Genomic DNA, 115,343 nt, shown 5'->3' with positions numbered 1-115,343 from the left:
TGTTAATCGAATAGAATATTGCACACCTCTTTTATTTCCATTAGCATTGGTTTCTTTGTAAATAATTCCGCCAAAACCATATTTACTAAATTTTGAATTGCTTGCTGTTGAATTATCGGCAACATAATCTGCTAAAACAGTATTATTTGTAGCATTGTACACATATATACGATATGGTTCTGTTGTGCTACTCATAGCATCTTGGTCGATATAAAATGTTAAAATAGCATCGTTTATTAACCATTTTCTTGCTCTTATTTCGTCTAATTCATCGGGCACACCATTGCTTCCGGAAACTAGTTCTCCATCTTCGTTAAGCGATTTTACATCTTCACTTCCGAATAAATCGATGTATGCAACAGAACCTTGTCCTCCTTTAAGATACAGTTTTTCGTCTCCCGTATTAGGATTTGACATGTTTAACTCGTTTAAATAGTCGTTATTATTGCTGTACGTTAAGAAATTAATATTATTGCACTTAATGCTTGTAGCTGAATTGTAGCCCATTCGCAATTGTAATTCTCTACGTGTTTTTGTAGCGGTTACATCGTTTGTAGCTGCAGCTTTGAATATTATTTTAATTTGAGCTTGTGTTAAATTTAACATCGCTAACGAACCAACATTTGGTGTGTTTTCGGTTACTTTAAAGTAAAGACCTTTGAACGCACTTTTAAAAATACTATTGTTTGTTAACGTTCCGTTTGTCCATTCGTCTAATATTTTTTCTTTAAAGAAATTAGTATCTACATCTAACCAAATACCTGGTTCGAAACGTTCTTTAATTACTCTAACTGATGGATCAAACTGATCGGTTAAAACGGTTCCAGAATTATCTACATACTCTCCATTTCCGTTTGTTTTATAAATATAAATTTCTTTATTATTAAAATAAAATTCGCTGTTTTGAGCAGTATTGCTACTATTGTTAATTAAATCGGTACCCGCTGCATCGCTAATTAGTGATTCTTGGTTATTGTAATATTTTTGAGACGTTTGAAAATTATCTTCTGGATCGAAATCGTTTAAAAAATACTTATTTTCGAACAATTGTAATGTAAACTTTGCTGGATTATTAGCATCGTAATTATAAACAGAATCTAATTCGTACTTTCTCTCTCCACTTTCTAAAGTTCCTTTAAGCGAGCTGTAATAAGGTATGTAAATATAAACCGAATCTACTTCGGGAAAATAGCCAATTGTAGGATCTTCGTTTACCAATTCTACTTGCGAAACAAAGCTGGCTTTAGTTGTGCCAAAAAAACCATTATCCATTATACCAAAGGAAAGCACAGGTAAGTTGTTACTTTGCACTTCATTTGTAGCGTGAGAATATGTTTTAATATTGTCAACCAGATATCGACTAAAATCGTAATGTGTATTTCCTACCACGTTAGTGCCTATTTCGTTGTAATCGTCATCACACGACAGCACTATTGCTGCAACAACAAAAGTTAAAAACAAAATCTTTTTCATATTTTTTACAAAACTTCTTTTTTTATAAAATTAGTATATACTTCTGCAACAGAATCTTTCGGCGTGAAAGGTAAAAAAGGTTTTTGGGATGTTTCTATATATTTTGTTAAAGTTGGATTTAAATTTTCTGAACCTATTACAACCGCATCAGAATGGTCAATGGTTAGTTTCATTAAGTTTTCGTATGATGCTTCGGTAATAGCCTCTACAGCTTCTTGCGACACGTTATCGAACGCTAATTTTTCTTTCATTGATGCGTCTAAACTTCCTTCGAAACCCAAATTGTAAACCGATGTAACAATTTTGGTATCGGCAAAAATACCTTCGTTTTTGTAATAGTGTTTTAAATAAACCGGAAGTAATGCTGCTAACCATCCGTGTATATGAATAACATCGGGTACCCAATTTAATTTTTTTACGGTTTCTACTACTCCTTTTGCAAAAAAGATGGCGCGTTCATCATTATCTGGAAACAAATTTCCTTCTTCATCAGAAAACGTAGCTTTTCGTTTAAAATACTCATCATTATCAATAAAGTAAACTTGTATCCTTTCTTTAGGAATAGAGGCTACTTTTATAATTAATGGCATATCCATATCGTTTACCACCAAGTTCATTCCCGATAAACGAATAACTTCGTGCAACTGATGTCTGCGTTCGTTGATATTTCCATATCTTGGCATAAAAATTCTAATTTGTCCACCAAGATCGTTAATCATTTTTGGGTATTCGTATGATTGAATTGAAACTTCATTTTCTGCCAAATACGGCACTACTTCAGATGATACATACAATATCCTCTTATCTTCCATAATAATTATGTTACGTAATTTTACAACTAAAAAACACGCAAAATTACAAAAAATTTATGGATTTTTTTAACAAAATCGTAAGTTTGCTTATTATTATAAATAATATGTAATGCGTATTGTAAACAAAAAAGAAGATTTAATTTCTTTACTAAAATCAATTTCACCAAATAACAGCAGTGTTGGGTTTGTACCCACAATGGGCGCTTTACACGACGGGCATTTATCTTTACTAAGAAAATCGGTACAAGAAAATACGCAAACAGTTGTAAGTATTTTTGTAAACCCAACGCAGTTTGACAATAAAAAAGATTTAGAAAAATATCCTAGAACATTAGAAGCTGATGTAGCTAAAATTAAAACCGTAAGTTCTTCCATTATTATATATGCACCTACTACTGAAGACATCTACGGTAAAAATATTATTTCGGAAAACTTTAGCTTTGATGGTCTAGAAAACCAAATGGAAGGCAAACACAGAAAAGGTCATTTTAATGGTGTTGGAACCATTGTAAAACAATTGTTTGAAATTGTTAAACCCAATAAAGCTTATTTTGGCGAAAAAGACTACCAACAACTGCAAATTGTAAAAAAATTAACTAGTAAATATAAAATTCCTGTTGAAATAATAGGTTGCCCTATTTATAGAGAGCCAAACGGTTTAGCTATGAGTTCTAGAAACGCTAGACTTTCTAAAGAAGCACAAGAAAAAGCAAGTGTTATATACAAAACTTTACAAAAAGCTAAAACTTATTTTAAAAAGCATTCTGCTAATGCTACCATAAAAATGGTTGAAAAAGAATTTGAAAAACATCACGATTTTAAATTAGAATATTTTGAAATTGCCAATGAAAAAAATCTTTTACCTTGTAAACGAAAAACTAAAAACCAAAAATATAGAGGTTTTATAGCGGTTTATATTGAAGGTGTACGATTAATTGACACTATTTCGTTTTAAAAAAACCGTTTTTAAACATTTTGCTCTATTTTAAACATAAATAATTACCTTTGCCAAATGCAAATTCAAGTAGTAAAATCGAAAATTCATCGTGTTACCGTTACAGGTGCCGATTTGAATTATATAGGAAGCATAACCATTGACGAGGCTTTAATGGAGGCTTCTAACATTATAGAAGGCGAAAAAGTTCAAATTGTAAATATAAACAATGGCGAACGATTAGAAACCTATGCTATTAAAGGTCCTCGAAACACCGGCGAAATTACACTTAATGGTCCTGCTGCTAGAAAAGTACATCGTGGCGATATTATTATAATAATTTCTTATGCCACTTTAGACTTTGAAGAAGCTAAAAGTTTTAAACCAACATTAGTTTTCCCTAACGAAAAAGACAACTCATTAACCTAAAATTGAGTAAAAAACTTAAAAATAGTTTAAGCATTGTACTCCCAATACTACTGGGCGTTTTTTTAATTATTTACACCTACAATTCTTTTACAAACGAGCAAATAACAAAAATGAAAAGTTATTTTGTTCACGCAAATTATTTTTACGTTACACTTTCGGGTATTTTAGCTTTTATTGGTTATCTTTTGCGAGCTTACAGATGGCGCTACACACTAGAGTACGTAGGTTATCCATCTGATTTTAAATTTAATTTAGTTGTTATTAGTATTTGTTATTTTTTAAATTTAACCATTCCGCGTTCGGGCGAAGTTTCTAGAGCTGCATTACTTTCAAAGTACAAAAACGTTCCTTTCGACAAAGGTTTTGGCACTATAATAGCCGAAAGAATTATCGATTTTATTGTTTTACTTTTTTTCATTTTTATAGCCGTTGTTTTAGAATTTTCTACTTTAAAAAACTTTTTATTAGAATATATTCCTATTAAAAATTTATTAATTATAGGTTTTATAGGTTTTTTATTAGGATTAATAACATTATACTTGTTTCTTTATTCTAAATTTTCTTTAGTTTTAAAAATTAAAGAAAAAATTGCTGGCTTTACCCAAGGTATTTTTAGCGTTTTTAAAATGCCAAATAAGTGGCCTTTTTTCTTACAAACTATTTTAATTTGGATTACCTATGTTTTAATGTTTTACGCTGTAATTTACGCACTAGATGAAACCCGAATTATTTCTTTTGGCGCTGTAATTGTTGCATTTGTAATTGGCAGTTTAACTATTGCGTTTACAAATGGTGGTTTTGGCTTTTTTCCTATTCTTATTGCTAAAATTTTAGTACTTTATGCTATTCCCGAAGAAGCAGGAAACGCATTTGGCTGGATTGTATGGACATCTCAGCTTGTTTTTACAATACTCTTTGGCGGTATTTCATTTTTAATTCTCCCTACTTTTCGTACAAAGAATTAAATTAATTAGTATATTGCTAAATAAATACAAAGAAAAAGATGAAAAAAATTTTAGTATTCTTAATGAGTTTTATATTTGGTATAACGCATGCACAGTCGTTTGTAGAAACTATTAATTCTGAAAAGCTAAGCGCACCTAGAGAAGTTAAAATTACACTGCCACAATACTACGAACAAGACACCAAAAAGAACTATCCCATTTTAATTATTTTAGATGGAGGCTATCTTTCTTCTTCGTTTACGGGTGTTTTAGAATATGGTAATTTTTGGGACGATTTGCCCGAAATGATAGTAGTAGCAATTAACCAAAATGGCGAACAACGGTTTATAGATAGCGAATACGACGAAGAAAAAGGAATTCCTCTAGGAGAAGGCTCTGCCTTTTTCGAATTTATTGGAATGGAACTTATTCCTTACATCGAAAAAAAATACAGAACACAACCGTTCCGCGTAATTGCAGGCCACGATACTACAGCTGGTTTTTTAAATTTTTATCTCTATAAAGACGATCCTGTTTTTAACGGATACATTTCACTAGCACCCGAACTAGCACCCGAAATGGAAACTAGAATTCCGAATAGATTAGCTGTTATTTCTAAAACCATAATGTATTATCAAGCATCTGGCGAAGGCGACATCGAAGAATTGCGAAACAGAGCAAATACACTTGATCAAAATATAAAAAATATTTCAAATAAAAATTTGCGCTATCAGTATGACGATTTTAAAAAAGCAACACATTATTCGTTAGTGCCACAAGCTATACCGCAAGCTTTATATTTTATATTTGATGGTTACCAACCAATTTCAATGGTTGAATACCAAGAAAAAATAGCACCTCTAAACAGTGGTTTTACACAATATTTAATTGACCGATACACACATTTAGAAGAAAAATTAGGCTTAAAAGTAAAACCTCGCTTAACCGATTTTAAAGCCATTGAAGCCGCAATTTTAAAAAATAAAAAATACGACGAGTTGTTAGAACTTTCAAAATATGCCGAAAAAAATTATCCAAAAACAACTTTGTCTGTTTTTCACGAAGCTTTATATCTCGAAAAAACAAAACAGTACAAAAAGGCAATGAAAACCTATAAACACGCTTTTACTAGAGAACCCATACGCGAACTTACTTTAGAATATATGATTGACCGATCTGAAGCTATTAAAAACTTGCAAGACGAAGCGGCAGAAGAACCCGAAAAAACAGAAGAAGAAAAAACAGAAGACAAAGGCGAAGAATAACACATGAGTAAACTAAAAACTGCTTTTTTCTGTCAAAAATGTGGTACTTCTTATTCTAAATGGCAAGGCCAATGTTATGCCTGCAAAGAGTGGAACACTATAGCTGAAGAGATTATTCAGAAAGAAGAAAAAACGGCTTGGAAAGAAACTGATGTAAAAAATACTAAAGTTGCCAAACCGCTATTAATTAAAGAAATTGACACTACACAAGAAATCCGTTTAAACACTACTGACGGAGAACTTAACCGCGTTTTAGGCGGCGGATTAGTGCCAGGTTCATTAACGCTTTTAGGAGGCGAACCAGGTATAGGAAAAAGTACGTTATTACTTCAAATTTCCTTAAAACTTCCTTTTAAAACGCTTTATGTTTCTGGAGAAGAAAGTCAAAAACAAATAAAAATGCGAGCCGAACGCATTTTGCCCAATAGTGAAAACTGTTACATATTAACAGAAACCAAAACGCAAAATATTTTTAGGCAAATTGCAGAAATGCAACCCGAAATTGTAATCATAGATTCGATACAAACCTTGCATACCGACTACATTGAATCGTCTGCAGGTAGCATTTCTCAAATACGTGAATGTACTGCCGAATTGATAAAATTTGCTAAAGAAACCAACACACCTGTAATTCTCATTGGACATATTACCAAAGATGGCACCATCGCTGGTCCAAAAATCTTGGAACACATGGTCGATACGGTGCTGCAATTTGAAGGCGATCGCAACCATGTTTATCGCATTTTACGTTCGTTAAAAAATCGATTTGGTTCAACTGCCGAACTCGGAATTTATGAAATGCTAGGAAGTGGTTTACGTGAAGTTGAAAACCCATCAGAAATTTTAATTTCGCATAAAAATGAAGAATTATCGGGTACTGCTATTGCATGCACTTTAGAAGGCATGCGCCCGTTAATGATTGAAATTCAAGCACTCGTAAGCACAGCGGTTTATGGCACACCACAACGTAGCACTACTGGCTACAATGCCAAGCGCCTCAATATGATTTTGGCAGTTTTAGAAAAACGTGCTGGTTTTCGTTTAGGCACTAAAGATGTTTTTTTGAATGTAACTGGTGGCATTTCGGTAGATGATACCGCAATTGATTTAGCAGTTGTTGCTTCAATTTTATCATCAAACGAAGATATAGCCATTGAAGAAGGATTTTGTTTTGCAGGAGAAGTAGGATTATCTGGGGAAATTCGCCCCGTAAATAGAATCGACCAACGTATTCAAGAAGCAGAAAAATTGGGTTTTACCACTATATTACTTTCTAAATACAATAAAATTTCATTAAAAAACACCAAAATTAAAGTGGTTTTGGTTTCAAAAATTGAAGATGTTGTAAGCGAATTATTTGGATAAAATGAATACAAAAAAAATTCTCCATATCGATAGCAACCATCCCGTTTTATGGGATTCGTTAAAAAAATTAGGTTTTCAAAACGATGCCGATTATACTTCATCAAAAGAAGAAATCGAAGCAAAAATTGAAAATTATCAAGGTATTATCATTAGAAGTCGCTTTAAAATTGATAAAACATTTATAGATAAAGCCAAAAACTTAGAATTTATTGCTCGTGTTGGCGCAGGTTTAGAAAGCATTGATTGTGAGTATGCCGAAAGTAAAAACATTTACTTAATAGCAGCACCTGAAGGCAATCGCAATGCTGTTGGCGAACACGCTTTAGGAATGTTGCTTTCACTTTTTAACAACCTCAACAAAGCCGACAAAGAAGTAAAAAAAGGGCTTTGGCAACGTGAATCTAATAGAGGTTATGAACTTGATGGAAAAACTATTGGTATTATTGGTTATGGTAATATGGGAAAAGCCTTTGCTAAAAAACTTCGTGGTTTTGATGTTAACGTTTTATGTTATGATATTTTACCTAATGTTGGCGATGAAAATGCAAAACAGGTTTCACTAACAGAATTACAACAAAAAGCCGATGTGTTGAGCTTGCATGTGCCGTGGACAGAAGTTACTGACAAAATGGTAAACACAAATTTTATTAATCTATTTAAAAAAGATTTTTGGCTTCTTAATTTGGCACGCGGAAAATGTGTCGTTACAGCCGATTTAGTGAATGCTTTACAAACTGGCAAAATAAAAGGTGCTGGTTTAGATGTCTTAGAATATGAAAAACTTTCGTTTGAAAATCTATTCGACGAGAATACAAATAATCCAGATTTCGATTATATAAGAAATGCCAACAATGTTTTACTAACACCTCATATTGGCGGCTGGACATTTGAAAGTCATGAAAAACTAGCACAAACTATTGTCAACAAAATAAAGAAATTATATAAATTATGAGTACAAATAATCCAAAACGCGTAACCGGAATTGGTGGTTTTTTCTTTAAAAGTAAAAATCCAGATGTTTTAAAAGATTGATAAAAAACACCTTGATTTTAATACTGATGCCTGCGGTGCTACTTTTTGGTGGAAAGACCAAACCGGTAAGGATTGCTCTATACAATGGAGCCCTTTTAAAGATAATACAAATTATTTTTATCCTTCATAAAAGAATTTATGCAAAATCTTCGTGTGGAAAATTTAGAATGCCTTTTAGATTTTTTTTTAGAAGAAGGTGTAACAATTGTAGGCGAAATGGAGACTTACGAATACGGAAAATTTGCTTGGATTTTAGACCCTGAAGGCAATAAAATAGAATTGTGGGAACCAATAGATGAAGCTCTAAAATAAAATAGTATATTCGCATTATTAAATTTAACATAAATTAACACAAATGGATTCACAAAAAGTAGATATGTTTATGATGACCAATGCAAAATTTTTTGAAGGACATCATTTAAATGCTATTAGAGAACGACTTTTAAAACTAGATGAAAGTAAGTGGCCAATGGTACAAATGGCACAGTTTAAAGACCCAACTACAGCACTTTTAATTTCAATTTTTGCAGGTGCATTAGGTATCGATCGTTTTTATATAGGCGATACCGGTATGGGTGTCGGTAAATTACTAACATGTGGTGGTTTATATGTTTGGATGATTGTTGACTGGTTCTTAATTCAAGGAGCAACAAAAGAAAAAAACATGGAAACCTTTAACCGCTTATTTATGTAATACATGAAAAAAAACAAGTTGTATTTCTTTTTGTTATCGGCTTGTTTTTTAGGTTTTTGTTGGTTGTATTTTGCTATTCATTACGAAAAAAACAATACAACTTCGGTTTGTTTTATAAAAAACACAACCAGCATTCCTTGTCCGTCTTGTGGTAGCACAAGAGCTGTTTTAGAACTAAGCAAAGGAAATATTGTTAATGCTATTTTAATTAATCCGTTTGGATTGTTCATTGCTTTAGGATTACTATTAATTCCTTTTTGGATATTAATTGATATGCTACTAAAAAAAGACTCGTTTTATCAATTGTATCAAAAAATCGAAAAAATTATTCAAAAAAAACCAATTGCTATTATTCTTATTATCTTAGTACTACTAAACTGGTTTTGGAATATAAAAAAAGGCTTATGATTACCAATACATCATTTTATTACAAACCTTACGATTCCGAAATGGAACGTGCTTCTAATAGTTATTTAATGTCGTTAGTAGCCGTTGTAGCGGGTTTGCCCATTCCTATTATAAATCTTTTTGCTACAGCATTTTTTTATTTAGGCAACCGAAAAAGTACTGCCTTTGTAAAATGGCATTGCACTCAAGCTTTACTTTCGCAACTGTTTTTATTTTTCTTTAATAGTTTTGGCTTTTGGTGGACAGTCAGTATTGTTTTTAACAATGAAAAAGCATCTAATTATTATATTGCTTATATTTTTACACTCATCTTTTTTAATTTAGTCGAGTTTATTACTACTTTAATTTTGGCTACACGAGTACGAAAAGGAATTCATGCCGAAATGTATTTTTTTGCCGATGTTACTAATTTAATTTGTAAAACCAATGAGTCACAGCAGTAACGCACTTAGTAAAGGAATAGTAGTTGTAGCCACTTTTTTTGGTATGTGGTTTGCTCTTTCGCAAATAAATTTTAGAGGTATTTTTAAAATTGATCATGCCGTAAATGCAACCGAAAAAGGCTTAGGCGAAATTATTTGGAACGAAATTGAACGAACTGAAACCATTATTTACGATAAAGATATTGTAAACACTTTAGATTCATTATTAATTCCGCTTTGCAAAAAAAACAATATCGAAAAAGACAGCTTAAAAGTATATGTTATTCAAAAAGATGAAATAAATGCCTTTGCTTTACCCGATAATTATTTAGTAGTTTATTCTGGTTTAATTACCGATTGCAAAAGCGAAGAAGCGTTACTTGGTGTTTTAGGACACGAAATTGCGCATTTAGAAGAAAACCACGTAATGAAAAAATTATCGAAAGAAATTGGTTTTTCGGTTTTAATGTCGATGACGGGAAGCAATGCACAAGTTATAAAACAAGCCGTACAGACATTGAGTTCGTCTGCTTACGACCGATCTTTAGAACGCGAAGCCGATATGAAAAGCGTAAACTATATGCTTGTTGCCGAAATTGACCCCAAACCGTTTATTGATTTTATGTACGATTTATCGTTAAAAACCGATAATTATGCCATTACTGAATGGGTTTCATCGCACCCCGAATCGGAAGAACGCGCACAGTATATGCTAAACTTTATTAAGAATAAAAAAATAAAGTCAAAGAAAATTCTATCGGAAGAAGAATGGGAAAATTTTAAACAAAAGGTAAAGGATAGTGAGTAGTTGTCGTAAGTTATAGTTGAAGGTAAATAAATCAGGAATAAGACATATAAATGAATACAGAAAATAAATCCGAAATAACTCATGGAATCGCTATTGCATCAGAAAAAGCACTCAATTTTGTTGAAAAAATTAATTGCTGGTCCATTATCGGAGGGAACAGGAATTTTGCATTGACAAAGTCAACTATTGGAGATTTAAAAACAGAATAAATATAATTTTGAAAGCAAAAGATCATTTAAGAAATAAGGAATAAAAATTCCAAAAAAATCCCAATAAAAGACTTAACAACTTTATTAGAATATGCTTCTTTTGAGGAGGAAGAAATTATGCAAGATAGCTGGGCAAAATTATTAGCTAACACTTTAGACCCTAAAAAAATCAATTTGATGCTTGTCATATTTTTAGTCAATTATTAGAAAAATCATGTAATGAAAAAACTTTCGAAAGAAATTGGTTTTTCGGTATTAATGTCAATGACGGGAAGCAATGCACAAGTTATAAAACAAGCCGTACAGACATTGAGCTCGTCTGCTTACGACCGATCTTTAGAACGCGAAGCCGATATGAAAAGCGTAAACTATATGCTTGCTGCCGAAATAGACCCCAAACCGTTTATTGATTTTATGTACGATTTATCGTTAAAAACCGATAATTATGCCATTACCGAATGGGTTTCAACGCACCCCGAATCGGAAGAACGCGCACAGTATATGCTAAACTTTATTAAAAATAAAAAAATAATATCAAAGAAAATTCTGTCGGAAGAAGAATGGGAAAATTTTAAACAAAAGGTAAAGGATAATCAGTAGATTATCCTTTTTCTTTTCGTTCTAATTCAGCTTGAAATTCTTCCATTACCGGTTTTACTGTGCTTTCGGGTAAATCGGCAATTTTAATATACATTAAACCATCAACCGCATTATTAAACAGCGGATCAACATTAAAAGCTATTACTCTAGCATTCTGCTTAATGTATTTCTTTATCAATACGGGCAAGCGCAAATTACCTGGTTCAACTTCATCAATAATTTTGTCAAATTTATTTAAATCAGCTTCCGTTTCATTAAACACAAAATCTTTATCGGCATCTTTAAGCTTTACTTTGTACTCTTGTTTTGGGCGTACATATTGTGCAATATATGGGTCGTAATAGTGCGATTTCATAAACTCAATCATTAACGATTTTGAGAAATCGGAAAATTTATTGCTTATGCTAACGCCGCCAATTAAGTATTTGTGCTCAGGATAGCGAAGTGTTGTATGCACTATTCCTTTCCACAATAAAAATAACGGCATTGGTTTTTGTTGATACGACGAGCAAATAAACGCCCGTCCCATTTCAATTGATTGGCTCATCATTTGAAAAAGTTCAGAATCAAATCGGAACAATTCGTGCAAATAAAAACCGTCTATACCGTGATTTTTATAAATTTCATTGCCCAATCCCATTCTGTATGCACCTGCTATTTGCTGGGCTTCCTCATCCCATAAAAACATATGGTGGTAATAATTGTCGTACTTGTCCAAATCGATAGATTCGTTAGTACCTTCGCCTACTTCTCTAAAGGTAATTTCACGTAAACGACCTATTTCGTGCAGTATATTTGGGATTTTATCAGATGTTACTAAAAAAACCTCATAATTTTTACTTTGCAACAAACGATAATCACCTTTTCGCACTTCTTCAATCTCTTGCAGAATTTGCTCGTGATTAGCTGGTTTTGCAATTTGTTTTGGCGGTTTTGCTATAGCGTTTACTGTTGTTTTTTGTTCTTCTTCAAAAACATTAGAAAGCATATACGTTTTTCGACGTAAAAACTCGCCATATTCTTCTATAGTTTGGTGTTCATTTTGTTCGGCAACCAAAATAGGTTTCCCAATACGAACTTTTATTACGCGCTTTTTTTGAGTAAGCAATTCGCTTGGTAATTTTGCCGTACGCAACGTATCATTTAATTTTGATAAAAAATAAAATAATTTACTGTTTTTGGCGTGAAAATAAATAGGCACAACAGGAACTTCGGCTTTCTTAATAATTTTAATTGCACTTTCTTCCCATGGTTTATCAACTACTAATTTGCCGTCTTTATAAGTAGATACTTCTCCTGCCGGAAACATACCTAGTGGTTTTCCATCGGCCAAATGGCGTAATGTTTCCTTTAAACCTGAAACGCTAGATTTCACATCTTTTCGGCTTTCAAAAGGGTTAACAGGCATAATATAAGGCTTCATAGGCTCTATACGATGCAATAAAAAATTAGCAATTATTTTAAAATCGGGCTCTCTTTCGAGCATTAATTTTAACAATAAAATGCCGTCTATACCACCAAGTGGATGGTTGGATATAGTAATATATGGCCCTTCTTTGGGCAAGCGTTTTAAATCTTCTTCGGGTATTTCAAATTTAATTTGAAATTCATCTAAAATAGCATTTAAAAAAGCAACATCTTTTAAATACTTATTTCGATCGTATATTTTATTAAGCGTCGAAATCTTTAAAACCTTCATCAATAACCAACCTGAAAAGGTTCCAAAAATTCCGTATTTGTCTGTATTTATAGCTTTTGCTACTTCTTTGGCTGTTACTAAACCCATTTGCATACTATTTGCACGAAAAACAAATATAGTAATTCCTACGAATTTTTAATCGTTTATTGTATTTTTTGATTGTAATTATATATGTTAAAAGGTTCTAAAAAAGAAGCCTATTTTTCTGTTTTGCCTTTACTTTTTATTACTTTTGAGCAAATTCAAAATGTAAAATGAAAATAATTTCATACAACGTAAATGGAATACGAGCCGCCATTAATAAAGGATTTTTAGAATGGTTGCAGCAAGCCAATCCTGATGTTATTTGCCTTCAAGAAATAAAAGCGACTGAAGATCAAATTCCGAAGTTAGAAATTGAAGCAGCGGGTTATCCGTATCAATATTATTTTTCTGCAAAAAAAAAAGGCTATAGTGGCGTTGCTATATTGTCTAAAACCGAACCAAAAAATGTAGTTTTTGGTACAGGAATCGATTATATGGATAAAGAAGGTCGTAATTTACGTGCCGATTTTGAAAATGTTTCCGTAATGAGTTTGTATTTGCCGTCTGGCACTAATATTGACCGTTTAGAACACAAATTTATGTATATGGACGATTTTCAAAACTATATTAACAATCTAAAAAAAGAGGTTCCTAATTTGGTTATTTGTGGCGATTATAATATTTGTCACGAGGCCATTGATATACACGATCCTATTCGAAATGCAAAAGTTTCGGGCTTTTTACCTGAAGAACGTGCTTGGCTCGATGGTTTTATAAAAAGTGGATTTATTGACACGTTTCGTTTTTTAAACAAAGAACCACACAATTACAGTTGGTGGAGTTACCGAGCCAATGCCCGAAACAACAACAAAGGCTGGCGAATTGATTACTGCTTAGCAGAAGAAAACTTGAAACAGCGAATTAATCGTGCTTATATTTTGCCCGAGGCCAAACATTCGGACCATTGTCCTGTAGTAGTAGAACTTAATTAAATAGAATAATATGATACGTAAAATTGCCTTTGCTATAGTAGTTTTAAGCTTAACTACATCTTGTGTTTCTAAAAAAATCTATCAAGATTTAGAAAACAAATATGCCGATTTAAAAAAAGAACGCAATGCTTTAGCCGATGAAAACGAAACGTTATCGCAAACAAAAAATCAGCTTGAAATTGATCGAAATAATTTACAATCGGAATTGGATAAAACCAAAACGGAACGCGATAAATTAGCAAATGATTTTGCGGCTTCGCAAAAACGTTTTGAAACCTTAAAATCGTCGTATGATGCGCTTGAAAAAAACAGCAACGATGCTTTAGCTAATAACATGAAGCAAAACCGTGAATTATTAGCAGAACTTGATGCAAAACAAAAAACATTAACTGCTGAACAAGAACGTTTAAACAAATTAAAAAGCGACTTAGAGGCTTCTTCTACCCGATTAGCCGAACTAGAAAAAATGATAGCCGATAAAGAAGCCACTATGCAAAAACTGAAAGAAACTTTATCGAAAGCCTTAAACGCTTTTGAAGGCAAAGGATTAACCGTTGAAAACAGAAACGGAAAAGTATATGTGTCAATGGAAAACAAATTACTTTTCGAATCGGGTAGTTGGACAGTTGGCTCCGAAGGTAAAAAAGCGGTAAAAACCTTAGGCAATGTTTTAGCAGAAAACCCAGATATATCAGTATTAATTGAAGGTCATACCGATAACGATAAAATAACCGGAACTATTGGTGGCGGTATTGAAAACAACTGGGATTTATCTACCAAACGCGCAACTGCGATTGTTAACATTTTAAGTGATAATAAAAAAATTGACAAAAAAAATCTCACTGCTGCTGGTCGAAGTGAATTTGCTCCTTTAGCCACTAATGACACCAATGAAGGCAAGGCAAAAAACAGAAGAATTGAAATTATCTTAACACCTAAATTAGATGAAATTTCTAAAATGATGAGTGAATTGTAATTTCATTAAAGATTGTAAAGCTGTCTAGAAAGTCTTTGTCAAGCTGAACTCGTTTCAGCTTCTAAAATGTTTTAATCAATTTTAGATTCCGAAATAAATTCGGAATAACAAAATCAAAACTTTTTCGACAGCTTTTTTTATATTTGAATAAAACCAATCCATGAAAAAATTAATTTTCTTACTCGCAATAGTTCTTTCAAGTTGCTCTTCAACAAAAGATATCACTTCAGAAAAAAATAGCATTAACCAACTTTTAGACAATTGGCACGAAGCAGCTGCAAATGCTAACTTTGATGACTATTTTGATGCAATGGCTGAAGAATCGATTTTCATTGGAACCGATGCTACTGAAAACTGGAATAAAACTGATTTTATGGCGTTTGCAAAACCCTATTTTGATAAAGGAAAAGCTTGGCATTTTACACCACTAGAACGAAACATCTACTTTTCAAAAGATGGTAAAACTGCTTGGTTTGACGAATTATTAAACACACAAATGAAAATTTGCAGAGGAAGCGGAACGCTTGAAAAAATTAACAATAAGTGGAAAATTAAACATTATGTGTTATCTATGACAATTCCTAATGAAACTACCAATGAAATTATAAAAATAAAAGCACCTATTGAAGATGCTTTAATTAAAAAGTTGCAAATGAAATAAAGCCTAATTAAGTTGCTTTTTTAAGTTTGTAATCATTTCGGTTGTTGTATTTTTTAAATCAAAATCATTTTTCCAACCCCAATCTTCTCTGGCAGAAGTATCATCAATACTCGCTGGCCAACTGTCGGCAATTTTTTGGCGAAAATCGGGTTCGTAAGCAATTGTAAAATCAGGATAATGCGTTTGTATTTCTTTGGCAATTTCTTGAGGTGTAAAACTCATTGCCGATAAATTATACGACGAACGAATTTTTATATTTTCGGTTGGCGCTTGCATAATTTCAATGGTTGCTTTTATAGCATCATCCATATACATCATAGGCAAAGCCGTATTTTCAGACAAAAAACAAGTAAAATTTTCATAATTAATTGCTTTATGGTAAATATCAACGGCATAATCGGTTGTTCCACCGCCAGGTTCTGTACTCCAACTAATTAAACCTGGATAGCGAATACTGCGCACGTCTACTCCATATTGTTTGTTGTAATATTCACACCATCTTTCCCCACATTGTTTTGAAATTCCATACACGGTAGTGGGCTCCATAATAGTATATTGTGGCGTATTGTATTTTGGAGTTGTTGGGCCAAAAACCGCAATACTTGAGGGCCAAAAAATCTTTTTAATTTTTCCTGCTTTGGCTAAATTTAAAACATGAAATAGCGAATTCATATTTAAATCCCATGCAAATGCTGGGTTTTTTTCAGCAGTTGCCGAAAGTAAAGCCGCCATTAAATATACATCGGTAATTTTATAGTGTTCTACTAAATGCTGAATTTGATTGTAATCTAATGCGTTAATTACTTCAAAAATGCCGTTGTTTACTACATCATTGTTCAATTTTCTAATATCAGAAGCAATTACATTATCAACGCCGTAGGTTTCGCGAAGTTTTAACGTTAATTCGGTGCCAATTTGACCACAAGCACCAATAATTAATATTTTGGGGTTCATTATTGTGTTGAATTTATACCGCAAATATAATTGATTTTTACTTACGCAAACGTTTTTTATAAGCTATTCACAACTAAACTATTTTATAGTATTTTCTTAACAGAAACATTTGTATTTTTGCTTTAGATTTCAAAAAAATGCGATATTTAATAAGTTTACTTAGTAGTTTATTTCTTTTTCTTTCTTGTAACGATTCGAAAGAAAATAATTTAACTCACGAAAAAACAAAACAAATTCAAGATTCTGTTTTTACTACCATTTCTAAAAACTGGTCGTTTGTTTTTCCAAAAACAAATCCTGAAATTGAAAATGTTTTAAGTAGTTGGAAAGAATGGCATCAATTTCAAAATGAATTAGAGCAAAAACCAAAAACGTCTTTGCTTGCTTTTCAAATGAAAATTGAAAATGTTTCAAACCGTTCCGATAGTTTGTATTTAAGTATTCCCGAACGGTTTAATAATCCTCAAGTACGAAGCAGAATGATTACACTGAGCACACAACTTAACTCGCTTAATACTTATATGCACGTGCAAGATATTCCGCAAAAAAAAGTTAACCAACTTATTAAAACGGTAAACGAAGAAATTAATAGTGTATATCGTCAAATGGAAGAAGTTGTTATAAAAGAACGAATTCCTATGGAAATAGGCGAAGAAAATATGATTCGTGCACTCGACACTACACGATTAGCCAATGCCAAATCGTTTGAAGAAAATTTATTAAAAACCGATTCTGTAGATAACAATACCGGCAACAAATTATTGCCTCCACGGAAAAGACAATTACCTAAAAAACCATTACCCAGCCAATTAAAAAGTGAGTAAACCTGACATTCTTCAATACTATCAAAACAATATAACCGTAAATTTAATCGCCGAAACATTTCGTAACCGAAGCAAAGTTGCAGTTTCGGGTATAACGGGTTCATCATTGTCATTTATTACAACTGCTTTGTTTCAAAAAAGTGAATTACCTTTTTTATTATTGTTTAACGACAAAGAAGAGGCAGCCTATTATTTGAACGATTTAGAGCAATTGATAAATAAAGATGATGTGCTTTTTTATCCAGGTTCGTATCGTCGGCCGTACCAAATTGAAGAAACTGATAATGCCAATGTATTATTACGAGCCGAAGTTTTAAACCGAATTAATTCACGAAAAAAACCAGCTATTATTGTTTCGTATGCAGAAGCTGTTTTTGAAAAAGTTGTTACAAGAAAAGAATTAGAAAAAAATACATTAAAAATTTCTGTTGCCGATAATTTATCTATTGATTTTATTAATGAAACCTTGTTTGAATACAATTTTAAACGGGTAGATTTTGTAACCGAACCAGGAGAATTTTCGGTTCGTGGTGGAATTATAGATGTGTTTTCATTTTCGAATGATAACCCATACCGAATTGAATTTTTTGGCGATGAAGTAGATAGTATTCGTAGTTTTGATGTAGAAACACAACTTTCTATTGAAAAACTGAAAAAAATCAGTATTATCCCAAATGTTGAAAATAAACTTTTAGAAGAAAATCGAGAAAGTTTTTTAGAATATATCAACGAAAAAACCGTACTATTCATTCAAAATACAGAATATTTAGGGCAACAACTCGATAAATTATTTGACAAAGCTAATGAAGCTTTCACAAAATTATCTGCCGATATAAAGCATGCTAAACCTGAAGAATTGTTTGTAAATCAAAAAAGTTTTTTAAAAAAAGCTTTAGATTTTTCGGTTGTTGAACTTGGAAAAAACAATCTTTTTAAAGCAGATAAGCAATTTGAATTTCACACGTTGCCGCAACCTTCATTTAATAAACAATTTGATTTATTGCTAAATAATTTAAGTGAAAATCAATTTAACGGTTATACCAATTATTTGTGTTGTTCTAATGATAATCAAGCCAATCGTTTTCATGATATTTTTGAAAGTATTGATGAAGAACAACACGAATCGGTTCGAAAAAACTACAAAACCATCGTGCTTCCTCTTTATCAAGGATTTATTGATGAAGAAAATCGCATTGTTTGTTATACCGATCATCAAATATTTGAACGTTATCATAAATTCAACATAAAAAACGGCTATTCTAAAAAACAAACCATTACACTAAAAGAATTAACTGCTTTATCAGTAGGCGATTACGTTACGCATATTGATCATGGTATTGGTAAATTTGGTGGGTTGCAAAAAATAGATGTTGAAGGTAAAAAACAAGAAGCTATAAAATTAGTGTATGCCGACAATGACATTGTATACGTTAGCATACATTCGCTACATAAAATTTCGAAATACAACGGAAAAGATGGAGCGCCACCCAAAATTTACAAACTCGGAAGTAGCGCTTGGAAAACGTTAAAACAAAAAACCAAAGCTCGTGTAAAACATATTGCATTTAATCTTATTCAATTGTATGCAAAACGCCGCTTGGACAAAGGTTTTTCATTTGCGCCCGACAGCTATTTACAAAAAGAATTAGAAAGTTCGTTTATTTATGAAGATACACCCGATCAAATAACCGCTACTGCCGATGTAAAAGCCGATATGGAAAATGATCGTCCTATGGACCGCTTAGTATGTGGTGATGTAGGGTTTGGAAAGACGGAAGTAGCTATTCGTGCAGCTTTTAAAGCTGTTGACAATGGAAAACAAGTTGCGGTTTTGGTGCCAACAACAATTTTAGCGTATCAACATTATCGTACTTTTTCTGAACGTTTAAAAGAAATGCCTGTTACAGTTAATTATTTAAACCGATTCAGAACCGCAAAACAAAAATCGGAAACATTAAAAGCACTTGAAGAAGGTAAGGTTGATATAATAATTGGCACCCATCAATTGGTAAATAAAAATGTGAAATTTAAAGATTTAGGTTTATTAATAATTGATGAAGAGCAAAAATTTGGTGTAAACGTAAAAGACAAACTCAAAACCATTTCTACCAATGTTGACACCTTAACGCTTACGGCAACGCCAATTCCGAGAACGCTTCAGTTTTCGTTAATGGCGGCACGTGATTTATCGGTAATTACTACGCCGCCGCCCAATCGCTATCCTATTGAAACGCACGTTATTCGTTTTAATGAAGAAGCCATTCGCGATGCTATTTCATATGAAATTCAACGTGGTGGACAAGTCTATTTTATCAACAATCGTATTGAAAACATAAAAGAAGTTGCCGGAATGATTCAGCGCTTGGTTCCTGGTGCAAAAGTAGGTATTGGTCATGGGCAAATGGATGGAAAAAAGCTAGAAGAATTAATGCTCGCTTTTATGGAAGGCGAATTTGATGTGTTGGTTGCTACTACCATTGTAGAAAGCGGTTTAGATGTGCCCAATGCCAATACTATTTTTATCAACAATGCGAATAATTTTGGTTTATCCGATTTGCATCAAATGCGTGGTCGCGTGGGAAGAAGCAACAAAAAAGCATTTTGTTATTTTATAACGCCACCCTATTCCGCTATGACTGATGAGGCCAGAAAACGCATTACTGCTTTAGAACAATTTAGCGACCTAGGTAGTGGTTTTAATATTGCTATGAAAGATTTAGAAATTCGTGGTGCTGGCGATTTGTTAGGTGGTGAGCAAAGCGGATTTATTAATGAAATTGGTTTTGAAACCTATCAGAAAATCATGAATGAAGCTATAGATGAACTGAAAGAAAATGAATTTAAAGATTTATATGAAACCGAAAATAATATTGAAACCAAAGAATTTGTAAAAGACATTCAAATAGATTCTGATTTTGAAATTCTTTTCCCAGATGAATACATCAATAATATTAGTGAACGATTAAGTCTTTACAACGAGTTAGGCACTTTAAAAACTGAAGAAGAACTAGAACGCTACGAACAAAAACTAATAGACCGATTTGGTGCTTTGCCAAAACCTGCATTAGCGCTTTTAAATAGCGTTCGTATAAAATGGAAAGCATCTGCTATGGGAATTGAGAAATTGGTTTTAAAACAAGGTAAAATGGTGGGTTACTTTATTAGCGATCAACAAAGTGATTTTTATCAAAGCAACCGATTTATGAAAGTGTTACAATTTGCTCAGCACAACGGTAACATTTGTAAAATAAAAGAAAAGCAAACTAAAAATGGATTGCGCTTATTGCTTACATTTGATAATGTAAAAAGTGTGAATAAAGCGTTGGAGTTACTGAAGGGGTTTTAAGGAATTATGCCAATTAAAATCATAATACTAATAATCACAAAACCAACCCAATAAAATATCCTTTTAATTTTTATAATTCGATTATTGTTATCGATAAAAAATTTAATCGGTTGTTTATCGATGTTCTCAAAATTGTTTTTTTTGTGAAAATTTATTGAACTATTTATAATATATGGAACAGCAAATCTATTCCAGAAATAGATTACTATAAAAATAAATAAAACTAAAATTAACTTTTCTACAACTACCATAAATTAATTAAAAAAAATGCAAATTTCTTCACAGAGCTTATTAATTTACATATTATAAATCCAACTTTGTGGGTTTAAGGTGGTCGTATTTTGATTGATATAAAACTTTAAAACGGCTTTACCCGAACTATCGGTATGAATTTTACCAATATTTTGTTTAATAGTTACCTTGTCGCCTTCTTTTACTAAAACCGTGTCGAGGTTGTGGTAAATGGTAATAAAATCGCCGTGTTGTATATATACCGTTTTTCGGTTGCTTCCTTTTAAAAGTTGTACACGCAATACCTCGCCATCGAAAACTGCGCGAGCATAAGTGCCCGATTCGGCAGCAACTTCTACACCGTTGTTAATATGTGTAACGCCTTTGTATATAGGATCGGCATAGTTACCAAAACCTTGTTGCAAATAGCCTTTTTCTACTGGCCAAGGCAATTTTCCTTTGTTGGCTTTAAAATTATCGGAAACTATTTTACCTTCGGCAGTTAGTTCAAACTTTGAGGTTGATGTAGTTTTTGTTCCTGTTTTTGCTGCATTTTTTTTGTTTGCAGCCGCAATAGCTTCGGCAATTAATTTTTTAATTTGTGCATCTACGGCTTTTGCTTCATTTTGTTTCTTAGCTATTTCTGCCGAGTATTTCTTTTTGTTTTTTTGAAGTTCTTTTACTAAACCTTCTTGTGTTTTTCGTTGGTTTTCTAGTTCTTGTTTTTCTGTTTCGTTTTCGGTAATAACTTTTTCTTTTTCTTTTTTGTTAGCTTCTAATTTGGTTTTAGCTAGTGTAAGCTGTTCTTGTTTTGCTATAATTTCGTCGCCTTGCATTTTTCTAAAATCGGCATATTGCTTCATATATTGAATGCGTTTGTAGGCTTGTAAAAAACTTTGCGAAGAAAGTATAAACATTACACGGCTTTTTTGATTTCGGCTTTTGTACGATTTTACAATCATATTTGCGTAATCGTCTTTTAACACTTTTAATTCTTTTGTTAGCTTGTTAATTTTGAGTTGCGTAGTGTAAATATTGTCTTCTATTAACCGTTTTTGTTTTTCGGTTGTGGTAATTAACTTTTCGCTTAATTTAATTCGAGCTTTTTGCTCGTATAATTGAACCAATGCCGATTTCTCTTTTTTGTTTTCTTCGTTATATAATTTTTTAAATGCGGCTATTTCTTTTTGTATTTGGGCTTTTTGTTGCTCTAGTTTTTCTTGTTTAGAACCTTGCGCAAATAAAGAAATAGTTGCTAAAAAAAATAAAATTGATAAATATTGCTTCATAAAGAAAACTATTTTATTTGTATTTCTTCGTATCCGTTAGGAATAGAAAATGAGGTGTTTAAATTTTCATCAAAGGTAATACTCTTATATTGTATTTCAATTTTTACTTCGTTTTTTTGTTTGGCTTCAATACTAACTTCGTTTGGAAAAAAAGAATTGTTTTGGTTGGAATATGATGCGTAATTTAGACCTAAACTTCTGTTTTCGAGTGGCTGTGTAATTGTTTCTTTTTTTAATAAATAATTAGCCGCTTCAAAATAAAATTCTTTCTCGGTAGTGGTTTTATTTTTTTCGGTTACTTTATACATTCCATCAACAATTGTAGTTAGGTATTTTTGTTTTGTTAAATTGTCTGTTGGTTCGCCAATAAATATATTTTGAACTTTATTAAAATCTAAATCGGTACCAAGCCAAGTACTTATTAGTTCGTAGTTGCCATCGAAAAAAGTATTGTTTATTTTTTCGTAATAGCTAACTTTTGTAGGTGTTAGCAACGCTTTAGCTACGGGAAAACCTAGCAGTTTTACGTTTATCCAAATAATTTCGTTTCTTTTTATGCGAATATCTGCCGAAACATTTTGAGTTTGCTTGGCATCGGAATATTTTGCGCTTGCTCGTATATTTACTGTTTCAAACTTTTTTTCATTAGCATAATGCTTTTGAATTACTTCTATAGCGGTAAGTTCTTCTACAGCTGTATTTTCGGTAACTATTTTGGTTGTTTTACAAGCCGCAACTAGTAGAACAACACAACTTATAAAACAGATTTTTTTTAGCATTACTGGGTTAATTCGTTAATTTTATTAGTATGATATTGCAGTTTGGCCTTGTTTCCTAATTGCTCATACGCATTAGCCAATTCGTTATGAAAATAAAGTTCAAGTTTTGGGTTTTCAATTACAAATTCTAATCCCATTTCTAAATATGTTATAGCTTGTTTAGGCTTGTTTAATTTATTTTGAGCCAAGCCTGCATAATAGTAAACTTGGGGTTGCGCTGGAAAACTATCGAGAAAAATTTGGCTCTTGTGTGCTAATTCATCATATTGCTTGCTGTTTGCTAAATTATTGAGCAATAAATCGATACTTTCCCAATCGTTTGGGTTTATTGTTAGTGCTTTTTCGAGAAATAATGCGGTTTTTTCATAATTTCTTTTAGTGTAATAAAATTTTGCTACTTCTTTAGCTACGTTTATTGAAGTATCTTCGGATAGTATATCTACTGCTTTTTCTAATTCGGCATCGTATTGTATGGCATCTGCCGAAAATATTAAAAATTCATTTAAAAATTTATGCTTTAGATTTGTGTTTATCGATTTGTTTTCAATTATTGTTATAAGTTCATTTGCCGCGGCTTTACCATTGCTTTCGCTTATATAAAACTTGAATAAGCTAATAGATGCCCACTTTGAAGTTGGAATTTCTTTTGCCAGTTGTTGGGCAACAGCTATTGCTTTATCTTCTTGGTTTTGTTGCGAATAAAAAACCATTAAATCTATATAATTTTGTTCAACTTTTGGATTTGCTTTTATGGCTTTTTGCAATGTGTTTTCGCTTTGGTTTGAACCAGCATAAGTGGTTTGTTCTAATTTTAATTTATAATATTCCATTGTTGCGCTTAAAACACTTGTTTTTTCCATTTCGTTAAGTAGTTTTTGCGCTTCTTCTTTTTGATTGGTGTACATATACAATGACACTAAATCTTCTCTCATATTAGAATCGAATGCAATTAGTTTTTTTACAATTTCAATTGATTTTGGATAGTTTTTAGTAGCATAATACACATCGTACAATCCGTTCCAGTACCAACGTTCTTCTGGGTTTAAATCTACTGCTTTTTGAAAAGCTTGTTCGGCTTCTATATACTGTTTTAAATCGAGTTTGTTTTTGCCTAATTCGTAATGAAAAGCAGCGTTATTAGGTTGTTTTTCAATACATTTTTGGATAGCATTTGAAGCTCGGTCGTAATTTTCGATAGCGCGTTGTTGTAGCGAATAATAAAAATTATTTTCTAACTCATTATCTAGTAAAGCTATTTCTTCTGGATTTTGATTTTCCTGAGCAAAAAGAGTGGTTTTATAACCAAAGGTTATGAAAAACACCATAAAAGTTATGAAAAGACTCTTTCTCATGTGTTAATTTTTTAAATTTTTAGATTCTGAACAACGTTCAAAACAACAAAAATAATTATTCTAAAACGGAATAATCGCCAATGCTAATATTTTTAAATTCACCGTCAAAAGTAGCATGGTTTCCTATCATGGCATTATCTAAATTGGCATTGCGTATATGTGCATGCGTTTGTACCAGACTATTTTTGATGGTTACATTCGTTAAATGCGTTCCTTTTCCTAGTGATACATTTGGACCAACAGTGGCATTTATCAAAATAACATCATCGGCAATATAACATGGTTCAATAATAGTACTATTTTCTAAACGAATATTTTTAGAAATTAGTGTTTCTATACCATCATTATGTAAAAAACCAAGCATTCTGCCATTTGTTTCAACGGTTACATCTTTATTTCCGCAATCCATCCACTCATCAACTTTTCCAGGAACAAATTTCATGCCTTTTTGCATCATTTGTTTAATCCCATCGTTTATTTGATATTCTCCACCGTGTATGATATTATTGTCTAATACGGCTTGAAGTTCATTTTTTAGAATGCCAACATTTTTGAAATAATAGATGCCAATTACTGCCAAATCAGACACAAATTCTTTTGGTTTTTCTACTAGTTCTACAATTTCGTTATTTTCATTTAAGTTAATTACTCCAAAGGCTTCAGGTTGATCGACTTGTTTTACCCAAATAACGCTATCGGCTGTGGTGTCTAAATCGAAATCGGCACGAATTAAAGTATCTGCATAGGCAATTACCGCAGGACCACTTAATGAATCTTTTGCACACATTATGGCATGGCCTGTGCCTAAGGCTTCATTTTGATAATAAATAGTTCCTTTTGCACCTAATTTTTCGGCAATAGCAATTAATTCTTTTTCTACTTGTGTGCCAAAACTTTCATGAATGATAAATGCTACTTCGTCTATAGGTTGGTTTAAAACTCCAGCGATATCCTCAACCAATCTGTGCACTATAGGCTTTCCAGCAATTGGGATTAATGGTTTTGGAACTGTTAATGTATGCGGGCGAAGACGTGAGCCACGACCTGCCATAGGTACTATTATTTTCATAATTTATTTTTTAAGATTGAAAATTAAAAGATTAAAAAATCTATAATTTAATAATTATTTTTTTACTGATTACTGCGACTGTAAACTACTCACTAACGAGTTCCCGTACTACCAAAACCGCCTTCACCACGCGAAGTTTCTGTTAATTCTTCAACTTCAATCCATTGTGCGCGTTCGTGTTTAGCAATGATTAATTGAGCTATGCGTTCGCCGTTTTCTATTACAAAATCTTCTTGAGATAAATTAACCAAAATCACGCCAATTTCACCGCGATAGTCGGCATCTATAGTTCCTGGTGAATTTAATACCGTAATTCCTTTTTTTGCTGCTAAACCGCTTCGTGGACGCACTTGGGCTTCGTAACCAATGGGTAATTCAATAAACAAACCTGTTTTTACTATTGTTCTAGCTAGTGGCTTCAACACAATTGATTCGGTTAAATTGGCACGCAAATCCATACCTGCTGAAGCTAATGTTTCGTAATTTGGTAAGGAATGCTGGGATTTATTGATAATTTTAATTTGCATTATTTTCGTTTCAATATTTTCAGAATTAAGTCTTTTTCATTTCGAAATACAAAGTAAGCAAAAATCAATAAACTAAGTACACCAAACACATAGGTTTTTCTTAAAATTGGAACATAAAATGAAAATGCGCCTAAAATTATGGTTAAGCTTAAATATAAACCTATTTTGTTAAAATCGTACGGAATTGGATAGGCTTTTTGTCCCATTTTATAAGAAATTAACATCATAGTACCATAGGCAAAAATGGTGGCTATAGCAGAACCCATAAACCCTAAAACAGGAATTAACATAAAATTGATAAGTAAGGTAACTGCTGCGCCGACTAAAGAAATGTAGGCGCCGACTTTGGTTTTATCGATTAACTTGTACCAAACCGATAAATTGGTATAAATACCCAAAAAGAAATTAGCTAATACAATAAGCGGAACTACATCCATAGCTTCCCAATAGGTTGCTTTTGGTACTAAAAATATTTTTATTACGTCGGCAAAAACAATGATGCCTAATGCCATAAATGAGCCAAAAATTACAAAATACTTGGTTATTTGCGCATACGTTTGTGGTGCGTTTTTATGCTGTGCGTGACTAAAAAAGAAAGGTTCTATACCCAGTGTGTAAGCCGTACGAAAAAGCACCATAAACAATCCTATTTTATAACAAGCCGAATATGCGCCAATTTGATCTAAACTTACGCCCATAAACTCTAATAAAATTTTATCGAAATGTTCGTTTATGGCAAAGGCAATTCCTGCAATTAATACAGGAAAACCGTAACGAAGCATTTTTTTCCAAAGCAATGTATCAAACTGCCATTTCATTTTAAAATAGCTAGGAAGCATTATGATGAAAGTAAAAACACTCGCTATTAAATTGGAAATAAAAATATATCCTATTTGAAAATTAGGTTCGTAAATGGTTTTGAAAAATGAACTAGTACTTTCTTGTGCTAGTTTTGGTAAAAACACTAAAAAGAAAACGTTTAATCCTAAATTTAGTGCTACATTTAGTATCTTAATTACAGCATATTTTACAGGCTTGTTTTCCGCACGAAGTTTAGCAAATGGAATAACTACAAGTGTATCGGCTACTAAAATCCAAATAGTATAAACTAAGTAGTTTATACTTATTTTAGTTAACGAAGCTAATTCGCTTTTAAAGAATAAGGCCACAAGTAAAAAAGCTAACGTTGAACCCAACAACGATAATGTTGCGGTTGAAACAACACTTTTTTTATTTTCGGAAGTAGTATAAAACCGAAAAAAAGCGGTTTCCATTCCGTAGGTAAGCACGACATTAAAAAATATAAGGTACGAAAAAATGATGGAAACCTTTCCATATTCATCTGTTGGTAAATATTCGGTATAAAGCGGAACCAATATAAAACTCAACAATCGTGGAAAAACCGTTGCCAAGCCATAAATAGCGGTTTGTTGAAAAAGTTTTTTGTACAGGCTCAAAATTATTTCTTTATTGGTACAAAAGTAATTAATTTCTATTGATACTTTATTATTACATAAAATATTCTATTTTGCTGCTAAATGTTATATTTGTAGTGTTTGTTTTTGACTTTATTTATTAGCGATTATGAAATTACTCTCTCTGTTTTTAGTATTTTTTATTACACTTTCTACAACTGCACAAAATGCGAAAAAAATTCCAGTTGAATTAAAAAAGTTTGATTTTACTTATACAGACGAGTACCAATGGATGGAAAATGTTGAAGATGCCGATTTAAAAAAATGGGTACGAATACAAGACTCTATTACTACTCAAGTTTTAGAACAAAATGTTAACGAAAATAATTTTTTATTTAAAATAAAAGACTACGATTATCTTTCTACTAATGGGCTTCCTCGTAAAAAGGGACGTTATTTTTATAGCAATTATAGATTAGATAAAAATAAACCTAGCGTTTTACATTATCGTGAAAAACTTAATGACCCACCAAAAGAACTTGTAAATCCTTATAGTGTTTACCACGATGAAAATGCAATTATAATGAGTTACAAACCTTCAAAAAATTCAACCTATTTGGCTTATCAAGTAAGTTTAGATGGAAGTGATAAAAAAGAAATTCGATTTGTTGATATTCCAAATCAAAAATATCTTGATGACGTTATTAAAGACGTTAAATTTTCTGGAATTGCGTGGAATGGTAATGACGGTATTTTTTACAAAAAAAATAGTAATACTTCTTTTTTTGCTGCCGACTCTACTTTTCAAATTTTTTATCATAAAATAGGTGATTTACAAGAAAAAGACAAATTAGTTTTTGATGCTTCTTTAAATAACGGTAAACTTTCTTTTTCGAGCTATAAAGACAAATTATTTATTATAGAAGAAAATAAAAACGAAACTGCAACTAACTATTATTATATTAATCTTCTTACTGATAACGATTTTACGGTTTATCCTTTTATAAAAAACAATTCTAACACTTTTTCATTTATCTCTTATTATAATGGGTTTGTATATTGCAAACCAAAGAATTACCCTTGGGGAAGTGTAAGTAAGTTTAGTCTTGAAAATCCAGATGAAAAAATAACTGTTATTCCTCAAATTTACAATCATTTGTTGTTGAACACTTTTTTTATTGAGGACAATATTGTTTGCAAGTATAAATATAATGGACGATTTTACTTTAACATTTATACTAGCGATGGAAAATTTATTCGAAAATTTGAAGCTCCTTTAGGTATGGATATGTTTGTCAACTTTTGGGATGAAAAGAAAGAAAACCTTTTTACTACTTTTTATTCGCACACCATTCCCTTTTTAAATTATAAATTAAATATTAAAACAGGCGAAAACACTATTTATTATAACGATTATGCTCGTCCTAAACCAACTTTATTCCCATTCAATTATTTTGAAACTAAAATTACAACCTACAAAAGTCGCGATGGTAAAGACATTCCTATAACCATTATTCACAAAAAAGACTTAGAATTAACTGGAAATAACCCAACACTTTTAAAGGCTTATGGTGGTTTTGGTAGCATAAGCTCTCCTAATTATGATACGGGTTTACTACACTTTTTAAAAAAAGGTGGCATTTATGCTTATGCAGAAATTCGTGGTGGCGGAGACAAAGGTGAAAATTGGCATAAAAACGGAAGTGGTTTAAATAAAATGAATTCATTTAATGACTTTATTGATGCCGCAGAGTATTTAATTGCCGAAAATTATACTTCTCCTGATAAACTTGCTATTACAGGTGGTTCGCACGGCGGGCTTGTTGTAGGTGTTGCATTAACACAACGTCCCGATTTATTTAAAGTAGCAGTTCCAGTAGTCGGCGTTTTTGATATGTTTAAATACGATGAATATACTGTTGGAATTTATCATTTAGATGAATTTGGCAATCCTAACAATAAAGAAGAATTTGAATATATGATGAACTATTCACCACTTCACAACATTAAAGAAGATATAAACTATCCGACTACTTTAATTATCACTTCTGAAAATGATGACAGAGTGCCACCAATACATTCGTATAAATTTGCGGCTAAACTTCAGAATAGAGAAGCTCAAAAAAATCCGATTTATTTGCAAGTACAATCAAATTCAGGGCATTATGGAAAAATCTCAAATTATAACAGCAGAGTAAAACAACAAGCCACTTTTTATAGTTTTATTTGGGATAAACTTAATGAATAAAAAAGACAAACTTAATCCGTTTTTGTAAAACACTAATCTATTTTAATGCGTCGAATTTATTATAAAGCAACATTACACATTAATCTACTTACTCAATGTTAATAAGTATTTTTTAGGTGTTGTGCCAAATTTCTTTTTAAAAGCAGCTATAAAATGACTTCCCGTGCTGTAGCCTATTTTTAAGCTTACTTCGTTTACGTTATACGAACCACTATCGAGTAATTTTCGGGCATATTCTAGTTTGTAATCTAATAGAAAGCCAAAAACAGTATCGCCATATATTTCTTTAAAACCTTCTTTTAATTTTTTTAACGAAATGTTTACTTCTTCAGCTAATTGTTCTAGTGTAGGTGGTTCTGCCATTTTAGTAATAACAATTTCTTTGGCTTTTTTTATTTTTTGTACATTTTCTTCATCAACTAAAAAAGGACAGTTTTCAATATTAGGATCTTCATTTTTATTAAAAAACAAACTCATTAATTCGTATGCTTTTCCTTTTAAATATAACGATTTGATAGACGAGTTGGCTTGCGAACTAAAAATTTGATGCAATACTATTGCCATAGACGGCGTAATTTCTTCTTCGCCGTAATATTTTTTCTCTAAATTATCTTTACTTAAAAACGGAATAGCATCGGCTTCCGATGAAAACAAAGCATGAAATCGCTTTATGGAAATTAAAACCGCTACCACCCACGATTTTGGCGCCAACTCTAAATGTAATGGTAACTCTTTTTGCGGATTGTATAATAAAAGTGATTTTTCTTCTAATAATTCTAATTGATAACTACCGCTATTAAACAAAAATTTTCCCGTTCCTTTTACATTAAAATAAAACTGAATTATTCCTGTTTTTACCTGTTTTTCAAAGAGTTGACCGTTTTCGCTTTCGTTTTGTATGCGTAACAAGGTAAAATCGTTTTCTATAGCAAATTCTTCAATTGAACTCATAGCGTTATTTTTATTTTATAAAAAACTTTAAATTTTATTTTTTATTTAGAATTAATATAAACTAAACAATTGTAAAAGCTTTATTTTATACAAATGTATTAAAAATAAGCTGTTTACACGAATTACTTTTACTAAAAACTAATAACGATACAAAAAGTACTTTTAGCGTTGTTTTTATAATTACCATACTAATATCTTTGTACTACTTTTTACCAAAAGTTTTATGAGCAATTCTTTTTCAAACAAACACTTGTCTTTTTACGTAGTAGGGCTTAGTTATAAAAAAGCCGATGCCGAAACAAGAGGGCGATTTAGTTTAAGTGCAGAAGCTAAAAACAAGCTGCTACGCCAAGCTAAAGAAGAAGGAATTGAAAACATAATTGTTGTTTCTACTTGTAATAGAACCGAATTGTATGGTTTTGCTCAACATCCGTTTCAGTTGATAAAATTGCTTTGCGACAATAGCCAAGGTACTGTAGAAGATTTTCAAAAAGTAGCCTATGTATATAAAAACAGAGAAGCGGTTACCCATATTTTTAAAGTAGGCACAGGTTTAGATAGCCAAATTCTAGGCGATTTCGAAATTATTTCACAAATAAAACAAGGATTTACCGATAGTAAAAAAATAGGTTTAGCCAATGCGTATTTAGAACGGTTAACCAATGCTGTAATTCAGGCAAGCAAACGTGTAAAAAACGAAACGGAAATAAGTTCTGGGGCAACATCGGTATCGTTTGCTGCGGTTCAATATATAATGAATACTATTGAAAATATTGGAACTAAAAATATTTTGCTTTTCGGAATTGGAAAAATTGGTCGTAACACTTGCGAAAACCTAGTAAAACATACTAAAAACGACCACATTGTTTTAATAAACAGAACCCAAGAAAAAGCCGAAAAAATTGCAGGTAAATTCAATTTGGTTGTTAAAAACTATTCTAATTTACAAGAAGAAATTCAAAAAGCCGATGTTTTAATTGTAGCCACTGGTGCACAAAACCCTACAATTGATGCAAAAATTTTAAATTTAAAAAAAGAGCTTTTAATTTTAGATTTGTCAATTCCTAAAAATGTTGATGAAAACGTAAAAGAAAACCAAAACGTTACGTTACTTCATATGGATTATTTATCGCAAATTACCGATGAAACCATAGAAAAACGAAAACAACACATTCCGGCTGCCGAAAAAATTATTGCTGAAATTGTAGAAGAATTTTCAAGTTGGACAAAAGCCAGAAAATTTGCACCTACAATTCATTCTTTAAAAGAAAAATTAGCAACTATAAAAAAATCAGAATTAAACTACCAGCGCAAAAAAATAGAAAACTTTAACGAAGAACAAGCTGAAATTATTAGCAATCGTTTAATTCAAAAAATAACAACACATTTTGCCAATCACTTAAAACACGAAGACACTATGGTTGACGAAAGCATCGAGTGGATTGAAAAAGTGTTTCAGCTAAACGATTAAAATTTTGAAAACAATACGAATAGGCACACGCGATAGTGAATTGGCTTTATGGCAAGCAAAAACAGTAGAAAAACAACTTAACGACTTAGGTTATACTACCGAAATTATTGCCGTAAAATCGCAAGGCGATATTATTTTAGACAAACCACTTTACGAACTTGGAATTACAGGGATTTTTACCAAAACACTCGATATTGCTATGCTTAATGGCGATGTTGATATTGTGGTTCACTCGATGAAAGATGTGCCCACAGCATTACCAAAAGGTATTGTTCAAGCTGCGGTTTTACAACGAGCAAATGTTTTTGATATTTTAGTTTACAAAGATAATTTAGATTTTCTTCAACAGAAAGGGACAATTGCAAGTGGAAGCTTAAGACGAAAAGCACAGTGGTTACATAAATATCCGCAACATAAAGTAGTAGATTTGCGTGGTAATGTAAACACGCGTTTGCAAAAGCTGAAAGATAACAACTGGAACGGTGCTATTTTTGCCACTGCTGGCTTAGAACGAATCAATTTAAAACCCGATACTTTTATTACTTTAGATTGGATGATTCCTGCACCAGCTCAAGGCGCTATGATGGTTGTAGCAATGGAAAATGATAGTTTTTGTAGAGACGCTGTTTCAAAACTAAATCATCAAGAAACTGAAATTTGTACACATATAGAACGTCAGTTTTTACGCACTTTAGAAGGCGGTTGTACAGCGCCAATTGGTGCTTTGGCTACAATTAACAATACTGAAATTGAGTTTACAGGTGTCCTTTTTTCTCTTGATGGAAAACAACAATTTTCAATTGAAAAAAGTTGTACCTTTGAAAATTATAAAACTTTTGGAAAAAGCTGTGCCGAAAAGTTATTGAAAAATGGAGCCAGCAGCCTAATGAAAGAAATTAGAAACTCTCTAAAGGTAAAGTAATTTACGCTTATAATGAAACGTGATTCAACAACTTTAAATTATATTTATCGCTTTTTCGACGCAATTGTATTGTTTTTTATCGTTTTTGATTTTGGATATGATTTTCAAGAAAATTTTAACAACCCGCATGTTATTGTGTTATTAAGTCTTTCTGTAGGCTTATTAGGGTTTAACGCATTTAAATATTTTAAACACCGCAATCAAAAAGGTATTCGTGTGGCATTAGTCAACATGATTATTATTGCTACGCTACTCATAATTTCTGGTATTGTTGCAATCGTAAATAGCGATTTTAGTGCTACTTATATTCTTCAAAAAATAAAACCTATACTTGAAGGTGGCTTAATTTTTTATTTTTTATTGCGCCTTTTTGTTTTGGTTCGGTTAATTTATGATGTATATTTTAACCCAACCATTGTGTTTGTTGGTAGTTTTGTAATACTAGCACTTGCAGGCGCTTTTTTAATGATGCTACCTAGCGCCACTACAAATGGAATAAGCTTTACCAATGCTTTATTTACCGCTACTAGTGCTGTATGTGTAACAGGATTAGCAGTTTTAGATACCGCAACCGATTTTACCTATATTGGTCAATCCATTATTCTCGTTCTCATTCAGTTAGGCGGTATTGGAATTTTAACGTTTACCTCTTTCTTTGCCTTCTTTTTTAGAGGAAGTTCTAGTTTTAAAGAAGGTTTAAACACACGCGATTTTATTGCACACGAAGGATTAAAAGATGTTTTTAGAGCCGCTTTAAATGTGGTTATCTTCACTTTAAGTGTAGAAGCTGTTGGCGCATTTTTTATTTATTTTTCTATTGCGCATACGCCCGAAATAAAAAACAAATTGTTTTTCTCTGTTTTCCACTCTATCTCGGCTTTTTGTAATGCTGGTTTTTCTATTTTTCCTAATGGTTTGTTTAACGAAAGTATTCGGTTTCATTACGTTTTTCAATGGATTATTATGATTCTGATTTTCTTTGGCGGATTAGGTCATAATATCGTATTTAATTTTTATCAATATTTAAAAACATTTGTAACCGATTTTTTCAGAAAAAAGAAGGTTCGAAAATCAATCCGAATTATAACCTTAAATACAAAAATTGTATTGTACACCACTGCCGTTCTATTAATTGGCGGTTGGATATTTTTATTTTTTTCAGAATACCATCATACATTAGAAACACATCCTACTATTTGGGGCAAAGTAACCACAACAGCTTTTAATACTATAACACCTAGAACAGCTGGTTTTAACGTTATTGATTTTGCCGACATGGGCATTCCTTCTTTATTATTTATTATATTCTTAATGTGGGTAGGTGCTTCACCCGCTTCAACAGGTGGTGGTATTAAAACCAGTACATTTGCTTTGGCAACATTAAACATCTATACGGTTGCCAGAGGAAAATCGCGCATCCAACTTTTTGGCAGACGAATATCGTCAGAATCGACCATGCGCGCGTTTGCTATTTTATGTATTTCACTTATTGTTATAGGAACAGCCATTATGGCTATATTAATATTTGAACCTAAAGATACACCTTTATTAACCGTGGCTTTCGAATGTTTTTCGGCTTACAGTACCGTAGGTTTAAGTTTAAATTTTACACCTACTCTTTCCGAGCCAAGTAAATATGTGCTAATTGCTGTAATGTTTATCGGTAGAATAGGTATGCTCAACTTAATGGTTGGTTTATTGCGTCAGTTAAACCATCAATTTTATGAGTATCCAAAAGAAAATATATTAATTAACTAATTCGCAGAACACTATGAAAGTTATTGTTTTTGGTTTAGGAAATTTCGGAATGTCGCTTTCTCTTAGTTTGACAGAAACAGGAAATGAAGTAATAGGAATTGATAAAAACATCGAAAAAGTAAATCTAGTTAAAGATAAAATTTCGCATGCTATTTGTATGGATTCGACCAATGAATTGGCTTTTGAAGCCGTTCCGTTAAAAGATGCAGACAAAGTGGTAGTTGCCATTGGCGAAAACGAAGGCGCTGCCATAATAACCACTGCAATTATAAAAAAATTAAGCGATGTAAAAATTATAAGCCGTGCTTTATCGCCTATTCACGATACGGTACTTGAAGCTATGGGAATTTATAGCATTATTCATCCAGAACAAGATTCGGCAGACCGATTAACCAAACAAATCAATTTTAAATCTACTTTAGAAAACTATCAGTTAGACGATAATTTTACAATTTCTGAAGTATTGGCAAAGCCCGAATTTTTTGGAAAAAGCTTACAAGAACTTGATGCTATTGACACATATAGTTTAACATTAATTACTATTATTCGTAAACGAGAAAAACGAAACCTTATTGGTAAAAAAACCGTTAAAAAAGAAAGTATTGGTCGTCCAACTCCAGAAACCGTAATCGAAGAAGGCGATATTTTAGTGGTGTATGGCAATAATAAAGATATTGAGTTTTACTGCGAAGATCAAGAAGAACACGAAATTAGAAAATAATGAAAACCGTTCTTTCGACCAAAAAATTATCAGAAAAACAAAAAATTAAACTTGAAAACGCTGGTTTTTTAATTGTTGAAAAGAATTTTATTAGTACCAAAAATATCGTTTTTCAATTCGAAGAAACACATCAAAATTTAATTTTTACAAGTAAAAAAGCTGTTAAAAGTATTTTACATATAAAAGAGCAATTAGTAGCCAATAAAGTGTTTTGTGTTGGCGAAAGAACAAAAAAATATTTAGAAAAAAACGGATTCCACGTAGTTGAATATAAAAACTATGCCGAAGATTTAGCGCATAAAATAATAACTGATTTTCCTACTGAAAGTTTTACTTTTTTTTGTGGAAATTTAAGACGAAATACATTGCCCGAAATGCTTTTGGCTAACAAAATAACATTCAACGAAATTCAAGTATATACAACCCAACTAAAATCGCATAAAATTACAGATAAGATTGATGTAATATTATTTTTTAGTCCATCAGGAATTAGTAGTTATTTAGAAAAAAACACCATTACTAATCAAAAGTGCATTTGCGTAGGAAAAACTACCGCAAACGTCTTACAAAATAAAACACAAAACGTATTAATTTCAAGTAAACCAACTATAAAAAGTGTAGTGGAAACTTGTATAAAAACAATAAATTAAAAATGATTAAAAACGATTTATTTCTTCGCGCCTTAAATAATGAAACTGTAGATCGGCCACCTGTATGGATGATGCGCCAAGCGGGTAGATATTTACCAGAATTTAGAGCGCTGCGAGAAAAATACGATTTCTTTACCCGATGCAAAACACCAGAATTAGCTTCTGAAATTACGGTTCAACCTATTCGAATTGTAAAACCTGATGCAGCTATACTATTTTCTGATATTTTAGTTGTACCTCAAGCTATGGGTATTCATGTAGAACTAGAAGACGGCATTGGCCCATTAATTCCCAACCCAATTCGTTCTATGAAAGATGTGGAACAAACGCGCATTCCCGATATTAATGAAAGCCTAGGCTATGTAATGGACGCCATTGATATGACCAAAGAAAAGCTAAACAACGAAGTACCTTTAATTGGTTTTGCGGGTTCGCCTTGGACAATATTTTGCTATGCTGTAGAAGGAAAAGGATCAAAAAGTTTTGATAAAGCCAAAGGATTTTGTTTTTCTGAACCAGTAGCTGCTCATGCTTTGCTTCAAAAAATAACAGATACTACCATTTTATATTTAAAAGAAAAAGTAAAACACGGTGTTAATGCGGTTCAAATTTTTGATTCTTGGGGCGGTATGCTTTCTCCAACAGATTATCAAGAATTTTCGTGGCAATACATCAACCAAATTGTAGAGGCTTTGGCTAACGATACTAAAGTCATTGTTTTCGGAAAAGGTTGTTGGTTTGCTTTGAGTGATATGGCAAAATCAAAAGCATCGGCTTTGGGTGTAGATTGGACATGTTCTCCAAAAAATGCACGTTATTTAACGGGTGGAAAAATTACCTTACAAGGTAATTTTGATCCAAGCCGATTATTATCACCTATTCCAACCATAAAAAAAATGGTGCACGAAATGATTGACGAATTTGGAAAAGATAATTACATTGTAAACCTTGGCCACGGCATTTTACCAAATATTCCTGTAGATCATGCCAAAGCGTTTATTGATGCTGTGAAAGAGTATAAGAATTAAAGTTTACGGCTAACGGTTTACAGTTCTCAGTAGTTATGATTGATTATAAAAATTATAAAGTTTGGCAAAAATCACATCAATTAGTTATTGATGTCTATAAATTAACAGGGACTTTTCCGAAAAGTGAACAATTTAATTTAGTTTCTCAAATAAATCGAGCTGCTGTTTCAATTCCAACAAACATTGCTGAAGGATGTGGAAGAGAAACCCAAAAAGAACTAATTAGATTTCTTTATTTTTCATCTGGTTCAAGTCATGAGCTTGAATATTTAATTTTAATTTCTAAAGAGCTAAATTTTATTCAAGAAGAAAATTATAATAAAATTTTAAACGAAATTATCGAAATTAAAAAAATGCTCGCATCATTAATAAGAAAAATAAGTGAAACACTGTAAACTTAAAACCGTAAACAGTTAACTACTAAAATGAAAAATAAATTCTATCAATACATACAAAACCTCCAAAACCAAATTACTTCAAAACTCGAGGAAGTTGATGGTCTTGCCAAATTTCGTGAGGACTTATGGCAACGTCCAGAAGGCGGCGGTGGAAGAACACGTGTTATCGAAAACGGCAATGTTTTTGAAAAAGGTGGCGTAAACATTTCGGCAGTTCATGGAAAGCTACCCGATACCATGCAGCAACTATTCGGTGTAGGCGAAGCCGATTTTTTTGCGTGTGGCTTGAGCTTGGTTATTCATCCAAAAAACCCAATGGTGCCAACGGTGCATGCCAATTGGCGTTATTTTGAAATGTATGACGAAAAAAGCAACATCATTAATCAATGGTTTGGTGGCGGACAAGATTTAACGCCTTATTATTTGTTTGAAGACGATGCAATACATTTTCATCAAACTTGTAAAACGGCTTGCGATAAACATAATCCTAATTTTTATCCAGATTATAAAAAGAAATGCGACGAATATTTTTGGAATACTCATCGCAATGAAGCCCGTGGTATTGGCGGATTATTTTTCGATTATTTAAAAGCTTCTCAAACAATGTCAATGGAAGATTGGTACAACTTTGTAACCGAAGTTGGAAATTCTTTTCTCGAAGCATATATACCAATTGTAGAAAAAAGAAAAGATTTACCCTATACAAATGCCAACAGAACCTGGCAAGAAATTCGTCGTGGGCGTTATGTAGAATTTAATTTAGTACATGATAAAGGCACTTTATTTGGTTTAAAAACCAACGGAAGAATTGAAAGTATCTTAATGAGTTTGCCACCGCATGTGCAATGGGTTTACAATCATCAACCTGAAGTGGAAAGCGAAGAAGAAAAGTTACTAAATGTTCTTAAAAATCCGATTGATTGGATAAAATTATAGTTAAAACCCAATAAATTTGATACATGAAAAATTTAAAAAGCTATTTTATAAAATTTGTAAAAGACATTATTCCTGTTATAATTGGAATATTAATAGCTTTATTTATAAATAATTGGAATGAAGATAGAAAGGAAGAAAAGTACGTAAAACAAGTATTTTCAACCATTAAAAGTGAACTTAAAGACACGTCTGAAGAATTAAAATATAATATCCCATTACAACTGAAATTAGTTGACACGCTTGAATATTATTCTAACGATACCAATTTAAGTTTATTGGACATTACAATACTAAAAGCAAAAGGTATTTACTTACCTCAAATAAAAACAAATGCTTGGAAATCAATTTCAAACTCGAAAATTGATTTAATTGATTATAATCAAATAACTACTTTATCAAATATTAGTGATCAAAATGAAATTTTGAAAAGTAAATCAAATTTTCTTATGAATTATATCTATTCAAACTTTTATGAAAAAGATTCAACCAAAAAAGAAACCTTAAAAATAATTATTTTAGATATTATTCAAACCGAAAAAACAATTCAAAAATTAATTGAAGAAAGTGAATTCAACAATTCAACTAATCGCTAATTGCTAATCACTGATTACTAATTACTAATTACCAAAATATGTATCCATTAAGAAGAAATAGAAGATTAAGAGCCAACGAAAGTATTCGTTCATTAGTTCGTGAAACCATTTTAACCCCAAATGACTTTTTAGTTCCGTTATTTGTGGTTGAAGGAAAAGGAGTGAAAGAAGAAATCGCTTCTATGCCCAATTATTTCAGATATAGTCTTGATTTACTCGAAAAAGAAGTCAAAGAATTATGGGCAATGGGTTTAAAATCGGTGTTAGTTTTTGTAAAAGTACCCGATACTTTAAAAGACAATAAAGGAACAGAAGCATTAAATGCCAACGGTTTGATGCAACGCGCTGTAAAAACCATCAAAAATGCTGTACCAGAAATGCTAGTAATGACAGATGTGGCACTCGACCCCTATTCAATTTATGGACACGACGGAATAATTGGTAACGGACAAATTATAAACGATCAAACCTCAGCAGTTTTGGCTCAAATGGCATTATCGCATGCACAAGCTGGTGCCGATTTTGTAGCGCCAAGCGACATGATGGATGGACGTATTTTTCACATGCGTGAAATTTTAGAGGAAGAAGGTTTTTATAACACCGGAATTATGAGTTATAGTGCTAAATATGCTTCTGCACATTATGGCCCGTTTCGTGATGCTTTAGACAGTGCACCAGTAGATTTAATCGACATTCCAAAAGATAAAAAAACCTATCAAATGGATTATCATAATCGCATTGAAGCCGTTCGTGAAACGCTTATGGATATTGACGAAGGTGCCGATATTGTGATGGTAAAACCAGGAATTTCTTATTTAGATATTGTTCGCGAAATTAAAGATGCCGTTACGGTTCCTGTGGCAGTGTATCAGGTTTCAGGGGAATATGCTATGATAAAAGCTGCTGCTGAAAAAGGTTGGTTAGATCATGATGCTATAATGCTCGAGCAAACTACTGCAATAAAAAGAGCTGGCGCCGATATTATTGCTAGTTATTTTGCTAAAGATATTGTGAAATTACTTTATTAATATCGAAATTGAGTATATTGCCATGAAATGAAATTTTTAATTGATTGTTTTTTGCTTAAAAAAAGATTATTACTCGGGGTGCTTTTTTTAATTCACTTTATTGTTTATACTCAAGAAAAAAACAATGAAGCGTTATTTAATGAATCATCAATTTACTTAAAAAACAATCAATTTTCACAATATGCTTCCAAATTAAAACAGCTAGAATCTTATTTTTTAAAAAGAAAAGATAGTACCAATCATTTTAAAACGATTATTAAACAAATTGAACTATTTTCAATTCATAATCCAAACAAAGATTCGGTACAATTTTATCTTACAAAATTAAAAAAATGGGCTAATTTCTATCAAAAACCATATTTCAATTATAATTACGATTTCATAAATGCTTCAAAATTATCTGATAATGGAAAATATGTTGAGGCTTTAGCTATTTTTCAAAAACTCGAGCCTCTTTTAAAAAATAAACAATATCCATTTATTCCAAATTATTATGATGCCTATGCTAAACAATTGTATTTATTAGGCGATTATGAAAAAGCATTTGACAAATTAAAAATTTCTGCAAGAGGTTTTGAACTTCAAAAAAATTTAGTCAATTCAAGTGCTAGTTACAACAATTTAGGAATTCTGTATAAAAATCGTAAACAATGGGATTCTTCGTTGTTTTATCATCAAAAATCGTTACAAATAAATTTACAGCTCAAGGATAGTGTCAATATTTCTAAATCCTATAATAATATTGCAACTACTTACAAGCATATAAATAATTATAATAAAACAGAAGAAAACTTAAAAAAAGCCATACAGTTTGCTCCAAAAAACTATTCTGATGGCTTGGTTATCAACTATGCCGATTTACTTATTATCCAAAATAAATATAATGAAGCCGAACGCTTGCTAACCAACATGAAAAATAAAACCCTTACGGTTGAACATAAAAAGGGAGCTTTTGAACGATTAGCAATTATCAATAAAAATAAAGAAAATTATAAAACTGCTTTAGCCTATACCGATTCGGTTATTCTTGTTTCCAATGAAATTCTAAATGAAACAAAAATTAAAGAAATCGAAAAACTAAAAACAACCTACGAAACTAAAGAAAAAGAAGCAGAAATTCAGTTATTAAAACAAAAAGCACAATTACAAACCGAAAAAAACAACACAAAACTTATCTTAACAATTGCTATTATTGTCTTACTAATTGGATTAATTGGAATTGTATTTTTTAGAAGCCGTTATAAACAACGAAAATTAGAATTAGATAAAATTACACTCGAACAAAAAGTATTGCGATCACAAATGAATCCGCATTTTATTTTTAATGTGCTCACATCGATTCAAAATACGGTAATGACAAATAATCCTTTAAGTGCTGCCACTTACATTTCAAGGTTTGCAAAACTAATCCGTCAAAATTTCGAGTTTATACAAAAAGAATTTATTCCGCTTTCTGAAGATATTGATGCACTAAAAAATTATTTATTAACGCAACAATTACGATTTGAAAATAAATTTGAATTTGAATTTCATTTAGATCAAAATCTTTTACCTGATAAAATAAAAGTGCCACCAATGATGTTACAACCTTTTTTAGAAAACGCTATTGAACATGGTTTAAAAAACAGTTCAAAAAAAGGTAAAATAGATGTTTTCATCAAAAATAAATCAAGTAAACAAATACAATTTATTGTAACCGACAACGGAAAAGGGTATATGCCTAATAAAAAAGACACTCAAGATCATGCTTTAAAAATATTTAAAAAACGATTACAACTTCATAAATCAACCGATGTAAAAACGTTTACTATAAAAAATAGAAATGAAGGTGGTACAATAGTTTCATTTTGTTTAACCTACACTACTGATTTATGATAAAAGCAATTTTACTAGAAGATGAAATAAATGCACAACAAGTATTTGAAAAAATGCTTCATTTAATTGCACCCGATTTTATTTTGGTTGAAAAATTCACTTCCATAGCTGCAACGGCTAAGTTTTTGAAAAACCATACAATTGATGTTGCTTTTTTAGATATTGAAGTTGATGACGGCAATAGTTTTGAGCTACTTAATCAACTTGAAAAAATTAATTTTGAAATTGTGTTCACCACTGCTTTTAACGAATATGCAATCAAAGCAATCAAGGTAAATGCACAAGATTATCTCCTAAAACCAATAGATCCAGAAGAATTAAAATTTGCAATTGAAAAGGTTAAAAACACAATAAATATTCGTGAAGTAAACCATCTGTTTGCCGACAAAGTTATTCTGAAAACAGCTACAGAAATTATAATCCTTCCAATAGCCTCAATTATACGTTTAGAAGCCAATGGCGCATATACTAATTTTATTACAGAAAATAAAATCATTCTTGTTTCTAAAAACATAAAATACTACGAATCTATTTTACCCGAAAACGGCTTTATACGTTCACATCAATCTCATTTAATTGCTATATCAAAAATTAGCAGTATTCTACCAGATAGTATCCTTTTAATAAATGGTGATATAATACCTATTTCTCATCGAAAAAAAGCACTTATTAATAAAATCATTAAATAGTCTTCTACGCTTTTCAATTACTACTATACGCTTATCAATCCGCTTCATATGATAGTATAATTATTCATTACTTTTCGATTTAATTCTTTAATTAAAAATTAAATTTAGTAATGACACCTGCATCAACTTTTCAAGAAGCTATTCAAAACAAACGGTTTTTAGAAGCCGAAGACATGATAAATCGCGGCGATGATTTATTAAAAAGTCAGTTTCAATTTAAATTAGCAGATACTTTTTCTACAATTATTAAAAACAAAGCCTATCATGTAATAAATGCTTTGATTGAAAAAAATCATATTGAAATGGATATTTTTGAATACGATAATTTTAAAAACTCAATCTTTGAATCGCTTGTTTTAAATATAGATGATAGTCAAGAAAGCATTGATTTTTTAGAAAATTTTATTCCAGAAATTGATAATTTAAACGATAATTTACAAGACGACACTTGGTTGAGTTTAGCTTTTAGATATGGAGCGCCAGCCAAAGTTGTTGCTGCTATGATAAACTCTGGTTGCGATGTACAGTACAAAAACAACAAGGAAGAAAGCCTTATACAGGTACTAATTGCTACTTTTCATCATCGGTTAACAAATTCGCTTATTTTAGAATTATTAGAATTGGCTATTCAAAATGGAGTAGATGTAAATCACAAAAATAAGCTTCACGAAACAGCGTTGCATTATGCAATTTCTCAAAACAAACTTGATGTTGTAGAAAAATTGTTGGAAAACGGCGCCGATGCCAATATTCCTTCCAAACAGGGTAAAACGCCTTATTACCTGGCAATAATTGAGCAGTTTAATGACGAAACTACACAAAAAATGGCGGCTTTTTGTCCGCCAGACTTTGGGGTAGAAACGGGTTTAAAAACTACTTTGTTATACGATTTTGTTCAAGCTTGTTATTCATCTACAATTTCTGAAAGCGAAAAAAATATGTTTCAGTTTTTTGCTGATAATGGTGCTGATATTGCTACAGAAAACATCAATTCCTATGGCGAAACAGAAACTGTTATTGATTGTGTTGCGAGCAAAAACTTTGAATTTTTTGATGCTTTTTTTGATATTTTTCCTTTAGATGTAAATGCTACTGATAATCATGGCAATACAATACTGCATAAAGTTTGTGCTATCAATGTAAATTTTGATGAGGGAAAAGCGAAAGATATTTACAGAAAAGTAAAAAAATTAATAAATTTAGGAGCCGATAAATCGATTACCAATACACAAGATAAAACACCAGTAGATTTGGCTTCAGACGATAATTTAAAAGAAAAAACAGTTGCCTTATTATTAAAAAATTAAAAAATTCATGTCTTTATCATTTATAATTGCTTGCGAAAACGGAAATAGAAAAATTGCAGAATTACTACTTGAAAATGAAGTAGCCGATGCAAACTATACCGACGAAAGAGGAAGAACGGCTTTGCACTATGCGGCACACAGAGGTTATGTAGAAATTTTTAAAAAACTCATAGAAAAAGGTGAAAAAGTTGACTATGAAGAACACAGCGGCGAAACGCCTTTGTTTTTTGCTGCTTTACAAAACCAAACACAAACAATAAAGTTGTTATTGGCAAACAACGCTAATAAAAACATAAAAGATTTTCAAGGCAACAATTTACTTCATATTGCTGTTCGAAATGGTCAAAAAGCACTTTGTGAATTATATATTGATGAAGGAATAGCTATTGAAGAAACAAATAATGAGGCACAAACTCCATTAATGTTAGCAATTATGTATGGTAAATTACCATTAGTTGATTATTTTATTGAAAAAGGTGCTGATGCTCATGTTAAAACCAAAAACGGAAACAACTTACTGCATATTGCAGTTCATAATAATAGATTGCCAATTGTAAAAAAACTATTAGAAATTGGTTTGCCTGTAGATGAGCCAAATTCCTTGGGCTCGACTCCTTTGTTAGCCGCTTGTGCAACCAACAATATTATGCTCGTAAAAGAATTAGTAAACACAGGTGCAAATGTGTTTTGTACGAACTCAGAAGGCATTTCACCAGTTTACTATGCTTGTGGGTACAACCAAAAACAGATGGTTCAATTGTTTTTAGACAATGGTATCGATGTAAATTATCAATTGCCAAAAAGTGGCGCTGCAATGGGTTCTTATCTTGATTTAGTTGAAACGGCACAAGATATTTCATTAGACAATTTATTTAATTTAACCAATTGTTACACAGCTGGTGGCGAAAGTTTATTGCATTTAGCGGTTAAAAACGGACATAAATTTATGGTAGAATTGTTGTTAAAAAACAAGGCAAACGTTAATATTCAAGATGAAGGCGAAAACACACCACTGCATTATGCTGCTGCCAATGGTAAAATTGACATTGTAAAGTTACTTCTCGAAAATGGTGCCGATGCTAATTTAACCAATGTTCGCGAGCAAAAGCCAATAGACTATTCTAACATTAAAGGCTTTAATGAAATTACCGAGTTAATTCTTACAGCACAACCTTCGGCTACTTCAAAACAAGTTATAAATCAAATTGCTGTACAAAATACAGATGATAACAAAACAATAACTCGTGAAGAAGCTATAAAAAATCTAAAAGAAATTAAAGAATTATTGGATATGGAAGTGCTTACACAGGATGAGTTTAATCAGAAAAAAGAATACTATTTAAAATTTATGTAAGGTAATAAATGACTTTAGGGTTTCGTTTTGAAAACTACAACTAGTGTATTTGAAATTCAATAAAATTATAACTACTTTTAGCTTTTTAAAAAAACGAAAATAAAACATGACATTATTACTAATTTACGCATCAGTTTCTATCTTCTTTTCTTTTTTGTGCTCCATATTAGAAGCGGTTTTACTGAGTGTAACACCTACTTTTATTACGGTAAAAAAACAAGAAGGAAAAAGTTTTGCTTTTGAATTAGAAAAACTAAAAGAAGATATCGACAAACCATTAATTACTATACTTACTCTTAATACGGTTGCTCACACTGTCGGGGCAATTTTAGTAGGTGTTCAGGCCGAAAAAGCTTTTGGAAACGGCTCAAATGCAGTCGCTATTGTGTCGTCAGTAATGACTATTTTAATATTAGTTGTATCCGAAATTATTCCAAAAACAATTGGAGCAACCTATTGGAAACAACTAGCTCCTTTTACTACAAAAGCATTACAAATCTTAATTTTTCCATTACAAATAACAGGAATTATTTGGTTAATGCAGCTAATAACAAAGTTAATAGGCGGCGCATCAGCACATGTAACGGCTGTAAGTAAAGAAGATTTTAGCGCAATGGCTTCAATAGCCGAAAAAGAAGGCGTTTTTAAAGAATCTGAATCTAAAGTTTTACGAAACTTAATGTCGTTCGACAAAGTTTTTGCTAAAGATGTAATGACACCACGAACTGTAGTTAAAATGGCAAATAGTACAACTACCATTCAAGAGTTTTATGATGAAAATAAAAACCTTCGCTTTTCTAGAATTCCGCTTTTTTCAGAAACAACCGATAATATTGTGGGCTTAGCCTTAAGAACCGATATTTTAAACGCAATTATAAACAATAAAGGCGAAGAATCATTAGAGTCTATAAAGCGTTCTATTTTAATAACTAAACGAACACAACCTATTCCTGTTTTATTAGATGAACTAATTCAAAGTAAAAATCATATGGCAGCTGTTATAGATGAGTATGGCTCTTTTAGTGGTTTAGTAACACAAGAAGATGTTATTGAAACACTTTTAGGGTTAGAAATTATGGACGAAAGCGATAATGTAGCCGATTTGCAACAATTAGCCCGAAAAACATGGGAAAAACGAGCTAAAAACTTAGGTTTTTATAAAGAAGACGAGTAGCTTTTTTTAGAATTTTTTCATTTTTTTAAAATTCTATTCTGTTTTTCTTTATTTTTGTTTCTATTATAAGCCTTTTTAAAAATATACGCCATGAATCAGAACGAATTGTTCTTTACACTTGCCCTTACGCAAGTAGAAGGAATAGGAACGATTACCGCAAAAAAGTTACTACACCATTTTGGAACTGCCGAAGAAATTTTTAAAGCTAAAAAAACAGATTTAGCAAAAATTGATGGCATAGGTAAAAACATCATCAATAATTTAAAAAAAAACCACTTTTTTAAAACTGCCGAAAACGAATTGCAGTTTATTGAAAAAGAAAAGCTTTCGGTTCTGTATTTTCAAAACGAAAATTATCCCGAAAAACTCAAACATTGTTTTGATGCACCTTTATTATTATTTCAATCTGGAAATATCAACTTGTCTAATCCTAAAATAATTAGTATCGTTGGCACACGCAATATTACTAGTTATGGAATTGATTTTACCAAAAAATTTATTGAAGAAATAGCACCATTAAACCCTATTATTATAAGTGGTTTCGCCTACGGTGTCGATATTTTGGCGCATCAAGCAGCATTAGAAAACAACTTGCAAACTATTGCTGTTTTAGCACACGGTTTAAACCAAATTTATCCTAAAAGTCATAAAAAATATATGGCAAAAATGGAACAAAATGGTGGTTTTTTAACCGAATTTTGGACACACTCGAAACCCGATAGAGAAAACTTTGTAAAACGCAATCGTATTGTAGCGGGCATAAGCGAAGCTACTTTAGTGATAGAAAGCGCCGAAAAAGGTGGTTCGCTAATTACAGCTCAAATTGCTAACGATTATAATCGCGAAGTATTTGCCGTTCCTGGTCGCGTAGCCGATAAATACAGTCAAGGTTGCCACAATTTAATTAAAACCCAGCGAGCACAACTTATAACCTCTGCTGCAGATTTAGTGTATTTATTAAATTGGGAGCTACAAAAAAAAGAAAAGCCCATACAAAAGCAATTATTTGTTTCGTTAGATGAAAACGAACAAAAAATATATAATTATTTACTAAATAAAAACGAACACCTCGATAGTATTGCTATAGCTTGTGATATTCCTGTATTTAAATTGTCGGGGTTATTGCTCAATATGGAGCTAAAAGGTGTTGTAAAACCTTTACCAGGCAAAATTTTTGAAGCCATTTAATTTTTAAGTAACTTTAGGTGCAAAAATTTTACACAAACATGTACACATTACCTAAAACGGAACGTTTTCAAGAGCAAGTAGCCTCTAAATACAATATTTATAATAGTATTTTTATGACCTTGCCTTTCGATAAAATTGACAATACTGGTGCCTTGTTGCCGCTTTTTTCTAAAATTTGTGAAAGTGGCTATGCTAATGGAAAAAATCCAAAAGAAATAGTAGAACAATTTTTCGATACGTATATAGAAAATGTTTCGGAAGAACAAAAAATCAATTTATTTTTTCGGTTTATTCAATATGTAGAACGCCAAGTAGTTTTATTTGATGCTATTGAAGATGCAGCGTTTTCCATTATAAACAATTTAGAAGGTCGAGGCTCTTTAAGAGGAATTAAAGAAAATGCCGACCAGCGTTTTCAGAAAAAAGAGTTGTTAGAATTTCTAGAAAATTTTAACGTAAAAACAGTATTAACAGCGCACCCAACGCAATTTTATCCAGGTTCAGTTTTAGGAATAATAACAGATTTAACGGAAGCAATCAAAAAAAATAATTTAGCACAAATTGAACAACTTTTAGCACAATTAGGAAAAACACCTTTTATAAAAAAAGAAAAACCAACACCATATGATGAAGCGGTAAGTTTAATTTGGTACCTAGAAAATGTTTTCTATGAAACTATAGGGAATATGATGCACTATATTCAAAAAAATATTGCAAAAAACAATACCCTAGAAAACAACCCTTTTTCTCTAGGGTTTTGGCCAGGTGGCGACCGCGATGGCAATCCTTTTGTTACAACCGAAATTACTTTACATGTAGCCGATAGGTTGCGAACTTCAATATTAAAATGTTACTATTTAGATGTTCGAAAATTAAAGCGAAAATTAACCTTTTCTGGAGTTGACGTTTTAGTTACTGAATTAGAAACTAAATTATACCGTTCTGTATTTTATTCGCAAGGCGAAATTTTTATTACCCAAAAAGAATTTGAAAATTATCTGATAGAAATCAAAAAATTGTTAGTTAACAAACATCAAAGTTTATATCTTGATGATGTAAATGCACTTTTACAAAAATTTGAAGTTTTTGGCTTTCATTTTGCATCATTAGATATTCGTCAGAATAGTAAAATTCACAAACAAGTTTTTGAAGATATTATTGCAAAAAACACCGCATTGTTTGGTACCAATTTCAATCAATTAAAAGAAACTGATAAACTAAAAAAGTTAGTTACTATTACGGCTAATTTAAACTACAATAATTTTGATGACGAATTTACCCAACGGACTATTAGTTCTATAAAAGCAATCAAAACTATTCAAGAAAAAAATGGCGAAAAAGGTTGTCATAGATATATTATTAGTAATAATGAAACGGCTCAAAATGTGCTAGAAGCTTACGCATTATTTGGGCTTTGTGGTTGGCAAAACCCTTCGGTAGATATTGTACCATTATTTGAAAGTGTTAGCGATTTAGAAAATGCGGCTCAAGTTATGGAGCAATTATATTTGTTACCCGAATATAAAGAACATTTAAAAAGACGAAAAAACAAGCAAACTATTATGCTTGGTTTTTCTGACGGTACTAAAGATGGTGGCTACTTAATGGCAAATTGGGCCATTTATAAAGCGAAAGTAGCATTAACACAAATGGCTAGAAAATACGATATTGATGTTATCTTTTTTGATGGACGCGGCGGACCACCGGCACGTGGTGGCGGAAAAACAAGCCAATTTTACGCCTCATTAGGTCCAGAAATTGAAAATAGAGAATTACAGTTGACCATTCAAGGACAAACCATAAGTTCTAATTTTGGAACTTTAGATTCGTGCCAATATAATTTAGAAAATTTACTCGCGGCTGGAGCTAACAATCAGGTTTTTCATAAAAATGAAAATCTACTTTCGCAAAAAGAAAAAGAAATTATGCAAGAGCTTTGCGAAATTAGCTATCAAAAATATACAGCCTTTAAAAATCATCCAAAATTTGTTTCGTACTTAGAAGAAATGAGTACACTAAATTATTATGCAAAAACCAATATAGGAAGTCGCCCATCTAAACGAAAACAAGCTGATAAATTAAATTTAGACGATTTGCGCGCTATTCCATTTGTAGGTTCTTGGAGCCAATTAAAACAAAATGTTCCGGGTTTTTTTGGTGTAGGAACTGCATTGCAACATTTTGAAAAAGAAAATCGTTGGCGTGAAGTGAATGATTTATACAACAGTTCGTTGTTTTTCAAAACCTTAATCGAAAACAGTATGATGGCGCTAAGCAAATCTTTTTTTCCGCTTACCGCTTACATGAAAAACGATGCTGAATTTGGCGAATTTTGGCAACTTATTTTCGAAGAATATAAAAATACTTTGCGTTTACTTTTAAAACTTACGGGTTTTAGTACATTAATGGAAAACGAACCTTCAGGTAAAGCTTCTATCGAATTACGAGAAAAAATTGTTTTACCTTTACTTACGGTTCAACAATATGCTTTAATGCACCTGCGCGTACTTAAACAAAATTCGGAACAAAATGCTAAAGCTATTGAAGTGTATGAAAAAATTGTAACACGTTCCCTTTTTGGAAATATAAATGCGAGTAGAAATTCGGCGTAAAAAAAGGAACTCAATAGAGTTCCTTTTTTCTAATATCCTAATTTCTCACGAACGCGTTTTAAAACACCATTTGCAACTTTACTTGCTTTGGCAGCACCTTCTTGTAGTAATTGATCTAATTCTTCAAGATTGTTCATGTAGTAGTTATATTTTTCTCTTTCGGTTGCAAACCGTTCAACGATTAATTCAAATAAAGCTTGTTTTGCATGGCCGTAACCATAACCGCCAGCTAAATAATTGGTTCGCATTTGTTCAACTTGCTCTGGAGTAGCTAACAATTTATACAATGCAAAACAGTTGCAAGTAGCTGGGTTTTTAGGTTCTTCTAGCGGTGTACTATCGGTTTGAATGGCCATTATTTGTTTGCGTAATGCTTTATCTTCTAAAAAAATATTAATAAAATTATTACGCGATTTACTCATTTTTTCGCCATCGGTTCCAGGAATTAACTTCGTTTCTTCATCTATTTTTGCTTCAGGAAGTACTAAAGTTTCTCCCATTTGATGATTGAAACGAGAAGCTACATCGCGTGTAATTTCAATATGTTGTAATTGATCTTTTCCTACTGGTACAACCTCAGCATCATAAGCTAAAATATCGGCAGCCATTAACATTGGGTATGTAAATAAACCTGCATTTACATCTTCTAAACGATCGGCTTTATCTTTAAATGAATGTGCCAATGTTAAGCGTTGAAAAGGGAAAAAACAGCTTAAATACCACGACAATTCGGTTACTTGAGGCACATCGCTTTGACGGTAAAAAACTACTTTATTCGTATCTAAACCACACGCAAGCCAAGTAGCTGCTGTACTATAAGTGTTTGCTCTTAATGTTTCGCCATTTTTTATTTGTGTAATCGAATGCAAATCGGCAATGAACAAAAACGATTCATTTTCCGGATTTTTAGTCATTTCAATAGCTGGTAAAATGGCACCTAATAAGTTTCCTAAATGAGGTGTACCTGTGCTTTGAACTCCAGTTAAAATTTTTGCCATTTTTAATTAAATTTCTGCAAAAATACGGTTTTATGTAGGATTTCATTAATTTAATTTTAATTACTTTTGGGATAATTTGAACAAGACATAGGCTGTTTTAACCCTGATTGCAGTGGAAATCTTTTTATGAAATAAAAAATTGAAACGAAAAGCAGGAATAGGGTTTCCAAAAAATGCCTGTGCAAATTGTTACTAATAAAATTAAAATGAAATATTTATTTTGGATTGTATGGCGTATTTGGTTTTACATTTTAATTATGTTGCCAATTGTTGTTCTTTCGCCGGTTTTATTACTTTTAGTGAGTTCTGAAAAAACCTATCCGCAATTTTTTAAAGTGGCAAGAGCTTGGGGGAAATTTGTTTTATGGGGAATGGGCTTTTACTACAAAATTGATTTTGAACAACCGCTTGAAAAAGGAAAAAGTTATATGCTAATTGCCAACCACACATCGATGACAGATATTATGCTGATGCTGGTTGTGGTTAAAGATAATCCGTTTGTATTTGTGGGGAAAAAAGAATTGTCAAAATTTCCAATTTTCGGTTTTTTCTACAAGCGTGTTTGTATTATGGTAGATCGAAGTAGTAGCAAAAGTAGGTTTCAAGTTTTTGAACGTGCACAAAAGCGTTTGCAACAAGGTTTAAGTATTTGTATTTTTCCTGAAGGCGGCGTGCCTGATGATGAAAGGATTGTTTTAGACGAATTTAAAGATGGTGCTTTTCGTTTAGCTATTGAACATCAAATTCCGATAATTCCGATGAGTTTTGTAGATAATAAAAAGCGTTTTCCTTTTCGTTTTTTTAGTGGTAAACCTGGTAGAATGCGTGTAAAAGTTCATGCACCTATTGAAACTTTGGGCTATACTTTAGAGAACAAACAATTTATAAAAGAGCAAGCTAGAGCAGCTATTTTAAAAGATTTAAAGCATTAAAAAAGTCCCTTGGCCTAGGGACTCTTTTAGCTTCACCTTTTACAAGTAATGAAACAACCAACTAAAATTTATAACTTAAACCTGTGTATAAGCCGATAGTGTACGGATTAAAATTTGTAGTACTACTATCGAACGTATTAATTTGATATTTAAATGTAGGTTGTAAATTGGCACTTAACGATTTAAACAACCTGTAACTAATACCAATTCCAAAATTTCCACTAAAAGACACATCGCTAATGTTTGTGGCTTTACCAATTGGTATTTCTGTTTGGTTTGTAACCAAAGACACGCTGTTTTCGTTTAAAAACAAAGTACTAAAACCGCCTATTATTTCTAAGTTTAATCTGTTTTTTTGTACAAAAGCGTACGATAATTCTACAGGAACTTCAATAAAACCATATTTTTGATTAATAGTTCCATCGTATTTTATTAGATCTATTGGATCCGCTATAAACTGCCTTGGACTCTGAATAACCTTGCTGTCTAAATTAATAAAGGTAGCCGCAGCAGTAGGTAATATATTGTTCATTTTTGCAGCATTTTCATTTTGATAAAAAGCTACTTCATTTGTCTCGTGGCTTAAATTCATTTTACTTACACCTGTTCTAATACTTAATTTTGTTGTAATAGCGTACTGAACTCCTACACCATAGCTTATACTATTTTGATACGATTTTGAGTTAGAATTAAACTTAGAGTCTAGTGCGCTTTCGTTTGAAAACGAATTGAAATAAACGGGCGCAGCAGTAGAACTAACGGCCCATTTACTTCTTTTCTCTTCTTTTTCATCAGCATTTTCCCCTTCTTCATCTTTTTGTTTAAGCAATTTTTCTAATTCATTTTCTTTTTCTTCGTTTTCTACAAGTGTAATTTCTGTTTGTTTTTCTATGGTTTCAGCTTTGTTTTCTAAAGCTATTACTCTATTTTCTTTCTCTTTATTTTGTTCTTCCGTTACTATTGCATTTGTGTAAATAGGCACTGCAATTTCTTTATTTTGGGCTAACTCAGACTGTTGTTGTTGATAACTTGTAGTTGTTTTTGATACTGTTATTTTATTATTGTGTTTGTTGTTTTTGCCTTCTTTATTTTCGCTATTTGTTGTTGCAACAATAGTAGAAAAAGCTGTAATTTCTTCGTTTTCGAAAACTTTATTTTCTTCTGATTTTTCTGTTTTGTCTAATTCTTCTTGATTAACAATTGTATTGTTTATTGTGTTTCCATCGGTTTTTATTGTGGTTGTTGTATTGTTCTTAAAAAGAATTGTTACAAAAAAAGCCAAACCAGCAGCAACACCTGCTACTTTAAACCAAAACGGAATAAAACGCCTTTTCTTTTCTTTTTTATTAAGTTTTGCTTCTATATTTTTCCAAGCATCTTGAGGTGGTTGCACTTCAAAATTTTTGAATTTTTCTTGAAACAAATTTTCTATATTTTTTTTGTGTTTCATTACTTTACACTTTTACTTAACGGTAATGAATAGTTTTCAATTTTATTTTTTAATATTCCTTTTGCTCGTGCTAAGTTAGATTTTGATGTTCCTTCTGATATTTCTAGCATTGTTGCTATTTCTTTGTGCGAAAAACCATCAATAACATATAAATTAAAAACCAATCGATATCTTTCTGGTAACTCTTGAATAATGACGTTTAAATATTCTACTGGTATATCTTCTTCCTTTTCAATTTCTTCATTTTGTGTTTCTACAAATTCATTAGTAAGAATTTCTAATACACCTTTTTTAGCTCTATATTGTTGTAAAATATAATTAATTACGACTCGTTTTGCCCAGCCTTCAAAAGAACCTTTAAATTGGTATTTTTTTATTTTTTCAAAAATTAATAAAAATCCTTCTTGTAAGTTGTCTTGAGCTTCTTCATAATTACGCGAATATTTAAGACAAACCGCAAAAACTTTTGGACTTAGCGTCTTATATAACTGCTCTTGGGCTTTTCTATTTTGTCTTTGACATTCATGTATAATTTGCTCAAGTTCCAATATTTTTTAATTTACTTGCACAACATGTTCTGTATAATTTCCTTCTTCGTTTAAAAATTTTAAGGTATAAGTACCCGAAACACTTGTTTCAAAATTATAGTGCACTTCATATTCTCCTTCACTTGTTGCATCGGCACAATTTGTTTCGTGTAATTTTATAACTTGAACGGCAAATTCTATTTCATTATTTGGTTTTGCAGCAACATACACTTTGCTAAATAAATAACAAGTTGTTGGTCGTATGTATCGTAATGTTATAGTATTGTCTTGATTTACCTCAAAAACCTCTGGTAATTCAACTGAAGAAGTGGGTAATAAATAATATTCGTTTCGAACCTCTTCTTCTGTAGAACACGATAAACTAATTACAAAAACGACCAATACTGCAATTATTTTTCTTATCATATAGAACAATTGTACTTTAATATACGATGCTAAATTTATAAAAAGGTTGCGTTAAAATAATAAAAAATCCCGAAATAATCGGGATTTACTATTAGGCTTGTTCTTTTAAATAATCTTTAATTTTTTCTTCTAATTCATCCATTAACTCTGGATTGTCTTTTATTAATGCTTTAACGGCATCGCGGCCTTGTCCTAATTTGGTGTCACCATAACTAAACCAAGAACCACTTTTTTTAACAATTTCATAATCTACAGCTAAATCTAATATTTCACCCACTTTAGAAATTCCTTCGCCATACATAATGTCGAATTCGGCCGTTCTAAATGGTGGTGCTACTTTGTTTTTTACAATTTTTACTTTAGCACGGTTTCCTATTACGTTTTCTCCATCTTTTATTTGTGAAGATTTTCTAATATCTACACGTACTGATGCATAAAATTTTAACGCATTACCACCTGTTGTAGTTTCGGGATTGCCAAACATTACGCCAATTTTATCGCGTAACTGATTAATAAAAAATACGGTACAATTGGTTTTATGTATTGTTCCTGTTAATTTACGTAATGCTTGCGACATTAAGCGTGCGTGTAATCCCATTTTACTGTCGCCCATATCGCCCTCTATTTCACTTTTTGGTGTAAGTGCCGCAACCGAGTCGATTACCACAATATCAACAGCACTTGAACGGATTAAACTTTCGGCAATTTCCAGCGCTTGTTCGCCATTATCGGGTTGCGAAATAATTAGGTTATCGATATCTACGCCAAGTTTTTGAGCATAAAAACGGTCGAAAGCGTGCTCGGCATCAATAAATGCCGCTATTCCACCTGCTTTTTGAGCTTCGGCAATGGCGTGTAAAGTTAACGTGGTTTTACCTGACGATTCTGGTCCGTAAATTTCAACGATTCTCCCTTTTGGATAACCATTTACTCCAAGAGCAATATCTAATCCAAGAGAGCCAGAAGAAATGGTTTCTACTTCTTCTACGGCAGAATCGCCCATTTTCATTACAGTACCTTTACCATAGGTTTTGTCTAATTTGTCTAACGTTAATTGAAGGGCTTTTAATTTGGCTTCTTTATCTGAACTCATAATAAAAATATTTTGTGTAAAAATACAATTTTTTTATTCTCTAAAAATTTTAGGTTAACAACAAAAAATCAAGCAACTAATTATAAATCAGTTCTTTCATTTACAAATACTTACATTTTTTACTTCAAAAAATAGCTGTATATTTGCACCCGAATTCTTCCATTTAGAATTCAAAAAATAATTTCTCACTTAAATGTTATAGCATGCAACTGTACAACACTTTAAGCGCAGAAGAACGTGCCCGATTAATTGAAGAAGCGGGTAAAGAAAGAATCACACTTTCGTTCTATGCGTATGCCAAAATTGAAAACCCTCAACAATTTCGCGACGATTTATTTTTAGCTTGGAATGCACTCGACGCTTTAGGTCGAATTTATGTTGCTCACGAAGGAATTAATGCACAAATGAGTGTGCCTGCCGATCAATTTGAAGCATTTAAAAACACTTTAGACGCTTATGATTTTATGCGTGGCATCCGTTTAAATGTAGCGCGTGAACAAGACGATCATTCTTTTTTAAAATTAACCATAAAAGTACGTCATAAAATCGTTGCCGATGGTTTAAATGATGCTACTTTTGATGTAACCAATAAAGGCATTCATTTAAGAGCTAAAGAATTTAATCAATTATTAGATGATCCTAATACTATTGTAGTCGATTTTCGCAATCATTACGAAAGTGAAGTGGGGCATTTTAAAGGTGCCATTACTCCCGATGTAGATACCTTTCGCGAAAGTTTACCAATTATCAATGAGCAATTAAAAGATTTTAAAGAAGATAAAAACTTGTTGATGTATTGCACTGGTGGTATTCGTTGCGAAAAAGCATCGGCTTATTTTAAACATCAAGGTTTTAAAAATGTGTATCAGTTAGAAGGCGGAGTTATTGAATATGCACGACAAGTAAAAGCGGAAAATTTAGACAGTAAATTTATTGGTAAAAATTTCGTTTTTGATAATCGATTGGGCGAACGTATTACAGATGATATTATTTCGCAATGCCATCAATGCGGAAAACCTTGCGATACCCACACCAATTGTGCAAATGATGGTTGCCATTTATTATTTATACAATGCGATGAATGTGCTTCTAAAATGGATCATTGTTGTTCTAGCGAATGTCAAGAAATTATTCATTTGCCATTAGTTGAACAAATCAAACTTAGAAAAGGTAGAAGCAATAGCAATAAAATTTTCAAAAAAGGAAAATCAGATGCGTTAAAGTTTAAACACTCAGGTTCACTTTCTGATGTGCCACTTGCCAAAGCAAAATCCGAAGGTGATTTAGCTATTCGTCAAAAAGTTGCACCAAAAAAAGTATTAGTTGGAAATGGCGAACATTATTATGCAAAATCACAAGTTGCTTTATTTTTACTTTCAAACAAAGAAATCGAAATAGGTGATACACTATTAATTTCGGGACCAACAACAGGCGAAGTAAAATTTACTTTAGAAAAAATGTTGGTTAACGGAATCGAAAATTCAACAGCAAAAGCAGGAGATAAAATCACAGTTGAATTGCCTTTTAAAATTAGAAAATCGGATAAATTATTTAAATTTATTTCAAAATGACAACTACTGGAAAAATTGAATTAATGGCGCCAGCCGGAAACTTTGAAGCACTACAAGCTGCGTTAGACAATGGTTGTGATTCGGTGTATTTTGGTGTAGAACAATTGAATATGCGTGCTCGAGCATCGATGAATTTTGTTTTAGATGATTTACCAGAAATTGCTCGTCGTTGTCAAGAAAAAAATGTACGAACCTACTTAACATTAAATACGATTATTTACGATCACGATTTATCGATTGTAAAAACTCTATTAAACAAAGCGAAAGCAGCAAATATTACCGCTGTTATTGCTGCCGATCAAGCAGTAATTATGACTGCTCGTAGTATTGGTATGGAAGTACATATTTCTACCCAAGTAAATGTTACCAATATTGAAACGGTAAAGTTTTATGCAATGTTTGCCGATACCATAGTGTTATCGCGTGAATTAAGTTTGCGTCAAGTAAAGAAAATTACGGAACAAATTGAAAAAGAACAAGTAAAAGGGCCAAGTGGTAATTTGGTTGAAATTGAAATTTTTGGGCATGGTGCTTTATGTATGGCGGTTTCGGGTAAATGCTATTTGAGTTTGCATTCGCACAATTCTTCTGCTAATAGAGGAGCTTGTAAGCAGAATTGTCGTAAAAAATATACCGTTATTGATCAAGAAAGTGGCTTTGAAATCGAAATTGATAACGAATACATGATGTCACCTAAAGATTTATGTACTATCGATTTTCTAGATCAAGTTATTGATTCTGGCATTAAAGTTTTAAAAATTGAAGGTCGAGGTCGTGCTCCTGAATATGTGGCTACAGTAATTAAAACCTACCGCGAGGCAATTGACGCCTATTACGAAGGTGTTTTTTCTCAGGAAAAAGTTAGCGAATGGATGGAAGCATTAAATACCGTTTACAACCGAGGATTTTGGAGTGGTTATTATTTAGGTCAAAAGTTAGGCGAATGGAGTAAAGAATCGGGCAGTAGTGCCACACAAAAAAAAGTGTATATTGGCAAAGGCGTTCATTATTTTCCGAAAGCAGCAATTGGAGAGTTTAAAATTGAAGCGTATGACTTAAAAAAAGGTGATAAAATTTTAATAACTGGTCCTTCAACAGGTGTTCAAGAAATGCTTATTGAAGATATGATGGTAAATGATGAAAATTTAGATAAAGCCACCAAAGGCGATAGCTTAACCTTAAAATTACCATTTCGCATTCGTTTGTCGGATAAATTATACAAAATTGTTGAAGCCTAATGGTTGTTGTTACCTTACAAAGAGATAAATGTATTGGTTGCAATTACTGTGTTGAATTTGCACCAAGGCAGTTTCAAATGTCTAAAAAAGACGGAAAAACGGTTTTAATAAAATCTGTAAACAATAAAGGGTTTCACACCTTAAAATCGCATGACCATACAATAGTTGAAGTTTGTGAGCAAGCTGAAAAAGCCTGCCCAGTGCATATTATTTCTGTGAAAGAAATATAGTTATTTTCCAGGAAAATTCGCTTTGCGTTTTTCTAAAAAAGCCGTTGTTCCTTCTTTAAAATCTTCCGTTCCAAAACAGTTGCCAAAGTTTTTAATTTCAACATTATAGCCATTAATGCCTTCTTCAAAATTAGCATTAATTGATTGTATCGCTTTTGCTATTGCCACACTTGAGTTTTTGGTTATTTTTACAGCAATATCTTTAGTAAAAGACAACAATTCTTCTTGGTTTACTACATTGTTAACCAACCCGTAATTTAAAGCCGTTTGTGCATCAATCATTTTTGCAGTCATTATCATTTCCATAGCGCGTCCTTTTCCTACTAGTTGCGTTAAACGTTGTGTTCCGCCATAACCTGGAATTACACCTAGAGTTACTTCGGGTAAACCCATTTTTGCATTATCGGAAGCAATACGAAAATGACACGCCATAGCCAATTCTAATCCGCCACCAAGAGCAAAACCGTTTACCGCTGCAATAACTGGCGTTTCCAAATTTTGAACAAAATCGAATAGTAGCGCTTGTCCTTCTGCCGCTAGTTTTTCGCCTTCTTCAACCGAAAAATGAGCAAACTCTGCAATATCGGCTCCTGCCACAAAGGCTTTTTCGCCACTTCCTGTTACAATAATTGCTTTTGTATTTTTGTCTTCGTTAAGTTGTTTAAAAGCTTGGTTTAGTTCTTGAATGGTAGCTTTATTTAACGCATTTAATTTAGTTGGACGATTAATGGTTACAACTGCAATATTTTCGGTTTTTTCAATTAAAATATTTTCCATTTTATAGTGTTTTTGTATGTTTTGCAACAGGAAACGAAACTGTAAAAGTTGTGCCTTTATTAATTTCGCTTTCAAAGGTAATTGTTCCGTTATAATTTTCAATTATATTTTTTATGATTGCCAAACCAAGTCCCATTCCGCTAGATTTTGTAGTAAACTTTGGTTCAAATATTCGTTGTTGATTTTCGGTAGAAATTCCTATTCCGTTATCTTTTACTGAAATTTCAACATTATTGGCTTGCTTAAAAACAGAAACTAAAACTAATTTATTTTCTTGATTTTCTGGAATAGCTTGAATAGCGTTTTTAACCAAATTGGTAATAACGCGAATTAGTTGCGTTCTATCGAAAACGGCAATAATTTTGTCTTCAGACGCTTGAAACTGAATAAAGTTTTCATTAAAAATATCTAATGCTAATTGTACTATTTTTACTACGTTTAATGTTTCGTTTTGTTGCGCTGGCATAGAAGCAAAGTTAGAAAACGCATTGGCAACAGAACTCATAGTATCTATTTGTTGAATTAATGTGGCACTAAAATCGTTTAATTTTTGTTTTATTTCTGGGTCGTTCTCATTAAATCGTCTTTGAAAACTTTGCACCGTTAAACGCATTGGCGTAAGCGGATTTTTAATTTCGTGAGCCACTTGCTTTGCCATTTCGCGCCAAGCTTGTTCGCGTTCGTTTTGTGCTAATTTCGATTTACTTTGTTCTAATTGATCAACCATATTGTTATACGATTCAATTAAAACATTAATTTCTTTGCTTCCGTCTTGTAATTCGAGTTTTGGATTTTCTTTACTAAAATTGGTTTCTCTAATTTTATCGCTTATTAATTGTAATGATTTTGTAATATAGCTCGATAAAAAATACGACAAAACAATGGCAATTAAAAACATTACCAAATATACTTGCCCAAATCGGATTAAAAAACTTTTTACCTCGTTGTCGTAAAAACTCGTATCTTCTTCATATGGTAAATTTAATATTCCTAGTGGTTTAAATTTATTATCTTTTATATACGAATACGACGAACGGAATTGATTGCCGTTAACGGTTAAAAACTCGATGTAGCGTTTATCTAGTGTTCCTTGTAAAATACGAAGTGTTGCGTTGTTTATTTTAGATGGTATTGTATCTACTTTAAAAACAGGTTTAGACGAAATGAGCAAATTGCCTTTTAAGTCGTAAATATTAATATCCATACTATGAATATCAGACAACTCGTGTATTTTATCTTTAAAAATATACGGAATATTCTCTGTAGTTAGTGGATAGGTTGTGGTTTTTAAAACGTAATTTATATTTTCTACAATTGAATTTTCTTTTCGTTCTAATCGATCTTGATGATAATTTTTGGCTTCCTTTCTAAATTGATAAATAGAAACTAGCGCAATTAATACCGAAGCTATTAAGGTTAAAAACAACATAGATAAGAAAATTCTTACCCGAAGCGATAGCTGATTTAAATTTAATAGTCGATACATTTAGGAATTGTTCTTTTCGCGAATTCGTTTATACAACTTAAATCCGAGCATTAAAAGTACGGAAAAAAGTAGAATTCCTACTACACCATAAATCCAATTTATAGCATTTTTAAGGATAACCAAAAATACTACAGCAAATAAAATTATGGTAGCGACTTCGTTCCACAAGCGAAAAAAATTTGAAGAATACTTTACTTGGTTGCGTTGTAATTGTTTAAAAATTTGATGGCATTTTAAGTGATACAAATACAATAAAAACACAAAAAACAATTTAACGTGCATCCACGGCTGTTGTAACCACGTTGGGTTTAAATAAAGCAACCAAAAAGCAAAAATACTTGCTATAATAGCACTTGGCCAAGTTATAATATACCACAAGCGGTATTGCATTACTTGGTATTGTTGTATTAAAATATCTTGTTCGGGTTGTGGTTTTTGTTTGGCTTCGGCATGATACACAAACAATCGAACAATATAAAACAAGCCTGCAAACCAAGTAATAACAAAAATTAAATGTAGTGCTTTTATGTAGTTATAATCCATTTTCAATAGGTTTTAACTTTACATTCATTTCTCTTTTCAAAAAAATAGCTGTAACCAAAGTTGATAGCACATCGGCAATAGGAAATGAAATCCACACCCCAAAGATACCAAAATAATGTGGCAAAACTAAAACCAGCGGAATTAAGAAAAAACCTTGCTTGGTTAACGTTAATAACAATGCTGGAATAGCTTTTCCGGCTGCCTGAAAATAGGCTGCACCAATTAATTGAATGGCAATAATGGGCGATGCTCCAAAAACCCAACGCAATGCAGAAGGTGTTTCTTCTATAATTTTAGCATCGGTAGTAAATACCGATACAATGGGTTTTGCAAAAATTACAATAACAATGAAAATTAAGGTTGCTAAAAAAGCCGCCCATTTAATCGAAATTGAGATTGATTGGCTAACTCTATCAAACTTTTTGGCTCCATAATTATATCCTGCAATAGGAATAAAGCCTTGTGTTACGCCTAAAATAGGAAACAAAGCAAACATTAACATTCTACTAATTATACCATAAACAGCAACCGAATGTTCGCCACCGTGAATAAACAAAATATGATTGAGAATTATCGATAAAAGCGCCACAACTCCTTGCCGAGCAAAAGTTACAAAACCTAACGACGTAATTTCTCTTACAATTGCAGTATTTAATAATAAATATTTTGACCTAATTTTTAATTCGCTTTTAAATACAAAAAACCAAAGAATAAAAACAAAACACAAAAAATATGAAATTGACGTAGCCAAAGCTGCTCCAAACATTCCTAAATTAAGAATTTTTATAAAAACAACATCTAAAATTATGTTTCCAAATGCAGGAATAATCATAGCATACATTGCGAACTTGGGCTTTCCTTCGGCACGAATAACCGTGTTTCCCATCATACACAAGGCTAAAAACGGAACACCTAATAAAACAGGTAAAAAAAACTCGTGCGCTGGTGCTTTTATATCTCCATTTGCTCCAAATAATAGTAGTATTTCGTGTGAAAAAAAATAGCCTACTAAAACAGACGCTAATGCTAAAGTTAAAGTAATCATTAACTGATTGCCAAAGGTTGTTAATGCTTTTTCTTTATTTCCAGCTCCTAAAGCTCTCGAAATAATAGAACTACCGCCTATTCCTATTGCCATTCCTAAAGAGGAAATTAAAAATGTAATCGGTAAAACAACTGAAACCGCTGCAATAGCAAGCGAACCAATCCACTGACCAACAAAAATAGTATCTATTAAAATATTTATAGACATAAACAATATTCCTATTGATGCAGGAATAGATTGTTTTAGTAACAATTTTGGAATATCAAGAACTCCTAATTCTGATGAAGTTGTTTTCATCTAATTATTCATTTGTTTTTAATACATTAAATCGATTTCACTAATAAATTTAGATTAGTCTTATTTTCTATTATGCTTATTTCATCTGTTAACTTTGCGTTGCCCATTGGTCAATCCAGCGGCTTAGTGTTTGTGTCCAATCGTCATTATCGTTTAAACAAGGAACAGCTAAAAAGTTTTCGCCTCCGTTTTCTTTAAAACTGTGTGCGGCTTCCATGCCAATTTCTTCTAGAGTTTCTAAACAATCTGAAACAAAAGCGGGTGTTACTACCGCTAAATTTTTAATTCCTTTTTGAGCCAATTCATCAATTGTAGCATCGGTATAAGGTTGTAACCACGGGTCTTTTCCTAAACGCGATTGAAACGAGGTGCTAAATGTTCCTTCTTGTAAATTTAAAAACTGGGCAACTTGTTTTGTTGTTTCATAGCATTGATGGCGATAACAAAATTCATGCGCTTTTGATGGTGTATTGCAACAATTTCCATCTATTTTACAATGGTTTTTGGTAACATCTGATTTTTTAATGTGCCGTTCTGGAACGCCATGATAGGAAAACAAAATATAATCAGCTTTAAAATTGTGTAACGCGTTTTGCAAAGCGTTTGATAAATTCCGAATATAATCGGCTTGATTATAAAACGCAGGAAGAATTGTAAAATTTAAATGCGGAAATTTATTTTTTCTAATTTCTTCAGCCTCTACTAAAATTGTTTCGGTAGTAGCCATAGCAAATTGCGGATACAATGGAAATAGCAAAACTTCGGTTACACCTTTGCTGTGTAATTCTTGCAAACCAGCTTCAATACTAGGATTTCCATATCGCATAGCCAACGCAACAGGAATACTTGTTTGGTGTTGTACTTTCTTTTGTAAGCGTTTAGAAAACACAATTAAAGGAGAACCTTCGGGCCACCATATTTTTTTATAGGCTGCAGCCGATTTTTTAGGTCGTGTGTTAAGTATAATTCCTTTTACAAGAAAAGCACGTAAAAGATATGGAATATCTATTACACGTTTATCCATTAAAAATTGATCGAGATATTTTTTTACATCTTTTAATTCGGTACTATCGGGCGAACCCAAGTTTACCAATAAAACACCTTTACTCACTTTAGTAATTTTTGACAAAAATACTAAAGTTTAAACAAAGCGAATAAAATTATATGGTATTACTATTATTTTAGGGTAAAGAAGCGCCGTCTTCAGCGTTAAAAATAGTCCAGTTTAACCCGTCGCTTACAATTAACACAGAACGCAAGTGGTTATCATACATAAAAAGATTACTTGAACCACCAGAGGTAATTCCCTTTAAAAAAAACAATCCATTAGGTGTTATTAACTGGGCTGTGTTACTATTGTGTATATTTCGTATAAAATAAACACGCCCAGGATATTGCGTAGGATCTGGAAGTTCAAATTTATCGTCGTTACTAGACGGCGAAACCGATATATAAACACCGTCGTTAAGCAGAACAGAACTACCTCCACCACCTGTACCATTACCATTAACCGATACCGTTTTAACTGATAGATTTCCGTTTATATCTAAAGTGCTTTTAGGCGATGTAGTATTTATTCCTACTTGAGCAGAACTTACAAAAGATACTAAAAACATAACTATTAAACCAATTGTTGTAAAAGTAGAATTTTTCATTTTTAACAATTTAATAACCTAAATGTACTATTTTGATAATCAACAAGCAATTATTCTAGCTTCTTGCTTTTTCCGAAAACGTTTTCGTGTTGATAAAAAACTAGAAAAATCACTTTTTCTTACTTTTTTAAAAATAAAATTATAAAAAAGGCGGTTAAACAACCGCCTTTTAATCACTTTCCTAAAAGTAGTATTTCCGAAATCAACACTTCCGAAACATACCGTTTGTTTCCTTCTTTATCATCATAACTTCGATGTGTAAGTTTACCTTCAATAGCAATTTCTTTTCCTTTACTTACATACTTTTCAATAATTTCGGCAGTTTTACCCCAAGCAGCAATTCTGTGCCATTCGGTTTGTTCTACTTTTTCGTTTTTGTCGTTGTAATAAAAATCGTTTGTAGCAAGTGTAATATTAGCTACTTTTTTACCGTTTACGGTTTTAACTTCAGGTTCTTGACCTACGTGTCCGATTAATTGAACTTTGTTTTTCATGGCGTGTAAAATTTAAATGTTTAAAAAAATAATATTTGATTTTTGTCATCTTGATAGAGCTTAAACTCGTTCGTTCGGTTTGACGGTGCAAAGATTTTATAATTACAAAACGTTATTCGGTTATTAGCTATTTACTTTCGGTTGTAAATAATTGTAAGCGTTTGTAAACGGAAATTTTATTTCTTATCTTTGAAAAAACTAACATTTTTATGCAACAACAAATTAAAAAAGTAGCACTGCGAAATTTACAGATTGAAGATTACAAACAGTTAAAAGAATCAATGATTGAGGCCTATCCTGATATGGAAAACGCTTATTGGGACGAAAAGCACATTAAAGAGTTGTTAGCTGTTTTTCCCGAAGGTCAATTGGTAATACTTGCCGATGATGTGGTTGTGGGTTCTGCTTTATCTATAATAGTTCCCGAAAAAACAGCTTATAAATTACATAATTATAAAGAAATTACTGGAAATTATTCGTTTTCTACGCATACAAAAAAAGGGGAAATTTTATACGGAATCGATGTGTTTATTAACCCAAATTATCGTGGCTTGCGTTTAGGTAGGCGTTTATATGATGCCAGAAAAGAATTGTGCGAACAACTAAATCTAAAAGCTATTGTTTTTGCAGGTAGAATTCCTAATTATTTGCAATATGCCGATAACTATTCGCCTAAAGAATTTATAGAAAAAGTAAAGAAAAAAGAAATTTATGATCCGGTTTTATCGTTTCAATTAAGCAACGATTTTCAACCCGTTCGTGTTATGCGTAATTATTTACAAGGCGATAAAAATTCGCAAGAATTTGCCGTTTTACTCGATTGGAATAATATTTATTACGAAGAAGAAAAGAAACTAATTAATGTAGAAAAAAGTGTTATTCGTTTGGGGTTAATTCAGTGGCAAATGCGTTTGCTTCGCAATTTAGATGCGCTTTACGAACAAACCGAATTTTTTATCGATGCCGTTTCAGGTTATGGTAGCGACTTCGCGCTATTTCCAGAATTTTTTACTGCACCGCTAATGGCCGATTTTAACCACTTAAGCGAAGCCGAAGCCATACGAGAATTAGCAAAATACACCGATGCGGTTAAAAACAAAATGCAGGAATTTGCCATTTCGTATAACATAAATATTATTACTGGAAGTATGCCCTTTTTAGAAGACGGACATGTTTATAATGTTGGTTTTCTTTGTCGCCGCGATGGAACTAGCGAAATGTATCGCAAAATTCATATTACGCCAAATGAAGTTTTTCATTGGGGAATTACGGGTGGCAACACCATACAAACCTTCGACACCGACTGCGGAAAAATAGGAATTGTAATTTGCTACGATGTAGAATTTCCAGAACTCTCGCGTTTAATGGCAGACGAAGGTATGAATATTCTGTTTGTTCCCTTTTTAACCGATACACAAAACGGTTACACGCGTGTTAAACATTGTGCTCAAGCTCGAGCTATAGAAAATGAATGTTATGTAGCCATTGCGGGTTGTGTAGGTAATTTACCTAAAGTAAACAATATGGATATTCAGTATGCTCAAGCGGCAGTTTTTACACCATCAGATTTTGCATTTCCAAGTAATGGAATAAAAGCCGAAGCGACACCAAATACCGAAATGACTTTAATTGTAGATGTAGATATTGAAGCATTAAAAGAATTGCACGAACACGGAAGTGTGCAAATAATGAAAGATCGCCGACACGATTTATATAGTTTAAAAAAATTAAAATAAAAACTATGAAAAACCTTTTACTTTTTTTTAGCGTTCTATTTTTAACGCTGTCGTGTAAAGCCCAAAATACTTTAACTTATAATAATGAAAAAGGGGTGTCAAAAGCAACTCTACAAGATGTAGAATGGATTTCGGGTACATGGCGAGGCGAAGCTATGGGTGGCATTTGCGAAGAATTTTGGGATAAACCAAGCGCTGGTACAATGCTGTTTTGTTTTAAATTTATAGAAAACGGAAAAGTCGTATTTTACGAATTAGGTCATATTAAACAAATTGACAATTCGTTGGTGTTAGAAATAAAACACTTTGGTCCCGATTTAAAAGGTTGGGAAAAACAAGATGAAAAAGAAAGTTTTCAATTAGTAAAAATTGAAAGTAATAAAGTTTATTTCGACCGATTTACGTTTGAAAAAGTATCCGAAAACGAAATGAATATTTATGTAGTTTTTGAAGAAAGTGGAAAAGAAATGAAGTTTAATTACAAACGGATGTAATTTGAATTATCTAAAAAATTGAAATAAAATAAAAAAATGAATAAAGCTTGTTTAGAATGTGGCGATAAAATTATGGGTCGCGAAGATAAAAAATTTTGTAGCGATGGCTGCCGTAATGCCTACAACAACAAAATGAACAAAGACCAAAATAATTTAATGCGAAACATTAACAACAAACTTCGTAAAAATTATCGCATTCTTTGCGCTTTAAACCCAAACGATAAAACCAAAACTTCGAGAACAAAACTAATTGCAAAAGGCTTCGATTTCGATTTTTTTACCTCTATTTACCAAACCAAAAACGGCAATATGTACTATTTTTTATACGATCAAGGCTATATGGAAATTGAAAACGACGGCTTTTTACTAGTAAAAAAAGAGAATTGATTTTTAGATAATAGATGAAAGAGAAAAGAAAAAAAATTTCAATTTTAGGCTGTGGTTGGCTGGGTTTACCTTTAGCCGAGCAATTAATACAACAAGGTTTTTTTATAAAAGGTTCAACAACAACCAAAGAAAAAGAAGCTGTTTTATTACAAAATAAAATTCAACCTTTTATTGTTTCTTTATCCGAAAAAAAAATCGTTGGAAACATTGAAGATTTTTTACAAAATTCCGAAATTCTAATTATCAATATTCCCCCAAAACTTAGAAAAGAAAACGCAGAAAATTTTGTTCAAAAAATCGAAAATCTAATTCCGTTTATCGAACAGTCAACAATTAAAAAAGTCCTTTTTGTAAGTTCAATTTCCGTTTACGCCGATGAATTTCCTATTGTAGAAATCAATGAAAATTCAATTCCAAATCCAACCACAGAAAGCGGAAAGCAACTGTTGGAAACCGAAAAATTATTATTGTCGAATCCTAATTTTCAAACAACAATTATCCGTTTAGGCGGATTAATTGGAAAAAATCGTCATCCGGTCTATTATTTAGCAGGAAAAACCAATTTGCCTAACCCAGAAGCTCCTATCAATTTTATTTCGCAAGAGAATGCAATTTCTTTATTGGTTAAATTAATAAAAACGAGTAAAGAAATTAAAATCGTAAATGGAGTTGATCAAAATCATCGTACTCGGCAAGAATTTTACACTTCAGAAGCTAAACGATTAAATCTAATTGTCCCACAATTCAATAAAAATACAATAAGTAAAGGAAAGAAAGTGCGTTAAATTCGATTGCATTTTATCTCGTTTACAACTCAAAAAAATATGCTATCTTTACACCCAAAGTACACTTTTTTTAAGTAGTTCCGTTATAATAACAGGAACGATAACAATAGAAACAAAATTATGGCATGTAATAACTGTTCCAGCGGAGCCAAAGACGGCACTCCAAAAGGATGTAAAAATAACGGTTCGTGCGGCACCGAAAGCTGTAATAAATTAACAGTATTCGACTGGCTATCGAACATGAATTTACCACAAGAACAACAAGCGTTCGACGTGGTTGAAGTACGCTTTAAAAACGGACGAAAAGAATTTTTACGAAACACCGAAAAATTATCGCTTGCTATAGGCGACATTGTAGCTACCGAAGCTTCTCCTGGGCACGATGTAGGAATTGTTTCACTAGCAGGCGAATTGGTAAAAGTACAAATGAAAAAAAAGAAGGTAGCTGTAGATAGCGAACTTTCTAAAGTTTACCGAAAAGCATCTCAAAAAGATATCGACATTTGGAGTGAAGCTCGAAACAAAGAAGAGGCTGTTAGAATGCGAGCTCGTGAACTTGCCATAGCACTAAATCTGGAAATGAAAATTTCCGATGTAGAATTTCAAGGCGACGGTTCTAAAGCAACCTTTTTTTACACAGCAAACGACCGTGTCGATTTTCGTCAATTAATTAAAGATTTTGCTCGAGAATTTGGAATTCGCATCGAAATGAAACAAGTAGGTTTCCGTCAAGAAGCAGCACGTTTAGGCGGCATTGGTTCATGTGGTCGCGAACTGTGTTGTTCTACTTGGCTTACCGATTTCAGAAGCGTTAACACATCGGCAGCACGTTATCAGCAATTATCGTTAAACCCACAAAAACTAGCCGGACAATGCGGAAAATTAAAATGCTGTTTAAACTATGAACTTGACACTTATTTAGATGCTTTGCAAGATTTTCCCGATTCGGAAACGCGATTAAAAACAGAAAAAGGAATGGCAAAGTGCCAAAAAGTAGATATTTTTAAAGGAATAATGTGGTTTTGCTACGAAGACAACTACTCGCAATGGCATACGTTAAAAGTAGAACAAGTACAGGAAATTATAGCATTAAACAAAGCACAAAAAACAGTGGCTGCTCTTGAAGATTTTGTGTTTGAAATGCAACTTGATGAGCCTAAAAATTTCCAAAATGTTGTAGGACAAGATTCGCTTAATCGATTTGATACACCAAAAAAGAAAAACAATCGAAATAAAAAACGAAAACGAAACGAAGCTAACACTGTTGCTGCTAAAAACGAACAAAAACAAACAGTAAACACAGTTGAAAAAACAGAGCAAAATACTACTAATTCGCAACCCAAAAACAATAAAAAAGGAAAACGAAATAAAGGAAATTACAATAAAAGAAATGCGCCTAAAAAAGAGTAAATACTGGATAATGCTAGTGTTTTTTGGACTACTAGTTGCTTGCGACGGCAAACAAGTTTTCGATAGTTATCAAAAACTAGATGGAAATTGGGCAAAAAACGACAGCATCCGCTTCGAGTTTGAACAAACCGACACCATTAATCCGTATAATTTATTTTTAAATATTCGAGATAATAAAAAATATCCGTTTTCGAATATTTTTTTAATTGTTAATTTTAAAAACCCAAAAAACGAAGTTAAAATTGACACTTTAGAATACGAAATGGCTTTTCCTAACGGAGAATTAATGGGTAGTGGTTTTTCCGATATTAAAGAAAATAAACTTTGGTATCAAGAAAACTTTACATTTAACAAATCTGGAAAATACGAAGTTATTATTACACAAGCTGTTCGCGAAACAGGAGAAGTTAATGGCGTAGAGGAACTTCCAGGAATTACAGAAATAGGTTTTAGAATAGAAAAAACAAACTAAAATATGGCGAACACTAAAAAAAATCAGCCTAATTATAAAATATATATAAAGCGCTTTTGGCAAATCTTTTTCGGCGGATTAGCTTTTGTAATCTTATTATTCCTTTTAGCTTCTTTAGGACTATTAGGTCATATGCCAAGCTTCGAAAAATTAGAAAATCCCGATTCTAATATTGCTACCGAAATTATTTCTTCCGATGGTGTTGTACTCGGAAAATATTATGCCGAAAACAGAGTTCCTGTAAATTATAACGATTTGCCACCGCATTTAGTGAAAGCTTTAGTGGCTACAGAAGACGAACGGTTTTACGAGCATTCTGGTATAGATGCACGAGGAACTGCTAGAGCTGTATTAAAATTAGGAACCGATGGCGGTGCAAGTACCATTACACAACAGTTAGCTAAAAACCTCTTTCACGGAGCAGACGGTTCTAAGAATATTGTAATGCGAATTGTTCAAAAAATTAAAGAATGGATTATTGCTGTTCGCCTAGAACGTCAATATACCAAACAAGAAATAATAGCAATGTATCTTAACCAAGTCGATTTTGTAAACAATGCAATAGGAATTAATTCGGCAGCAAAAACCTATTTTAACAAAACCCCAAAAGAGTTAACTATAGAAGAAAGCGCTGTTATTGTGGGTATGTTAACCAATCCTTCAAAATTCAACCCTAATCGCTTTGTAGAACGTTCTACAACCCGAAGAAATGTTGTACTTGGGCAATTGGTACGCAATAATGTTATTAACGAAAAACAATTCGATTCGCTTAAAAAAATTCCAATTAAACTAGATTTTAAACCCGAAAGCCACGCATCTGGTTATGCTACTTATTTTCGTGAATATTTACGAAACTATATGAAGCAATGGGCAAAAAATCATAAAAAAGAAGACGGTTCCGAATACGATATTTACCGCGATGGTTTAAAAATATATGTTACTATCGATTCTAAAATGCAGCAATATGCCGAAGAGGCTGTTGCAGAACATTTACCTATTTTACAAAAGAAATTTTTCGAACTTTCTAAAGGAAAAAAGAATGCGCCATTTGTAAACATTACCGATGCTGAAACCGAACGCATTATGAACAGAGCTATGCGCGATTCGGAAAGATGGTACGTTATGAAAGAAGATGGGAAATCGGAGAAAGAAATATTGGCTTCGTTCGATAAAAAAACAAAAATGAAAGTTTTTTCTTGGAAAGGCGAAATCGACACCTTAATGACACCTCGCGATTCTATACGCTATTACAAGCATTTCCTTCAAACCGGTATGATGGCAATGGAACCGCAAACGGGACATATAAAAGCTTGGGTAGGTGGTATTAATTACAAATATTTTCAATACGACCACGTAGGACAAGGGGCACGCCAAGTAGGCTCTACCTTTAAACCTTTTGTATATGCAACTGCTATAGAACAATTAGGTATGTCGCCTTGCGATTCTATTATTGATGGTCCTTTTACAATGCCAAAAGGTAAATGGAATATTGGCGCTTCTTGGTCGCCTAAAAATTCTGACAACACTTATAGAGGTATGATGCGATTAAGTAGTGCACTTGCTAATTCTGTTAATACCGTTTCTGCTAAATTAATGGATCGTGTTGGCCCTAAAGCTGTAATTGATATGGCGCACGATTTAGGTGTAACTACCGAAATTCCCGAGCAACCTGCAATTGCACTTGGTGCTGTTGAAATTACGGTACAAGAAATGGTAGGAGCTTTTAGTACCTTTGTTAATAAAGGGGTATATATTCAACCTACTTTTATTACACGAATTGAAGATAAAAACGGAATTGTACTCGAACAAATTATTCCCGAAAGTAAAGATGTAATGAACCAAAGTGTAGCCTATGCTATTATAGAATTAATGAAAGGTGTTACAAAAGACGGTACAGGACAGCGTTTAGGTTGGGGAGGTGTTAGAGGTTTAACACAATACGATTATAAATTTAAAAATCCTATTGCAGGTAAAACAGGAACTTCTCAAAACAATTCCGACGGTTGGTTTATGGGTATGGTGCCTAATTTAGCCGCTGGTGTATGGGTAGGAAACGATGACCGTGCAGCTCATTTTAGAAGCACACTTTATGGACAAGGCGCAACTATGGCATTACCTATCTGGGGAATTTTCATGGATAAATGCTACAAAGACAAAGAATTAAATATTTCAAGCGAAGATTTTGAACGACCTAAAGACCTAACCATTAAAGTAGATTGCTGGAAAAGAAAAGTTGATACATTGTCTATAGACGAACCAAGTATTGATGAATTTTAAAAACAACAAACTAAATTATAATTATGATTTCAAGAAAAGTTAATTCTGTACAAGAAGCACTTCAAGGTATCGAAAGCGGCATGACTATTATGTTGGGTGGTTTCGGTCTTTGCGGTATTCCTGAAAATAGTATTGCCGAGTTAGTTCGTATGAACGTAAATAATCTTACTTGCATTTCAAATAATGCAGGTGTAGACGATTTCGGATTAGGGTTATTGTTGCAAAAAAAACAAATAAAAAAAATGATTTCTTCTTATGTAGGAGAAAACGCAGAGTTTGAACGTCAAATGCTTTCTGGCGAATTAGAAGTAGAACTTACCCCACAGGGAACATTAGCCGAAAAATGCCGCGCTGCACAAGCTGGAATTCCTGCTTTTTTTACACCTGCAGGTTACGGAACTGAAGTAGCCGAAGGTAAAGAGGTGCGTGATTTCAACGGAAAAATGCACATTTTAGAACACGCTTTTAAAGCCGATTTTTCTATAGTAAAAGCATGGAAAGGTGACGAAGCAGGTAACTTAATTTTCAAAGGAACAGCTCGTAATTTCAACGCACCAATGGCTGGAGCTGGAAAAATTACAATTGCCGAAGTGGAAGAATTAGTACCTGCGGGAACTTTAAATCCAAACGAAATTCATATTCCAGGAATTATGGTAAATAGAATTTTCCAAGGCGAGAAATTTGAGAAAAGAATTGAACAAAGAACTGTTCGTCAAAAATAATTAGACAATGTGCCAATGAGACAATAGGACAATTATAGTTGAAATATTGAAATTGACACATCGACACATTAACTAATTGACAAATTATTAAAAAAATGGCTTTAGATAAAAATCAAATTGCAAAGCGAATTGCTAAAGAAGTAAAAGACGGTTACTACGTAAATCTTGGAATTGGTATTCCTACATTGGTTGCCAACTTTGTTCGTGAAGATATATCGGTAGAATTTCAATCGGAAAATGGTGTTTTAGGAATGGGACCATTTCCTTTTGAAGGAGAAGAAGATGCCGATATCATCAACGCTGGAAAACAAACTATTACTACATTACCGGGCGCAAGTTTCTTCGATTCTGCTTTTAGTTTCGGAATGATTCGTGCTCAAAAAGTAGATTTAACCATTCTTGGCGCTATGGAAGTTTCGGAAAATGGAGATATTGCCAACTGGAAAATTCCTGGAAAAATGGTTAAAGGAATGGGTGGTGCTATGGACTTAGTAGCTTCAGCTGAAAATATTATTGTAGCGATGATGCACGTGAATAAAGCAGGAGAATCAAAACTATTAAAACGTTGTTCATTACCGCTAACAGGTGTTGGTTGCGTTAAAAAAATTGTTACCGAATTAGCCGTTTTAGAAGTTACGCCACAGGGTTTCAAATTATTAGAAACAGCACCAGGCGTTAGTGTTGAAGACGTTAAAAATGCAACAGAAGGAACCTTAATTATTGAAGGAAATATTCCTGAAATGGATATTAATTAGCCAATGAGACAATGTGCCAATAAGCTAATTAGTCAGTTAGCCAATGAAAAAAATTGACACATCGACACATTTTCAAATTGACATATTAAAACAATGAATCCAAAAGTAATTTTAAAACCAGGTAAAGAAAAATCAATTCTAAGAAGACACCCGTGGGTTTTTAGTGGTGCTGTTTATGGTGTTACGGAAGAGCTAGAAGACGGACAATTAGTAGATGTTGTCGATAACAATCAAAAACATTTAGGAGCTGGTTTTTTTAGCGATAGAGGAAGTATTGTGGTTCGATTATTGACTTTTGGAAAAGAACAATTTACCGAAAATTTTTGGGTTGAAAAATTACAATCGGCTTGGGAATTACGAACTAAATTATTGGATGTAAATGAAACGAATGCTTTCCGATTAATTCATGGTGAAGGCGACGGCATTCCGGGATTAATCATCGATTTTTATAATAATTGTTGGGTTATCCAAGCACATTCTTCTGGCATTTATTTCCAAATGGAGAAAATTGCAAATGCTATTCAAAAAACTTTTGCTAAAAACTGCGAAACTATTTATTGTAAAAGCTCAAGCACTTTACCGAATACTGGAACCGATTACTTTTTATTTGGAACCAAAGAAAGTACCATTGCTAAAGAAAACAACATTCAATTTCATGTAAATTGGGTGGAAGGACAAAAAACAGGTTTCTTCCTTGACCAACGCGATAACAGAAAATTATTAGGTACTTTTTCTAAAGGGAAAAAAGTATTGAATACGTTTTGTTATACGGGCGGATTTTCAATTTATGCGATGTCCGCAGGAGCCGAATTAGTGACTTCGGTAGATATATCGCAAAAAGCGGTTGATTTAGCCTCTCAAAATATGGAGTTGAATTTCCCGAATTCAAACCACAAAGCAGTAGCCGATGATGTGTTTAATTTCATGAAAGAAAACCATCAAATCTATGATGTTATTGTTTTAGATCCGCCAGCTTTTGCGAAAAATATTAAAAGCAAACACACCGCAACACAAGCCTACAAACGCTTAAATATTGCCGGATTAAAAGCCTTAGCACCAAAAGGAATTTTATTCACGTTTTCTTGTTCACAAGTAATCGATGATGTATTGTTTTACAATACTGTAGCCGCAGCCGCTATTGAAACAGGAAGAAACATTCGTGTATTACACAAATTAGAACAAGGACCAGATCATCCAACCAATATTTACCATCCTGAAGGACATTATTTAAAAGGGTTGGTGTTGTATGTGGAGTAATTTTAGTTGTCAGTATTCAGTTTATAGTATACACTATGTCATTGGGAGGAAGAATGACGAAGCAATCTCATCCCAACAAACAGATTGCTTCACCTTACAGGTTCGCAATGACGAAAAAAGATTAATTTTAATTAAGGAAAAACTAAAGGTAAACCAAATCCATTGTCATATTCTCTTAGTACCCATTTATTATTTACTTTCTTCGCGATTACAATATCAGGTTTAGAATTTAAAAATCTATATATTTCAAAATATGCCATATTTTTTTCTTTATTAAACGAAACTCTTGAAACACCAAGCAAAATCCCATTAATTTCAGAATCGTCAAAAAATTCACCTTTTGCTGCAATAGAATCTCGCTCAATTAATTTAATATCTAAAGTAGATTTCAATAATTCTGATTCACTTATTAATCTTTCTTCATCTAATTCTATAAATTCATTTCTATCCTCAATATCATTTGAAATTAAATAATTCATCATTCCAATTTTAAGCTTTTTATTTTGTTTGGCTAAAATTTTAATAGAATTTATATATTCTTCTCTTCTTATTAAAAATGCTTTAAAAATTGAATCTTGATTTTTCTCTATAAGTCTAATTTGTTTTATAGAATAATTAGAGCTATCAATTGCTTCAGGAGGAGGGGGTAATAAATGAATAAAACTTGTATAATTATGAATAATATCTGGCAAAACATCAGATAAAACTTCCGCTTCTAATTCTTCATATGATTTTTCTTTCTTTTCACAAGAAAAAATAACAAATGAAACTAATATGATAAAGATGTTTTTCATATAATTATAACGTCAAAATATTATTAAATTGTCTCCACTCTTTAAACACTAAAACCTGCTAGCATTCACTAACAGGTCTTTTTTCTTTATTCTATTCTCTAAAAGAACTACTTCAAATTCGCAAAGAAATCATTTCCTTTATCATCTGTAATAATAAACGCAGGGAAATCTTTTACTTCAATTTTACGAACGGCTTCCATTCCTAATTCTGGGAAATCGACTACCTCAACCGAAAGAATATTTTCTTTTGCCAAAATAGCCGCTGGTCCACCAATTGAACCTAAATAGAATCCGCCATACTTCGCGCAAGCATCTGAAACTTGCTTTGAACGGTTTCCTTTAGCTAACATAACCATACTTCCACCGTGTTTCTGGAATTCCTCAACATACGGATCCATACGCCCAGCGGTTGTAGGTCCAAAACTTCCCGACGGCATTCCTTCTGGCGTTTTTGCTGGTCCTGCATAATATACTGGGTGATTTTTAAAATACGCTGGCATAGGTTGCCCAGCGTCTAGCATTTCTTTAATCTTAGCGTGTGCAATATCACGCGCAACGATTACTGTTCCGTTTAATTTTAATCGTGTTTTGATGGGATATTTAGAAAGTTCTGCTAGGATATCTTTCATCGGACGATTTAAATCCACAATTACAGGTTCTTCTAAATGCGGCGCTACTTCTGGTAAAAACTGAGCTGGATTCGTTTCCAATTGCTCTAAGAAAATACCATCTTTAGTTATTTTTCCTTTAATGTTTCGATCTGCCGAACAGGAAACGCCTAATCCAACCGGACAAGAAGCAGCGTGACGCGGTAAACGAATGACACGCACATCATGTACAAAATATTTTCCACCAAATTGGGCTCCTATTCCACTTTCGTAGCAAATTTGTTGTACTCTCGCTTCCCATTCTAAATCGCGGAAAGCTTGGCCTGCCATGTTTCCTGATGTTGGTAAATTATCATAATACCCAGCAGATGCTTTTTTAACTGCTGCTAAATTCGCTTCTGCAGAAGTTCCACCAATAACTAAAGCCAAGTGATACGGCGGACAAGCCGATGTTCCTAAATCTTTTATTTTTTGTTTTACAAATTCCGTCATCGATTTTTCATTCAATAACGATTTTGTTTGTTGGTACAAAAACGTTTTGTTGGCCGAACCTCCACCTTTTGCTAAAAATAGAAACTCATACGAATTTCCTTTTTTAGCATAAATATCAATTTGTGCAGGTAAGTTAGAACCCGAATTTTTCTCCTCAAACATACTAATGGGTACAATTTGAGAATAACGTAAATTTCTTTTTTGATACGTATTGAAAACACCGCGCGATAAATATTCGGCGTCATCAACGCCTGTGTACACATTTTCTCCTTTTTTTGCCACAACAATTGCCGTTCCCGTATCTTGACAAGAAGGTAGTTGTTTATCTATTGCTACTTTTGCGTTTTCTAATAAGTTATAGGCAACAAATCGGTCGTTATCGGTTGCTTCTGGGTCGTTTAAAATATTGTGTAAACTTTGTAAGTGTTTGGTGCGAAGCATAAAAGCAACATCAAACATGGCTTCTTCGGCTAATAATTCTAAACCTTTTGGGTTAACCACTAATATTTCTCTATCGCCTAATTTTTCAATGGTAACGTAATCAGAAGTTAATTTCTTGTATTGCGTATCGTCTTTTAAAATCGGATACGGATCTTGGTATATAAAATCCATTGTGTGTTCGTTTTTTAAGTGATGTAAAGATACGGATTTTTTGAAATTAACCTGCAAGGTCTTGAAAACCTTGTAGGTTTTTATTTAAAGCAGAAAAGCATTTTTCAAAACAACAATTGTCCCGCTATTCGCTATATCTTTTTTAGTTTGTCATTGTGATGAAGAATGACGTGGCAATCTAAACTAAAAAAGGATGCCGCTTCTATCGGGGCTATTTATCACGTACTATTAACCTGCAAGGTCTAACTGACCTTGTAGGTTTTATCATTCTAACGTAAATTTACTCGCCAAAGTTCTTTTTTTTGAATTGTGACAATATTTAAAATTATCAACATCGTCAAATAAATTTATAACTTCAAATTTGTTTACCAATGATTCAGAATTATTTACAATATTTTGGTAGGAAGAAAATTCGAAATCAACAAAATCAATATTCAAGTGATGATAAGGATTTAAATGAACATAAATAATTACATTTTTTAAATATTCATCAGAAGTTAATTCAATCCTCTTAAAATGTTTTTCAAATAAACTTCCAGTTCTATTTTGTTGCTTATTATACGCTTTTGCATAAGCATTAAATAAGTTTGAAAAAGCTTGAGTTACAATTTTCTCATCTTCTGTTACTTGTATTACAAAGTGAAAATGATTATCCATTAAACAAAAAGCTAATATCGAAACTTTATCATTTAAATACTTAGAAACTAATTTTAGAAAATAAGACTTGTTTTCATTTAAACTAAAAATATTACAGCCATTTATTCCTCTATTGTAAATGTGATAAAATTTATCTTTTTGCAATATTTCTAATTTCATTGAAATTTTTGTTATTATACCTACAAGGTTTTGAAAACCTTGCAGGAAAATGTTTTTTTCCTAAAAAAACCAACTTGCCACAAAAATTGCCGTTAACACACAAATTAAATCTACTAACAACATCATCCATAACGTGTAACGGGTATCTTTAATATTTACCGACCCAAAGTAAACCGCAATAACATAAAAAGTAGTTTCGGCACTACATTGGAAAATACAACTTAAACGGCCTGCGAAAGAATCGGGTCCGTAAACGCGCATAGCATCAATCATAAATCCGCGTGAACCACTCGAAGCAAAAGGTCGCAACATGGCAACTGGTAACGAATCGATAATTTCTTTGTGAACGCCTAAATGTGAAAATACAAACGCCATTCCTTGACTAATTAACTCGAATAAACCACTGTTTCTAAACAAGGAAATTGCCACTAACATTCCCATAACGTAAGGAAAAATCATGGCTCCTGTTTTTAATCCATTATTGGCTCCAACAACAAAAGTGTCGAATAAATTGGTGTTTTTGGCAATGAATTTCTTTTCGTTTATGAATGAAAAAACTAATGTAAATCCTATAATCGCTAATAATAAAACACCTGATAAATTAGCAGTAAAATAATTTTTACCTATTAAATCTAACGTGTTTACATAAAACAATAACCCAATAATAGCTCCAATTAACGACATTAACCCGACTAATAACGAAGCGCTTTTAAAATTGATACGTTGCTTTATTCCTACTAAAATAAAAGCGGCAATAGTTCCAATAAACGATGTAATAATACATGGCAACATTACATCGGCTGGGTTAGCTGCATTTTCAGCAGCACGATAACCAATAATTGAAGTTGGGATTAAAGTTAAGCCTGCAGCATGTAAACACATAAACATAATTTGTGCATCGCTAGCTTTGTCTTTATCAGGATTAATTTCTTGCAGTTTTTCCATGGCTTTTAACCCGAAAGGTGTTGCAGCAGAATCTAAACCTAAAAAGTTGGCCGCAAAATTTAAAGTCATGTATGAAATGGATTCGTGATTTTTTGGGATAGAAGGAAATATTTTAGAAAAAACTGGACTTAAATACCCTGCGAGTTTTTCGGAAGCACCAGAAATAATCAACAATTCCATGATACCACAAAAGAACGCTAAATAGGCAATTAACGGAAGAATTAAATCTAACAAGCTGCTTTTTGCCATGGGTAATAAACCATCGGCTTTTTGTGTGCCGCTGTAGATTTTTACCGTTTGTTTGTTGTAAACATACGTAGTATCAGCATCAGCAGAAACTTTATTTAAAACAAACTCGTTGTTTTTAGAAACTTTTAAACTGTCTTGAACAAATTTTGGAATTTCGTTTAAGTATTTTTCACTTATTAAAAGTGGTTCGCCTTGTTTTCCATTTAATACATAATCGATGGAATAATATTGATTGGTAAACAATCCTGCAATTACAAAAATGATAGAACAAACGAATATAACGAGCCAAAATCTGCTTAAAACCATAATTTTTAGTTGAAAGTTTAAGGTTAGAAAGTTTCAAAGTTAGTATAATATATTAAACTATACATGCGTAATTTCTTCATCTATCAACAAATCTTCTCTTCGGAAACGCAAGAAAATTTGAGCAACTGCAATAACGTCTTTTTCGCAATAGGTAATAATACGGTCGATGTTCTTTTCAATATAAAAAACACGTGCTACTTCGCTGCCGTCGATATCGTCTTTAGGCGATGGAATATCTAATATTTTGGTTAGTAAGCGTAATGAAGTAAAGTGTTTATAATCGCCAAATTTCCACAATTCTAACGTATCTAAATGTGGAACTTCCCAAGGTTTTTTTCCAAATAAATTCAATTTGTCGGGTAATGCTACACCGTGAATAATCATGCGGCGCGCAATAAACGGAATGTCGAATTCTTTTGCATTATGTCCGCATAAAACATGAGACGCACCATTAAAATGTTGGTTTAGTAAATTGGCAAAATCTTGTAAAATTTTCTTTTCTTCTCCCCAAAAACTCGTTACTCTAAAGTTTCGAATATCGGCTTTGTTGGTAAAATACCCTACTGAAATACAAATGATTTTTCCAAATTCGGCCCAAATTCCTGCTCGGTCATAAAAATCTTCAGCCGTAACTTCATCGCGACGTTGGTATTGGGTTTTTTGCTCCCATAATTTTTGAGTTTCATGATCCATTCCTAAATAAGAATCGTATTGCGGAACGGTTTCAATATCTAAAAACAGTATATTATTGAGTTGAATTTTTTCTATCATTTGTTTATTGTTTATAGTTGTTACTTCGTTTCAAGTTTCAAGTTAATCTATACTCTATTTTCTTTCCTCTTTCTTCTTTCCTCTATTTTCTCTTATCTAACATCTGATACGCTTCCTCTACATACACGTATAAATCATTACTATGTGGGTTGGTTGCGGTTTGTAACCCTTTTAAATGCCCAAGACGCACAATTATAACATCGTCTTCTGGAATTACGATTACAAATTGCCCTAAGTGGCCTCGCATATAATACAATTTCTTATCGTTTACTGTTGCCATCCACCAACCATAGCCATATTCTGGGCTTTCGGCAAAGCGAGGCGTAACACATTTTTGTACAAAAGCAGAATCGAGAAGTTGTTGGTTGTTCCATTTTCCGTGTTGTTTCATTAGTTTACCAAAACGAGCAAAATCGCGTGCATTACTCGCAATACAACAATACGCTTTTTCAATACCATCGGGTTCGTGGTCTAATTGCCAAAGTGCTTCATTCTCTGCTCCCATAGGTTGCCAAAAGTTTTTCGACACATAATCGGATAAATAGTCTCCCGTTGCTTTTTCAATGCACATCGCTAATAGTTGGGTTGCACCGCTTAAATAGTTGAACGATTGTCCTGGTTTATCTTTTACTTCTAGTCCAAGAATTACTTTCTTTAAATCATCATCAAAATAAGCACGTGTTACAATGGAAAACGGACTATAATAGCGTTCGTCCCAGCTTAAGCCTGAAGCCATTGAAGATAAATCGCCAACGGTAACTTCACTTGCATATTTGCCTTTTAATTCAGGAAAAAAATCGGTTACTTTTTGATCTAAATTTTTAATTTTTCCTTCCATTATGGCTTTTCCTAAAGCTAATGTAACCACACTTTTTGCCATTGAAAAAGAATTGGATTTAGAATCTTTATTATAACCATCGAAATAACTTTCGTGCCAAATACTATCATTTTTGATAATTAAATACGCTACGGTTTGTAGTTCTTTGTGCGTGTTTTCTAAGTTTTTTGTGGCAGAAACCGAATTGTAATCTTTTGCAATTGCCCAAGGTTGCGCCGTTCCTTTTTTAATTTCTCGATTTGGGAAATGTGTATAATCGTCTAAAAAAGCAGTCGTATGACCACGAAAATATATGGTTCGCACGGCTCTTAGTAAATAATCGACATCAAAAATGTACGCTAATATAATAATTGTAGCTAAAATAATAGCCAGCCATTTAAAGAAGTTTTTTATAAATTTCATCAAAATTAGATTGAATTAGATTGAATTAGATTGTACTAATTTATAAAAAATTACAACTGAATTAAACCTATTAGAATAAAGTTTGTTGTTTTTCGCCTTTTTCGTGCTCTAAAAGCCATTGTTTGCGCCATAAACCACCGGCATAACCAGTTAAAGAGCCGTTGGAACCAATAACGCGATGGCAGGGTACAACAATCCAAAGCGGATTTTTACCGTTGGCAGCGGCAACCGCACGAATAGCTTTTATATTGTCTAGCTTTTTTGAAAGCTCTAAATATGAAATGGTTTTTCCGTAAGGAATTTGTTGTAATTCTTGCCAAACTTTTTGTTGAAATTCGGTGCCTTCTGGATTAAGTTTTAACTCGAATTGGTTTAAATTTCCTTTAAAATAGGCTGTTAATTGGTTAACAGCTTGTTGTAGTTCTTTTGGTATTTCTATTGAAACAGGCTTTTTGTGTCCAACAGAAATTTCGGTAATTCCATTTTTATTTCCTACAATTTTGGCGGTTCCAAGTGGTGTTGTTATATAAACTTCTTTCATTGTATAAAAATAAAAAATCCTCTTCAATTGAAGAGGATTTTGAAAAGAATTAAGTAATTACTTTATTATTTTAATAAGATCGATTTTTCTTCTTTTTCTGGTACTAAAACCGTTCCTTTAATCATTAATCTTGTAGGCGCAACATTTTCTTCGTTTGTTGTTACGGTAATTGCTTTGTTAAAAGCGTTTGGAGAAGCTGCATTGTATGTAGCAGAAACGTATCCTTTTTCACCTGGTTTAATTGGTGTTTTAGTATAGTTAGCAGCAGTACAACCACAAGACGGTTTTACATTTGTTAATAAAATAGTTTCTTTAGAAGTATTTGTAAATGTAAATTCGTACGTTACAGGTTTACCTCTTTCAATATCGCCAAAATCGTGCGTTTCTGTATCCCATGTTAATTGCGATTTTTTTTGAGGTTGTTGTGCTTGTTGCGCTTCCATTTTAACAGGAGCTGGTTTTATAGTTGCTTTTGCTGGTCTTGTTTGTGCAAATGAAACTACAGAAACACATAATGCTACTAATGTTAATTTTAAATTTTTCATATTTACTTGTTTTTATAAGTTATTACTAATTTTGATACCACAAATTTATAAAGTAATTTTATAGCTGTTGTTAATCAGTTTTTAATTGTTGTTAATTAGTTGTTAATGCGTTTATCTAAATTAAATATTGTTATTGGTTTTGGTTTGCTTGCTATAATAGGTGTTATTATTATGCAGCTGTTTTTATTGCGCCAAGCCTATCAGTTTGAAAAAAATGAAATTGATAACAAAATTCATTTTGCATTGCAAGATGTGGTTGAAAAAATTTACGAAGGAAACAATACAAGTTTACCTATATCGAACCAAATAAAAAAAATTACCGACAATTATTATATTGTTAATGTTGATGATGTGTTTGAAAACAAAATTTTAGAACATTATTTAATGGTAGAGTTTAATAAAGTAAAACTAGATCAAGATTTTGAATACGCTATTTACAATTGTGGAACCGATGAAATGGTGTATGGAAATTACATTTCTAGTAAAGGCGAAGCAAAAGACAAATGCGAAGACTGTTTTACTAAAAATTCTGATTTAATTTATTATTTTGCCGTACGGTTTCCAAATATTAACAAAACCTATTTTAGCAATTTAAAACAATATTGGATTTATACCGCTGTTTTGTTTTTAGTTCTTATTATCTATGTATATTCTGTCTTTTTATTATTACAACAAAAACATTATTCAGAATTACAAACCGATTTTATTAACAATATGACACACGAATTTAAAACACCGCTGTCGTCTATTTTAATTGCTTCTAACTATGCACAGAACCAGAAAGAAATACAACAAAATCCGAAATTGAGTAAATACCTGCAAATTATTACGAAACAGAGCAATAAACTCAACCAACATATCGAACAAATACTATCAATTGCGCGAACCAATAGCCATCAAATTCAGTTGCAAAAAACGCAAGTTAATTTTTACAAAACACTAGAACTGATTAAAGAAAACATTGTCCTAAAACAAAGTAAAAACATTTCGTTAAAAATTGCTTCTAATTGTAATGTTTACATAAATGCCGATGAATTTCACTTTTATAATATTTTATACAATTTAATAGACAATGCCGTAAAATATGGTACTAAAAACCCTGTAATCTCGGTTAGTGTTATCGAAAAACAGGCATCGTTTTTTCTTGTTTTTACCGATAACGGACCTGGAATTCCTGAAAAAGATTTACCTTTTATTTTTGATAAATTTTATCGCGTAAAAAGAAAAGACAGCGAAGAAATTGAAGGTTTTGGTATTGGATTAGCGTATGTAAAAAAAATATGCGACCTTCATCATTGGAAAATAACGGTAAAAAACACCGCAACAGGATTACAAACCGAAATTATTGTGCCCAAAAAAGATATTTATTATGAGTAAAAAAAGAATTTTATATGTAGAAGACGACGAAACCCTTGCCTTTTTAACAAGCGATAATTTAGAACAACATTTCGATGTAATTCACGCAAATAACGGAAAACAAGGTTTTGAACTTTTTTGTAACGACGATTTCGATTTATGTGTGCTCGATATTATGCTTCCCGATATGGATGGGTTTGAAATTGCTACCGAAATTAGAAAACGAAACACCGAAATTCCTATTATTTTCCTATCGGCAAAAACACTAAAGGAAGATCGCATTAAAGGATTGCGTTTAGGAGCAGACGACTACTTAGTGAAACCCTATTCAATTGAAGAACTTATTTTAAAAATAGAAATTTTCTTAAACCGAAGCCAAAAACAAACCGATAAAAAAATAAAATCGTACACTCTAGGCTCTTTTACATTTGAACCCGAAAACTATTTGTTAAAAAATGACGCTGCCGAAATTACACTAACCGAGCGCGAAACAGCTTTGTTAAAACTTTTTATAGATAATACAAATATTGTACTAAAACGCGAAACTATTCTTACAAATTTATGGGGAAGCGACGATTATTTTTTAGGACGCAGTTTAGATGTATTTATTTCGCGCTTACGCAAAATTCTAAAAGAAGAAACCCACGTACGAATTGATACCATTCCGCGAGTGGGTTTTAAACTTGTTATCGATTCATTTTAAAATTAAAACGAATAAATATACGCTTGTAAATCGTATAACTCTTGATCACTCATTTGCTTTGTAATTGCAAAATTAGTTTTCATCACATCATATTGTGAAGGATCAACAATAGGTTCGCCCTCGCCTTTTAAAAAAGTAACCATATTAGCCTTTTTATCCTTATAAATTTTAGAAATTTCTTGTAAACTTGGCCCAATAATTTTTGCTGAAGGTTGATGGCACGCAGAGCAAGTTCCTTTCCCTTCAAAAATTTTTTTTCCTTCGTTTACATTTCCAGCAACGGGCTGTTTTTCATTTTCATTAATTTCACTTGCTGGTTCTAAGCTTGTGTTTGTTTCAATTTCTTCGCTTGTTGGTTTAGAAAAATCGCCTTCCTTCTTATTGCCACAACTTATAAAAACAAGTATAGCAAAAACAAACAAGCATCTATTTATTGTTATCATATTATTTATTTTTAATTCTAATCAAAAGTAATATACTCAAAAAGAAAAAACTATGCGTTTTATCATAAAAAACAATAAAATTTGTTAATAAAATTTGTTAATAAAATTTTGTAACAAGCATAGTTTATTTAATTTTGTTGATATGATTATAGAAAACTACATTGCTAATTTATTATACCGTCACAATTGCATAATTGTACCCAATTTTGGTGCTTTTATTACCGAAACTGTGTCGGCAAAATTAGACGGAAACACCACTTTTACGCCGCCTAGAAAAGTAATTACTTTTAATGCTAACATTAAAAATAACGATGGCTTATTGACCAATTATATAGCTGTTGCTGAAAAAATTAGTTTTGAAAAAGCTACACAAAAAATAGAAACTCAAGTTTTAGAATGGCAAACTATTTTAGCGGATAATAATAGTATTTCGTTGTCTAAAATAGGAACACTAGTTTTTAATAAATCAAATAATTCTTTGTTTTTTAGTCCCGATACTACTACTAATTATTTAACGAGTTCTTTTGGTTTATCTCAATTTGCATCGCCAAAAATTTTACGCGAAACTTTAAAACAAGATGTAGCACAATTAGAAGAAAAAGCACCTATACTTATTGCACCAAAACGTAAAGCAAATAACTATACGTTTTTAAAATATGCTGCCGTTTTTGCGCTTTTAGGAACCGTTGGCGCTTTTGGATACAAACAATATTATGATATTAAGGTTGAGAAAGAAATGCTTTTAGTGCAAAAAAACGTGCAAGAAAAAGTACAACAAAAATTGCAACAAGCTACTTTTTTTATTGAAGCACCATCAATTGTAGTAGAACTTCCTGTTAGCGAAGAAAAATTGCATTATCATATTATAGCTGGTGCTTTTAGAAACGACGATAATGCTAAAAAAGCACAGCAAGTTTTACTAAATAAAGGTTTTAATGCAACTACACTACCTCAAAACAAACATGGTTTGTACCCCGTTACTTTTGGTAGTTTTAAAACGAAAGAAGAAGCCGAAATGGAAAAGTTAAAGCTTCACAACCAAGGCCATAAAGAAGCCTGGCTTTTAATTGAATAATTCAAAATCCCAAAATTTGGGATTTTTTTATGGCTATTTCGCAATGGAGATTTTATCTTTGCAAAAAAAACTAAACTATGCAACCAAAATTTCCATCTGACTCTTTAACTACTTTAACCGATTTGGTTTTACCTGGCGAAACCAACCCATTGAACAATTTATTTGGTGGTGAGCTTTTAGCGCGTATGGACAGAGCTGCTAGTATAACGGCGCGGCGTCATTCGCGTAGAGTATGCGTTACTGCATCGGTAAATCACGTGGCATTTAACAGAGCTATTCCTTTAGGAAGCGTCGTAACGGTAGAAGCAAAAGTTTCGCGAACCTTTAACTCTTCAATGGAAATTTATATTGATGTGTGGATTGAAGATCGCGAATCGGGCATAAAAAACAAAGCCAACGAAGCTATTTATACTTTTGTAGCGGTTGATGAAACAGGGCGTCCTGTTGCTGTTCCAGCAGTTGAACCTCAAACCGAATTGGAAAAACAACGTTTTGAAGCTGCTTTACGCAGAAAACAATTGAGTTTAGTGTTAGCGGGAAAAATGCAACCTAATGAAGCCACCGAATTAAAAGCACTTTTTGCTTAATTTAATAATTTTCAACCATTTAAAAACCTCAAAAAAAGTTCATTTTTTGAGGTTTTTTATTACACCGAGAAAAATTCTTCGAGTTCTTTTAAGGTTTGTTCGTTTGGTATAATATCTTTTACCACTTCCCCTTTATTTAGTACTACTATACGGTGCGAAACCTCAACGGTATGTTGTAAATCGTGGCTCGATACTAAAACCGTAGTGTTGTTATCGTCGGCTAGTTCTTTAATAATTCGTTTTAGGCGAATTTGTGTTGTTGGGTCTAAATTAGCAAAGGGTTCGTCTAAAATAACAACTTCTGGGTTGCCAATTAAGGCACTAATGATGCCTACTTTTTTAGCATTTCCTTTTGATAAATCGCGTAAATATTTCTTTTTATTTAAAATTTCATCATTAAAAAAATCTTGATATTTTGCAATAAAAACATCTACATCAGCTTTGTTCCAACCGCGTAAATTACCCACGAAATAAAAATATTCTTCGGGTGTTAAGTAGCCTATTAAAAATGTTTCATCGATAAATGCTGCAGTAAACGGTTTCCACTCTTCCGATTCTGAAACGACAATTCCGTTTGATGTAATTTTTCCGTTTGACGGGCGAATTAAATCGAGTAAAAGGCTGAAAAAAGTTGTTTTTCCAGCGCCATTATTACCTACTAAGCCAAAACTTTGCCCCTTTGGTATTTCTAAATTCTCTATATGTAAAACAACTGTTCCGTTGTATGCTTTTTTTAAATTTTGTACTTGTATCATCAATTTATTTATTTTTGTTTGTATGCTTCTAATGTGTCGTATTTTTGCGTTTGGTACACTTTTTCTATGTGTTTAAATATTTTGTTTCTAAATAAAAAACCAAAAACTCCTGCTAATGCTACCAATAAATAACCAAATTGCCAACTTATAGTATAATAACCTATTGCGTAAAGCAACATTGGCAGCAATAATTTTGGTAACGAAATTAAAAGTGTTTTTACGTTAAACGACTTTTTATCGCCAAAAGCATTTTTGTTACTCGTTAAATCTATTGGTGTTTTAATATATGCGCCACCTAGCATAACCAAGGTTGAGTTTACACCAATATTAAAAATAGCACCTGTTACAATGGCTAAATAAACTTCCCAACCAAAATACAAATAAAACGACGCTAAAATAGTGGTAACAACTGTTCCTATAACCATTAACCACCATTTTGAAGTTAGATAGTCTTTATAAGTTATGTTTTGCGTCATCATAAGCGGATAATACGAACTGTCCCAACTGGGCACAAACTGTCCAAAATTGAGTAAAAATCCGCCAGAAACAAAAATTCCTGCAAAAATTTTCCAAACTGGAGCACTGTAAGCATCGATAGAATTGGTAAAAAACAATAGTCCATAAAAAATAAACAAAACACTCATTAAAACTGTTGTTCTTGCGCGTTTGTTTCGTTTTATTAATCGAATGTCGTTTTTAATAAATTCGCCAAGAGTTCCCCATTTATCGAGCCAACTTAAATTTTCGGTTTTTGCTTCTTCATGTTTTCCTGCTAAACCAGCATCTAAATATAAATTTCTTTTAAAAAATTTAAAGGTTATTACATATAATATAATTAATAATAAAAGCGGAATTAACACGTAAAACCAATCTTTTACAAAAACTTGAAATACTAGCGACAAATACGAAACCGAATTAAAAATATTAAAATATTGTAATACTCCAAGTATAGCAAAAACGCTAACAACAGCATAAAAAATAGCATCTTTTTTATCTATAAGAATGGCAATAAAATTGTTGCAATATACAAACAACAGCATACTTATTCCCCAAAACAAACTATTAAGCGGATTGGGTTCTTTTACCATTAAAACTATAATAAACGGAATAAAGAAAAACCAATGTACAAAGTTAAAAAACGACAAAATAGTTTTGCCTAAAGTAAAATTTACAATACTATTTTTCTTTATATTTTGTGTAAGCAATGGTCGTATTTGTAGCGTTGGCATGCTTTGCAAAAAAAAGCGTATGGTTAAATCGGCAATAAAGTAAAATGCTATATAACCACTTACTGTAGGCAACGGTTCGAGGTTCATTTTCTTTAAAATAAAGTAAACACCAAAGCCTAAACCTGCAAAAACGAAAGCAAAATAAATGGCTCCAAAAATCATTACAATTTTTAGAAATAGGTTGGTTCCAAAGCTTTTCGATCGAAAAAAAGATTTCCATTGAAGGGCTAAAAATTGTGCTATCATTATAAAGATGTTTTTATATACGTTGAAAATAAGTGTGATTTGTTACAGTTTTATTTTACCATTTCATACTCTGGATAGGTTTCTTTTAAATACTGTTCGGCTTTACTTGGTATAATTTTTATAATAATATACGAAACCAAATAAAAAGAAACGATTAAAAAAGCCACTAAAAACAACACATAATTATTTGGTAACTCTTCTGATCGGCTAAACAAATTGCTAAAATTTAACGGCAAATACAAAAGTCCGGAAAAAGCACCGTAATTAAATATTATTTGCTCAAAAAGCCATGTTTTACCTGTTTCTTTTTTCCGTTTTTTTATTTTTCTGTTTTCTATAAAAAGTGCTGCAAACAAAACAACAGCTAAAACCAACATAGCAATGGAAAAGATGTATTGATAATAAAATGTTTTTATAAAAAAATAAGTAACTAGCAGTAAACCGATTGTTAGCATCACTTTTGGAATGGTAAAAAATGCTTTAAAGTGTTGCCACACCAACTTGCTGTATTTTTTGTTCATGGCTGCTTGGCGTTGTTCTACTACATTCATAAACCCAAAAACACCAAATTTTTTAAACTCGATTTGCAAAGCGGTTTCAAAGTCAAGCGTTGGGTTTTCTTGCCATTGCGCTTCAATAGCATTCGCTAAATGATCGACCAATTCGGTTTGTAAATCGTAATACTCAACATAATGTTGGCGTGTAAATTGGTAAAGACGGTCGATTTGTGCTGGAGAAAGTTTCATCTTAATAACTCAATTTAGGATTTACAATCGTTTGCATATTTTTAATAAATTCTTCCAATTCCGCAAGGCGATTTACAGTTTCAGTCGTGCCTTTTTCGGTTAATTTATAATACTTCCGTAGCCGATTATCTACTTTTTCCACCTCAACATCAAGCAATCCTTCCGCTTCCAATTTGTGTAATGCAGGATAAAGCGCACCTTCAGTAATGGTAAGTTCGCCTTTGGTAATTTCCTTCACTTTTTGCGTAATTTCATACCCATACATTCTGCCCTTTTCCTCTAAAAGCTTCATTATTATAGTGTTTAAACTCCCTTTATACAATTGCGAATTTTTCATTTTTTATTTTTTTTGGGCGTTCCTTGTACAAAAACTGCGTTTTTCCACAAGGCGGGCTTTCCGCACTACAAGGTAGTTTGCTTCAATCCCTAACGCGTTACAAACATATACATAATTTTCTTATGTATAAATAAGTTAGGTATTATTTTTTTAAAAAATTCAAATTTTCAAATTGAATCATTAATCGTATTTTTGTAAAAAACAAACAAACTATGTCAACATTTTATAAACTTAGTATAAAAGATATCACACGCGAAACACCTTCGGCTATATCAGTAGCTTTTAATATTCCAACCGAATTCAAAGACTTTTACCAATTTAAAGCGGGGCAGTACGTCACTTTAAAAGCCACTCTCGACGGACAAGAAGTGCGTCGTGCCTACAGTATTTGTACTTCACCCAATAGTGGCGAATTGCGCGTTTCAATTAAAGCCGTAAAAAACGGTTTCTTTTCAACATTTGCTAATGATAAATTAGCTGTTGGCAATGTACTTGAAGTAAGTACTCCTGAGGGAAAATTCACATTCGAACCACAAACCGACAAACAAAAAAACTATGTTGGTTTTGCAGCAGGAAGTGGTATAACGCCAGTAATGTCAATTTTACAAGCGGTTTTAGAAAACGAACCACAAAGTTCCTTCATTTTAGTTTACGGTAATAAATCACCCGAAGAAACCATTTTTTTCAACCAATTACACGATTTACAAAACCAATATGTAGGTCGCCTTTTTGTGCATCATGTGTTTAGCCAATCCAACAAAAGTGAGTGGTTTGGACGAATTGACAAAGCAGTTGTAAACAACATTTTGTTTAACAAACACAGCGAAAAATCGTTTGATAAATTTTATTTATGCGGACCAGAAGAAATGATCAATTTAGTTAGCGCCACATTAAAAGAACATCATGTAAAAGAAAATGATATAAAGTTTGAATTGTTTACCACATCAACTACTACAAATGAAAATAACATCACTGCCGATGGCCATACACAGGTAACTTTTCTTTTAGATGATGAGGAAACAACAGTAGAAATGAGCCAAAAACAAACGATATTAGAGGCTGCTTTAAAGCATAATTTAGACGCACCTTATTCGTGTCAAGGCGGTATATGCAGTAGTTGTATTGCTCGTGTTACCGAAGGTAAAGCCGAAATGAAGAAAAATCAAATTTTAACTGATGACGAAATTGAAGAAGGTTTAATATTAACTTGTCAAGCGCATCCGGTTACACCAACTATAAAAGTAGATTATGACGATGTGTAATTAGTTAACAGTTTTCAGTTTTCAGTTAATTGCGACTGAATACTGGAAACTACTTTTTCAGGTAAAATTGTTCGCATTACATTTTCATAACCAGCTACTGTTTTATTTCCATAAACTGATGTTGGTAATAACGGATATTGTTCTCGATTAGCAGTGATGCAAAATTCATCGGGTTGATGAAAAGGTTTGAATCCCGCATACGGATGTGTGGCTCCCCAAAGTGTTATTACTTTTACACCTAGCATGGCTGCAATATGTGCATTACCACTATCCATTGACAACATTATATCTAAATTTGAAATTAAATCGAGTTCTTGTTCAAAATTTAATTTTCCAGCAATAACCACAACATTTTCGTGCTCATTTTTTAGCGCATTCAGTTTTTCAATCTCTTCTTTTCCGCCACCAAAAAGAAATATTTTTACTTTTTCTTTGGCTAAATCGTCTATAACTTGTTGCATTAAATCTTGTGGATATACTTTACTTTCGTATTGAGCAAAAGGCGCTATACCTATCCATTTTGATTCTTTTTTTCCTGTTGTAGCTATAATTTCATTGGATAAAATTGCCTTTTCGGGAAATTGAGGAAGTGATAAATCTATAGAAAAACCTAATTTTTCAAAAGTAGCTACATGCCTTTGAAACATTGATTTTACTGGCTTAAAAACTTTATTTTCAGCTCGGGTTAATGCCTTTTTTTCGGTTCTGCCTTTATCGGTTGCTGCCACTTTTTTTCCGCTTAATGCAAATAATGTCCTAACAATTTTTGAACGAAGTACATTGTGTAAATCAGCTACAGCATCAATTTTATATTTTTTTAAATCAGAATATAAACGCAATAATCCTAAGAAACCCTTGTGACGCTTTTTTACATCAATTGCAAAAAAAGTAAGATTATGAATATCGTTAAAAAAAGGTTTAAAAAACGGACGAGAAACAACCGTTGTTTTTACTTCTGGGTATTGTAAAGAAAAAGCTCGCAACACAGGAATTGTCATAGCGACATCACCCATAGCTGAGAGCCTTATTACTAGTATATTTTTTGGCTGCGCCATTAAATATATTTATTTCTTGTTTTGATACAACACCGGATTTAATTCCTCGTCATTGTACATTTTCATTTGTTTATACACTTTCATGTATTTATCACCACTTTCAATATCCTCAATTAATTGCGAAATTGATGTAAACATATCTTGTTTTTGTTCCAATAACACGTTTAATTTTTCTTGACATTTAGCACGGTGTTCTGGTGTAGCTTCTTCACGATTGGCTTCTTCACTCATATGATAGATTTTCAATGCCAAAATAGATAATCTGTCGATTGCCCATGCAGGACTTTCGGTGTTAATTTTAGCGTCGGCTTTTACCTTTACATCTTTATATTTATCTAAAAAATAACTATCGATATATTCAACCATATCGGTTCTTACTTGATTAGAAGCGTCAATTTTTCTTTTTAAATCTAAAGCCGCTACCGGGTCAATTTGTGGATCGCGAATAATATCTTCGTAATGCCATTGCACTGTGTCAACCCAATTTTTAGCAAACAACAAATGCTCAATTGAACCTTTTTCAAACGGATTTATTGTTGGTTGATATACATCGTCAATAATATGATATTCTTTGATACTTTGTTCAAAAATAGGAAAAGCAAATTCAGCAAACATAATTTTAAATTTTATTTACAAATATAGTTTTTATACCTTTATCGATGAAATGTTTCACATAAATTTACCATATGCACATTCATTATATTTCTGAAGAAAACAGTATTTTAAATCATTTTTTAACGCAATTACGCGATGTTACCATACAAAAAGACAGTATGCGTTTTCGTAAAAACATTGAACGCATAGGCGAAATAATGGCATATGAAATGAGTAAAACTTTAGAATATAAGAATATTTCCGTGCAAACGCCACTTGGTGTAAAACATACAACTACTATTGCAGAACCTGTCGTGTTGTGTTCAATTTTACGAGCAGGATTAGCCTTGCATCAAGGGTTTATGAATTTTTTTGATGATGCTGAAAACGGATTTGTTTCGGCGTATCGCCATCATTATAATAATGATGAAAAATTTGAAATTTTAGTTGAATATCAAGCAGCTCCATCATTTGAAGGAAAAAATCTTATTTTAATTGATCCTATGTTGGCTACAGGGCAATCGTTAGTTGCGGTTTTAAATCAATTGCATTTAGAACAAAAACCAAAAGAAATTCATATTGCTGTGGTAATTGCTGCGCCAGAAGGCATTCAGTTTTTAGAAGATAATTTACCCGAAAATTGTCATTTGTGGGTGGCGGCATTAGATGAAAAACTGAACGAAAAAAAATATATTGTTCCTGGTCTTGGCGATGCGGGCGATTTGGCTTATGGCAGCAAGTTATAAAGCGGTGATAAAGAAAAACAAACTTAAAACAACAAGTATAATCAACATAACCTCGCGGACTATTTTACCTTGCACCGCTTGAATATAATTAGCCCCCATAATGGATATTGGTGCTAAACTAAATAATAACAAACTATTACTTTTAATTGGCGAAACAACAAAAATAACAATTGCTAATACAAATGCTGCTATAAGTTTTTTATACGTTGTTTGTAAATTAAGTGGTTTTGTATGCGTTGTAAATAGCATATTCGCAAAAAACAAAAGAGCTAGCGCGCTAAATACTGCCAGTGCTATATTTTGGTAGATAGTATCGAAATAATAAAAATTAAAACTTATACCTGTTTGATTTATTAAATGCGCTATAATTTGATTGTTAAATATTAAATTTAGTGCTACAAAAAGTATTGCAACCGTAACAAATGCAATAAAAGGGATTAACCAATTTTTAAAATCGCGAGAAAAATCTAAAACAATAGAAACAAAAACTAAAACAATATAAATTATTGCCCAAAAATGAAACAATGTTGCAATAAAAATCCAAAATGAAGCATCAAATAATTTTTCTTTTACATTTGCCATTGTTCTAAGCGATAATAAACGCCGTAACCCGAGAAGCAGAAAAAAGTTTGCTATTAAAATATTTTCACTTTTAAATATTTCGGGGAAAAAAAGTAAAAATAAAACAAAAAGTAATTCGCCAAAATTATTGTTAGCAGTAAGATTATTTTTTAAAATAATAAAATTTACTAATGCTACAGAAGCTACCGTTACCACAAAATAAAAGAGAAAATATAAAAGGGAAGCCCAACCGTCTTGAAATAAATTATTAAAAAAGAAATAACTTAAAAAAGACAACAATACTAAAATGCCTAAAATTAAATAATTTAATGGTCGAGTTTTTTCAAAAATGCTTGTTATCATCGGGATATTTTATATTTTTGTGGTGTAAATATAACACTTTATCAAAATGAAATCGTTTTTTGAAGCTATAGGTTCACTTTTTGTAGATTTTTTATTTAAACCATTTGACTGGTTACGAGAATTAGAATTATCTAACTGGTGGGCGGCTAATTTTATTAGTTGGATATTTATTATTATTTGTTGTGCGGCATTACTTTATTGGATAAAACAATTGCGTATTTTTAAAGCAAACAACGAAGATAACCAAGATACAACGGCACATTCTTTTTTAGGATAAAAATTTGTTCTTAAAATAGCATCCTAATACAATTTAATTTTGTATTAGGATTTTTTTGTTTATAAATCGAAACCAATATCTTTTCTATAATACATTTTATCGAAAGAAATTTTGTTAATACTATTATAGGATTGCGCAATAGCTTCTTGATATGTTTTTCCATATGAAGTTACCGCAAGCACTCTTCCCCCATTTGTTAACACTTTGTTGTTTTCTAACTTAGTTCCTGCATGAAACACTATTGAATCTGTATTAGCTTCTACTAAACCACTAATTTCTTTTCCTTTTTCATAATCTTCTGGGTAACCGCCAGATACCATCATTATTGTTGTGGCAGCTCTTTCATCAATTTCAATTGATATTTTATCTAATTCTTGCTTGGCAATAGCTTCAAAAATTTCAACCAAATCTGTTTTTAAGCGTGGCATCACCACTTCCGTTTCAGGATCGCCCATACGAACATTATACTCAATTACAAACGGATCTTCGCCAACTTTTATTAAACCAATGAAAATAAAACCTTTGTACTCTATATTATCATTTTGTAATCCTTGAATTGTAGGTTTTACTATGCGTTCTTCAATTTTCTCTAAAAATTCTGGTGTAGCAAATGGAACAGGAGAAACAGCACCCATGCCTCCGGTATTCAATCCGGTATCGCCCTCGCCTATTCGTTTATAATCTTTAGCCGTTGGTAATATTTTATACGATTTTCCGTCTGTTAATACAAAACAGCTTAGTTCAATTCCGCTTAAAAACGCTTCAATTACCACTTTAGTACTTGCCGCACCAAATTTAGCATCAACCAACATATTTTTTAATTCATCTTTGGCATTAGCTAAATCGTTCAAAATTAACACGCCTTTTCCAGCCGCTAAACCATCAGCTTTTAATACATATGGTGGATGTAATGTTTCTAAGAAAGCATAACCTTTTTCTAAATTTTCAGCAGTAAAACTTTCGTAACGCGCCGTTGGAATATTATTTTTTACTAAAAATTGTTTGGCAAATTCTTTACTTCCTTCTAATTGAGCACCTTTTTTTGATGGACCAATTACAGGAATATGAGCTAATTCAGCATCATTTTTAAAAAAATCATAAATTCCATTTACAAGAGGATCTTCGGGACCAACTACAACTAAGTTGATGTTTTCTGTTACTACCAAATTTTTTACCGCATCAAAATCGTTGGGATTTATACTTACATTTTTGGCGATTTGTTCTGTTCCAGCATTTCCTGGCGCTACAAAAAGTTGGTTGCATTTTTCACTTTGCACCATTTTCCATGCCATAGCATGTTCACGACCGCCAGAACCTAAAAGTAATATTTTCATTTGTTGTGTTGTTTTGTGCAAAAGTACATTTTATTGAAGAAAGAGAAAAGAAGAAAAAAAGAACTTTGATTCCTTCAGTTTTTATATTTTTGAATAAACGAATTTTTCATGATGAAGCTTTTCGACTTAAGTTTAAAAATTAATGGTTTTGACATCAACAAAGCGAAAGCTGAATTTGAACAAATTCTTTCAGTTTCGGAGAAAGATTATCAAAATTATATAGAAACAAAACGAAAAGAAATTGTTGCTTTTCATTTGCAAAACAATTCATTTTATAAAAATTTAGTTGGAAAATTAGACGTAGATAACTGGAATGATTTACCTGTAATTACCAAAAAGGAGTTGCAACAACCCTTATCAAATCGATTATCTACTGGATATAAAGAAAGTTTGTACTTAAATAAAACCTCTGGCTCTAGTGGAACTCCTTTTTATTTTGCGAAGGATAAATATGCTCATGCACTCACTTGGGCGCAAACCATTCATTTTTTCGATTGGTATAACATCGATTTTAATTCGTCTTATCAAGCACGGTTTTATGGTATTCCATTAAACAAATTAGGATATTTTAAAGAGCGTTTTAAAGATTTTTTGAGTCACCGTTACCGTTTCCCAATATTTGATTTGTCGGAGAAAAAATTTGATAAAATTCTAGAAAAATTTAAAACTAAAAAATTTGATTACATAAACGGTTACACGAGTTCTATTGTGTTGTTTGGCAAATATTTACAAGCAAAAAACATCGTTTTAAAAACGGTTTGTCCTTCCTTAAAAGTTTGTATGGTTACATCAGAAATGCTTTTTGAAGATGATAAAAAACTGCTAGAACATCAATTTGGAATTCCAATTGTTAACGAATATGGCTCATCTGAAACGGGATTAATTGCTTTTCAAAATCCAGATAAAAATTGGCAAGTAAATGCAGAAACTTTATTTGTAGAAATTTTAGATGAAAACAATCAACCTGTTTCAAATGGTAAAGAAGGAAAAGTAGTCATTACTTCATTGTACAATAAAGCACATCCATTTATTAGATATGAAATTGGCGATGTTGGCATTTTAGACGAAAAAAGCACTTGGAAAAAACCAATTTTAAAACAACTTATTGGTAGAACAAGCGATGTAGCACTGCTGCCAAGTGGAAAAAAATCGCCTGGATTGACTTTTTATTATGTTACTAAAAGTATTATTGAAGATGATGGTTGTGTAAAAGAATTTATTGTACGCCAAAAAACTTTAGATACTTTTGAAATTGATTATGTAAGCGATAAAGAACTCACAACGCTACAAATTGAAGCAATTGAAAAAGCAATTGAAAAATACTTAGAAACTGGATTGCATTTTACTTACAATAGAAAAAGTGTTTTGAAACGAACCAAAAGCGGTAAATTAAAACAGTTTGAATCGGAATTGTAGTTAATTTCGATATTTCAAAAAACCACGTACCATCCAGTGCACCATGTAATAAATAGATTGAAAAATAGTTAGTTTTTCAACTTCCCGATAAAATTTCCATTGATATACAATCAAATCCGACTTTTTACGCGATAGTGAGTTTTCTCTAATTCGGTATATCGCTTGACATTCTTGAATGCCGTATGCAAAAGGAATTTCTTTTAAATATTGCAACCATAAACCCATATCTTGGCGTTTTTTAATCAACGGCATGAATTTTTTACCCAATGCTTTTATATCTAAAAAAGCCGTTAAACAACTTATTGAATTTGATTTTAATATATCAGTATAGGTAACCTTTTGCGGAACGATAAAATCAGAATACACAAATTCTAGTTTTTCGTTGCTGCGTTTGTATGAAGAAAAAACAAAAGGAATTTTTGTTTTTTGAATTGTATTTAAACTATTTTCAATAAATGTTGGAAACCAAATATCATCTGCATCAAGAAAGGTCATAAAATCGCCAGTTGCTTTTTCAATACCTGTGTTTCTTGCGATAGCTGGCCCAGAATTTTGATTTAGTTTTACGAAATGAATACGTGTGTCTTTCGCTTGAAAATCGAGAATAATCTCTTTTGTATTATCGGTTGAGCCATCATCAACAATAATCCATTCCCAGTTTTTATAGGTTTGATTTTGAACCGATTGTATGGTTTCGGCAATGTGTTTTGCAGAATTATACGTTGGCGTAATTATGGAAACTAAAGCATTCATTAATATGCTTTTTCTTCGCCTTTAATAGCATTAACAATTGTCATAAAAACAATTTTAACATCTAATAAAATTGACCAATTTTCTAAATAAAAAATATCGTATTTTACTCGGTTAATTATATCTTTATTGTTTTCTACTTCGCCTCGGTATCCATTGGTTTGTGCCAGCCCTGTAATACCTGGTTTAATAAAATGACGAACCATAAATTTATCTACACTTTTGGCATACATTTCGGTATGACTTACCATGTGAGGTCGTGGTCCAACAACAGACATATCGCCTAATAAAACATTAAAAAATTGAGGTAACTCATCAATACTTGTTTTACGAATAAATTTTCCTATTCGTGTTATTCTTGGATCGTTTTTTTGAACCTGTTCTAAATCAGCAATAGGATTTAATCGCATTGATCTAAATTTATAACAGTAAAATTCTTCATAATTTAATCCATTGCGCTTTTGTTTAAAAAAAACAGGTCCTTTGGATTCTAATTTAATTAATAAGGCAATAATTGGAGTAAGCCAAGACAGTATTCCTACAACAACAAGAATTGAAAAAAGAATATCGAATCCTCTTTTTAATCTTTTATTGATTTCTTTTTCTAATGGAATCTTTCGAAGGGAAATTATTGGAATGTATCCATAATATTCAACGGTCAAATTACGCATTAAAACATTTTTATTATCGGGTAATAGCTTAATTGTTTTTAAATTATTATCTGCAAAATTTATTATTTCTTCCACATCGGAATTTGATAAATTATTTAATGCGCCGTAAATTTCATCAATTTGATTTGACTTAACAAAACTAAAAACCTCTTCTAATTGTGCTCTTTTTTCGAGTTTTAAATCAAATGTTCGAATAAGACTATAACCATAGTCTGGATTTTTTTGAAAAAAATCAACTAATTCATTTACGTTTTTTCCTTTTCCAATGATAACTACTTTTCTTAGGTTTCCACCATAAAAAACCCTATACTTTTTTAAGAGATAAAAAATTGAAAACTTTACAAAAGCAACTGCACAAAAGCAGCTAAAAATATAAATTTGTACCTCATAAGGCGTTACATATTTATATTTGTAACCTACATAAGCAAATGTAACCAAACTTATAAATAAAAATTGCTTAATTAATTTTCCTAAAATAGAAATTGCTTTTGTAAAACGATAAACCTCGTAAAAGCCCGAATAATATGAAATAACAAGCCAAAAGCCCGAAATTATTGTATGGTATCCAAAATTACTCATTGCAGGACGCATACAAACCAGAATAAGCAAATTTATAATCAATAAATCGGCAAAAGTTTGTATCGGTCTAATATATCGCGAGTATCTTCCTGTTTTGGGTGTCAATTATTTAGTAAATGTATTTAGAAAAATCTTTATGCTCTTCTTTTGCTAATTCTTCAGACGATAAAGATTTAAAATAGTCATACGTTAATTTCATTCCTTTAGATCTGTCAACCTTTGCTTCCCATCCTAAAATTTCACGAGCCTTATTCGTATTAGGTTGGCGTTGCATAGGATCATCTTTTGGAAGTGGTTTATAAATAATTTTCTGATTTGTGCCTGTTAATTTTATGATTTCTTCGGCAAAATCTTTTATAGTTATTTCATCTGGATTTCCAATATTAACAGGTAAATGATAATCGGAATGTAATAATCTAAAAATACCTTCTACTTGATCATCTACATAACAAAAAGAACGTGTTTGACTTCCATCGCCAAAAACGGTTAAATCTTCGCCTCGTAAAGCCTGACCAATAAAGGCTGGAATTACACGACCATCATTTAATCGCATACGTGGCCCGTAGGTGTTAAAAATTCTTACAATTCTAGTTTCTAATCCGTGAAACGTATGATACGCCATGGTTATCGCTTCTTGATAGCGTTTCGCTTCGTCATATACACCACGTGGCCCAATTGTATTTACGTTACCATAATACTCTTCCGTTTGTGGATGAACAAGCGGATCGCCATATACTTCAGATGTTGAAGCAATTAATATTCGTGCTTTTTTAACACGAGCTAAGCCTAATAAATTATGAGTTCCCATGGCGCCTACCTTAAGCGTTTGAATAGGGATTTTTAAATAATCGATTGGGCTTGCTGGCGATGCAAAATGTAAGATATAATCGAGTTTACCTGGTACGTGAACAAATTTTGTAACATCGTGGTGGTAAAATTCAAAGTTTTTTTCTTTAAAAAGATGTTCAATATTTTTTAAATCGCCTGTAATAAGGTTATCCATACCTATTACTTGATAGCCTTCTGCTATAAAGCGATCGCATAAATGTGAACCTAAAAAACCTGCTGCGCCTGTTATTAAAACTCTCTTCATTTGTTTTTATTTGGTTTGAGTTGCATCATAAAAAGACAATAAAAAACGGTAAAAAATACTACGCCTCGTTGTCTCCACAAAAATGATTCCGTCAAAAATAAGCTTATCATTAGAATTGTGAAAGAAATGTGCATAAAATCTCTTAGTTTAAAAGCTTTATAAAAAGAAACTCCTAAAAGTAAAAGTAAAAGCAAAAAGCCAACAAATCCTAATTCGGCAAAATTTTGAATGTATTGATTGTGAAAATTAAACGTGCCATAACCTGGGTAGAGGTTGTATTTTTTTTCTTTTTCAATTAGTTTAGTCAACGAAGCGTTGAGACCAAATCCTTGCCAAAAAATGGGTTCTTCCTTTAAAAACTCAAAAAACATTCTTGTTTGATATACCCTAAATGCTGTTCCTGGGAAATAATCTCCGTGTTGAAAAACTTCATTGTTCCACGCTTCGTAAATACTTACAACATGAACGCCATCTGTTTTAATTGTGGTAATATTGTGGCTTAATCCTTTATCTGTATTCGATTGAAACTCAAGCAAAAATCTGTCTTTAATTCTACTAAAAGACAATATAATTCCAATTGTTGCAACAATTACAAATACATTTCTTAATCGCATTCTATTTGCTGTTTTTGAATAAAAAAACACATAAATTAATGTAAGTAGCACAAATACAACAATAATGTTTTTAGAGGATAATAGTAGCACAAAAACAAACAACAAAGCGATTATTACATAATCTAACTTAGATTTCGTTTTTTTAATAAAAAAATTAAAAAATGCCAAAGAAACATAAACGGAAACATGAATGGCGTTTAATAGTTTTGGCACTAAACCATAATCATCGTCATACTCGCCATGATAAAAGAAAGCTCTCGTGTCTCCGGTTAATAAATAACGTACTATTGCTCGTATTAAAAAAAACAAAACCAAAGCAACTATTGAATAACTGTAACAAGTAATGAAAAACTGTTTTGTTTTTTCTTTAAACCTTGGTAAGAATAAATAAATAAGCGGTAGAAGAAACAAAATTAATTCCTTTGGAATTGCTTGCAATGTTCTTTCTTTATCTATTGACCAAAAATAAGAAAGTGCCATCCACAAGAATAATAAAACTGGAAAGACAAACGAAATATTAAAATTATAACTTAGCTTTTTATATTGTAGAAAAACAGACAATACTACTACCATTAAAGCTACATTATTTACACCTAACGGTAAAGCAATAGTAAGCAACAGCAGTAATAACGGTAAAAAGAAAACATTTTCTTGTTGCGCGTTTTTACCTTTTATCCAAACATTTTTTAAAATATAGTAAATACTGTTCATTTATTTTGTTCCAATTAAAATCATTTTTTATTGCGTTAAAGTTGTTTTGAACAAACTGCAAGTTATCATTTTTTTTGACAGTATTTACTATATTTTTAATTTCTTCTGGATTTGAAAAATAAAATGCGTTTTCTTGCAATACACCTTTATTAAATTCATTTTCATGAGCCACAATAAGAGCTTGAGATGCCATAGCTTCTAATAATGAAGGGTTTGTTCCGCCAACGGTGTGCCCGTGAAAATAAAGATTTGAAAAATAGCGAAGGTTATTTAAGATTTCGATATCGTATAATGCTCCAATAAATTTAATAGTATTAAAATTTTTGAATTTATTTTTTAAATAACTACCAAATTTAGTATTGTAATTACCAATAACCAGTATGCTTTGTTTGTCATTACTTAAAACTACACCGTCTAAAACCATTTCTATATTGTTTTCGGGTTCAAGTCTGGCCATAATCATGTTATACTTGTATGGAACAACATTAAACTGTTTTAAAACATGCTCTTTTGGTTCGTTAAAACCATAAGCCCCATAAGCAATATATTCACTATCTGTTTTGTATTTTTGTTGTATGTAATTTTGAATTCCTATTGAATCCGAAATTAGTGCATTGCTCTTTTGAACCGCTAATTTTTCGGCCCACAGTAAAAGTTTTTGTATGGGTTTAGAATATTTTGTTCGCTTCCATTCTAAACCATCCATATTTGTAATAACAATAGCGTTTTTAGGATGTATGTTAAACCAAACCGAGCTACTTGTGTAGCCTAATTGTAGAATGATATCAAAATTTCGTTTTCGAGAATCTAGAATACAATTTAAGTCGTATATATACTGTCCTGCTGTGCCAATAAGATACTCTGGATCATAACAATGAATAATAGAAACTCCTTTGAATTTTTTTTCTTTAAAAGGATGTTTATGAGAATTATACACAAAAACCTCGTGTTTTTGACTTGCAGCATACGTAGCAAAATATTCTGCAAATTGCTCAAAACCTCCATAATAATTTGGTATTCCCCGTGTACCAAGTATTCCTATTTTCATTTCATTTCATTTAACAAATAACAAAAATAAGTGTTCTCATTTATATAGAAGATAATAGATTTGCTTTTTTTATCAATATGACAATTGTCATTATCAAAATATCATTTTAATTACTATTTTTGTTAACTAAGAAGATTAAAAAGCTATGATAAATTTTGAATATTTAGAAAATAATAAAGAATCTCTAAGATTAAACTATTTAACGGCACAACCCTTCCCATATTTAGTTATTGATAATTTTTGTGATGAAGAAAAACTAAATAGAGCCTATAATTCGATACCTGAGCTTGAAAACAAAAGTAGAGATTATGCCTTTGCTAATAACAAATTTGAAAAATCTAATTATAAAGTTTTATCTCCTGAATTAGATGAACTATATAACGATTTATCCTCGGATCGCTTTAATAAAATTTTATCGTATATAACTGCTAAAAAAGTTTTTGTAGATCCTAAAAACCATGGCGGTGGCTTACATCAAGGTAAAAAGAACAGTTTTTTAGATATGCACCTTGATTTTAATTATCATCCTATTAACAAAAACTGGTATAGAGAATTAAACTTACTTTTATACTTAAACAAAGACTGGAAAAAAGAATATAAAGGTGGTTTAAAAATTAGAGATTTAAGAACTGACGAAGAAACAGAATTAGATGTTCCGTTTAACAGGTTAATAATTCAACAATGTGCGCCTTACACATTACATGGCTATGACATGACTAATTTTCCTGAAGGGCGCTATAGAACCTCTATAGCTACGTATGCTTATCAAATTCATAATCGTCATTTAGAAACACCCCGAACAACAGATTGGTTTCCAAAAGATGATGCATCTTTCTTCAAAAAACAATTGGCTAAAAATTATAATTTTTTAGTACAAACTAAAAATAAGTTATTTGGTAGCGGAACGGCTAAAAATCAATAGTTTAATTCTTTAGCGCTTTCGTTAAAGTTTTTGCTGCGTGTGTCCAAGAATATTTTTCTTTACAAGATTTTTGTAGCGAAAATAAGTCTATTCTATCTTTATTTTCAAGTGTGTGCAAAAGTAATTCATCGAATTCGTCTTGTTTGTATGGATTAAAACTATATTGAGACATAAAGCTGAAATCAGACATTGCTGTTTTATTGGAAATAAGTGTAGGTATTTTTGCTGCTACAGATTCTAATGCTGGAATGCCAAAACCTTCGGCTTTTGAAGGATAAACAGAAATTGTAGCTCCTTGTACAAGTTGTATTAAATCTTTGTGTTCTACCTTTTTTAAAAAAAGGATTTTATTTTGCACGGCTATTGGCAAATTATTAAAAATTTTTTCGAAATTAGGATTTGTATTAGAAACGTCGCCTACAAAAACCAATTTAAAATCTTTTTCGAATAATTTTAAATTTAAAAAAGAGTTTAAAATTAATTCGTGATTTTTTCTTGGTTCCCATCTACTAACGTAAATAATATAATTATTTAATTGATATTTTAAATACAATTTACGCTTTATCTTTTCCTTATCATAATCCTCATAAAATTCTTCTGCTACAGCATTTGCTGTTACTAAAACATTTTTTGAACTAAAATGTTGTTGAATTTTTTCCTTAGAATAATCAGAAACCGTTACTATTATATCTGATATTTTACTACTTAAAAAGTATAAAACACTATTAACCATTCTTTTTTTAAAAGAAAAATATTGTTTAAAATCAATAAAAAGAACATCGTGAATGGTTACAATGTATTTACACCTTTTAACTGGTGGAACGATGTATTGAAAGTGGGCAAAATCTATTTTATTTTTTTGAATTAATCTTGGTATATCGATAAGTAATCTAAAAAATTTACTTTTAGATGTGTATTGTACATAATGAGCATTTGGCTCTTCTCCAAAACATTTTTTTAAGTTATCTATATTACATGCTGCAAAATAAAATTCGATATCTGGGTTCATTTTAATCATTTCTTTGTAAACTCCTTCAATATACGTTCGAGTTCCTTGAAATCCATGATCAAAAACATGACAATCAATAAATATTTTCGTTTTATTTTGCATCTAACGTTTTCTTGTTTTTTACTAATTGTTCAGCTATTGCTATTATAAAACCTATTAAAATGGATTTGTTATCTAATTTTAAATAAAACCCTAAAAAAACCCAATTTGATAAAATTAAAAATATACTACTTCCTATTAATAGATTACCAATTGGTATCTCGTTTTGTTTTATAAAACGCTTTCCTGTTTTATAAAGAAGAAAAATAAAATAAATTAAAAGTACTACACCTAAAATTCCCGATTTCAAAAAAACAGTCATATAAGCATTATGAACATAGGGTATAAATTGAACATATTCGCCATCGTTTGACAATACTTTTCTTCCTAAATTTAACCTAGAACCCAAACCCTCTCCAAACATTATAGCCCAAAACCCATTGTAAGAAACTTGCTTTACCGTTATAATGTTTTCATAAGATCTGTAGTTGTCGTTAAAATCTTTCCAATCGCCTTTGTCTATCTTGGTTTTAAAGGGCTCTATTGGCGCGTTTTTCATTTTATAAAGAAAGCCATCGAGCCCTGTTCCTTGTCGTTTAGGGTTATAATACAAAATAGCCGAGTAGCCAATTAGTACAGATATTGTTGTTATTAAAAATACTTTTATTGATTTTTTTGTAAGTATCAAATATCCTTTTATCCCTAAATAAAGAATGATGAGCTGCAAAAAATTGGTTCTTGATAAGTATAAAAAAGAAGAAAGCCCAATAATTAGTAAAAGTAAATTTCTTTTTTTTGTAGTTATATTAATTTTAAATTTATCCTTGAAAATTAAAAGAATTAAGATATAAATTTCATAATCGCTAAAATATCCGCCTGCTGCACGAATATCGTTTATGTAAAAACTTTTATTCTTAATAATTACAAAAAAAGCAATTGCTAAGTGAACCAGTGCTATAATTAACCCTACATTAATTAATTTTAACCATGCGTTCGACAAACTATCTTTTCTTCTAAAAAGCTGGTATCCTACTAATAAGCCTAAAATAGGTTTTGATAAGTAGGTTAAATCTCTTATTTTATAAAAAAGCTTATAATCTTCGAAAAAAGAAATAATTGTGGCAACAAATAATATAAGGATAAACGGTAAAATTAATTTTATAATTTGTAAGGAATAGGTTTTTCTTATTGTTAATAAAAAAGTTAATCCCCAAACAAAAAAAGTTAATTCGTAGTTATTTAGGTATGTAACTGCAATACATAAAAAATAAAAAATTTGATATATATTTTGATTTTTTTGAGCTAGCATCATGCTACAAATTTAAAGATTTTATCTGCTCAATTTGGCCTGTAGCTATATTATAAATTGGTAGGTGATTTATAACTTTAATCCTCTGTGAGTGTCTTAGAAAAAGTAATTCCCCTTTTTTTCCTCTGGAATCTCTGTTATCTGATTCGTTAAATCCGTTTTCTGAAGAATATTTTTTGAATGGAGAAGACAAATCTTTTCTAACAAAATAAGCATTTACACCCGCAGAAGTAGTTCCAATGAAATCATATCCCTTTTTATCTGCTAAATCACAAAATGCAGCTAATGATGCCCCAAAATATAATTCAGAATAATGCTCTTTCCTTCTAATAAAATTTTCTTTATAGGGAACCGTTACCTTTTCTATAGCGCCAAAAGCAGAATTATATTCGCAAATAACAATTCTTGGTTTTATTGTTTCTATAGCTTGCCAAATCCAATAATCATTTCCGTCAATATCTACACTTAATAAACCTATATCTTCTATAGTAGTATAATTAGAAATTAAATTGTTGATATTATCTTTAGTTATAAAACTTTCAATTGCTGTTATATCATACTTCCAGTAAATAAAATCATTTTTAATAAAATCTATGTTTTTTTTACTTCCATCTATAACTAAACCAGACCAATTATTATTCATTAACAAAAACCTTGTATTTGATTCTGTATAAGTTTCCACTCCAAACTCCACAAAGATTTTATTGGGTATTTCAATTTTATTTATAATATATTGTATTACACCGTCTTCTCCTCTTTGAGAAAAAACTTGAAATTCAACTTCATCTAAACTTGCAATATTTTCTTTTTTATTATTTAAAGAAGAAAGAATTTTTCCATTTAATAGAAGTGTTTTATGCACATCATAATTCCATTTTTGATGTATTTTTTTATATAATAACTTCAGTTTATTAATCATTTATTTTCTATTATTTTGTGTTTATTAACTATGTTGTTTGAAAATAAATTTAATGTTTTCAAATAAATAATAACTAATAAAATTTCTACGCTTATTAATGTTATTAAAACACCATATAATTTAAAATAATTCATTGCTATTAACAACGCTAAAATATTTAGTACTGTAATAAAAATTGTTATTTTAATATATACTTTCTTTTTTTCTAAGCTAAAAAGCAATTGTTCCAATGGAAGTGTAATTCCTATTAGCAAAGGGATTATTAATGCTATTCGCAAATATAGGTTTAATTCATTTAATTCGTTGCGGTTTACTTTAAGGAATAGAAGAATTTTTTCAGAAAAAATAAACGCTATTGACACAAAAAATAAGAGAATAATAAAATTACTTACATTAAATTTTTTCCATAACTCGAAGCCTGCTTTAAAGCTTTTGTTCATTTCAAAAAAAACATAACTCAAAGAAAATTTAAAAAACATCTGTAAATAAGTTCTAAAAAGATTTATAACTTGTTCTACGATTTTAAACTGACCTGCTAAATAATCGCCACCAATAAACCCAACAATTAATATAGATGAGTAATTGCGTGTTGCTAGGAATAATTGTGAAACACAAAATGAAAAATCTGAAACAATATAGTTTTTAATATCTGAAAAAGAAATAGCTGTAAATTTAAACTTAAATTTATTTGCAATCCATATTAAACCAATTGTGTTTGAAAGTATTAAACCTAAACCAAGCCATAAATTTGCATATATAAAATCACTCTCTGTTTTTATAAAAAAAAATATTCCTAAAACATATATTATTTTTGATAACACATTAATTATAGTAATCCATTTAAAGTTCTCGATTCCTTGAAAAAACCATGTTGGGTTTAAAAATTGTCCTATAATTATTGATGTGCTAAAAATAAAGGCCATTTTTTCCTTATTAAAATATGGAATAAAACAAATTATTAAACCCACAAAAAATAGCACAAAAAACAATAGAAATAATTTAGAGGAAAATATAATGGTATATGTTTTTTCCAACTCAGATTTGTTATTTCTGTTAATAGAAATATCTTTAACGCCTATTATATAAGAACTATAATCTACTACAACAATAAGAATATAAGCTATTGATTGACCAATAGCAATAATTCCTAATTTATCTAACCCACAAACAGCTACCAAATAAGGAGTTATTAATAACGGACTTACGATATTGACGGCTTGTCCAAAACCATAAACACTAAAGTTTTTTATAGTTTTGTTAAAAAATATTCTTTTAAAAAATGTATACAATTTATGTAATTACTTTACATTACAAATATATAATTTAAAAATAAAATGATTAAAAAATTCATTTGGTGTTAATTCTAAAATTTTATCCAAATAATTTATTTTTTATTTTATCAATTACATTCAATTTCTCCCTCCTGTTAATATGAAAAAGGATTTATTAGAAACGCGTAATAAAAACTTTCCAAAAAGCAAACATACAAACACAGTAAATATAGGAGTTAATAAATAAATTATAAAAATTGTCGTTTGGCTTTTTCCCATTACGAAAAACAATCCTTTTTTTACAATAGTTAATATGGGTTCGTGTGCTAAAAAAATGAAAAAAGTAGCCCATGTAATTTTCTCAATTTTTGTAAAAACTATTGGAAATTTCAAAAAGAAATAATCATACAAATACCAAAAACTTACGATGCCAACAAGTATAGACACCTTAAAAGTAAATACCGATAAAACTTCTTGATTAAAATATTTAAAGCATATTGTTAAAAATAAAAGTAATAACCATAATAATCCGTTTTTAAACATTGCTGTTTTAATGTTTATTTTTAAATCGTTAATGGCAATTAACATTCCGATAGAGAAAAATAGAATTGACTCTGATTGAATAAAAAAATTGAGGTTTAAGAACCAAAAAGGTAAAATTATAACAACAAAAAAATAGTCAACTTTCGTTAGAATAAAAACAATAATAGGTGATAAAATCACTAATAAAAACAAATCTCTTAAAAACCATAGTTGGTACGGAATTGGGTTAAAAAGCAACTTATCGGCCCAGTCTGAAATTGAATATTCTGAAATGCTTTTATTTGTAAAAAAACTTTGCGTTTGCGGAATTAATTGGATAACATAATAAAAAAGTATTCCAATAAAAGACCATAGCAAAAAGGGTAATAATAGTGTTTTTATTCTTTTCTTTATCTTAAAGACTAAGTTTTGGAATGCAACATTCTTATCGTATAAAAAAAGAAAGCCAGAAATTAAAAAAAACAGTGGTACAGCTATTCTTGTTAAACCATAGGAAATAAAATTTTGAAGAAACCAATTAAATCCTTTATGTTCTATTAATGAAGCGGGTAGTCCTTTTGTGTCTAAATTATAACTGTGTAAAAACACAACCATAATCATTAACAACAGAGAAACTATTTTTAACTTTTTTGATAGATATGCTTCCAAAATAGGGGTTTAAGTAATAGAACGAAGTTAATTATTTTTCAATATTATTTAAAATAAAAAATGCTGTTTTGTAAAACAGCATTTTTTATTATTTATTTAATAAGTTTTTGTAACTCATTATAAAGTTCCATATTGGAATATGTAATTGGATCATAAGTACCTTCTTTTGTAATTTTAGGCTTTAATACAGTTGTTAAACTGTCCTTGTCCATTGTTGCTTCGTTTACAACAAAATACTTATAAAAGTCTAATCCTTTAGCTTCAATTGTCTTGTCTAAGTAAGATATTTTTAAACTATTAACAAGTATCTCTTCTTGGGCTTTATTGGTTCCAAAATCAAGTCTAAAAAAACTTGGTAATTCGTCTTGTGGTAATTTAAAAGTAATATCTTGCGGTTCTGCTTTCCCTTTGAATTCTATAAACATTGAGTTTTTTTCTTCGTAAGGAGCTTCGTCTAAATCTTTATAATACAATTGAAAACTATCATCTTGCTTAACAACAGCATTTAATGTAACTGTAAAAGCATTATCTAATTTTTCAACTGGTTGGTTTTGTTCTTGTTCTGATACTTCTTTTTTACAACCAATAAGCGTTATAAGCATAAAAAATGCTAAAAATAAATTATTTGTTTTCATTTTTTTTTTTTGCAAAACTACACATTTTTTTAATTTCTTTATAAAATGTAAAAAATAAACATACGATAAATTTTCTTTCAAAAAGAAGATAATTTTTGTTTTAAATTATCTGATTTTACTTTATAAAAGTTTTATCTGTTATAACTAATTCTTTTCGACTATTATTTAATATTAATAGGCCTATTCTGTATTCTCCATTCTTTAACTTATTAATATTTAATTTTCCCGCAAAACCACTGTTGTCATAATTAAAACCATCTTTCTTACTTTTAGTAATATCAATTCTTCGACTCATTTGAACAGGAAATTCAAACGCTTCTTCTTTACCTATTAAAACCAATTTTACCCTTGAAGAATAGGCGTCTTGACCTTTCAAATATGCCCAACCATGAATATCAACTTCATTGTTTTGAACTTGAAAAGATTCAATCCAAAAATTTATTTCTGAAGAAGTACTTATTTTAACTGTATTTAATTTAGAAATATCTATCGTCTTTAATTCGTCTGTCTTTTTTACATACAGTTTTGCCCAACAATCAATTAAGTCTATATTGTTTTCTATTATATAGTTTTCTTCTAAAAAATTTTCTGATATTTCACCTAGTTGATATGGTGAATTATGAGCATCAATGTACCAAAAATTTTCTAATTTCGTTGTGTCTGTTTTAATCTCTTCTACATAACTTTCTAATGGTTTATTAACTATTTCATATTTTACTGTGTCATTGTCTAAAAAATAACTAAAATACCAACCTAAACTTGAAACTACCTTAGTCTTATTTTTATTATTCTGAATAATAAAATTACTTCCTTCTCTAAACTGTGTTTTGGTAGGCTCTGTATAATAGCTTTTTACAATAAAAATGTCTGTTAATGAAAATAAAATAAAAATAGATAAAATAAACATTAACAATAGTTTTGATTTTATTTGATAAAAGCCATAAGAAACTATTATTAACACAACTGGTAATAATACCATAAAATACCTGTTAACAATCATAGGAACATATAAGTATGATCTTATAAGAGGAGTTATTAACGTTATTGTTATCCAAAAAATAAAAAGTATAAAACTGAATGTTTTTTTATTTTTTACTATATTTTGATAATTAATTTCTTTATCTTCTATTTTAAATATGTTCACAAAATATAAAACAAATGATATTCCTGTTAAAAAAATTAAAAATTCTGATTCTCCAAAAAACTGATTATATATTGTAGTAAATACTTGTTTTGTAGGCGCTTCAACCCAAAAAGATTGAATTTGAGAAATTTGAGCTAATATTTTAAACGAAGGAATGTGTAATAAAATTATCACAATTCCTGAAAACAAACTCAATTTGATTAAATTCCATTTGTCTTTATTATTTACTAATATAATAAAAAACAACAATGTTAAAACCTGTGAAAATAAAATAAATAATGCAAAAAAATGACCATAAATCATTAAAGCTGTAAACAATCCATAAAGAAAACTATTTTTTATGTTAGGTGTTTTTATAAATTTTACCAAAAAAAGAAACGATATTGTTGTAAATAAATATAAAAAAGTATAAGGCCGTCCGTCTTGAGAATAATAAATTCCAAAATAATTTATAGAAATTAATACTGCTGAAATTAATGCTACATTTTTATTAAAAAACTCTTTTGAAAGCAAATACGTCGAATAAATAGAAGCAATGCCGCAGATTGCTGAAAATGCTCTTAACACAAAAGATGTATAACCAAAAATTTTAAAAAGTATGTTAATAATTATAAAATATAATGGAGGCATCTGTTCTGCATTATATACTGAATTATAAACTTGTAATATTGAATGATTTGGATTAGCTTCATTCATTGTGTGAATTTCATCTAACCAAATACTTTGAAAATCAATATTATAAAATCTTAATATAGAGCCTAATATTAGTATAACAATTAACCAATAATTATTTTTAATCGTATTTAATATATTCATTTTCCAAATTATTACTATTAGTACCTTCTATAAACTCTTTATAAATTTTTGTATTTGGCACACTAATATTTTTTCTAGTACTTAATTGTAACAATAAAACTATAAGAGTTACTGAAAATAATTGTAATATAATACCCGAAATTATTAATATTAAACTCGATGCCCACCCTGGAATAGCATTATCTGTAAATAATTTTTGATACAAAATATAAAATACCGATAATAAGCATAGGGCTATTCCGTATAATGTAAATTTTAATATTCTTACAGAAAGTAAATCGAAATAAACCGAAATTGAACTTAATCCGTGTAAAACTAAATTATTAAAGTTCATTTTAGATTTTCCTTTGTAGCGTTTTCCTCTATCTAAATGTACTTTATCGTAGGGAATTTTAGCTTGTATAATTCCACCAGAATAATGATTCCATAAATTGCTTTGATGTACTACTTTGCTAAGTAATTGTTTAGGAATTATACTATAATTTCCAAAATTAATTGTTTGACCCGTTAAAAATTTAAAAATTGCCTTGTAAAAGTAATATCCTGTTTTAAAAATTAATGATTCTGTTCTTTTTTTCCGCTGAGCAAATATAATTTTTTGGTTGTTTTCTTTAATTGCTTTTTCTAACAATTCTTTAATCTGATTAGGATTATCTTCGCCGTCGCTATCCATTACTACGACATAATTATAGTTTTGTTCTTCGTTAAAAATATATTGTAACCCTATTCCTATAGCTCTTTGATGACCAACATTTGTTTTTAAATTTTTTATTTCTACGTTGGGTAAATTCAGAATAGTCTCTTTAATAGCTTCTGTAGAACCGTCATTAATGGCAATTATTTTAATGTTTGCAGCTATTTGTTTTTGAAGTGCTATTATTTTTTGTGAGAGTATTTCAAAACTTTCCCAATCGTTATAAACAGGTGTTAAACAAATTATTTTAAAATCTTCCATGTTAGAAATAAATTAAACGTCCGCTAAATAATTCTTCAACATTCACTTCTGGCGGATTGTTTTTTAAGATTACATTTCCTGTAGAAAGTAGTTGTCCTTCTATTCTTTGTATGGGTTTTACAATCATATCGTTTGAGCCTCTATGATATATCTTCATTGTTTCTACTTCTAAATTCTCGCCTTTAAATTTTCCGTCGCCAAAATAAAAATTTAATAGCATTTCTTCACAATGACCGTCAATAAAAAAATTAGTTACCGTATTACTTTCAATAACAAATTGTCCTGATGATGCTAAATTTATATAATAATTTCCTGTTGCATCGCCGTCGCCGTCGTCGCCCATTGCAAATAATCGAAGTAAACCATACTGCAATACCCCATCACTTCTTATGTCTTGTTCGGTTTTGCTGTGAATTTCTTCCAAATTAGGTGCGGTTACATACACCGTTGTTAGTCCATAATCGCGTGCAATATTACAGGTTGATTTGTCTTTTACCACTAGCATATCGCCTTGTAAACTCACTTCTATTTCATCTAGAATATTATCGCTGGTTTCTATTCTAACTTCATAATTTATGCCTTCTTTTACCACTAAGCCCACACCTGAATACACTTTAACTTTCTTAAATTCACCAACATTATAGGTTTGAGTCACTTTATTACCGTTGCCTTTAAAACAATCTTCAGATATACCACAACTTGCAGTAATCAATAAAAGTAGTATGTAAAAATATTTATTCATATTTTATTTAATCAAAAGCAATCAAAATAATATATAACAAAGTCTTTGCTCTTTTTTCTTTGCTCTATAATCTATTTTACAACCTCACTCCTACAGTTGCTTCAATGGCCTCTGCTCTACCTCCGTGTGTTTTTAATCCAACTCCAGTAAACCAATTTTTATATACATAATATTTCAAACCAATCCGTTGGTACACATCAATTTCGTAGTGAAATGGCTTATAAACATAATAACCAAATTGCGTTTCAATAGACAGTTTATTGATAAAAAGTTCATGTCCTATAAATACACCAACTCTTTTATAATCGGTATCGGCATCGGTATAACTTTTGTGATCTGTCGGAAAAGCCACAGAAGAAAACTGAATATAATCACGTAAATATCGTGAAAAAAACACGTCAGTTCCTAGTTGTAGCGCACTTTTTCTA

At 31.4% G+C, this 115,343-nt stretch carries 111 protein-coding genes and 2 pseudogenes (1 of these 113 running past the window's edge); 58 read left to right on the top strand and 55 right to left on the bottom strand.

Annotated elements, in window-relative coordinates; genetic code table 11:
- Together R2808_RS03155 and R2808_RS03150 are read right to left on the bottom strand one after the other, a co-directional pair.
- Positions 1–1,473: the 5' portion of a DUF4270 domain-containing protein gene (locus R2808_RS03155; protein WP_371269501.1), read on the bottom strand. The gene continues 288 nt to the left of window position 1, outside the view; only the first 1,473 of its 1,761 coding nucleotides appear in the window; its start codon is at positions 1,471–1,473; its stop codon lies beyond the left edge, outside the window.
- Positions 1,474–1,478: 5 nt separating this feature from the next.
- A complete protein-coding gene (locus R2808_RS03150) occupies positions 1,479–2,285 on the bottom strand; it encodes a glycogen/starch synthase (protein WP_371269500.1) in 807 nt (268 codons plus the stop codon).
- Positions 2,286–2,394: 109 nt separating this feature from the next.
- On the opposite strand from R2808_RS03150, the gene panC reads away from it, so the two are divergent.
- From panC to R2808_RS03090, 12 genes and pseudogenes are all read left to right on the top strand, one after another.
- Positions 2,395–3,240, top strand: coding sequence for a pantoate--beta-alanine ligase (gene panC / locus R2808_RS03145; RefSeq protein WP_371269499.1), 846 nt, complete (start codon positions 2,395–2,397; stop codon positions 3,238–3,240).
- A 57-nt stretch (positions 3,241–3,297) separates the two neighbouring features.
- Complete coding sequence (gene panD, locus R2808_RS03140; RefSeq protein ID WP_371269498.1) at positions 3,298–3,648, top strand: aspartate 1-decarboxylase; 351 nt, start codon at positions 3,298–3,300, stop codon at positions 3,646–3,648.
- 2 nt (positions 3,649–3,650) lie between these two features.
- Entirely contained in the window at positions 3,651–4,613 is a 963-nt protein-coding gene (locus R2808_RS03135; RefSeq protein WP_371269497.1) for a YbhN family protein, read from the top strand.
- Between the two features lie 38 nt (positions 4,614–4,651).
- Positions 4,652–5,857: an alpha/beta hydrolase gene (locus R2808_RS03130; RefSeq protein WP_371269496.1), complete on the top strand. Its 1,206-nt coding sequence runs from the start codon at positions 4,652–4,654 to the stop codon at positions 5,855–5,857.
- 3 nt (positions 5,858–5,860) lie between these two features.
- The gene (gene radA, locus R2808_RS03125; protein ID WP_371269495.1) at positions 5,861–7,222 is read left to right on the top strand and encodes a DNA repair protein RadA; all 1,362 of its coding nucleotides are present in this window, start codon (positions 5,861–5,863) and stop codon (positions 7,220–7,222) included.
- A gap of 1 nt (position 7,223) precedes the next feature.
- Complete coding sequence (locus R2808_RS03120; protein ID WP_371269494.1) at positions 7,224–8,174, top strand: 2-hydroxyacid dehydrogenase; 951 nt, start codon at positions 7,224–7,226, stop codon at positions 8,172–8,174.
- A pseudogene (locus R2808_RS03115) lies at positions 8,171–8,566 on the top strand (VOC family protein). The gene R2808_RS03120 and the pseudogene R2808_RS03115 overlap by 4 nt, the downstream one beginning before the upstream one ends.
- A gap of 43 nt (positions 8,567–8,609) precedes the next feature.
- Positions 8,610–8,948, top strand: coding sequence for a TM2 domain-containing protein (locus tag R2808_RS03110; RefSeq protein ID WP_371269493.1), 339 nt, complete (start codon positions 8,610–8,612; stop codon positions 8,946–8,948).
- 3 nt (positions 8,949–8,951) lie between these two features.
- Complete coding sequence (locus tag R2808_RS03105; protein ID WP_371269492.1) at positions 8,952–9,356, top strand: DUF2752 domain-containing protein; 405 nt, start codon at positions 8,952–8,954, stop codon at positions 9,354–9,356.
- Positions 9,353–9,799, top strand: a complete 447-nt coding sequence (locus R2808_RS03100) for a hypothetical protein (protein ID WP_371269491.1) — start codon at positions 9,353–9,355, stop codon at positions 9,797–9,799. The genes R2808_RS03105 and R2808_RS03100 overlap by 4 nt, the downstream gene beginning before the upstream one ends.
- Positions 9,783–10,586 (top strand): M48 family metallopeptidase, encoded by an 804-nt coding sequence (locus tag R2808_RS03095; protein ID WP_371269489.1) that lies wholly within the window; start codon positions 9,783–9,785, stop codon positions 10,584–10,586. Before R2808_RS03100 ends, R2808_RS03095 begins: the two co-directional genes overlap by 17 nt.
- A 428-nt stretch (positions 10,587–11,014) precedes the next feature.
- Entirely contained in the window at positions 11,015–11,395 is a 381-nt protein-coding gene (locus R2808_RS03090) for a M48 family metalloprotease (RefSeq protein ID WP_371269488.1), read from the top strand.
- 1 nt (position 11,396) lies between these two features.
- Here the strand turns inward: R2808_RS03090 and R2808_RS03085 are convergent, their stop codons facing one another.
- Positions 11,397–13,181: a GNAT family N-acyltransferase gene (locus R2808_RS03085; protein ID WP_371269487.1), complete on the bottom strand. Its 1,785-nt coding sequence runs from the start codon at positions 13,179–13,181 to the stop codon at positions 11,397–11,399.
- 167 nt (positions 13,182–13,348) lie between these two features.
- On the opposite strand from R2808_RS03085, the gene R2808_RS03080 reads away from it, so the two are divergent.
- The 3 genes from R2808_RS03080 (at position 13,349) to R2808_RS03070 (ending at position 15,747) form a co-directional block, all read left to right on the top strand.
- The gene (locus tag R2808_RS03080) at positions 13,349–14,110 is read left to right on the top strand and encodes an exodeoxyribonuclease III (RefSeq protein ID WP_371269486.1); all 762 of its coding nucleotides are present in this window, start codon (positions 13,349–13,351) and stop codon (positions 14,108–14,110) included.
- A 10-nt stretch (positions 14,111–14,120) separates the two neighbouring features.
- The gene (locus R2808_RS03075) at positions 14,121–15,086 is read left to right on the top strand and encodes an OmpA family protein (protein WP_371269485.1); all 966 of its coding nucleotides are present in this window, start codon (positions 14,121–14,123) and stop codon (positions 15,084–15,086) included.
- A gap of 160 nt (positions 15,087–15,246) precedes the next feature.
- Positions 15,247–15,747: a nuclear transport factor 2 family protein gene (locus tag R2808_RS03070; RefSeq protein ID WP_371269484.1), complete on the top strand. Its 501-nt coding sequence runs from the start codon at positions 15,247–15,249 to the stop codon at positions 15,745–15,747.
- Positions 15,748–15,750: 3 nt separating this feature from the next.
- Here the strand turns inward: R2808_RS03070 and R2808_RS03065 are convergent, their stop codons facing one another.
- A complete protein-coding gene (locus R2808_RS03065) occupies positions 15,751–16,701 on the bottom strand; it encodes an NAD-dependent epimerase/dehydratase family protein (protein WP_371269483.1) in 951 nt (316 codons plus the stop codon).
- Positions 16,702–16,838: 137 nt separating this feature from the next.
- Between R2808_RS03065 and R2808_RS03060 the strand changes: the two genes are divergently transcribed.
- Complete coding sequence (locus R2808_RS03060) at positions 16,839–17,525, top strand: hypothetical protein (RefSeq protein WP_371269482.1); 687 nt, start codon at positions 16,839–16,841, stop codon at positions 17,523–17,525.
- A 31-nt stretch (positions 17,526–17,556) separates the two neighbouring features.
- On the top strand, positions 17,557–20,871 hold the full coding sequence (gene mfd / locus R2808_RS03055) for a transcription-repair coupling factor (protein WP_371269569.1): 3,315 nt from the start codon (positions 17,557–17,559) through the stop codon (positions 20,869–20,871).
- A 296-nt stretch (positions 20,872–21,167) separates the two neighbouring features.
- Here the strand turns inward: mfd and R2808_RS03050 are convergent, their stop codons facing one another.
- From R2808_RS03050 to R2808_RS03025, 6 genes are all read right to left on the bottom strand, one after another.
- Entirely contained in the window at positions 21,168–22,391 is a 1,224-nt protein-coding gene (locus R2808_RS03050; protein ID WP_371269481.1) for a murein hydrolase activator EnvC, read from the bottom strand.
- An 8-nt stretch (positions 22,392–22,399) separates the two neighbouring features.
- Complete coding sequence (locus tag R2808_RS03045; protein WP_371269480.1) at positions 22,400–23,170, bottom strand: DUF4292 domain-containing protein; 771 nt, start codon at positions 23,168–23,170, stop codon at positions 22,400–22,402.
- Positions 23,170–24,522 (bottom strand): tetratricopeptide repeat protein, encoded by a 1,353-nt coding sequence (locus tag R2808_RS03040; protein ID WP_371269479.1) that lies wholly within the window; start codon positions 24,520–24,522, stop codon positions 23,170–23,172. Before R2808_RS03040 ends, R2808_RS03045 begins: the two co-directional genes overlap by 1 nt.
- 55 nt (positions 24,523–24,577) lie before the next feature.
- Positions 24,578–25,591: a sugar phosphate nucleotidyltransferase gene (locus R2808_RS03035; protein ID WP_371269478.1), complete on the bottom strand. Its 1,014-nt coding sequence runs from the start codon at positions 25,589–25,591 to the stop codon at positions 24,578–24,580.
- 92 nt (positions 25,592–25,683) lie between these two features.
- A complete protein-coding gene (gene dut, locus R2808_RS03030; protein WP_371269477.1) occupies positions 25,684–26,118 on the bottom strand; it encodes a dUTP diphosphatase in 435 nt (144 codons plus the stop codon).
- Positions 26,118–27,575 carry a lipopolysaccharide biosynthesis protein gene (locus R2808_RS03025; RefSeq protein ID WP_371269476.1) on the bottom strand — a complete coding sequence of 486 codons (1,458 nt, stop codon included), beginning with the start codon at positions 27,573–27,575 and terminating at the stop codon, positions 26,118–26,120. Before R2808_RS03025 ends, dut begins: the two co-directional genes overlap by 1 nt.
- A gap of 127 nt (positions 27,576–27,702) precedes the next feature.
- Here R2808_RS03025 and R2808_RS03020 point away from each other — a divergent pair, with 127 nt between their 5' ends.
- Positions 27,703–29,781, top strand: coding sequence for a prolyl oligopeptidase family serine peptidase (locus R2808_RS03020; protein ID WP_371269475.1), 2,079 nt, complete (start codon positions 27,703–27,705; stop codon positions 29,779–29,781).
- A gap of 84 nt (positions 29,782–29,865) precedes the next feature.
- On the opposite strand, the gene R2808_RS03015 is transcribed toward R2808_RS03020, so the two are convergent.
- Positions 29,866–30,732, bottom strand: coding sequence for a helix-turn-helix transcriptional regulator (locus tag R2808_RS03015; protein WP_371269474.1), 867 nt, complete (start codon positions 30,730–30,732; stop codon positions 29,866–29,868).
- Between the two features lie 223 nt (positions 30,733–30,955).
- Here R2808_RS03015 and hemA point away from each other — a divergent pair, with 223 nt between their 5' ends.
- The 17 genes from hemA to R2808_RS02930 all read left to right on the top strand — a co-directional run bounded on the left by hemA (position 30,956) and on the right by R2808_RS02930 (position 50,436).
- Complete coding sequence (hemA, locus tag R2808_RS03010; RefSeq protein WP_371269473.1) at positions 30,956–32,203, top strand: glutamyl-tRNA reductase; 1,248 nt, start codon at positions 30,956–30,958, stop codon at positions 32,201–32,203.
- 1 nt (position 32,204) lies between these two features.
- Complete coding sequence (gene hemC, locus R2808_RS03005) at positions 32,205–33,125, top strand: hydroxymethylbilane synthase (protein ID WP_371269568.1); 921 nt, start codon at positions 32,205–32,207, stop codon at positions 33,123–33,125.
- A 12-nt stretch (positions 33,126–33,137) separates the two neighbouring features.
- The gene (locus tag R2808_RS03000) at positions 33,138–34,883 is read left to right on the top strand and encodes a TrkH family potassium uptake protein (protein ID WP_371269472.1); all 1,746 of its coding nucleotides are present in this window, start codon (positions 33,138–33,140) and stop codon (positions 34,881–34,883) included.
- 13 nt (positions 34,884–34,896) lie between these two features.
- On the top strand, positions 34,897–35,604 hold the full coding sequence (locus R2808_RS02995; protein WP_371269471.1) for a TrkA family potassium uptake protein: 708 nt from the start codon (positions 34,897–34,899) through the stop codon (positions 35,602–35,604).
- Positions 35,604–36,254, top strand: coding sequence for a uroporphyrinogen-III synthase (locus R2808_RS02990; RefSeq protein ID WP_371269470.1), 651 nt, complete (start codon positions 35,604–35,606; stop codon positions 36,252–36,254). The genes R2808_RS02995 and R2808_RS02990 overlap by 1 nt, the downstream gene beginning before the upstream one ends.
- A 2-nt stretch (positions 36,255–36,256) precedes the next feature.
- A complete protein-coding gene (gene hemE, locus R2808_RS02985) occupies positions 36,257–37,282 on the top strand; it encodes a uroporphyrinogen decarboxylase (protein WP_371269468.1) in 1,026 nt (341 codons plus the stop codon).
- Between the two features lie 35 nt (positions 37,283–37,317).
- Positions 37,318–37,677 (top strand): four helix bundle protein, encoded by a 360-nt coding sequence (locus R2808_RS02980; protein WP_371269467.1) that lies wholly within the window; start codon positions 37,318–37,320, stop codon positions 37,675–37,677.
- 30 nt (positions 37,678–37,707) lie between these two features.
- Positions 37,708–38,616 (top strand): oxygen-dependent coproporphyrinogen oxidase, encoded by a 909-nt coding sequence (gene hemF, locus R2808_RS02975; RefSeq protein WP_371269466.1) that lies wholly within the window; start codon positions 37,708–37,710, stop codon positions 38,614–38,616.
- A 23-nt stretch (positions 38,617–38,639) separates the two neighbouring features.
- Positions 38,640–39,209 carry a hypothetical protein gene (locus tag R2808_RS02970; protein WP_371269464.1) on the top strand — a complete coding sequence of 190 codons (570 nt, stop codon included), beginning with the start codon at positions 38,640–38,642 and terminating at the stop codon, positions 39,207–39,209.
- 38 nt (positions 39,210–39,247) lie between these two features.
- Positions 39,248–40,237: a porphobilinogen synthase gene (gene hemB, locus R2808_RS02965; RefSeq protein ID WP_371269463.1), complete on the top strand. Its 990-nt coding sequence runs from the start codon at positions 39,248–39,250 to the stop codon at positions 40,235–40,237.
- 27 nt (positions 40,238–40,264) lie between these two features.
- Positions 40,265–42,112: a histidine kinase gene (locus R2808_RS02960; protein WP_371269462.1), complete on the top strand. Its 1,848-nt coding sequence runs from the start codon at positions 40,265–40,267 to the stop codon at positions 42,110–42,112.
- Positions 42,109–42,801 carry a LytR/AlgR family response regulator transcription factor gene (locus tag R2808_RS02955; RefSeq protein ID WP_371269461.1) on the top strand — a complete coding sequence of 231 codons (693 nt, stop codon included), beginning with the start codon at positions 42,109–42,111 and terminating at the stop codon, positions 42,799–42,801. Before R2808_RS02960 ends, R2808_RS02955 begins: the two co-directional genes overlap by 4 nt.
- A gap of 110 nt (positions 42,802–42,911) precedes the next feature.
- A complete protein-coding gene (locus R2808_RS02950) occupies positions 42,912–44,108 on the top strand; it encodes an ankyrin repeat domain-containing protein (protein WP_371269460.1) in 1,197 nt (398 codons plus the stop codon).
- 7 nt (positions 44,109–44,115) lie between these two features.
- Positions 44,116–45,462, top strand: coding sequence for an ankyrin repeat domain-containing protein (locus tag R2808_RS02945; RefSeq protein ID WP_371269458.1), 1,347 nt, complete (start codon positions 44,116–44,118; stop codon positions 45,460–45,462).
- A gap of 106 nt (positions 45,463–45,568) precedes the next feature.
- Positions 45,569–46,636, top strand: coding sequence for a CNNM domain-containing protein (locus R2808_RS02940; RefSeq protein ID WP_371269455.1), 1,068 nt, complete (start codon positions 45,569–45,571; stop codon positions 46,634–46,636).
- A gap of 90 nt (positions 46,637–46,726) precedes the next feature.
- Positions 46,727–47,824: a DNA-processing protein DprA gene (dprA, locus tag R2808_RS02935; RefSeq protein WP_371269454.1), complete on the top strand. Its 1,098-nt coding sequence runs from the start codon at positions 46,727–46,729 to the stop codon at positions 47,822–47,824.
- Positions 47,825–47,862: 38 nt separating this feature from the next.
- Entirely contained in the window at positions 47,863–50,436 is a 2,574-nt protein-coding gene (locus R2808_RS02930) for a phosphoenolpyruvate carboxylase (RefSeq protein ID WP_371269453.1), read from the top strand.
- A 29-nt stretch (positions 50,437–50,465) separates the two neighbouring features.
- Here the strand turns inward: R2808_RS02930 and trpS are convergent, their stop codons facing one another.
- Positions 50,466–51,434 carry a tryptophan--tRNA ligase gene (trpS, locus tag R2808_RS02925; protein WP_371269452.1) on the bottom strand — a complete coding sequence of 323 codons (969 nt, stop codon included), beginning with the start codon at positions 51,432–51,434 and terminating at the stop codon, positions 50,466–50,468.
- A gap of 173 nt (positions 51,435–51,607) precedes the next feature.
- On the opposite strand from trpS, the gene R2808_RS02920 reads away from it, so the two are divergent.
- Positions 51,608–52,366 (top strand): lysophospholipid acyltransferase family protein, encoded by a 759-nt coding sequence (locus R2808_RS02920; protein ID WP_371269451.1) that lies wholly within the window; start codon positions 51,608–51,610, stop codon positions 52,364–52,366.
- A 61-nt stretch (positions 52,367–52,427) separates the two neighbouring features.
- On the opposite strand, the gene R2808_RS02915 is transcribed toward R2808_RS02920, so the two are convergent.
- From R2808_RS02915 to recA, 4 genes are all read right to left on the bottom strand, one after another.
- On the bottom strand, positions 52,428–53,816 hold the full coding sequence (locus R2808_RS02915; protein WP_371269450.1) for an outer membrane beta-barrel protein: 1,389 nt from the start codon (positions 53,814–53,816) through the stop codon (positions 52,428–52,430).
- Entirely contained in the window at positions 53,816–54,364 is a 549-nt protein-coding gene (locus R2808_RS02910) for an RNA polymerase sigma factor (RefSeq protein WP_371269448.1), read from the bottom strand. The genes R2808_RS02915 and R2808_RS02910 overlap by 1 nt, the downstream gene beginning before the upstream one ends.
- Positions 54,365–54,370: 6 nt before the next feature.
- Positions 54,371–54,769 (bottom strand): hypothetical protein, encoded by a 399-nt coding sequence (locus tag R2808_RS02905; RefSeq protein ID WP_371269447.1) that lies wholly within the window; start codon positions 54,767–54,769, stop codon positions 54,371–54,373.
- 91 nt (positions 54,770–54,860) lie between these two features.
- Entirely contained in the window at positions 54,861–55,862 is a 1,002-nt protein-coding gene (recA, locus tag R2808_RS02900) for a recombinase RecA (RefSeq protein ID WP_371269446.1), read from the bottom strand.
- 203 nt (positions 55,863–56,065) lie between these two features.
- Here recA and R2808_RS02895 point away from each other — a divergent pair, with 203 nt between their 5' ends.
- Genes R2808_RS02895 through R2808_RS02885 form a run of 3 tightly spaced genes read left to right on the top strand, consistent with a single transcriptional unit; the run spans position 56,066 to position 58,901 of the window.
- Positions 56,066–57,433, top strand: coding sequence for a rhodanese-related sulfurtransferase (locus tag R2808_RS02895; RefSeq protein ID WP_371269445.1), 1,368 nt, complete (start codon positions 56,066–56,068; stop codon positions 57,431–57,433).
- Entirely contained in the window at positions 57,430–58,671 is a 1,242-nt protein-coding gene (locus R2808_RS02890) for a peptidase U32 family protein (RefSeq protein WP_371269443.1), read from the top strand. Before R2808_RS02895 ends, R2808_RS02890 begins: the two co-directional genes overlap by 4 nt.
- Positions 58,671–58,901, top strand: coding sequence for a ferredoxin (locus R2808_RS02885; protein ID WP_371269442.1), 231 nt, complete (start codon positions 58,671–58,673; stop codon positions 58,899–58,901). The genes R2808_RS02890 and R2808_RS02885 overlap by 1 nt, the downstream gene beginning before the upstream one ends.
- On the opposite strand, the gene R2808_RS02880 is transcribed toward R2808_RS02885, so the two are convergent.
- From R2808_RS02880 to R2808_RS02850, 7 genes are all read right to left on the bottom strand, one after another.
- The gene (locus tag R2808_RS02880; protein WP_371269441.1) at positions 58,902–59,678 is read right to left on the bottom strand and encodes an enoyl-CoA hydratase/isomerase family protein; all 777 of its coding nucleotides are present in this window, start codon (positions 59,676–59,678) and stop codon (positions 58,902–58,904) included.
- Position 59,679: 1 nt separating this feature from the next.
- On the bottom strand, positions 59,680–61,107 hold the full coding sequence (locus tag R2808_RS02875; protein ID WP_371269567.1) for a PAS domain-containing sensor histidine kinase: 1,428 nt from the start codon (positions 61,105–61,107) through the stop codon (positions 59,680–59,682).
- A 57-nt stretch (positions 61,108–61,164) separates the two neighbouring features.
- The gene (locus tag R2808_RS02870) at positions 61,165–61,707 is read right to left on the bottom strand and encodes a CopD family protein (protein ID WP_371269440.1); all 543 of its coding nucleotides are present in this window, start codon (positions 61,705–61,707) and stop codon (positions 61,165–61,167) included.
- Entirely contained in the window at positions 61,697–63,049 is a 1,353-nt protein-coding gene (locus R2808_RS02865) for an MATE family efflux transporter (protein WP_371269439.1), read from the bottom strand. Before R2808_RS02865 ends, R2808_RS02870 begins: the two co-directional genes overlap by 11 nt.
- 88 nt (positions 63,050–63,137) lie before the next feature.
- Positions 63,138–64,160 carry a ferrochelatase gene (hemH, locus tag R2808_RS02860; protein ID WP_371269438.1) on the bottom strand — a complete coding sequence of 341 codons (1,023 nt, stop codon included), beginning with the start codon at positions 64,158–64,160 and terminating at the stop codon, positions 63,138–63,140.
- A gap of 70 nt (positions 64,161–64,230) precedes the next feature.
- Positions 64,231–64,704 (bottom strand): hypothetical protein, encoded by a 474-nt coding sequence (locus R2808_RS02855; protein WP_371269437.1) that lies wholly within the window; start codon positions 64,702–64,704, stop codon positions 64,231–64,233.
- A gap of 173 nt (positions 64,705–64,877) precedes the next feature.
- Entirely contained in the window at positions 64,878–65,198 is a 321-nt protein-coding gene (locus R2808_RS02850) for a single-stranded DNA-binding protein (protein ID WP_371269436.1), read from the bottom strand.
- A 209-nt stretch (positions 65,199–65,407) separates the two neighbouring features.
- Here R2808_RS02850 and R2808_RS02845 point away from each other — a divergent pair, with 209 nt between their 5' ends.
- The 10 genes from R2808_RS02845 (at position 65,408) to R2808_RS02800 (ending at position 75,493) form a co-directional block, all read left to right on the top strand.
- On the top strand, positions 65,408–66,934 hold the full coding sequence (locus tag R2808_RS02845) for a GNAT family N-acetyltransferase (protein WP_371269435.1): 1,527 nt from the start codon (positions 65,408–65,410) through the stop codon (positions 66,932–66,934).
- 5 nt (positions 66,935–66,939) lie between these two features.
- The gene (locus tag R2808_RS02840; RefSeq protein ID WP_371269434.1) at positions 66,940–67,428 is read left to right on the top strand and encodes a DUF6265 family protein; all 489 of its coding nucleotides are present in this window, start codon (positions 66,940–66,942) and stop codon (positions 67,426–67,428) included.
- Between the two features lie 36 nt (positions 67,429–67,464).
- Complete coding sequence (locus tag R2808_RS02835) at positions 67,465–67,815, top strand: hypothetical protein (protein WP_371269433.1); 351 nt, start codon at positions 67,465–67,467, stop codon at positions 67,813–67,815.
- Between the two features lie 14 nt (positions 67,816–67,829).
- Positions 67,830–68,600 carry an SDR family NAD(P)-dependent oxidoreductase gene (locus R2808_RS02830; protein WP_371269432.1) on the top strand — a complete coding sequence of 257 codons (771 nt, stop codon included), beginning with the start codon at positions 67,830–67,832 and terminating at the stop codon, positions 68,598–68,600.
- A gap of 120 nt (positions 68,601–68,720) precedes the next feature.
- A complete protein-coding gene (locus tag R2808_RS02825; RefSeq protein ID WP_371269431.1) occupies positions 68,721–70,010 on the top strand; it encodes a stage 0 sporulation family protein in 1,290 nt (429 codons plus the stop codon).
- Positions 69,991–70,482 (top strand): gliding motility lipoprotein GldH, encoded by a 492-nt coding sequence (locus R2808_RS02820; RefSeq protein ID WP_371269430.1) that lies wholly within the window; start codon positions 69,991–69,993, stop codon positions 70,480–70,482. Before R2808_RS02825 ends, R2808_RS02820 begins: the two co-directional genes overlap by 20 nt.
- A gap of 3 nt (positions 70,483–70,485) precedes the next feature.
- Positions 70,486–72,759, top strand: coding sequence for a penicillin-binding protein 1A (locus R2808_RS02815; RefSeq protein ID WP_371269429.1), 2,274 nt, complete (start codon positions 70,486–70,488; stop codon positions 72,757–72,759).
- Positions 72,760–72,782: 23 nt separating this feature from the next.
- Positions 72,783–73,481: a CoA transferase subunit A gene (locus R2808_RS02810; RefSeq protein ID WP_371269427.1), complete on the top strand. Its 699-nt coding sequence runs from the start codon at positions 72,783–72,785 to the stop codon at positions 73,479–73,481.
- A gap of 95 nt (positions 73,482–73,576) precedes the next feature.
- Positions 73,577–74,236, top strand: coding sequence for a CoA transferase subunit B (locus R2808_RS02805; protein ID WP_371269426.1), 660 nt, complete (start codon positions 73,577–73,579; stop codon positions 74,234–74,236).
- Between the two features lie 93 nt (positions 74,237–74,329).
- On the top strand, positions 74,330–75,493 hold the full coding sequence (locus R2808_RS02800; protein WP_371269425.1) for a class I SAM-dependent rRNA methyltransferase: 1,164 nt from the start codon (positions 74,330–74,332) through the stop codon (positions 75,491–75,493).
- 131 nt (positions 75,494–75,624) lie between these two features.
- Here the strand turns inward: R2808_RS02800 and R2808_RS02795 are convergent, their stop codons facing one another.
- The 8 genes from R2808_RS02795 to R2808_RS02760 all read right to left on the bottom strand — a co-directional run bounded on the left by R2808_RS02795 (position 75,625) and on the right by R2808_RS02760 (position 83,412).
- Complete coding sequence (locus R2808_RS02795; protein ID WP_371269424.1) at positions 75,625–76,287, bottom strand: hypothetical protein; 663 nt, start codon at positions 76,285–76,287, stop codon at positions 75,625–75,627.
- Between the two features lie 107 nt (positions 76,288–76,394).
- Positions 76,395–77,999 carry a fumarate hydratase gene (locus tag R2808_RS02790; protein ID WP_371269423.1) on the bottom strand — a complete coding sequence of 535 codons (1,605 nt, stop codon included), beginning with the start codon at positions 77,997–77,999 and terminating at the stop codon, positions 76,395–76,397.
- A 264-nt stretch (positions 78,000–78,263) separates the two neighbouring features.
- On the bottom strand, positions 78,264–78,815 hold the full coding sequence (locus R2808_RS02785) for a transposase (RefSeq protein WP_371269421.1): 552 nt from the start codon (positions 78,813–78,815) through the stop codon (positions 78,264–78,266).
- A gap of 60 nt (positions 78,816–78,875) precedes the next feature.
- Positions 78,876–80,315 (bottom strand): nucleoside recognition domain-containing protein, encoded by a 1,440-nt coding sequence (locus R2808_RS02780; protein ID WP_371269419.1) that lies wholly within the window; start codon positions 80,313–80,315, stop codon positions 78,876–78,878.
- A 57-nt stretch (positions 80,316–80,372) separates the two neighbouring features.
- Entirely contained in the window at positions 80,373–81,086 is a 714-nt protein-coding gene (locus R2808_RS02775; protein ID WP_371269418.1) for a 3'-5' exonuclease, read from the bottom strand.
- Between the two features lie 82 nt (positions 81,087–81,168).
- Positions 81,169–82,326 (bottom strand): serine hydrolase domain-containing protein, encoded by a 1,158-nt coding sequence (locus R2808_RS02770; RefSeq protein ID WP_371269416.1) that lies wholly within the window; start codon positions 82,324–82,326, stop codon positions 81,169–81,171.
- A gap of 70 nt (positions 82,327–82,396) precedes the next feature.
- Positions 82,397–82,867, bottom strand: a complete 471-nt coding sequence (locus R2808_RS02765; RefSeq protein ID WP_371269415.1) for a methylated-DNA--[protein]-cysteine S-methyltransferase — start codon at positions 82,865–82,867, stop codon at positions 82,397–82,399.
- A gap of 65 nt (positions 82,868–82,932) precedes the next feature.
- Positions 82,933–83,412 carry a DUF1573 domain-containing protein gene (locus tag R2808_RS02760; RefSeq protein WP_371269414.1) on the bottom strand — a complete coding sequence of 160 codons (480 nt, stop codon included), beginning with the start codon at positions 83,410–83,412 and terminating at the stop codon, positions 82,933–82,935.
- Between the two features lie 105 nt (positions 83,413–83,517).
- Here R2808_RS02760 and R2808_RS02755 point away from each other — a divergent pair, with 105 nt between their 5' ends.
- A complete protein-coding gene (locus R2808_RS02755; RefSeq protein WP_371269413.1) occupies positions 83,518–84,789 on the top strand; it encodes a sensor histidine kinase in 1,272 nt (423 codons plus the stop codon).
- Positions 84,782–85,471 (top strand): response regulator transcription factor, encoded by a 690-nt coding sequence (locus R2808_RS02750; RefSeq protein ID WP_371269412.1) that lies wholly within the window; start codon positions 84,782–84,784, stop codon positions 85,469–85,471. The genes R2808_RS02755 and R2808_RS02750 overlap by 8 nt, the downstream gene beginning before the upstream one ends.
- 2 nt (positions 85,472–85,473) lie before the next feature.
- Here R2808_RS02750 and R2808_RS02745 read toward each other — a convergent pair whose 3' ends face one another.
- Complete coding sequence (locus R2808_RS02745) at positions 85,474–85,914, bottom strand: c-type cytochrome (RefSeq protein ID WP_371269411.1); 441 nt, start codon at positions 85,912–85,914, stop codon at positions 85,474–85,476.
- A 142-nt stretch (positions 85,915–86,056) separates the two neighbouring features.
- Between R2808_RS02745 and R2808_RS02740 the strand changes: the two genes are divergently transcribed.
- Both R2808_RS02740 and R2808_RS02735 read left to right on the top strand, forming a co-directional pair.
- The gene (locus R2808_RS02740; RefSeq protein WP_371269410.1) at positions 86,057–86,989 is read left to right on the top strand and encodes an SPOR domain-containing protein; all 933 of its coding nucleotides are present in this window, start codon (positions 86,057–86,059) and stop codon (positions 86,987–86,989) included.
- Positions 86,990–87,066: 77 nt separating this feature from the next.
- Complete coding sequence (locus R2808_RS02735) at positions 87,067–87,576, top strand: acyl-CoA thioesterase (RefSeq protein WP_371269409.1); 510 nt, start codon at positions 87,067–87,069, stop codon at positions 87,574–87,576.
- 59 nt (positions 87,577–87,635) lie between these two features.
- Here R2808_RS02735 and R2808_RS02730 read toward each other — a convergent pair whose 3' ends face one another.
- The 4 genes from R2808_RS02730 to R2808_RS02715 are packed head-to-tail and all read right to left on the bottom strand — an operon-like array spanning position 87,636 to position 90,889.
- Positions 87,636–88,331: an ABC transporter ATP-binding protein gene (locus R2808_RS02730; protein WP_371269408.1), complete on the bottom strand. Its 696-nt coding sequence runs from the start codon at positions 88,329–88,331 to the stop codon at positions 87,636–87,638.
- A gap of 8 nt (positions 88,332–88,339) precedes the next feature.
- Positions 88,340–89,806: a DUF5687 family protein gene (locus R2808_RS02725; protein ID WP_371269407.1), complete on the bottom strand. Its 1,467-nt coding sequence runs from the start codon at positions 89,804–89,806 to the stop codon at positions 88,340–88,342.
- Positions 89,807–89,856: 50 nt separating this feature from the next.
- Positions 89,857–90,552, bottom strand: a complete 696-nt coding sequence (locus R2808_RS02720; RefSeq protein WP_371269406.1) for a hypothetical protein — start codon at positions 90,550–90,552, stop codon at positions 89,857–89,859.
- 1 nt (position 90,553) lies between these two features.
- A complete protein-coding gene (locus tag R2808_RS02715; RefSeq protein ID WP_371269405.1) occupies positions 90,554–90,889 on the bottom strand; it encodes a PadR family transcriptional regulator in 336 nt (111 codons plus the stop codon).
- 212 nt (positions 90,890–91,101) lie between these two features.
- Between R2808_RS02715 and R2808_RS02710 the strand changes: the two genes are divergently transcribed.
- Complete coding sequence (locus tag R2808_RS02710) at positions 91,102–92,151, top strand: 2Fe-2S iron-sulfur cluster-binding protein (protein WP_371269404.1); 1,050 nt, start codon at positions 91,102–91,104, stop codon at positions 92,149–92,151.
- A gap of 14 nt (positions 92,152–92,165) precedes the next feature.
- Here R2808_RS02710 and R2808_RS02705 read toward each other — a convergent pair whose 3' ends face one another.
- Positions 92,166–93,206 (bottom strand): glycosyltransferase family 9 protein, encoded by a 1,041-nt coding sequence (locus tag R2808_RS02705; RefSeq protein ID WP_371269403.1) that lies wholly within the window; start codon positions 93,204–93,206, stop codon positions 92,166–92,168.
- 9 nt (positions 93,207–93,215) lie between these two features.
- On the bottom strand, positions 93,216–93,821 hold the full coding sequence (locus R2808_RS02700; RefSeq protein WP_371269402.1) for a DUF4254 domain-containing protein: 606 nt from the start codon (positions 93,819–93,821) through the stop codon (positions 93,216–93,218).
- A gap of 71 nt (positions 93,822–93,892) precedes the next feature.
- On the opposite strand from R2808_RS02700, the gene upp reads away from it, so the two are divergent.
- A complete protein-coding gene (gene upp / locus R2808_RS02695; protein ID WP_371269401.1) occupies positions 93,893–94,546 on the top strand; it encodes a uracil phosphoribosyltransferase in 654 nt (217 codons plus the stop codon).
- Here upp and R2808_RS02690 read toward each other — a convergent pair.
- Positions 94,541–95,470: a DUF6427 family protein gene (locus R2808_RS02690; protein WP_371269400.1), complete on the bottom strand. Its 930-nt coding sequence runs from the start codon at positions 95,468–95,470 to the stop codon at positions 94,541–94,543. The two genes, upp and R2808_RS02690, sit on opposite strands and share 6 nt — an antisense overlap.
- Positions 95,471–95,516: 46 nt before the next feature.
- On the opposite strand from R2808_RS02690, the gene R2808_RS02685 reads away from it, so the two are divergent.
- A complete protein-coding gene (locus R2808_RS02685) occupies positions 95,517–95,747 on the top strand; it encodes a uracil phosphoribosyltransferase (protein ID WP_371269399.1) in 231 nt (76 codons plus the stop codon).
- A 59-nt stretch (positions 95,748–95,806) separates the two neighbouring features.
- Here the strand turns inward: R2808_RS02685 and purD are convergent, their stop codons facing one another.
- Positions 95,807–97,081, bottom strand: coding sequence for a phosphoribosylamine--glycine ligase (purD, locus tag R2808_RS02680; protein WP_371269398.1), 1,275 nt, complete (start codon positions 97,079–97,081; stop codon positions 95,807–95,809).
- A 108-nt stretch (positions 97,082–97,189) separates the two neighbouring features.
- Here purD and R2808_RS02675 point away from each other — a divergent pair, with 108 nt between their 5' ends.
- A complete protein-coding gene (locus tag R2808_RS02675) occupies positions 97,190–98,497 on the top strand; it encodes a phenylacetate--CoA ligase family protein (protein ID WP_371269397.1) in 1,308 nt (435 codons plus the stop codon).
- Here R2808_RS02675 and R2808_RS02670 read toward each other — a convergent pair whose 3' ends face one another.
- Genes R2808_RS02670 through R2808_RS02650 form a run of 5 tightly spaced genes read right to left on the bottom strand, consistent with a single transcriptional unit; the run spans position 98,498 to position 103,963 of the window.
- A complete protein-coding gene (locus R2808_RS02670) occupies positions 98,498–99,250 on the bottom strand; it encodes a glycosyltransferase family 2 protein (RefSeq protein WP_371269396.1) in 753 nt (250 codons plus the stop codon).
- Entirely contained in the window at positions 99,250–100,602 is a 1,353-nt protein-coding gene (locus R2808_RS02665) for an undecaprenyl-phosphate glucose phosphotransferase (protein ID WP_371269395.1), read from the bottom strand. The genes R2808_RS02670 and R2808_RS02665 overlap by 1 nt, the downstream gene beginning before the upstream one ends.
- A 4-nt stretch (positions 100,603–100,606) precedes the next feature.
- Positions 100,607–101,590: a UDP-glucuronic acid decarboxylase family protein gene (locus R2808_RS02660; RefSeq protein WP_371269394.1), complete on the bottom strand. Its 984-nt coding sequence runs from the start codon at positions 101,588–101,590 to the stop codon at positions 100,607–100,609.
- Positions 101,587–102,915: an O-antigen ligase family protein gene (locus tag R2808_RS02655; RefSeq protein ID WP_371269393.1), complete on the bottom strand. Its 1,329-nt coding sequence runs from the start codon at positions 102,913–102,915 to the stop codon at positions 101,587–101,589. The genes R2808_RS02660 and R2808_RS02655 overlap by 4 nt, the downstream gene beginning before the upstream one ends.
- A complete protein-coding gene (locus tag R2808_RS02650; RefSeq protein ID WP_371269392.1) occupies positions 102,869–103,963 on the bottom strand; it encodes a DUF1972 domain-containing protein in 1,095 nt (364 codons plus the stop codon). The genes R2808_RS02655 and R2808_RS02650 overlap by 47 nt, the downstream gene beginning before the upstream one ends.
- A gap of 145 nt (positions 103,964–104,108) precedes the next feature.
- Here R2808_RS02650 and R2808_RS02645 point away from each other — a divergent pair, with 145 nt between their 5' ends.
- Positions 104,109–104,885: a 2OG-Fe(II) oxygenase gene (locus R2808_RS02645; protein WP_371269391.1), complete on the top strand. Its 777-nt coding sequence runs from the start codon at positions 104,109–104,111 to the stop codon at positions 104,883–104,885.
- Position 104,886: 1 nt separating this feature from the next.
- Here the strand turns inward: R2808_RS02645 and R2808_RS02640 are convergent, their stop codons facing one another.
- The 10 genes and pseudogenes from R2808_RS02640 to R2808_RS02595 form a co-directional block, all read right to left on the bottom strand.
- Positions 104,887–105,996, bottom strand: a complete 1,110-nt coding sequence (locus tag R2808_RS02640) for a glycosyltransferase family 4 protein (RefSeq protein WP_371269390.1) — start codon at positions 105,994–105,996, stop codon at positions 104,887–104,889.
- Positions 105,986–107,245, bottom strand: a complete 1,260-nt coding sequence (locus R2808_RS02635; protein WP_371269389.1) for a hypothetical protein — start codon at positions 107,243–107,245, stop codon at positions 105,986–105,988. The genes R2808_RS02640 and R2808_RS02635 overlap by 11 nt, the downstream gene beginning before the upstream one ends.
- A gap of 1 nt (position 107,246) precedes the next feature.
- On the bottom strand, positions 107,247–108,161 hold the full coding sequence (locus R2808_RS02630; RefSeq protein WP_371269388.1) for a hypothetical protein: 915 nt from the start codon (positions 108,159–108,161) through the stop codon (positions 107,247–107,249).
- Positions 108,158–109,450 (bottom strand): lipopolysaccharide biosynthesis protein, encoded by a 1,293-nt coding sequence (locus R2808_RS02625; protein ID WP_371269387.1) that lies wholly within the window; start codon positions 109,448–109,450, stop codon positions 108,158–108,160. Before R2808_RS02625 ends, R2808_RS02630 begins: the two co-directional genes overlap by 4 nt.
- Positions 109,451–109,570: 120 nt before the next feature.
- Positions 109,571–110,623, bottom strand: a complete 1,053-nt coding sequence (locus tag R2808_RS02620; RefSeq protein WP_371269386.1) for an acyltransferase family protein — start codon at positions 110,621–110,623, stop codon at positions 109,571–109,573.
- A 92-nt stretch (positions 110,624–110,715) separates the two neighbouring features.
- Positions 110,716–111,258: a hypothetical protein gene (locus tag R2808_RS02615; RefSeq protein WP_371269385.1), complete on the bottom strand. Its 543-nt coding sequence runs from the start codon at positions 111,256–111,258 to the stop codon at positions 110,716–110,718.
- Between the two features lie 115 nt (positions 111,259–111,373).
- Positions 111,374–113,218 (bottom strand): glycosyltransferase family 39 protein, encoded by a 1,845-nt coding sequence (locus R2808_RS02610; protein ID WP_371269384.1) that lies wholly within the window; start codon positions 113,216–113,218, stop codon positions 111,374–111,376.
- Complete coding sequence (locus R2808_RS02605) at positions 113,196–114,173, bottom strand: glycosyltransferase (protein WP_371269383.1); 978 nt, start codon at positions 114,171–114,173, stop codon at positions 113,196–113,198. The genes R2808_RS02610 and R2808_RS02605 overlap by 23 nt, the downstream gene beginning before the upstream one ends.
- Before the next feature lies 1 nt (position 114,174).
- Complete coding sequence (locus tag R2808_RS02600; protein WP_371269382.1) at positions 114,175–114,915, bottom strand: GIN domain-containing protein; 741 nt, start codon at positions 114,913–114,915, stop codon at positions 114,175–114,177.
- Between the two features lie 76 nt (positions 114,916–114,991).
- Positions 114,992–115,343: pseudogene (locus R2808_RS02595) on the bottom strand (acyloxyacyl hydrolase); the annotation flags it as partial.

This window comes from Flavobacterium sp., from assembly GCF_041392005.1.
Taxonomy (GTDB): Bacteria; Bacteroidota; Bacteroidia; order Flavobacteriales; family Flavobacteriaceae; genus Flavobacterium.
This window is presented reverse-complemented; position numbering and strand designations above follow the sequence as displayed.

Coding starts and splice junctions, on each gene's coding strand:
- R2808_RS03150 (WP_371269500.1), bottom strand. CDS start 2,285: ATGGAAGATAAGAGGATATTGTATGTATCATCTGAAGTAGTGCCGTAT.
- panC (WP_371269499.1), top strand. CDS start 2,395: ATGCGTATTGTAAACAAAAAAGAAGATTTAATTTCTTTACTAAAATCA.
- panD (WP_371269498.1), top strand. CDS start 3,298: ATGCAAATTCAAGTAGTAAAATCGAAAATTCATCGTGTTACCGTTACA.
- R2808_RS03130 (WP_371269496.1), top strand. CDS start 4,652: ATGAAAAAAATTTTAGTATTCTTAATGAGTTTTATATTTGGTATAACG.
- radA (WP_371269495.1), top strand. CDS start 5,861: ATGAGTAAACTAAAAACTGCTTTTTTCTGTCAAAAATGTGGTACTTCT.
- R2808_RS03120 (WP_371269494.1), top strand. CDS start 7,224: ATGAATACAAAAAAAATTCTCCATATCGATAGCAACCATCCCGTTTTA.
- R2808_RS03110 (WP_371269493.1), top strand. CDS start 8,610: ATGGATTCACAAAAAGTAGATATGTTTATGATGACCAATGCAAAATTT.
- R2808_RS03105 (WP_371269492.1), top strand. CDS start 8,952: ATGAAAAAAAACAAGTTGTATTTCTTTTTGTTATCGGCTTGTTTTTTA.
- R2808_RS03100 (WP_371269491.1), top strand. CDS start 9,353: ATGATTACCAATACATCATTTTATTACAAACCTTACGATTCCGAAATG.
- R2808_RS03095 (WP_371269489.1), top strand. CDS start 9,783: ATGAGTCACAGCAGTAACGCACTTAGTAAAGGAATAGTAGTTGTAGCC.
- R2808_RS03090 (WP_371269488.1), top strand. CDS start 11,015: ATGAAAAAACTTTCGAAAGAAATTGGTTTTTCGGTATTAATGTCAATG.
- R2808_RS03085 (WP_371269487.1), bottom strand. CDS start 13,181: ATGGGTTTAGTAACAGCCAAAGAAGTAGCAAAAGCTATAAATACAGAC.
- R2808_RS03080 (WP_371269486.1), top strand. CDS start 13,349: ATGAAAATAATTTCATACAACGTAAATGGAATACGAGCCGCCATTAAT.
- R2808_RS03075 (WP_371269485.1), top strand. CDS start 14,121: ATGATACGTAAAATTGCCTTTGCTATAGTAGTTTTAAGCTTAACTACA.
- R2808_RS03070 (WP_371269484.1), top strand. CDS start 15,247: ATGAAAAAATTAATTTTCTTACTCGCAATAGTTCTTTCAAGTTGCTCT.
- R2808_RS03065 (WP_371269483.1), bottom strand. CDS start 16,701: ATGAACCCCAAAATATTAATTATTGGTGCTTGTGGTCAAATTGGCACC.
- R2808_RS03060 (WP_371269482.1), top strand. CDS start 16,839: ATGCGATATTTAATAAGTTTACTTAGTAGTTTATTTCTTTTTCTTTCT.
- R2808_RS03050 (WP_371269481.1), bottom strand. CDS start 22,391: ATGAAGCAATATTTATCAATTTTATTTTTTTTAGCAACTATTTCTTTA.
- R2808_RS03045 (WP_371269480.1), bottom strand. CDS start 23,170: ATGCTAAAAAAAATCTGTTTTATAAGTTGTGTTGTTCTACTAGTTGCG.
- R2808_RS03040 (WP_371269479.1), bottom strand. CDS start 24,522: ATGAGAAAGAGTCTTTTCATAACTTTTATGGTGTTTTTCATAACCTTT.
- R2808_RS03035 (WP_371269478.1), bottom strand. CDS start 25,591: ATGAAAATAATAGTACCTATGGCAGGTCGTGGCTCACGTCTTCGCCCG.
- dut (WP_371269477.1), bottom strand. CDS start 26,118: ATGCAAATTAAAATTATCAATAAATCCCAGCATTCCTTACCAAATTAC.
- R2808_RS03020 (WP_371269475.1), top strand. CDS start 27,703: ATGAAATTACTCTCTCTGTTTTTAGTATTTTTTATTACACTTTCTACA.
- R2808_RS03015 (WP_371269474.1), bottom strand. CDS start 30,732: ATGAGTTCAATTGAAGAATTTGCTATAGAAAACGATTTTACCTTGTTA.
- hemA (WP_371269473.1), top strand. CDS start 30,956: ATGAGCAATTCTTTTTCAAACAAACACTTGTCTTTTTACGTAGTAGGG.
- R2808_RS03000 (WP_371269472.1), top strand. CDS start 33,138: ATGAAACGTGATTCAACAACTTTAAATTATATTTATCGCTTTTTCGAC.
- R2808_RS02995 (WP_371269471.1), top strand. CDS start 34,897: ATGAAAGTTATTGTTTTTGGTTTAGGAAATTTCGGAATGTCGCTTTCT.
- R2808_RS02990 (WP_371269470.1), top strand. CDS start 35,604: ATGAAAACCGTTCTTTCGACCAAAAAATTATCAGAAAAACAAAAAATT.
- hemE (WP_371269468.1), top strand. CDS start 36,257: ATGATTAAAAACGATTTATTTCTTCGCGCCTTAAATAATGAAACTGTA.
- R2808_RS02980 (WP_371269467.1), top strand. CDS start 37,318: ATGATTGATTATAAAAATTATAAAGTTTGGCAAAAATCACATCAATTA.
- hemF (WP_371269466.1), top strand. CDS start 37,708: ATGAAAAATAAATTCTATCAATACATACAAAACCTCCAAAACCAAATT.
- R2808_RS02970 (WP_371269464.1), top strand. CDS start 38,640: ATGAAAAATTTAAAAAGCTATTTTATAAAATTTGTAAAAGACATTATT.
- hemB (WP_371269463.1), top strand. CDS start 39,248: ATGTATCCATTAAGAAGAAATAGAAGATTAAGAGCCAACGAAAGTATT.
- R2808_RS02960 (WP_371269462.1), top strand. CDS start 40,265: ATGAAATTTTTAATTGATTGTTTTTTGCTTAAAAAAAGATTATTACTC.
- R2808_RS02955 (WP_371269461.1), top strand. CDS start 42,109: ATGATAAAAGCAATTTTACTAGAAGATGAAATAAATGCACAACAAGTA.
- R2808_RS02950 (WP_371269460.1), top strand. CDS start 42,912: ATGACACCTGCATCAACTTTTCAAGAAGCTATTCAAAACAAACGGTTT.
- R2808_RS02945 (WP_371269458.1), top strand. CDS start 44,116: ATGTCTTTATCATTTATAATTGCTTGCGAAAACGGAAATAGAAAAATT.
- R2808_RS02940 (WP_371269455.1), top strand. CDS start 45,569: ATGACATTATTACTAATTTACGCATCAGTTTCTATCTTCTTTTCTTTT.
- dprA (WP_371269454.1), top strand. CDS start 46,727: ATGAATCAGAACGAATTGTTCTTTACACTTGCCCTTACGCAAGTAGAA.
- R2808_RS02930 (WP_371269453.1), top strand. CDS start 47,863: ATGTACACATTACCTAAAACGGAACGTTTTCAAGAGCAAGTAGCCTCT.
- trpS (WP_371269452.1), bottom strand. CDS start 51,434: ATGGCAAAAATTTTAACTGGAGTTCAAAGCACAGGTACACCTCATTTA.
- R2808_RS02920 (WP_371269451.1), top strand. CDS start 51,608: ATGCCTGTGCAAATTGTTACTAATAAAATTAAAATGAAATATTTATTT.
- R2808_RS02915 (WP_371269450.1), bottom strand. CDS start 53,816: ATGAAACACAAAAAAAATATAGAAAATTTGTTTCAAGAAAAATTCAAA.
- R2808_RS02905 (WP_371269447.1), bottom strand. CDS start 54,769: ATGATAAGAAAAATAATTGCAGTATTGGTCGTTTTTGTAATTAGTTTA.
- recA (WP_371269446.1), bottom strand. CDS start 55,862: ATGAGTTCAGATAAAGAAGCCAAATTAAAAGCCCTTCAATTAACGTTA.
- R2808_RS02895 (WP_371269445.1), top strand. CDS start 56,066: ATGCAACTGTACAACACTTTAAGCGCAGAAGAACGTGCCCGATTAATT.
- R2808_RS02890 (WP_371269443.1), top strand. CDS start 57,430: ATGACAACTACTGGAAAAATTGAATTAATGGCGCCAGCCGGAAACTTT.
- R2808_RS02885 (WP_371269442.1), top strand. CDS start 58,671: ATGGTTGTTGTTACCTTACAAAGAGATAAATGTATTGGTTGCAATTAC.
- R2808_RS02880 (WP_371269441.1), bottom strand. CDS start 59,678: ATGGAAAATATTTTAATTGAAAAAACCGAAAATATTGCAGTTGTAACC.
- R2808_RS02875 (WP_371269567.1), bottom strand. CDS start 61,107: ATGTTGTTTTTAACCTTAATAGCTTCGGTATTAATTGCGCTAGTTTCT.
- R2808_RS02870 (WP_371269440.1), bottom strand. CDS start 61,707: ATGGATTATAACTACATAAAAGCACTACATTTAATTTTTGTTATTACT.
- R2808_RS02865 (WP_371269439.1), bottom strand. CDS start 63,049: ATGAAAACAACTTCATCAGAATTAGGAGTTCTTGATATTCCAAAATTG.
- R2808_RS02855 (WP_371269437.1), bottom strand. CDS start 64,704: ATGAAAAATTCTACTTTTACAACAATTGGTTTAATAGTTATGTTTTTA.
- R2808_RS02850 (WP_371269436.1), bottom strand. CDS start 65,198: ATGAAAAACAAAGTTCAATTAATCGGACACGTAGGTCAAGAACCTGAA.
- R2808_RS02845 (WP_371269435.1), top strand. CDS start 65,408: ATGCAACAACAAATTAAAAAAGTAGCACTGCGAAATTTACAGATTGAA.
- R2808_RS02840 (WP_371269434.1), top strand. CDS start 66,940: ATGAAAAACCTTTTACTTTTTTTTAGCGTTCTATTTTTAACGCTGTCG.
- R2808_RS02835 (WP_371269433.1), top strand. CDS start 67,465: ATGAATAAAGCTTGTTTAGAATGTGGCGATAAAATTATGGGTCGCGAA.
- R2808_RS02830 (WP_371269432.1), top strand. CDS start 67,830: ATGAAAGAGAAAAGAAAAAAAATTTCAATTTTAGGCTGTGGTTGGCTG.
- R2808_RS02825 (WP_371269431.1), top strand. CDS start 68,721: ATGGCATGTAATAACTGTTCCAGCGGAGCCAAAGACGGCACTCCAAAA.
- R2808_RS02820 (WP_371269430.1), top strand. CDS start 69,991: ATGCGCCTAAAAAAGAGTAAATACTGGATAATGCTAGTGTTTTTTGGA.
- R2808_RS02815 (WP_371269429.1), top strand. CDS start 70,486: ATGGCGAACACTAAAAAAAATCAGCCTAATTATAAAATATATATAAAG.
- R2808_RS02810 (WP_371269427.1), top strand. CDS start 72,783: ATGATTTCAAGAAAAGTTAATTCTGTACAAGAAGCACTTCAAGGTATC.
- R2808_RS02805 (WP_371269426.1), top strand. CDS start 73,577: ATGGCTTTAGATAAAAATCAAATTGCAAAGCGAATTGCTAAAGAAGTA.
- R2808_RS02800 (WP_371269425.1), top strand. CDS start 74,330: ATGAATCCAAAAGTAATTTTAAAACCAGGTAAAGAAAAATCAATTCTA.
- R2808_RS02795 (WP_371269424.1), bottom strand. CDS start 76,287: ATGAAAAACATCTTTATCATATTAGTTTCATTTGTTATTTTTTCTTGT.
- R2808_RS02790 (WP_371269423.1), bottom strand. CDS start 77,999: ATGGATTTTATATACCAAGATCCGTATCCGATTTTAAAAGACGATACG.
- R2808_RS02785 (WP_371269421.1), bottom strand. CDS start 78,815: ATGAAATTAGAAATATTGCAAAAAGATAAATTTTATCACATTTACAAT.
- R2808_RS02780 (WP_371269419.1), bottom strand. CDS start 80,315: ATGGTTTTAAGCAGATTTTGGCTCGTTATATTCGTTTGTTCTATCATT.
- R2808_RS02775 (WP_371269418.1), bottom strand. CDS start 81,086: ATGATAGAAAAAATTCAACTCAATAATATACTGTTTTTAGATATTGAA.
- R2808_RS02770 (WP_371269416.1), bottom strand. CDS start 82,326: ATGAAATTTATAAAAAACTTCTTTAAATGGCTGGCTATTATTTTAGCT.
- R2808_RS02765 (WP_371269415.1), bottom strand. CDS start 82,867: ATGAAAGAAGTTTATATAACAACACCACTTGGAACCGCCAAAATTGTA.
- R2808_RS02760 (WP_371269414.1), bottom strand. CDS start 83,412: ATGAAAAATTTAAAATTAACATTAGTAGCATTATGTGTTTCTGTAGTT.
- R2808_RS02755 (WP_371269413.1), top strand. CDS start 83,518: ATGCGTTTATCTAAATTAAATATTGTTATTGGTTTTGGTTTGCTTGCT.
- R2808_RS02750 (WP_371269412.1), top strand. CDS start 84,782: ATGAGTAAAAAAAGAATTTTATATGTAGAAGACGACGAAACCCTTGCC.
- R2808_RS02745 (WP_371269411.1), bottom strand. CDS start 85,914: ATGATAACAATAAATAGATGCTTGTTTGTTTTTGCTATACTTGTTTTT.
- R2808_RS02740 (WP_371269410.1), top strand. CDS start 86,057: ATGATTATAGAAAACTACATTGCTAATTTATTATACCGTCACAATTGC.
- R2808_RS02735 (WP_371269409.1), top strand. CDS start 87,067: ATGCAACCAAAATTTCCATCTGACTCTTTAACTACTTTAACCGATTTG.
- R2808_RS02730 (WP_371269408.1), bottom strand. CDS start 88,331: ATGATACAAGTACAAAATTTAAAAAAAGCATACAACGGAACAGTTGTT.
- R2808_RS02725 (WP_371269407.1), bottom strand. CDS start 89,806: ATGATAGCACAATTTTTAGCCCTTCAATGGAAATCTTTTTTTCGATCG.
- R2808_RS02720 (WP_371269406.1), bottom strand. CDS start 90,552: ATGAAACTTTCTCCAGCACAAATCGACCGTCTTTACCAATTTACACGC.
- R2808_RS02715 (WP_371269405.1), bottom strand. CDS start 90,889: ATGAAAAATTCGCAATTGTATAAAGGGAGTTTAAACACTATAATAATG.
- R2808_RS02710 (WP_371269404.1), top strand. CDS start 91,102: ATGTCAACATTTTATAAACTTAGTATAAAAGATATCACACGCGAAACA.
- R2808_RS02705 (WP_371269403.1), bottom strand. CDS start 93,206: ATGGCGCAGCCAAAAAATATACTAGTAATAAGGCTCTCAGCTATGGGT.
- R2808_RS02700 (WP_371269402.1), bottom strand. CDS start 93,821: ATGTTTGCTGAATTTGCTTTTCCTATTTTTGAACAAAGTATCAAAGAA.
- upp (WP_371269401.1), top strand. CDS start 93,893: ATGCACATTCATTATATTTCTGAAGAAAACAGTATTTTAAATCATTTT.
- R2808_RS02690 (WP_371269400.1), bottom strand. CDS start 95,470: ATGATAACAAGCATTTTTGAAAAAACTCGACCATTAAATTATTTAATT.
- R2808_RS02685 (WP_371269399.1), top strand. CDS start 95,517: ATGAAATCGTTTTTTGAAGCTATAGGTTCACTTTTTGTAGATTTTTTA.
- purD (WP_371269398.1), bottom strand. CDS start 97,081: ATGAAAATATTACTTTTAGGTTCTGGCGGTCGTGAACATGCTATGGCA.
- R2808_RS02675 (WP_371269397.1), top strand. CDS start 97,190: ATGATGAAGCTTTTCGACTTAAGTTTAAAAATTAATGGTTTTGACATC.
- R2808_RS02670 (WP_371269396.1), bottom strand. CDS start 99,250: ATGAATGCTTTAGTTTCCATAATTACGCCAACGTATAATTCTGCAAAA.
- R2808_RS02660 (WP_371269394.1), bottom strand. CDS start 101,590: ATGAAGAGAGTTTTAATAACAGGCGCAGCAGGTTTTTTAGGTTCACAT.
- R2808_RS02655 (WP_371269393.1), bottom strand. CDS start 102,915: ATGAACAGTATTTACTATATTTTAAAAAATGTTTGGATAAAAGGTAAA.
- R2808_RS02650 (WP_371269392.1), bottom strand. CDS start 103,963: ATGAAAATAGGAATACTTGGTACACGGGGAATACCAAATTATTATGGA.
- R2808_RS02645 (WP_371269391.1), top strand. CDS start 104,109: ATGATAAATTTTGAATATTTAGAAAATAATAAAGAATCTCTAAGATTA.
- R2808_RS02640 (WP_371269390.1), bottom strand. CDS start 105,996: ATGCAAAATAAAACGAAAATATTTATTGATTGTCATGTTTTTGATCAT.
- R2808_RS02635 (WP_371269389.1), bottom strand. CDS start 107,245: ATGATGCTAGCTCAAAAAAATCAAAATATATATCAAATTTTTTATTTT.
- R2808_RS02630 (WP_371269388.1), bottom strand. CDS start 108,161: ATGATTAATAAACTGAAGTTATTATATAAAAAAATACATCAAAAATGG.
- R2808_RS02615 (WP_371269385.1), bottom strand. CDS start 111,258: ATGAAAACAAATAATTTATTTTTAGCATTTTTTATGCTTATAACGCTT.
- R2808_RS02610 (WP_371269384.1), bottom strand. CDS start 113,218: ATGAATATATTAAATACGATTAAAAATAATTATTGGTTAATTGTTATA.
- R2808_RS02605 (WP_371269383.1), bottom strand. CDS start 114,173: ATGGAAGATTTTAAAATAATTTGTTTAACACCTGTTTATAACGATTGG.
- R2808_RS02600 (WP_371269382.1), bottom strand. CDS start 114,915: ATGAATAAATATTTTTACATACTACTTTTATTGATTACTGCAAGTTGT.